This window comes from Iningainema tapete BLCC-T55 (genome assembly GCF_014698965.1).
GTDB classification, from domain to species: Bacteria; Cyanobacteriota; Cyanobacteriia; order Cyanobacteriales; family Nostocaceae; genus Iningainema; species Iningainema tapete.
In genome coordinates this window covers 1-115,343 of record NZ_JACXAE010000040.1, presented here as the reverse complement: position 1 = coordinate 115,343, position 115,343 = coordinate 1, and the positions used below count along the sequence as shown (strand labels likewise).

Annotated in this window: 103 protein-coding genes and 2 pseudogenes (1 of these 105 running past the window's edge); 55 read left to right on the top strand and 50 right to left on the bottom strand. The window is 42.1% G+C overall.

Going from position 1 to position 115,343, the window contains the following annotated elements:
• Together ICL16_RS11035 and ICL16_RS11030 are read left to right on the top strand one after the other, a co-directional pair.
• Nucleotides 1-110: the 3' end of a bleomycin resistance protein gene (locus ICL16_RS11035; RefSeq protein WP_190827330.1), read on the top strand. Its footprint begins 253 nt before the window's first position; the window shows 110 of its 363 coding nt (coding positions 254-363); its start codon lies beyond the left edge, outside the window; it ends in the stop codon at nucleotides 108-110.
• A gap of 55 nt (nucleotides 111-165) precedes the next feature.
• Nucleotides 166-366, top strand: a complete 201-nt coding sequence (locus tag ICL16_RS11030; protein WP_190827328.1) for a hypothetical protein — start codon at nucleotides 166-168, stop codon at nucleotides 364-366.
• 75 nt (nucleotides 367-441) lie between these two features.
• Here ICL16_RS11030 and ICL16_RS11025 read toward each other — a convergent pair whose 3' ends face one another.
• The gene (locus tag ICL16_RS11025) at nucleotides 442-2,007 is read right to left on the bottom strand and encodes an AAA family ATPase (protein WP_202895493.1); all 1,566 of its coding nucleotides are present in this window, start codon (nucleotides 2,005-2,007) and stop codon (nucleotides 442-444) included.
• 277 nt (nucleotides 2,008-2,284) lie between these two features.
• Here ICL16_RS11025 and ICL16_RS11020 point away from each other — a divergent pair, with 277 nt between their 5' ends.
• Both ICL16_RS11020 and ICL16_RS11015 read left to right on the top strand, forming a co-directional pair.
• The gene (locus tag ICL16_RS11020) at nucleotides 2,285-2,920 is read left to right on the top strand and encodes a primosomal protein (protein ID WP_190827324.1); all 636 of its coding nucleotides are present in this window, start codon (nucleotides 2,285-2,287) and stop codon (nucleotides 2,918-2,920) included.
• Nucleotides 2,921-3,165: 245 nt separating this feature from the next.
• Nucleotides 3,166-3,498 carry a hypothetical protein gene (locus tag ICL16_RS11015; protein WP_190827322.1) on the top strand — a complete coding sequence of 111 codons (333 nt, stop codon included), beginning with the start codon at nucleotides 3,166-3,168 and terminating at the stop codon, nucleotides 3,496-3,498.
• 204 nt (nucleotides 3,499-3,702) lie between these two features.
• Here the strand turns inward: ICL16_RS11015 and ICL16_RS11010 are convergent, their stop codons facing one another.
• The 5 genes from ICL16_RS11010 to ICL16_RS10990 all read right to left on the bottom strand — a co-directional run bounded on the left by ICL16_RS11010 (nucleotide 3,703) and on the right by ICL16_RS10990 (nucleotide 7,704).
• The gene (locus tag ICL16_RS11010; protein WP_190827320.1) at nucleotides 3,703-4,344 is read right to left on the bottom strand and encodes a type I restriction endonuclease subunit R; all 642 of its coding nucleotides are present in this window, start codon (nucleotides 4,342-4,344) and stop codon (nucleotides 3,703-3,705) included.
• A 178-nt stretch (nucleotides 4,345-4,522) separates the two neighbouring features.
• Nucleotides 4,523-5,197, bottom strand: coding sequence for a DUF6753 family protein (locus ICL16_RS11005; protein ID WP_190827318.1), 675 nt, complete (start codon nucleotides 5,195-5,197; stop codon nucleotides 4,523-4,525).
• Nucleotides 5,194-6,066: a P-loop NTPase family protein gene (locus ICL16_RS11000; RefSeq protein WP_238360720.1), complete on the bottom strand. Its 873-nt coding sequence runs from the start codon at nucleotides 6,064-6,066 to the stop codon at nucleotides 5,194-5,196. Before ICL16_RS11000 ends, ICL16_RS11005 begins: the two co-directional genes overlap by 4 nt.
• A gap of 14 nt (nucleotides 6,067-6,080) precedes the next feature.
• Nucleotides 6,081-6,554 carry a hypothetical protein gene (locus ICL16_RS10995; protein WP_190827315.1) on the bottom strand — a complete coding sequence of 158 codons (474 nt, stop codon included), beginning with the start codon at nucleotides 6,552-6,554 and terminating at the stop codon, nucleotides 6,081-6,083.
• A gap of 13 nt (nucleotides 6,555-6,567) precedes the next feature.
• Complete coding sequence (locus ICL16_RS10990; protein ID WP_190827313.1) at nucleotides 6,568-7,704, bottom strand: ParM/StbA family protein; 1,137 nt, start codon at nucleotides 7,702-7,704, stop codon at nucleotides 6,568-6,570.
• Between the two features lie 740 nt (nucleotides 7,705-8,444).
• On the opposite strand from ICL16_RS10990, the gene ICL16_RS10985 reads away from it, so the two are divergent.
• From ICL16_RS10985 to ICL16_RS10975, 3 genes are all read left to right on the top strand, one after another.
• Nucleotides 8,445-8,972, top strand: coding sequence for a hypothetical protein (locus tag ICL16_RS10985; protein WP_190827311.1), 528 nt, complete (start codon nucleotides 8,445-8,447; stop codon nucleotides 8,970-8,972).
• Nucleotides 8,973-9,095: 123 nt separating this feature from the next.
• Nucleotides 9,096-9,515, top strand: a complete 420-nt coding sequence (locus ICL16_RS10980) for a plasmid mobilization protein (RefSeq protein ID WP_190827309.1) — start codon at nucleotides 9,096-9,098, stop codon at nucleotides 9,513-9,515.
• Between the two features lie 5 nt (nucleotides 9,516-9,520).
• Nucleotides 9,521-11,440, top strand: coding sequence for a relaxase/mobilization nuclease domain-containing protein (locus ICL16_RS10975; RefSeq protein WP_190827306.1), 1,920 nt, complete (start codon nucleotides 9,521-9,523; stop codon nucleotides 11,438-11,440).
• A 195-nt stretch (nucleotides 11,441-11,635) separates the two neighbouring features.
• Here the strand turns inward: ICL16_RS10975 and ICL16_RS10970 are convergent, their stop codons facing one another.
• From ICL16_RS10970 to ICL16_RS10935, 8 genes are all read right to left on the bottom strand, one after another.
• Nucleotides 11,636-12,352 (bottom strand): hypothetical protein, encoded by a 717-nt coding sequence (locus ICL16_RS10970; protein ID WP_190827304.1) that lies wholly within the window; start codon nucleotides 12,350-12,352, stop codon nucleotides 11,636-11,638.
• Between the two features lie 369 nt (nucleotides 12,353-12,721).
• A complete protein-coding gene (locus ICL16_RS10965; protein ID WP_238360719.1) occupies nucleotides 12,722-14,317 on the bottom strand; it encodes a formylglycine-generating enzyme family protein in 1,596 nt (531 codons plus the stop codon).
• A 16-nt stretch (nucleotides 14,318-14,333) separates the two neighbouring features.
• Nucleotides 14,334-15,728, bottom strand: a complete 1,395-nt coding sequence (locus tag ICL16_RS10960) for a hypothetical protein (RefSeq protein WP_190827301.1) — start codon at nucleotides 15,726-15,728, stop codon at nucleotides 14,334-14,336.
• Complete coding sequence (locus ICL16_RS10955) at nucleotides 15,721-16,659, bottom strand: AAA family ATPase (RefSeq protein WP_190827299.1); 939 nt, start codon at nucleotides 16,657-16,659, stop codon at nucleotides 15,721-15,723. Before ICL16_RS10955 ends, ICL16_RS10960 begins: the two co-directional genes overlap by 8 nt.
• Nucleotides 16,644-18,008, bottom strand: coding sequence for a trypsin-like peptidase domain-containing protein (locus tag ICL16_RS10950; protein ID WP_190827297.1), 1,365 nt, complete (start codon nucleotides 18,006-18,008; stop codon nucleotides 16,644-16,646). The genes ICL16_RS10955 and ICL16_RS10950 overlap by 16 nt, the downstream gene beginning before the upstream one ends.
• Nucleotides 18,009-18,013: 5 nt before the next feature.
• Nucleotides 18,014-18,325: a CU044_2847 family protein gene (locus ICL16_RS10945; RefSeq protein ID WP_190827295.1), complete on the bottom strand. Its 312-nt coding sequence runs from the start codon at nucleotides 18,323-18,325 to the stop codon at nucleotides 18,014-18,016.
• A gap of 940 nt (nucleotides 18,326-19,265) precedes the next feature.
• The gene (locus ICL16_RS10940; RefSeq protein WP_190827293.1) at nucleotides 19,266-19,430 is read right to left on the bottom strand and encodes a hypothetical protein; all 165 of its coding nucleotides are present in this window, start codon (nucleotides 19,428-19,430) and stop codon (nucleotides 19,266-19,268) included.
• A 10-nt stretch (nucleotides 19,431-19,440) separates the two neighbouring features.
• Nucleotides 19,441-20,229: an Rpn family recombination-promoting nuclease/putative transposase gene (locus ICL16_RS10935; protein ID WP_190827291.1), complete on the bottom strand. Its 789-nt coding sequence runs from the start codon at nucleotides 20,227-20,229 to the stop codon at nucleotides 19,441-19,443.
• A gap of 223 nt (nucleotides 20,230-20,452) precedes the next feature.
• On the opposite strand from ICL16_RS10935, the gene ICL16_RS10930 reads away from it, so the two are divergent.
• Both ICL16_RS10930 and recG read left to right on the top strand, forming a co-directional pair.
• On the top strand, nucleotides 20,453-21,769 hold the full coding sequence (locus ICL16_RS10930) for a hypothetical protein (RefSeq protein WP_190827289.1): 1,317 nt from the start codon (nucleotides 20,453-20,455) through the stop codon (nucleotides 21,767-21,769).
• A 219-nt stretch (nucleotides 21,770-21,988) separates the two neighbouring features.
• On the top strand, nucleotides 21,989-24,085 hold the full coding sequence (recG, locus tag ICL16_RS10925) for an ATP-dependent DNA helicase RecG (RefSeq protein ID WP_190827420.1): 2,097 nt from the start codon (nucleotides 21,989-21,991) through the stop codon (nucleotides 24,083-24,085).
• Nucleotides 24,086-24,125: 40 nt separating this feature from the next.
• Here the strand turns inward: recG and ICL16_RS47190 are convergent, their stop codons facing one another.
• A complete protein-coding gene (locus ICL16_RS47190; protein WP_337906978.1) occupies nucleotides 24,126-28,484 on the bottom strand; it encodes a response regulator in 4,359 nt (1,452 codons plus the stop codon).
• A gap of 710 nt (nucleotides 28,485-29,194) precedes the next feature.
• The gene (locus ICL16_RS10915; RefSeq protein WP_190827285.1) at nucleotides 29,195-30,526 is read right to left on the bottom strand and encodes an ATP-binding protein; all 1,332 of its coding nucleotides are present in this window, start codon (nucleotides 30,524-30,526) and stop codon (nucleotides 29,195-29,197) included.
• A 624-nt stretch (nucleotides 30,527-31,150) separates the two neighbouring features.
• Here ICL16_RS10915 and ICL16_RS10910 point away from each other — a divergent pair.
• Nucleotides 31,151-31,600 carry a macro domain-containing protein gene (locus ICL16_RS10910; RefSeq protein ID WP_238360718.1) on the top strand — a complete coding sequence of 150 codons (450 nt, stop codon included), beginning with the start codon at nucleotides 31,151-31,153 and terminating at the stop codon, nucleotides 31,598-31,600.
• Nucleotides 31,601-31,694: 94 nt separating this feature from the next.
• Here ICL16_RS10910 and ICL16_RS10905 read toward each other — a convergent pair whose 3' ends face one another.
• The 4 genes from ICL16_RS10905 to ICL16_RS10890 form a co-directional block, all read right to left on the bottom strand.
• Nucleotides 31,695-32,387 carry an IS1 family transposase gene (locus tag ICL16_RS10905; RefSeq protein WP_190827283.1) on the bottom strand — a complete coding sequence of 231 codons (693 nt, stop codon included), beginning with the start codon at nucleotides 32,385-32,387 and terminating at the stop codon, nucleotides 31,695-31,697.
• Between the two features lie 237 nt (nucleotides 32,388-32,624).
• Nucleotides 32,625-33,173 carry a hypothetical protein gene (locus tag ICL16_RS10900; protein WP_190827281.1) on the bottom strand — a complete coding sequence of 183 codons (549 nt, stop codon included), beginning with the start codon at nucleotides 33,171-33,173 and terminating at the stop codon, nucleotides 32,625-32,627.
• Nucleotides 33,174-33,331: 158 nt separating this feature from the next.
• On the bottom strand, nucleotides 33,332-34,345 hold the full coding sequence (locus ICL16_RS10895; protein ID WP_190827279.1) for a hypothetical protein: 1,014 nt from the start codon (nucleotides 34,343-34,345) through the stop codon (nucleotides 33,332-33,334).
• Nucleotides 34,342-36,021, bottom strand: coding sequence for an SLOG family protein (locus ICL16_RS10890; RefSeq protein ID WP_190827277.1), 1,680 nt, complete (start codon nucleotides 36,019-36,021; stop codon nucleotides 34,342-34,344). The genes ICL16_RS10895 and ICL16_RS10890 overlap by 4 nt, the downstream gene beginning before the upstream one ends.
• A gap of 418 nt (nucleotides 36,022-36,439) precedes the next feature.
• Between ICL16_RS10890 and ICL16_RS10885 the strand changes: the two genes are divergently transcribed.
• From ICL16_RS10885 to ICL16_RS10870, 4 genes are all read left to right on the top strand, one after another.
• Nucleotides 36,440-36,610: a hypothetical protein gene (locus ICL16_RS10885; RefSeq protein WP_190827275.1), complete on the top strand. Its 171-nt coding sequence runs from the start codon at nucleotides 36,440-36,442 to the stop codon at nucleotides 36,608-36,610.
• Between the two features lie 2 nt (nucleotides 36,611-36,612).
• Nucleotides 36,613-37,221: a siphovirus Gp157 family protein gene (locus ICL16_RS10880; RefSeq protein ID WP_190827273.1), complete on the top strand. Its 609-nt coding sequence runs from the start codon at nucleotides 36,613-36,615 to the stop codon at nucleotides 37,219-37,221.
• A gap of 253 nt (nucleotides 37,222-37,474) precedes the next feature.
• Nucleotides 37,475-38,458, top strand: coding sequence for a GIY-YIG nuclease family protein (locus tag ICL16_RS10875; protein ID WP_190827271.1), 984 nt, complete (start codon nucleotides 37,475-37,477; stop codon nucleotides 38,456-38,458).
• A 209-nt stretch (nucleotides 38,459-38,667) separates the two neighbouring features.
• On the top strand, nucleotides 38,668-38,922 hold the full coding sequence (locus tag ICL16_RS10870; protein ID WP_190827269.1) for an HU family DNA-binding protein: 255 nt from the start codon (nucleotides 38,668-38,670) through the stop codon (nucleotides 38,920-38,922).
• Between the two features lie 62 nt (nucleotides 38,923-38,984).
• Here the strand turns inward: ICL16_RS10870 and ICL16_RS10865 are convergent, their stop codons facing one another.
• Nucleotides 38,985-39,863: a LysR family transcriptional regulator gene (locus ICL16_RS10865; RefSeq protein ID WP_190827267.1), complete on the bottom strand. Its 879-nt coding sequence runs from the start codon at nucleotides 39,861-39,863 to the stop codon at nucleotides 38,985-38,987.
• A 141-nt stretch (nucleotides 39,864-40,004) separates the two neighbouring features.
• On the opposite strand from ICL16_RS10865, the gene ICL16_RS10860 reads away from it, so the two are divergent.
• Nucleotides 40,005-40,712, top strand: a complete 708-nt coding sequence (locus ICL16_RS10860; protein WP_190827265.1) for a type 1 glutamine amidotransferase domain-containing protein — start codon at nucleotides 40,005-40,007, stop codon at nucleotides 40,710-40,712.
• An 86-nt stretch (nucleotides 40,713-40,798) separates the two neighbouring features.
• Here the strand turns inward: ICL16_RS10860 and ICL16_RS10855 are convergent, their stop codons facing one another.
• Nucleotides 40,799-41,320: a hypothetical protein gene (locus ICL16_RS10855; protein ID WP_190827263.1), complete on the bottom strand. Its 522-nt coding sequence runs from the start codon at nucleotides 41,318-41,320 to the stop codon at nucleotides 40,799-40,801.
• Between the two features lie 217 nt (nucleotides 41,321-41,537).
• Nucleotides 41,538-41,988, bottom strand: a pseudogene (locus ICL16_RS10850) (Hsp20/alpha crystallin family protein).
• 265 nt (nucleotides 41,989-42,253) lie between these two features.
• On the opposite strand from ICL16_RS10850, the gene ICL16_RS10845 reads away from it, so the two are divergent.
• From ICL16_RS10845 to ICL16_RS10810, 7 genes are all read left to right on the top strand, one after another.
• Nucleotides 42,254-42,967: a hypothetical protein gene (locus tag ICL16_RS10845; RefSeq protein WP_190827261.1), complete on the top strand. Its 714-nt coding sequence runs from the start codon at nucleotides 42,254-42,256 to the stop codon at nucleotides 42,965-42,967.
• A gap of 28 nt (nucleotides 42,968-42,995) precedes the next feature.
• The gene (locus ICL16_RS10840; RefSeq protein WP_190827259.1) at nucleotides 42,996-43,418 is read left to right on the top strand and encodes a hypothetical protein; all 423 of its coding nucleotides are present in this window, start codon (nucleotides 42,996-42,998) and stop codon (nucleotides 43,416-43,418) included.
• A 2-nt stretch (nucleotides 43,419-43,420) separates the two neighbouring features.
• Entirely contained in the window at nucleotides 43,421-44,221 is an 801-nt protein-coding gene (locus ICL16_RS10835; RefSeq protein ID WP_190827257.1) for a hypothetical protein, read from the top strand.
• Nucleotides 44,194-44,904, top strand: coding sequence for a hypothetical protein (locus ICL16_RS10830; protein WP_190827255.1), 711 nt, complete (start codon nucleotides 44,194-44,196; stop codon nucleotides 44,902-44,904). Before ICL16_RS10835 ends, ICL16_RS10830 begins: the two co-directional genes overlap by 28 nt.
• On the top strand, nucleotides 44,888-45,607 hold the full coding sequence (locus tag ICL16_RS10825; RefSeq protein WP_190827253.1) for a Mov34/MPN/PAD-1 family protein: 720 nt from the start codon (nucleotides 44,888-44,890) through the stop codon (nucleotides 45,605-45,607). Before ICL16_RS10830 ends, ICL16_RS10825 begins: the two co-directional genes overlap by 17 nt.
• Nucleotides 45,591-46,418 carry a ThiF family adenylyltransferase gene (locus ICL16_RS10820; RefSeq protein WP_190827251.1) on the top strand — a complete coding sequence of 276 codons (828 nt, stop codon included), beginning with the start codon at nucleotides 45,591-45,593 and terminating at the stop codon, nucleotides 46,416-46,418. The genes ICL16_RS10825 and ICL16_RS10820 overlap by 17 nt, the downstream gene beginning before the upstream one ends.
• A 545-nt stretch (nucleotides 46,419-46,963) precedes the next feature.
• Nucleotides 46,964-47,572 (top strand): hypothetical protein, encoded by a 609-nt coding sequence (locus ICL16_RS10810; protein WP_190827247.1) that lies wholly within the window; start codon nucleotides 46,964-46,966, stop codon nucleotides 47,570-47,572.
• Nucleotides 47,573-47,899: 327 nt separating this feature from the next.
• On the opposite strand, the gene ICL16_RS10805 is transcribed toward ICL16_RS10810, so the two are convergent.
• Nucleotides 47,900-49,786, bottom strand: coding sequence for a CHAT domain-containing tetratricopeptide repeat protein (locus ICL16_RS10805; RefSeq protein ID WP_238360717.1), 1,887 nt, complete (start codon nucleotides 49,784-49,786; stop codon nucleotides 47,900-47,902).
• Between the two features lie 135 nt (nucleotides 49,787-49,921).
• On the opposite strand from ICL16_RS10805, the pseudogene ICL16_RS45565 reads away from it, so the two are divergent.
• A pseudogene (locus tag ICL16_RS45565) lies at nucleotides 49,922-50,086 on the top strand (PIN domain-containing protein); the annotation flags it as partial.
• Between the two features lie 56 nt (nucleotides 50,087-50,142).
• On the opposite strand, the gene ICL16_RS46760 reads toward ICL16_RS45565, so the two are convergent.
• From ICL16_RS46760 to ICL16_RS10795, 3 genes are all read right to left on the bottom strand, one after another.
• Nucleotides 50,143-50,379 (bottom strand): tyrosine-type recombinase/integrase, encoded by a 237-nt coding sequence (locus ICL16_RS46760; protein ID WP_337906972.1) that lies wholly within the window; start codon nucleotides 50,377-50,379, stop codon nucleotides 50,143-50,145.
• A 16-nt stretch (nucleotides 50,380-50,395) separates the two neighbouring features.
• Nucleotides 50,396-50,923, bottom strand: coding sequence for a tyrosine-type recombinase/integrase (locus tag ICL16_RS10800; protein WP_273038634.1), 528 nt, complete (start codon nucleotides 50,921-50,923; stop codon nucleotides 50,396-50,398).
• Between the two features lie 366 nt (nucleotides 50,924-51,289).
• Nucleotides 51,290-51,517 carry a hypothetical protein gene (locus ICL16_RS10795; protein ID WP_190827243.1) on the bottom strand — a complete coding sequence of 76 codons (228 nt, stop codon included), beginning with the start codon at nucleotides 51,515-51,517 and terminating at the stop codon, nucleotides 51,290-51,292.
• Nucleotides 51,518-51,676: 159 nt separating this feature from the next.
• On the opposite strand from ICL16_RS10795, the gene ICL16_RS10790 reads away from it, so the two are divergent.
• Nucleotides 51,677-55,009, top strand: coding sequence for a hypothetical protein (locus ICL16_RS10790; protein WP_190827241.1), 3,333 nt, complete (start codon nucleotides 51,677-51,679; stop codon nucleotides 55,007-55,009).
• Nucleotides 55,010-55,063: 54 nt separating this feature from the next.
• Here ICL16_RS10790 and ICL16_RS10785 read toward each other — a convergent pair whose 3' ends face one another.
• Entirely contained in the window at nucleotides 55,064-55,384 is a 321-nt protein-coding gene (locus tag ICL16_RS10785) for a YbjQ family protein (RefSeq protein WP_238360716.1), read from the bottom strand.
• Between the two features lie 243 nt (nucleotides 55,385-55,627).
• Here ICL16_RS10785 and ICL16_RS10780 point away from each other — a divergent pair, with 243 nt between their 5' ends.
• The gene (locus ICL16_RS10780; protein ID WP_190827239.1) at nucleotides 55,628-56,215 is read left to right on the top strand and encodes a hypothetical protein; all 588 of its coding nucleotides are present in this window, start codon (nucleotides 55,628-55,630) and stop codon (nucleotides 56,213-56,215) included.
• 11 nt (nucleotides 56,216-56,226) lie between these two features.
• Here ICL16_RS10780 and ICL16_RS10775 read toward each other — a convergent pair whose 3' ends face one another.
• The gene (locus ICL16_RS10775) at nucleotides 56,227-56,511 is read right to left on the bottom strand and encodes a Precorrin-3B methylase (RefSeq protein ID WP_190827237.1); all 285 of its coding nucleotides are present in this window, start codon (nucleotides 56,509-56,511) and stop codon (nucleotides 56,227-56,229) included.
• A gap of 81 nt (nucleotides 56,512-56,592) precedes the next feature.
• On the opposite strand from ICL16_RS10775, the gene arfB reads away from it, so the two are divergent.
• Nucleotides 56,593-57,006, top strand: a complete 414-nt coding sequence (gene arfB, locus ICL16_RS10770; RefSeq protein WP_190827235.1) for an alternative ribosome rescue aminoacyl-tRNA hydrolase ArfB — start codon at nucleotides 56,593-56,595, stop codon at nucleotides 57,004-57,006.
• 514 nt (nucleotides 57,007-57,520) lie between these two features.
• On the opposite strand, the gene ICL16_RS10765 is transcribed toward arfB, so the two are convergent.
• Nucleotides 57,521-58,513 (bottom strand): tyrosine-type recombinase/integrase, encoded by a 993-nt coding sequence (locus ICL16_RS10765; protein ID WP_190827233.1) that lies wholly within the window; start codon nucleotides 58,511-58,513, stop codon nucleotides 57,521-57,523.
• 625 nt (nucleotides 58,514-59,138) lie between these two features.
• On the opposite strand from ICL16_RS10765, the gene ICL16_RS10760 reads away from it, so the two are divergent.
• Nucleotides 59,139-59,303, top strand: coding sequence for a hypothetical protein (locus ICL16_RS10760; protein ID WP_190827231.1), 165 nt, complete (start codon nucleotides 59,139-59,141; stop codon nucleotides 59,301-59,303).
• 207 nt (nucleotides 59,304-59,510) lie between these two features.
• On the opposite strand, the gene ICL16_RS10755 is transcribed toward ICL16_RS10760, so the two are convergent.
• Nucleotides 59,511-59,996, bottom strand: coding sequence for a competence protein CoiA family protein (locus ICL16_RS10755; protein ID WP_190827229.1), 486 nt, complete (start codon nucleotides 59,994-59,996; stop codon nucleotides 59,511-59,513).
• Between the two features lie 658 nt (nucleotides 59,997-60,654).
• Between ICL16_RS10755 and ICL16_RS46755 the strand changes: the two genes are divergently transcribed.
• Nucleotides 60,655-60,789, top strand: a complete 135-nt coding sequence (locus tag ICL16_RS46755; RefSeq protein WP_273038633.1) for a hypothetical protein — start codon at nucleotides 60,655-60,657, stop codon at nucleotides 60,787-60,789.
• A 197-nt stretch (nucleotides 60,790-60,986) separates the two neighbouring features.
• Here ICL16_RS46755 and ICL16_RS10750 read toward each other — a convergent pair whose 3' ends face one another.
• Nucleotides 60,987-61,406: a hypothetical protein gene (locus ICL16_RS10750; protein WP_190827227.1), complete on the bottom strand. Its 420-nt coding sequence runs from the start codon at nucleotides 61,404-61,406 to the stop codon at nucleotides 60,987-60,989.
• A gap of 233 nt (nucleotides 61,407-61,639) precedes the next feature.
• Between ICL16_RS10750 and ICL16_RS46750 the strand changes: the two genes are divergently transcribed.
• Nucleotides 61,640-61,771, top strand: coding sequence for a hypothetical protein (locus tag ICL16_RS46750; RefSeq protein ID WP_273038632.1), 132 nt, complete (start codon nucleotides 61,640-61,642; stop codon nucleotides 61,769-61,771).
• A 143-nt stretch (nucleotides 61,772-61,914) separates the two neighbouring features.
• Here ICL16_RS46750 and ICL16_RS10745 read toward each other — a convergent pair whose 3' ends face one another.
• The 5 genes from ICL16_RS10745 to ICL16_RS10725 all read right to left on the bottom strand — a co-directional run bounded on the left by ICL16_RS10745 (nucleotide 61,915) and on the right by ICL16_RS10725 (nucleotide 64,525).
• Nucleotides 61,915-62,442: a GNAT family N-acetyltransferase gene (locus ICL16_RS10745; RefSeq protein ID WP_190827225.1), complete on the bottom strand. Its 528-nt coding sequence runs from the start codon at nucleotides 62,440-62,442 to the stop codon at nucleotides 61,915-61,917.
• 99 nt (nucleotides 62,443-62,541) lie between these two features.
• A complete protein-coding gene (locus ICL16_RS10740) occupies nucleotides 62,542-62,997 on the bottom strand; it encodes a GFA family protein (protein ID WP_190827223.1) in 456 nt (151 codons plus the stop codon).
• A gap of 154 nt (nucleotides 62,998-63,151) precedes the next feature.
• Complete coding sequence (locus tag ICL16_RS10735) at nucleotides 63,152-63,502, bottom strand: hypothetical protein (protein WP_238360715.1); 351 nt, start codon at nucleotides 63,500-63,502, stop codon at nucleotides 63,152-63,154.
• Nucleotides 63,492-63,830 (bottom strand): hypothetical protein, encoded by a 339-nt coding sequence (locus ICL16_RS10730; protein ID WP_190827221.1) that lies wholly within the window; start codon nucleotides 63,828-63,830, stop codon nucleotides 63,492-63,494. Before ICL16_RS10730 ends, ICL16_RS10735 begins: the two co-directional genes overlap by 11 nt.
• Nucleotides 63,831-64,147: 317 nt before the next feature.
• Entirely contained in the window at nucleotides 64,148-64,525 is a 378-nt protein-coding gene (locus tag ICL16_RS10725) for a hypothetical protein (protein ID WP_190827219.1), read from the bottom strand.
• Between the two features lie 667 nt (nucleotides 64,526-65,192).
• Here ICL16_RS10725 and ICL16_RS10720 point away from each other — a divergent pair.
• The 10 genes from ICL16_RS10720 (at nucleotide 65,193) to ICL16_RS10680 (ending at nucleotide 77,376) form a co-directional block, all read left to right on the top strand.
• Complete coding sequence (locus tag ICL16_RS10720) at nucleotides 65,193-65,606, top strand: plasmid mobilization protein (RefSeq protein WP_190827218.1); 414 nt, start codon at nucleotides 65,193-65,195, stop codon at nucleotides 65,604-65,606.
• 71 nt (nucleotides 65,607-65,677) lie between these two features.
• Nucleotides 65,678-67,927 (top strand): V-type ATP synthase subunit I domain-containing protein, encoded by a 2,250-nt coding sequence (locus ICL16_RS10715; protein WP_190827215.1) that lies wholly within the window; start codon nucleotides 65,678-65,680, stop codon nucleotides 67,925-67,927.
• Between the two features lie 19 nt (nucleotides 67,928-67,946).
• A complete protein-coding gene (locus ICL16_RS10710) occupies nucleotides 67,947-68,564 on the top strand; it encodes a hypothetical protein (RefSeq protein ID WP_190827213.1) in 618 nt (205 codons plus the stop codon).
• 69 nt (nucleotides 68,565-68,633) lie between these two features.
• Nucleotides 68,634-71,852, top strand: coding sequence for a hypothetical protein (locus ICL16_RS10705; protein ID WP_190827211.1), 3,219 nt, complete (start codon nucleotides 68,634-68,636; stop codon nucleotides 71,850-71,852).
• Nucleotides 71,853-71,864: 12 nt separating this feature from the next.
• Nucleotides 71,865-72,752, top strand: a complete 888-nt coding sequence (locus ICL16_RS10700) for a hypothetical protein (protein WP_190827209.1) — start codon at nucleotides 71,865-71,867, stop codon at nucleotides 72,750-72,752.
• A gap of 95 nt (nucleotides 72,753-72,847) precedes the next feature.
• Complete coding sequence (locus ICL16_RS10695) at nucleotides 72,848-73,585, top strand: hypothetical protein (protein WP_238360714.1); 738 nt, start codon at nucleotides 72,848-72,850, stop codon at nucleotides 73,583-73,585.
• Between the two features lie 66 nt (nucleotides 73,586-73,651).
• Nucleotides 73,652-73,966 (top strand): hypothetical protein, encoded by a 315-nt coding sequence (locus ICL16_RS45560; RefSeq protein WP_238360713.1) that lies wholly within the window; start codon nucleotides 73,652-73,654, stop codon nucleotides 73,964-73,966.
• A 14-nt stretch (nucleotides 73,967-73,980) separates the two neighbouring features.
• Nucleotides 73,981-74,697 (top strand): hypothetical protein, encoded by a 717-nt coding sequence (locus ICL16_RS10690; protein WP_190827207.1) that lies wholly within the window; start codon nucleotides 73,981-73,983, stop codon nucleotides 74,695-74,697.
• Nucleotides 74,698-74,710: 13 nt separating this feature from the next.
• Nucleotides 74,711-76,501 (top strand): TrbI/VirB10 family protein, encoded by a 1,791-nt coding sequence (locus ICL16_RS46745; protein ID WP_190827205.1) that lies wholly within the window; start codon nucleotides 74,711-74,713, stop codon nucleotides 76,499-76,501.
• 32 nt (nucleotides 76,502-76,533) lie between these two features.
• On the top strand, nucleotides 76,534-77,376 hold the full coding sequence (locus ICL16_RS10680; protein ID WP_190827203.1) for a hypothetical protein: 843 nt from the start codon (nucleotides 76,534-76,536) through the stop codon (nucleotides 77,374-77,376).
• Nucleotides 77,377-77,586: 210 nt separating this feature from the next.
• Here ICL16_RS10680 and ICL16_RS10675 read toward each other — a convergent pair whose 3' ends face one another.
• Both ICL16_RS10675 and ICL16_RS10670 read right to left on the bottom strand, forming a co-directional pair.
• Entirely contained in the window at nucleotides 77,587-77,742 is a 156-nt protein-coding gene (locus ICL16_RS10675) for a hypothetical protein (protein WP_190827433.1), read from the bottom strand.
• On the bottom strand, nucleotides 77,697-77,921 hold the full coding sequence (locus ICL16_RS10670) for a transposase domain-containing protein (protein WP_238360712.1): 225 nt from the start codon (nucleotides 77,919-77,921) through the stop codon (nucleotides 77,697-77,699). The genes ICL16_RS10675 and ICL16_RS10670 overlap by 46 nt, the downstream gene beginning before the upstream one ends.
• A gap of 184 nt (nucleotides 77,922-78,105) precedes the next feature.
• Here ICL16_RS10670 and ICL16_RS47665 point away from each other — a divergent pair, with 184 nt between their 5' ends.
• Together ICL16_RS47665 and ICL16_RS47660 are read left to right on the top strand one after the other, a co-directional pair.
• Nucleotides 78,106-78,255: a hypothetical protein gene (locus ICL16_RS47665; RefSeq protein WP_190827201.1), complete on the top strand. Its 150-nt coding sequence runs from the start codon at nucleotides 78,106-78,108 to the stop codon at nucleotides 78,253-78,255.
• Between the two features lie 70 nt (nucleotides 78,256-78,325).
• Complete coding sequence (locus tag ICL16_RS47660; RefSeq protein WP_420485268.1) at nucleotides 78,326-78,565, top strand: toprim domain-containing protein; 240 nt, start codon at nucleotides 78,326-78,328, stop codon at nucleotides 78,563-78,565.
• Between the two features lie 92 nt (nucleotides 78,566-78,657).
• On the opposite strand, the gene ICL16_RS47655 is transcribed toward ICL16_RS47660, so the two are convergent.
• Nucleotides 78,658-79,065, bottom strand: coding sequence for a M23 family metallopeptidase (locus ICL16_RS47655; RefSeq protein WP_190827197.1), 408 nt, complete (start codon nucleotides 79,063-79,065; stop codon nucleotides 78,658-78,660).
• Nucleotides 79,066-79,141: 76 nt separating this feature from the next.
• Here ICL16_RS47655 and ICL16_RS10650 point away from each other — a divergent pair, with 76 nt between their 5' ends.
• From ICL16_RS10650 to ICL16_RS10625, 6 genes are all read left to right on the top strand, one after another.
• Entirely contained in the window at nucleotides 79,142-79,342 is a 201-nt protein-coding gene (locus ICL16_RS10650) for a hypothetical protein (protein ID WP_190827195.1), read from the top strand.
• A gap of 246 nt (nucleotides 79,343-79,588) precedes the next feature.
• Nucleotides 79,589-83,128, top strand: a complete 3,540-nt coding sequence (locus ICL16_RS10645; protein WP_190827193.1) for a WD40 domain-containing protein — start codon at nucleotides 79,589-79,591, stop codon at nucleotides 83,126-83,128.
• A gap of 110 nt (nucleotides 83,129-83,238) precedes the next feature.
• Nucleotides 83,239-83,511, top strand: a complete 273-nt coding sequence (locus ICL16_RS10640; RefSeq protein WP_190827191.1) for a hypothetical protein — start codon at nucleotides 83,239-83,241, stop codon at nucleotides 83,509-83,511.
• A 159-nt stretch (nucleotides 83,512-83,670) separates the two neighbouring features.
• A complete protein-coding gene (locus ICL16_RS10635) occupies nucleotides 83,671-84,681 on the top strand; it encodes a CHAT domain-containing protein (RefSeq protein ID WP_190827189.1) in 1,011 nt (336 codons plus the stop codon).
• Nucleotides 84,682-84,775: 94 nt separating this feature from the next.
• Nucleotides 84,776-89,356 carry a WD40 repeat domain-containing protein gene (locus ICL16_RS10630; protein ID WP_190827188.1) on the top strand — a complete coding sequence of 1,527 codons (4,581 nt, stop codon included), beginning with the start codon at nucleotides 84,776-84,778 and terminating at the stop codon, nucleotides 89,354-89,356.
• A 207-nt stretch (nucleotides 89,357-89,563) separates the two neighbouring features.
• On the top strand, nucleotides 89,564-89,767 hold the full coding sequence (locus ICL16_RS10625; protein ID WP_190827186.1) for a hypothetical protein: 204 nt from the start codon (nucleotides 89,564-89,566) through the stop codon (nucleotides 89,765-89,767).
• Between the two features lie 51 nt (nucleotides 89,768-89,818).
• Here ICL16_RS10625 and ICL16_RS10620 read toward each other — a convergent pair whose 3' ends face one another.
• The 5 genes from ICL16_RS10620 to ICL16_RS10595 form a co-directional block, all read right to left on the bottom strand.
• Nucleotides 89,819-93,439: a hypothetical protein gene (locus ICL16_RS10620; protein ID WP_190827184.1), complete on the bottom strand. Its 3,621-nt coding sequence runs from the start codon at nucleotides 93,437-93,439 to the stop codon at nucleotides 89,819-89,821.
• Between the two features lie 332 nt (nucleotides 93,440-93,771).
• Nucleotides 93,772-95,547, bottom strand: a complete 1,776-nt coding sequence (locus ICL16_RS10615) for a vWA domain-containing protein (protein ID WP_190827182.1) — start codon at nucleotides 95,545-95,547, stop codon at nucleotides 93,772-93,774.
• Nucleotides 95,537-96,601: an AAA family ATPase gene (locus ICL16_RS10610; protein ID WP_190827180.1), complete on the bottom strand. Its 1,065-nt coding sequence runs from the start codon at nucleotides 96,599-96,601 to the stop codon at nucleotides 95,537-95,539. Before ICL16_RS10610 ends, ICL16_RS10615 begins: the two co-directional genes overlap by 11 nt.
• 230 nt (nucleotides 96,602-96,831) lie before the next feature.
• Complete coding sequence (locus ICL16_RS10605; RefSeq protein ID WP_190827178.1) at nucleotides 96,832-98,412, bottom strand: helix-turn-helix domain-containing protein; 1,581 nt, start codon at nucleotides 98,410-98,412, stop codon at nucleotides 96,832-96,834.
• A 369-nt stretch (nucleotides 98,413-98,781) separates the two neighbouring features.
• On the bottom strand, nucleotides 98,782-99,756 hold the full coding sequence (locus tag ICL16_RS10595) for a hypothetical protein (protein WP_190827174.1): 975 nt from the start codon (nucleotides 99,754-99,756) through the stop codon (nucleotides 98,782-98,784).
• A 336-nt stretch (nucleotides 99,757-100,092) separates the two neighbouring features.
• Here ICL16_RS10595 and ICL16_RS10590 point away from each other — a divergent pair, with 336 nt between their 5' ends.
• Together ICL16_RS10590 and ICL16_RS10585 are read left to right on the top strand one after the other, a co-directional pair.
• A complete protein-coding gene (locus tag ICL16_RS10590) occupies nucleotides 100,093-100,620 on the top strand; it encodes a helix-turn-helix domain-containing protein (protein WP_238360710.1) in 528 nt (175 codons plus the stop codon).
• Between the two features lie 368 nt (nucleotides 100,621-100,988).
• Complete coding sequence (locus tag ICL16_RS10585; protein ID WP_190827172.1) at nucleotides 100,989-101,132, top strand: hypothetical protein; 144 nt, start codon at nucleotides 100,989-100,991, stop codon at nucleotides 101,130-101,132.
• 174 nt (nucleotides 101,133-101,306) lie between these two features.
• On the opposite strand, the gene ICL16_RS10580 is transcribed toward ICL16_RS10585, so the two are convergent.
• Nucleotides 101,307-101,486, bottom strand: coding sequence for a hypothetical protein (locus ICL16_RS10580; RefSeq protein WP_238360709.1), 180 nt, complete (start codon nucleotides 101,484-101,486; stop codon nucleotides 101,307-101,309).
• Nucleotides 101,487-101,632: 146 nt separating this feature from the next.
• Here ICL16_RS10580 and ICL16_RS10575 point away from each other — a divergent pair, with 146 nt between their 5' ends.
• Both ICL16_RS10575 and ICL16_RS10570 read left to right on the top strand, forming a co-directional pair.
• Nucleotides 101,633-102,106, top strand: coding sequence for a hypothetical protein (locus tag ICL16_RS10575; RefSeq protein WP_190827170.1), 474 nt, complete (start codon nucleotides 101,633-101,635; stop codon nucleotides 102,104-102,106).
• Between the two features lie 183 nt (nucleotides 102,107-102,289).
• Nucleotides 102,290-103,594 carry an ATP-dependent DNA helicase gene (locus ICL16_RS10570; protein ID WP_190827168.1) on the top strand — a complete coding sequence of 435 codons (1,305 nt, stop codon included), beginning with the start codon at nucleotides 102,290-102,292 and terminating at the stop codon, nucleotides 103,592-103,594.
• On the opposite strand, the gene ICL16_RS10565 is transcribed toward ICL16_RS10570, so the two are convergent.
• Entirely contained in the window at nucleotides 103,584-103,736 is a 153-nt protein-coding gene (locus ICL16_RS10565; protein ID WP_190827166.1) for a hypothetical protein, read from the bottom strand. The two genes, ICL16_RS10570 and ICL16_RS10565, sit on opposite strands and share 11 nt — an antisense overlap.
• Nucleotides 103,737-103,780: 44 nt before the next feature.
• On the opposite strand from ICL16_RS10565, the gene dnaN reads away from it, so the two are divergent.
• From dnaN to ICL16_RS10545, 4 genes are all read left to right on the top strand, one after another.
• Nucleotides 103,781-105,115, top strand: coding sequence for a DNA polymerase III subunit beta (dnaN, locus tag ICL16_RS10560; RefSeq protein WP_190827164.1), 1,335 nt, complete (start codon nucleotides 103,781-103,783; stop codon nucleotides 105,113-105,115).
• A gap of 112 nt (nucleotides 105,116-105,227) precedes the next feature.
• Entirely contained in the window at nucleotides 105,228-106,622 is a 1,395-nt protein-coding gene (dnaX, locus tag ICL16_RS10555) for a DNA polymerase III subunit gamma/tau (protein WP_190827162.1), read from the top strand.
• Complete coding sequence (gene holA, locus ICL16_RS10550; protein WP_190827160.1) at nucleotides 106,622-107,578, top strand: DNA polymerase III subunit delta; 957 nt, start codon at nucleotides 106,622-106,624, stop codon at nucleotides 107,576-107,578. The genes dnaX and holA overlap by 1 nt, the downstream gene beginning before the upstream one ends.
• Before the next feature lie 587 nt (nucleotides 107,579-108,165).
• Nucleotides 108,166-111,900: a pentapeptide repeat-containing protein gene (locus tag ICL16_RS10545; RefSeq protein ID WP_190827152.1), complete on the top strand. Its 3,735-nt coding sequence runs from the start codon at nucleotides 108,166-108,168 to the stop codon at nucleotides 111,898-111,900.
• Between the two features lie 141 nt (nucleotides 111,901-112,041).
• On the opposite strand, the gene ICL16_RS10540 is transcribed toward ICL16_RS10545, so the two are convergent.
• The 3 genes from ICL16_RS10540 to ICL16_RS10530 all read right to left on the bottom strand — a co-directional run bounded on the left by ICL16_RS10540 (nucleotide 112,042) and on the right by ICL16_RS10530 (nucleotide 115,159).
• Entirely contained in the window at nucleotides 112,042-112,368 is a 327-nt protein-coding gene (locus ICL16_RS10540; protein ID WP_190827144.1) for a hypothetical protein, read from the bottom strand.
• 120 nt (nucleotides 112,369-112,488) lie between these two features.
• Nucleotides 112,489-113,916, bottom strand: a complete 1,428-nt coding sequence (locus ICL16_RS10535) for an argonaute/piwi family protein (protein ID WP_190827142.1) — start codon at nucleotides 113,914-113,916, stop codon at nucleotides 112,489-112,491.
• Nucleotides 113,906-115,159: a hypothetical protein gene (locus tag ICL16_RS10530; protein WP_190827140.1), complete on the bottom strand. Its 1,254-nt coding sequence runs from the start codon at nucleotides 115,157-115,159 to the stop codon at nucleotides 113,906-113,908. The genes ICL16_RS10535 and ICL16_RS10530 overlap by 11 nt, the downstream gene beginning before the upstream one ends.
• Nucleotides 115,160-115,343: the final 184 nt, after the last annotated feature.

Below are 115,343 nucleotides of genomic sequence, written 5' to 3'. Positions count from 1 at the left end.
ACGTTATTCACCCTAATAGCAAGCTGGAACTGAAGCCTTGGGGACTAAAGGAGTTCGTGATACTCGACTTAAACGGGAATGCCATTCATTTCGCTGAACCTGTTGACTAAGCTCAGTTTACGCTACTTTCTTCCCTATATTCATATTCACTCAATCTCTGTACAAATGATCAAGTTTTTTGGCTGGAATCTTTGTACAAAAGGCATTTTGAGCTTAGCGTACAATTTTCCCGTTTTGGCACGGTTTCCCCTAACATCTCACTGCACTCCTTCGGAGGCGTTGCTGAATCACAGTATGAATCTGCGTGTAGAGACGCAAGCCAGTCGCCTCTGTCAGGAAACCCGGATGCAGCGCTGGCTCAAATGAGTGCGTCTCTACAAGATTTTTGGTATGACGCAAAATTATTTTCATACAACAAATCAGCAACGCCATTTTTTTCAACTACTCGAAAAGTTCAGCTGGCGGCGTAGCGAATCGAGATTGATCGGAACCAGCAGCTGGGCGGGCGAATACTGCCTGGTTCCGGATTGCCAGAATTTTATCTTCGTCGCGGATCAACGATGGAGTGAATGAAGAGCGCACTTTGATTAGGTCTAGTACATCCACTTTCCCCGGCTTACCTTGATAAAAAGCTTCCTCAGCAGCTTTTCTGACAGCATTGGCAATTTCCGCAGGTGTGCAAAGTCGGTAATCCCTGAGTAAAATTCGCCACTGCTCGTCAGACCAAGGAGATTTGTCTGGATTGCGAAACTCTGGGAAATACTTGGATAGATGCAAGTTAAAAATATCATACATCGCCCCTTCATGAGGCAAATCGATAAAGAAAATATCGTCAAATCTTCGGATCAGTTCCGGTGGCAGCATCCCTAACCTATTCACCGTTGCCATCATGTAAACTTGTGATTGATGCTCCTGCATCCAGGTTAAAAGCTTGCCAGAGAGCCGTCGTGCCACACCTCCATCAGCGTCGGAGTCCCACCCGGCAAAGCCTTTATCAAAGTCATCAAAATAGAGGGTAACAGGAGCAAGGCTTTCAGCCAATTCTAGTAGAAACCGGAGGTTTCGCTCTGACTCATAAGCAGTGGCACCGCGCAGCCCACCCCAGTCAGCAGCCAAAAGCGGCACTCCCATCTTCTTAGCTGCAAGTTTGGCACTCAAACTCTTACCCGTCCCTGGTGGTCCCCAGAGGATCATCCCCTTGGGAAACTTTAGCCCGTACTTTTCAGCTTCCGGATCTAATAATGCTGTCACCCTGTTAAGCGTCTCGTCCAGCAAGTCCAACCCTCCGGCATTTGGCACATCCGGCTCGTTCAGGTATTCCAAACCCCGCCCCCGCAGCTTGGAAACTTTGTGTTCCAGCACTTCGGCTGCCAGTTCCTCAATTGTTCCTGCGAAGGCAAGACTACGCTCTAACACTAGCTGAATCTCTCCCAAAGGCAACCCCTGACAAGCCCGGACTAGGGGAACCTGAGCGAGTGGATCGTCTTTCCCTTCTAACCAGAAATTTCTGCTGATAAAATTTGTAACTGCATCGCGTACCTGTTCGCGCCCAGGCAGCGGATTGGAGAGAATAGGAATCAAGGCTTGCAAATTCAAGGGTAGCTCAACGTAACTTTCCAGTAAAACCCAGAACTGCTGGTTTGTTGCCCAAGACGCTTGGTAGAAAGCGTTTATCAATTGGTAGGAACGTCGTTCACTCACCTGACCAATGCTATCAAACTCCAACACCCCTTCTAACAGGTAAATCCCTGCCTGCTTCTTCTCCAACAAAAACTGCGGCACATCCTTATCCGGAACAATATCCGTATCCTGCAAAATGCACTTATGTCTCTCTAGCTCCACCACCTGCTGAAGACAGGAATAACCAGGATTCCAGTAATAAACGGGCATTGAACGCTCTGCACCCCATCTGTAAAACTGGTTCAATATGCTTGACCTATCAGTCGCATGATACTCCAAACCAACTATTGGAGTGCCTTGATCGGCTAAGGCTGACCAATCATTCATCGAGCGCATACACTACCCTGTGAACATATTGCAATTTAAAATTAATCACTTTCACATCAATCGTCAATATTTGATTCTTTCTCAAGTTGGATAAAGGTAAAATGACTGTCACTCCATCTTATTTCTGGGTTAGCGATCGCAGCCAAAAATGCAAGAACTTACATTTAAGTTTCATTAAATAAAATGAATTTAATTGCCACGGCAAACGTGGCGGAGCCAAAAATGCCGCTAGCGCGGCTATGAGCATGAAGTCAATAAATTAAAAAAAAGGAACTTCATGACTACCGCCAAAGCTCGCATTAATACGGCTCGCAACGGAAACGGAACTGCTAAAGCTGCCAACACAAAAGCGACGGTATCAACCCCGCCTACAGCAAAAGCAACCGTCGAAGACCAAGCGATCGCATTGCTCAAAGAACTTCGCAACGCAGTCTTCAAAGAATTTGGAGTCAAACTCCAAGTTCGTAACCAGCGAATCGCCACCAAAGTAGGTCACGCCAGCCGAGAGAAAATCGGACTTGACATCGCAGCCCAAGTCAAAAAGAAGAACGGGAAAAAGTTGGACTGGAACCGCTGGAACAACAAAGTATTCGTCCGGCTCTTCGGAGCGCCAGACTCTCTCAAACATCCTACAGAAGTCGTAGCACTCGCCTTAGCGATGCTGTACGACACCATCGATTTAACTCCCGAACAGGCAATTGCTGACCTAGTGGAATTCAATCGTCAGAGTCTAGAAAAGCGTAACTCATTCAACAACAAAGAAGAGGATGAGGACGACGCAGACCTCGAAGACTTGGAAGACCTTGATGAAGAAGAGGAGGAAGAGGACGAGGACTCTGAAGAGGAATTCGATGATGAGGATGAGGATGAAGATGAGGACGAAGAAGATGAAGAAGGCGACTCCTTAGAGTAAACTGCCTAATTAACCAAAAAATGCTCTGCCATTAAAGCAGGGCATTTTTTTTGTGGAAGATTCTAGCTGAATTTAATCAAATAAACAGCGATCGCTGCTAATACGTGAAAGTTTAAAACTTTGAATTTAACTGGATAACCAGCTATCGCTGTAAATGCCAGTGAAAGTTCAATTTTAAACTGACTATAAATGCAGCTATTGCTGGTTTCGACATGATATCAACTGTTAAAAAAGGAGAAAATGTAATGACACGTAAGTCTCAAGCTCAAGCCCAACCCAAAGCCAAAGCATTGGATCGCGTAATCCCATATGCGGAAAAATTACGTCTTATGACTTTGGAAGTCTTACGAGAAGAAAGCGGACGTGAACTGGAAAGCGCAGCCCAATGGAGCGATGAAGAATTCGACTGGACAGTTCATAACGCTGAATTCCGCAAAGACTACAAAGAAACGCCCTTGAGCGAGCTTATGAAGAAAGCAAAATTACTGTATGGATTGGCGGACTTAGATGCCATCAAAGTACGTCGGAAGCTGCACAAACAGCAGCGTGCTGAAAGAATATCAGCTAAATCTGCCTAAACACGCATTGCCGTCATACATTGGACGGCAACCCCGCTACCTTAACCGGAGCGGGGTAATTTTTTTCGCGGTTTGGGGCAATACAAGAGTTACTGTCTTGCTCCCTAATGCCGAAATAATTTGTAACTCTAGGTCTGAGCGATTACCTCGCAATCATGGTAATAAATATTTACTTCCGCTTCTTCCTTACCAATCATATTATACCTATACAACCAAGCTAACAATTCGCTTCATAACCTGTATAACTTCGTACAACTCGTTTTCTATTGGGTTGGAGAGAGTAAACTTTTTTGATAAAGCATAGGAGCGCGTCTGCTGATTCAGCTTAATAAAAATATAGTCTTCACCAGTCATGATCATTCCAAAAACTGGCATTTCTAAATTAGGGTTTGCCATCATGTAAGCTAATGTTTGTGGAAGAGCCTGCATAACGCTTAAACCATAACGCTTCGACTCAATTAACACCACCCAAAGTTGATTTTGCACAATTAAAGCGTCAATGAATCCTTCTAATACTGGTTCTTCTTTGCCTCCGTTTTCAATTTCGACATTCACCAATTTCTCACTCTGAATCTTAAAAGGTGGATCGCACAAACCCATTAATTCCAGTAGGGGAGAAAGCATAATAATATTGACAGTACCTTCTGTGATTGAACCGTCTGCTGCATAATAGAGGTAGCGACTCTTCAACCGATTCAAAGTTGCTTTTTCACTGTCAGTGAGTTCGGGTAAATCCTCAAACCATTCTGTGAAAAATTCGGGGTCAGCAGTTTGGCTTAAATTGAACTTGGCGTGCGCCTCGTTTAGGTTAGTAATCGCTTTGGTAATCCCAACTGTTTCAACCATAAGTTATCATCTCTCTATCTTTAATCATAGATTGTATTATCTGAGCAAATACACGGTTTCTCAAAGAGAAGATTGACCGAGATGCTTTTTTGTATACTTCATTGGCGATCGCTCTTGAACGATAAATTTTAGGAAATATCGAGAGTAACACTTGTCACTCTCGACGTTATGGCTACTCCTATTTCTTGAACTGGCGCTTGTTGGGAGGTTGAACCCAAATCGTGCAAAAGCCCGTCGTGGCGGGTCTTCCGGCGACTTCTAAAGTAACACCAAGGCGCTTTACGTCCTGAGTGCAGTCCAAATTGTCTAGGGAGCCAGAGTTCCACTTCATGAGATTGCGGGCGAACTTCCCTTCTTTACTCTGCGCCCAGCGTAAGGCTTCAGCTTCCTCTACTGTGAGGCGGCGAGGGTTCGTTAGTCCCCCACCCATCCAAGGAGGAACTGTCATCCCCAACAATACACCAATTCCCACACAAGAGAGCAACACAGCCATTGCTGGTATCAAAGAAGTAAAAAACCGTCGCGCTTCTTTCCTTTCCGCTTGCCGAATTAAATCCCCAGCTGCTTTGGCGATCGCATTCTTCTGCTGCTCAAGAGTAACCTGCTCGACCAAATCCAGACTACGCTTAATCTCAGAAGTCCATCCCTTAAACAGACGCTCCAAAGCTTGAGGGGATTCCTCCAACAACACTTCCAAACGCCCAGTAGCCAGCAAGACTAGAAAAACTGGATCATCCGGTTCCAGCCCTGTCTTAACTACCACATCCAACACCCTACGCTGGAATTCCTCAGTTTTTCCTTCCAGAACCACGTTCAGCAAATCTTGGGTTTTGGCATTCTTGAAAAACGTCACGGTAGCAAACCCGTATTTTTAAACTGTGCATAAGCGGACTTCAGAAAATTGTGAATCCGCTGCCTCGACACAATCCCAAATTCATCAGAATCCCGCGCTTGGGCAAACGTTATTTGCTTCTCGTCTACCATATTCCTCTCCCGGTAGCTAAACTTGGGGAAGTCAATTACTTGCACCGCATACTTATTAATAACATCCTTAACTTCCTCCATTCCCTCAACATGAGTCCAATCGTCACATAATCCCAAATTCCGCACCAAAACGTGGGGCATTTTGTCACCAAAATCCTTCACGGATTTCACGAACAGTTGCACACTATCATAACCACCAGTGCAGACAAACCACTTGCAGAAAGTTAGAGAGTGCTGCTTTCCTAACTCAATCAGTCCATTCTTGTTTATCCAATCGGATACTGGATCATACACTTGAGCAGGCAAGTTTACAATCACAGATTTAGAAAGAGCCAACTCAAAAATCTTATCCGCCTCGTTAGCTCTCTTTTCATCCTCACTAAATACAGCTTCAACGCAATCTGAGTAAATCCCTGCCACATCTGGATTGGAACGATCTGCTTCTACGGCAACAATTGACAGTGAATTATCCAAACAATATTGGAGCATGGTTCGAGCAACCAAAGACTTGCCTACACCCCCCTTTTCGCCATCCACCAAATGAATTCTTGTCCTTTGCTTTACTTGTGGAAGTTTTTGTTGAACATCCCGTTTCTCTTGAGTTGAAGTTGTTTCCAAACTTTCAGCTTCCTTTTGTATCTCTTGAGTTGAAGTATTGTCCAAAGTCTGCTCTTCCATTGGGAGATTTCCTATTTCTTCAAAAGTCGTCTCTTTCTTCTTTCTTCCTCTTAAAGCCATATCCTTATTTCTCCTTAACTTTTCCAAGCGTTGTCATCCCAATCATTATTGCCAGTTGCTTGTTCTAGCTCAGACACTAATAACGAATTCTCCCTTGTTTCCTCTTTCAACTGCAGAGGATGCGGAGAAGATTCAGCGTAATAAGCCAAATTTGTATCCTGAAACACTGGCGATATTGAACCAGAGGAAACTACATAAGAGTTAGGAGGAGTAACCCGCTCCAAACCAAAAGTTGAGCAAAGATAATCCACCTGTCGCATCAAGACATACACCGCATCCCTTGCCATCTGTTTTTTGTCTGCTTCAGATAAATCTGGATGCTTCAAACAAGCTAATGGCAACCAAAACGCCCGCAAAGAATGCAACATCATATCGGTTGTTCGCATCACCACATTGTTTTTGATATAAGTTAATAACACCGCATCTAAAGTGTGTGATTCTGGCTGATACCGCCAACAAAAGTGCGCCTGCTTCTTTCTCTCACCCATAATTTCTCACCTTTTATAACGCTCCTTCTTCATCTCTATCGGGTAACGTGTTAACCAAATTAGAGAAGTACAAAAACATTCCATACACATCAGCCAGTCGATTCCCTAAATCAAAAGTGTCTAGGGCTTTGGGAATAACCAAATCGGCATTCCAAGATAAAGGAACTTTGTCGTAATGTTCGTTAAGTTCCTTTCTTAAGTAATCGGCTGTACCCCCGCAAAAAACAATTTCTTCCACATCTAAAGGGAGGTTTTCATCTAACCAACTGATGAGGATTTTGGCGTATTCAGGACGAGCGGATTTAATAGCAGTCACAATTTGTTGAACATCCGCTGCTCGTAACTCTCGAGTCGTGCTTCTGGGTAAACGCAACAACGCTGCCGGTCTTACCTCGTCGCCCGCTTCCACAATCGCCGGAGTCAGACGCTTCGGGCTTAGCCCCGATGTCTTGCTCATCACCTTTTCCAGCATCCGAATAAAGCCCAAGTCAGAAGTTTTCCCCTCACCTATGACTCCGCGATGGGAAACTAAAACACTAGCATTGCGATAGCCAATCATCGCTATGGCACAAACCCTAGTTTTGAGAACTTCTCCTACCTTTCTGCGATGCACCAGATAAATTCCACCGCCTTCTGGCTTGCAATTGAAGGCTTTTAGCGACACACTCATCCGTCCTGTGGGAGTCTGGTATCCAGCCAGTGACGATCGCAGCATCTTCTCAAAGCGCTCCCTATCTTCGTACTCCCCTGGTGGTAACAAAACTGCGATCGCTACTCCTAATCGCGAACCCAGCTTAAGTTTCTCTTTAATCACCCAAATGGCTGCCAGGGTTTTGTAGATAGCTCGCTCATACTTTAATTCCGATAAACCCGCGTTGGCATAGAAGCGAGATTGAGCCAGATAACCTACGGCTCTATATTGCTCACCTACCGCCACCCAAGCTACATTTTCTGGATCTGAAGATCCTAACTTACCCCCCTCGTACTCCAAGATAGATTCACGAGCTAGAACTGCTACCTCCGGCTCCATGCACAGCAACCGCGCTTTATGATCTAAAGACGTGGCGTAGACGATCTTGGTAGCCGAGCCGCCAAAATCCAAAGCCAGAGTCAGCAGTGCCACTTTCTTCTGCTGAGTATTTGTACTCATTATTTTGCCAAGATTTTACAAGACATTTGATGCAATTTGCAAGCAAGATTGAGAGAATCTCTGCATTTTTTAGGCAGGTAGAAGATTTGAGAAGACATAAAATTTAGTCTTAACAATTCTCCGCGTCCTAAAATTGCTTGCTTGTTCTTCTTTTACCTTCTTAACTCACCTAAATTGCTTCTGAATTCAAACAAAAGATAGAATTTAATTCTGTGCCTTATGACAGACTAATTGAACTATATATTTGTTTTTTATAATCTTAGCAAGCCATATTTTATTTATATGCTTTTCAACGTAAATACTAGATGTTACGAGTATATTAACTGGTTAATTTCGCATTATTTACTAATTAGAGTCGCCTTAGAGTCGCCTTAGTTTCGCATTGCCATAAATTAGATTTTTGCCAATTCAGTTACATTATTTCCCCAGTGAGAAGATGAATAACACTCAACTGGAATAAACTAACAACAAGCACCAAAAGTAAACTCACACTTCGCCCTATGAAGACGACATCAGCTACCTTTACGAAAAATGGCAACCACCGTACTACCAGGAGATTATGAAAATTTGCATTTTCGTTGTAACTGCGTGCGGCGCTGAACACAACGCCGTTCGCAAAGCTTCCCGTTGGCGCAGCGGAGAAAGTGCGATTGAGAAGGGAAGGCGATCGCAAGTTTAAGCAGTGGTAAGCGAAGCTAAGCAAGTCAGAGCTTGGAATAAAAAAAACTCGATATTGAGCCATGAAAATCAAATGCCCCCAATGCAACAGCACAAAAACTCGTAAGCTTAAAGCTATTTATGAAGAGGAAATTGCCGATACCCAAGCAACTGGAAGTTACAGAGGAATCCACTTTGGTGGACACGGAATCAACACCGAATCTGGTAGCTTTAGCAGTAGAGGTCGAATAGAAACACGACTAGCCCAACGAGTGGCTCCTCCTTTGCCTAAAAATGTCGGTAAAGTCTACGAGCAGTGGGCGCTGGCGATCGCACTCGTAATCGTGGGAATTTTAATAAAAGCAATGTGGTCAATGTTCACAGCAACGATTGGCTTTTCTCCTCTGGAACCTTGGGTGCAAATTCTTAGCGCAGTAACAGTACCACTGATTATTATTCTCATTGCCGCTATTTGCTTCTTGCTCTGGAAAAGAGATCAAGTCAATGCTCACTACAAAGAAAAGGTTTATTTACCTGCCTTAGCTAAGTGGGAGCATCAAGCCCGCTGCTATCGATGCGGGCATATCTTTGACAGCAAATCGGTAGATTAGTCCAACGATTATAAGTAGCTAGCATCAACGCGACTTACTTGCTTTCTTCAACAGCCATCACAACTTCCACTGCGCACCTGCCCTCGTCACCTATCAAAAATCCTTTTACTCTGATAACTTAAAATGCCAAAGAAAACACAGCACATCGCAAATGCCAAATCGCCTCTCACCAGTGGCAATATTCCCGTCCACTTCAATGCCCAAGATTACCAAAAAGTGAAAGCCAAATCCAAAGAAGCAGGTTACAGCCTAAGCGAATATATACGAAGATGCGCCCTATCTCGCCACCTCCCCCCAATCATTACAGATATTTCTATCGACACCTATAGGGAATTAGGACGCATTGGTGCTGACCTAAAAAAGCTAACCGCTACCCTACAAGATTCGGTAGCAAAAGGTCAACAGGACATTCCCATAGATTTTAACCTCCTGCACCAACTCCAATCCTTGCTCATCCAAACCCGTAAAGAAATAGCGGGAATCGGTATTGAAACAATCCCCTCCCCAGAACAAGTACTACAGCAGACGACAGTTAAAAGATAACTAGAATGATTGGTAAGCAAATCAAGGGAACTGACTTTTACGGCTGTCTGGACTACGTGCTGGGCAAAGAAGGAACCGAGCTAATAGGTGGCAATATGGTAGGAGAGACACCAGCTGAATTATTCCAGGAGTTTCAATTATCTGTGCAGCGTCACGAGAGGACGCGCACTAAAAAGCCCACCCGCAAAGTCGTTTATCATGCTACCTTGAGTGTGCCAGCAGAAGAAGCACTCTTCAATGATACTTGGTGCGCGATCGCAGAAAATTATCTGCAAGGGATGGGATTTGACGACAATCAGTACATCTTGGCGCGTCACACGGATACTGAACATAACCATGTCCATATCGTAGCCAGCCGTTTGAGACTAAATGGCTCCACTGTTTCTGAATGGCAGGACTACAAGCGTTCTGAGGAACTAATCAGGGATCTGGAGAAGAAATACGAACTGACACCAGCACCATCAAGCTTTGAAAAAGAACGCCGCTCCCCAACCACGGGAGAACGCCGTCTGACGAAACGAACCGGAGAAATCAGCGCTAGAAAGAAACTGCAAGATACAATTGACCAGTTGACCCAAGATAGTCCCACAATGCTGGATTTGATTGGGCAGCTAAAAGACCAAGGCATTGATGTCAGGGTGTCGCCAACACCAACAGGAGAAATGGGCATTAGCTATCAGCTGAACGGCATCGCGTTTTCCGGCACCCATTTAGGGAAAGCATACACCTTCAAAGGATTGCAGAAATACAGGGGCGTCAGTTACAGCGAGAAACAAGGGCAAGAAGCTATCGAGCAAGCATTGCATAACTCATCAGCAACCCAAGCAGAAGAACAGCAGCAACAGCAGGCTCTACTCGCCCATCAAAACGAGATGCGCAAACACCAAGAGGAAGAAGAGAAAAAATCCCGTACTGAAACCACACCTGACTCTTACCCTGCCACACCAAATAACTTGGATAGTGAGCAAAAGCCCGAAAGCCGCGTCAATCCTAAACAGCAACAACAGGCAGCCAAGACGAGGCATAATTCGCGATCGCGTCTTATGCAACAACAGTCGGTTATTTTGGACGACGATAACATATCAGCTTATGGTCAAAGCACTGTAGACGAAAATGACAGCAAAGTCAAGCGTGAGCAAGAGCTTTTTGAGGTTACAATAGGAACCACCTCGGCTATCCAACAGCAACGGCGACCCGAAGATGTGGATGGCGACCAAAGTGAAACAAAGCTACACGAAAGGGAATCTCAAGCAGCCGACGCAGCGCCACAAACCCCAACCCCAGTGCTGCCCGACCGAAACGAGAACAACTGGCAGGCGGTGCAAGAGTATTTGGTAGGCGATCGCCAGTTGCCTAAGCAAATAGTAGAACTGTTGCACGTTAAAAGTTGGATCTATGCCGACGATGAAGGTCAAACTGTGTTTGTCGAGCGGACTCTTGACGGTGAACCGACCGGGGCACTTGTGCTGAATGATAGCAAATTCTCTTCTATTCGCCTTGACCCAGATGAACCTGCTGCCCCTAATGACTCGAACACAATTTTAACTGGCTGCTTCTGGGTAGCAACCATTACCCCAATCCAAAGAGCAGTTCTTACCAGCGATCCGGTGGAAGTGCTTTCAGTAATAGCTCTTGACCCAGACTTTAATCAAACGCCAACTTTATACTTGGCGGCTGATAGCGTCAAAGCAATTCCCAAAGAATTTCTGGAGAAATTACCTACTGTCGTAGTAGGTTTGAAAGGGGATGAAGAAGGCAATGCAGTATCTGAAGAAATACTCGCTGCTTTACCCCAGGCTAGACGAATCAACCCAGGTATGGCAGGCTGGAACAAGTTACTAACCGACGAGAGAGAAGATATAAAATCCGAGGTACAAAAGCTTTATAAAAAGCAAACAGGCGATCAAGGCTTAGATATTGATTGACGCTGCAAAGTAGCTGAATGAGAATCACAAACTATTTTCACTGCTCCTAAAAAATTGAACAAAGTTGCACTTGTTCACTTGGTAAGTCGAGCTTAACTTTAGTTTTGCTTTTTAGTATTAACAAACCAAATTTATGAAATAAAAGAAAATGCTGCTGTGCCTATAACAGCAAATCCTGTCCCCGATACCCGATCATCATTTTCGATAATCTAAGTTTAAGAAAAAGACTGTATTGACCACAGTAAATAAATAAAATGCCAGCATAAATATCATTTGAGAAACTACGATGTAAACAAAATTAGTAAATGGACTCTCAGGACTAAGGGGCAATAAAGACAATAAAAAAATTGGAATTACAAAAGCTGGAATAAAGATAATAAATATTAAAGAAACAATCGTAAAAAATGACCTGAACCATCTGCCTTTAACAAGAGAAGCACTATAACGTAATGCTGACTGAGAAGCATTTTCTCTTAGAATACATACATGGAAGACAAAATATAATTTTATCCAATAAATAATTCCGGGAATAATTAACAAAAGCAAGAAAAATGAAACTATGTTACCTGATCTTAGTAAAAAAAATAGACCCAAGTTTAATCTAGAAAATGATTTTGCCAAAGCTTTATCATATCGAATTTTTTCACCGTATATATATCGCTCGGCTATAAATATGACAGCCATACCCGATAGACACAAGGGAATGATCCTTAACCAAAAAAATAAAAAAATAATTGTCACCTTAATTACTTGATTACTCAATGTTATAGCAGCAGCCTCTAAAATTTCGACTGGCAAATCGATGAGAAAGATAATTATCAAAATAGCATTCAGATTTTTGATAAAAACATTCCAGCCTAAAGATAATAGTTCGACTATTCCCAACTCTTTATTTCTAATTTGAGCAAGCATTATTTAAATTTTACCGTGAAGATCAAATATAAATACAATACCTAATTTTTCCGCTCGTCTAAATTTAAAAAAAATATTGTATTAACCGAACGGTTAAATTTTAATATTAAAACTACATGGTAGGATAGGCAATTCATATAGGAATTTTTGCCATAGGTAACATCTAACTGACGTGCAAAACGTAATAATCAGTATTCTATATTTATTTAGGCACTGCCCCATGCTACAAATCTAAGTCTACTTACTAGACTTCAAATTGATACACTGTTTTTCCGGATTTTTTTGGGCTTTTCAAACAAAGATACACTCTCGTTAAGTAATATTAAAAATATTAAAAAAAAGTTACGGATATTAATAAAAAACAAAAATTCAAAATGTTCTCCCAAAGAAAAAAGCCACCCGAAAGCCGATTTCGTTAGAGCTATTGTCAGGCTTGTCTCTACCACGACTTGCGGAACGGCAATCAAATGATACGTCGCGCCAAGAACCGCTTTTAACTATTCGTTCCTGATTAGCACCAGTTTCATTACTCATACTGCTGTAGTTTTCTCGCCAACGGTCAGCACACCATTCACCAACATTACCGTGCATATCGTATAAACCAAAGGCATTTGCTACCTTAAAGAACCCTACCTCAGTAGTTTCTTTTCGAGATTTGCCCAGAGGTCTAAAAACATACCTTTCCCTTGCGTTGTAGCAAGCTAATTTAGGGGTAATAGTTTCACCAAAATGGAAGGGAGTAGTGGTTCCTGCTCGACAAGCATATTCCCATTCTGCTTCAGTCGGAAGACGATAAGACTTACCAGTTTTTTGCTGTAGCCGTTCGCAGAACTCGACTGCATCGTACCAACTGACATTTTCAACAGGACGATGGGGACCTTTGAAAATCGCTGGGTCTGGGTTGAGGTCGATTTTAACTTTAGGTAGTCCTGCAACTACTCGCCACTGTGTCTGAGTCACAAGGTATTTACTCATAAAAAAGGGAGCAATTGTTACTGAGAATTGAGGGTGTTCGCTGTCGTTTCCTTCCCCATTCGGCGAACCCATCCTGAATGTACCACCTGGAATAGATACCATCTCTAATACTACTCCTTCGCCCCAATCTTCACCAAAGCAATCTGCTTTGCTGGAACTACGAGTGATTGTCCACTCCGAGTCAAATATCCATTGCTTAGGCTTGCGTCTCACCTGAGCAACGTTGAACTCAAAAACTTCTAGAAGTAAAACAGGGCTTTTCCGCCTTTGTATCGGTATCAGTAAACTTATGCCTGCAACTTCTATTTGTTGTTCCTGTCCTGGAAGTTTATCGAATTCTAATACGGCTTTTTCCAATTCCCCACATACAAAATAATACATACCTCTGACATAAACTAGTAGTGACTTGAAGTTTGCTTCCTGGAGTGGTTCGCTAAAAGTTTCTATCAAAGAAGTCATGCGTGCCCATTCTGCTGTATTTTCCAGTTGTAATCCATCAAGAATTAATGCTAGTTCGCGAGCTGCTTCCCCTGTTTGGGTGTATACCATAGCAGTCCAGCGTTGAGCTTGAGCTATGTCACGAATGTCAATATCAGAACTATTCAAGTGTGGCTGTACATCAAATAGTAAAAATTTGGATAGTTCCTTGATTCGCTTAATTCCAAAACGAGGATGAGTTTTTAACTGTCTTAGCAGTACATCGCGTACCGTCTTTTCCATCTCATAAAGTTCATGCCCAACTTCTTCACAGAGATTAGAAAAAAGCAAATCAGCTATTGCTATCCAGGGAATATTAAGTACATTACCGTCAATATCGTGCTGAAAGTTTGCCCATAGACCATATAGTAAATCCGGTGTTAATGCTAGGGGAAAGGCAGCGTGATAAGCTAAGTATAAATGAGCATCTCCATAGCGTTCCCGAAAAAAATTAATGCGCTGAATGCCTCCTTTTATTTTTATTTTGGCTAAAGATATATCTGACTGATTCATTTTACCTGCTAGCTTCCTACTGATTGTAATAGCGTCCGCGTAGCGCACCAATCGCACTATCTAAACCTTGGCGATTGATTTCAAACATGGGAACAAGGCGGGCAATTTCTTGGGCAGTAGTATTTACCCAGCGTAGTTTTGGCATGGGATTAAGCCATGCAATATAACGCACCTGCTTCCTAAGACCTTCTAGAAAAATCTTAGTTAGTCTATGACGTTCAGGATTAAAGCTTCCACGGACAGCACCTGCATCGCTAAAAATTAAGGCAACAGCTTGTGATTGATTAAGTTGAGCCAAAACAGTATCTATCTGTTCAGATTCCAAACGAGCCGAATCGTGATAAAAATACTTAGTTGGACAGTTATGAAAGTAGTAAACACCAGCCCTGCCCAAACGACCTCCTTGCAATGCTGTTTCTACTAGGCGACGGGAGATTGTGTGAAAAGGCAGCATAGAACCATCTTGGTCAACTAATAGCAGTAGTTGAGTGCGGTTGATGCGACGAGGAACAAGAACTGGGTTAAGTAATATTCCCTGTCGTCCAATCTGGTTGACAGTGGCTATCAAATCCAATTCGACTACTGGTCCCTCTCTCACTAAACAACGTAGGTAGCGCCAACTCTGCTTCATTTGCCGACGGCTTACAGGAAAATACGCAGCAACTGAATTAGAAATATCTTCTGTGCCAACAGACTGCGTTCCCGTCCTGAGAATCTGCACTTCATCATCTATCTGTTTAATTAGCTCTGATGAAAGGAAATCACTAAGCTGGGATTCAGGAGGAATAGGTTTATAACTAACAGGGTGTGTAGCACGTCGTCTACCCATCCATAAATCTATCCCAACTAAAGTTAATACCAACAACGTATATACAAAAAACAAAATAATTACAACAACTAAATATATTGTGATGTCACTTACTATTGGCTGAGTCTGAGTTGGCTGTGGTGTTTCCGGTTCTGGAGGATTAATTGTAAGAGGTTGTTCAATATTAGGTGAAGGAGAAGTCGAGATTAGAGGAATATTATTGGCAGCAAAAATTCCGGCTCTTACCAAAATAACGCTTCCTCCTAGAATCATTCCTCCTATAATCAAGTTACGTCTGAGTCTGTGCTGAGAATTTTTAGAGCATGGTTCTGTAATTTCTATAGTTCTTGGAACAATTTTTGGATGGCAATTTTCCGACACAGTTTCTTCAGGAATTAATCTATCAAAATAATGATTGAATATTCTTTTCTCTTCTGGAGACTTAACCCATAAAGCACAGCAAAGTTGAACCAAAGAATTTCGGTCTGCAATCCCAAAACCTGCTTGTAAAGCTTGCAAAACTACCTGATATTCCCCAACCCCCAAAGGCAACCCAGCTTCTCGTAAACTGGTAAACAATTCCAGTAAAGGCATTTTATTCATGGCTTTTAACCCGTTTTAAATAACGAACATGATCATCCCAATTTTTTAGTAATACACCTAGGTCTGGTAATTTGCCCTCCAGTTTACCCAATACTTCATCCTCAGGATAGCGACTTAGTGCATGAAACCAATCTAGTAACTCACTTGTAGTTACATTTTTGCTCGCTCTCCCTATTTCTGTCTGCATTTGTTGACGCAATTCTACAAATCGATTGACTGCCGCCTCCACAATTGTTTTGGATGAATCTGAAAAACGATTCATTACAATTTCTATCAGTTGTTCGGGTTTTGGAAATTCGACATAATGAAATATACACCGACGCAAGAAAGCATCAGGCAATTCCTTCTCATCATTGCTAGTAATAAAAACAATTGGTGTTGCTTTAGCTCTAATTTTCTGACCAGTTTCTTCTACAATAAATCGCCGCTCATCTAGCTCTAACAGTAAATCATTGGGAAAGTCAATGTCAGCTTTATCAATTTCATCAATTAACACTACTGTGCGCCAATCATTTTGAAAAGCCCTTCCCAACGGTCCCCAACGCACATAAGTTTCAGGGTCACTGATGCGTAAAATATCTTCTTGCTTACGAATCTGACTTGCTGCTAATTGAGCATCTCGTAAGCGACCAACAGCATCATAGGTATATAAACCATCTTGTGCCCGACTGGTTGATTTTACATACCAGGCTTCAAACGGTAACTTTAATTCATAGGCTACTGCCCTAGCTAATTTCGTTTTACCACATCCTGGCTCTCCTTTAAGTAACAAAGGTCTTTCTAAATAAATGGCTAAATTAACAACATCAATTAATTCTTTATTTGATAAGTAAGGATAAAGAAGTTGTCCTGAGTCAGAATCAATTTCTCCTTGTTGAGGCTGAATTTTACCAGTATATTTAGGTATTTTGTTATTTAGTACCTCAACCATTTTTCCGACTCCTCATACCAATTACAGCCGCACAGAGTACAAATTTCTTCTAAGGTAAGTTCCGGGATACCTCCACCACTGTTATCTAAAATTTCCTGAACTGTGCTGTCAACTTCATTTGCAAGTTCAACAGGTAGTTCATCATTCTCATTCTCAATCCAGTTGAGTAAATCATCTTGAGAAAATTCGTTAATTTTTGGTGTTTTTACTGGTGTGTAGCTTGACTTATTAGCATCTTTTCCACCAGTAAACAAATCCTCTAAACTCTCCACACTACCTTCATAATCAACTAAAAACATCAACAACTTTGATTTGTTTGAAGTCAATTGAGAATTTTGCACTTCTGTTGCTAAAAGCAACCAAAAATCTTGAATTAACTCTTGCAAACTTTCTCTGGGCATCCACTCTACATTATGGAAAATCAAAATCATATTCTGAGTTTGGCAACACTTATAAACTCCTTGAGCAATTTCTGCTAGTGAGGAATTTTTGGGCAACTGAATATGACTACAGAATTCACGCCAAAGGGCTGTGGCATCAAATTGCCGAACTCTACGGGTCAACCCAACTTTCACAACTCTGCTTGTTGTTATGTAAGGAAGATGTTTAACTAGCAACAAATTTAACAACCAGCGTTGACCGTAATCTGGCGACCCATGAATCAATAAAGCCGCAATGGAGTGTTCCCTCACTAATTGGCGAAATAACCTAACTTGTCTGCTATAACCCAACTTTAATAACGAACGATATAACTGTTCGCGGTCTACAAACTTCCAAATTTTCCTCAGTGCCTCAATAGAAATCGCCAATCCACGTCTGCCTTCACCTTGGCGATGGCTAACTATCCCTAAAACACAACCATTGGCTTCATCAACTACAGGAGAACCACTGTAACCAGGTTGCAAAGAATAGTCACCATCAATACGCAAATCCCAAGCTTGAATCCTTTCTCCAATACGTATTGACTGTAATCCTACTGGTTCGCCGAGAGTACCTTGCAATGACCTAATTAAATGAGCCTTATCATACAATTGAAAACCAGCAGTTATAAAAGGACTTTCTCTCTGACCAGATACGTGTAGATTAATTTCTGGCTTACCCCCTAGCCCATCCACTCGCAAGACCGCTAAGTCAAGTCCATCATCTTCACCAGAAGCAATTACTGTAGCAGACCTACTATCAGCTTTGACTTTCTCTTTCCCGCCGACATCTCTCACAACATGGGCACAAGTTAATACGTAAGCTGTTCCACTCACTCGACGAATGACAAAGCCGGTTCCAAAACGGCTATTATTCGACTCACTACTGGTAATTAAAACAATAGACTTTTGTAAATCCTCTAGGTTCATTCCAATTAATTTGTAGGCTTAAATTTCAGTTTTATTTTTAAGTTTGCACCCGCTTTTGATTTAGTCACATAAATATTTCCTTCCCCTTCAAAGCTTAAGCCAAGTTCAACCTCAGCTTCGTCAATACTGATCTCTTTATTTAGTTCTTGGCAAGCAGCAGCAATAGGACGACAGGTTTTGACTAAAAGAGGTTTAACCCTATCAAAAGTAGCACTTACTTTATCTGCAAAACCGCCAGATATTGGTTGAACTTGCTCTTCCGGTACTTCTATCTCTACTAAAGTGCCATCTTCTAATTCAATCAGTTTAGTCGCCATCAATATTTTCTCTCCTACACTTCCCAAGTTAAGAAACAAATCTATGCTATTTTTAATAGCTGCATAATCAAACCTGAATATTCAAGTTCAAGACCTCAACGGCTCCGATTTAGAGTCAAGTGCATTTTCATGTCAAACAGAAGGTTTTAATGTACATTTTTTTAATAACTTCCGTGATGGTATTTTCCTTTTTAGTAACTTTGCATACACGTAATAGTCAGAGTGTTCGCCTTATAGGTGCGACCACGCCACACGGTGTACGATCATACCATCTCTGTTGCTTGCCTTTGAGCATTTCCTGCCTGACCTTCATTCATTTCTTACTTTTTGCTTAATTGCTTAACGATTTAACCATAACATAGATGAACTTTTACTAAAGTGGCACTTGGATGAAAAATTACTGGCAGATAACGCACCATTGTAAAAACGGTTTTAGCTACAGGGCACTTATTTAGTGTAGGATTTATTGACCTCTAATTCCTGCGAGCTGTGTTTCTTTCATTTTTCACTTGCGGGTGCGCCGCTAGTTAGAGACTCACATCTTCGGTTAATGTCATCCTCTGTCAACCGTATGTTTAGACTTTATCATGTAGCGTTGATTTTAAAAGAATGGCTGAAAGCTAGATTTAACAAGAGTTTTTAGACCAAATTACATAATCTTACAAGAATTCTGGCTGAATACCAAGAGCGCCCTCTCTCTGGATAAAAAGCGGCGTTTCCGTGCAGCGATCGCGTTTTGTTTGACCTTAAGTTAGGTTATCTTGCCCCAGGGTATAAAGCAGCCCAAAAAGCTCACGCATCGGTTCATTGCTAAATTGACTCATCCAGAAAGGGGCGTTTTTTGACTTCGCCAACAGTATCCGGAGTGGAACTGAAACCTGAAGAATTAGCAACAGGCAGAATTACTCTGCGCTATCGCAAGAAGTAAACTCATTTAGCTCTATTCGGATGGATTTGAAGCTATTTTTGTGACTTCCTCGACCGATAAATCAACAGCCTTCGCCACTTCAAAGATGCTGTAGCCCATGCCTAAAAGGCGCTCAGCTGCTTTTAACTTGGTTTGACGCTCCAAGTCTTTGTAAATTCTAGTTTCTTCAATATTCATTTTACGCGCTCTACTCCGCAGCTTGGCGGACAGCTTCTACATCAACTTTGAGTTGTTGAGCAATCTGCTCCACAGTCATCCCAGTTTTTAGTAACAGAGGCACGGTAAGTTTCAACATTTCAGCTTCCCGTTCTTCTCGTCCGGAGGCTTTCGCTTCTTGATAAACCCTTGTTTGCTCTAAAGTCAGTCCTAACATGGCTTCAACTTCCTCTCTACTCAACTGGGAAAATTTGTAAACGGCAATGGTGGTGATTACTTCTAGTATTTCGTTTTTTGGCAGTGTACTTGTTTTCTCTAATTGTACTCGCTCAATCAATTGCTTTGCTTGCTCTGCCATCGTTTCATCCGATGCGATCGTTAGCTGCATCAAGTTTATGCCTATTGGCTGCTGATTTGGATCGCCCAACTCGTTAAGGTAAATTCGCTGCACTTGGTCGCTATTCAAAAATAATCGATGAGTTTTTTTATCGCTCGGTTCCAAAGATCGTGATGGAAAAATTACCACACAATACCAGTCATCATACTGAAACCGATTTCGGTTCAGGTACATCTGAGTTTCAGTGAAAAACCGATAGTAGAGGGCTTCATCCCTCTGAAACTGAACCTCGGCAAAAAAGACAATTCTGGGTGTTGTCCCCTCTGGTGGTAAAAATACACCATCAATGCGTAGAGCGGTTTCCTTTACTTCAACTGACTCAAATCGGTAGTTTTGCGCTTGTTCTGGAGGGTTATCAACCAGTTCAAAAAGTAATCCAGGAAAGCGCTTAAATAATTGATAATAAATAGAGTCTCGTTTCACTACTTCATCCTTTGATCCGCAAGGTTTTCACTATTTACTCGCTCTTTCAACTGACACTTTACCGGATAGAGCCTCTGTTGTCAAAATGGCAACAAGTAATATCTTTGCCTTACTAAAGTATTAGCTCTAAAAAAAATCAACATCTTGCATGATTTTATACTATATTTTCATAGATCCCGTGCAGCGATCGCTGCTGTGTTCCATGCAGAGCTGCACGTATACAATGAGCAATCAGTCAAGAAAAACAGCCATCCGTTTTCTCAAAACCATAGGTTTTGCCATAGGAACCCGAATTTGGATCAGAGTCTCGTGGGATCACAAAACAGAATCAGCCCCTAATAGCTGGAGAAAGTACCGCATAAATAACAAAACCGTTTATTGTCAATACATTTTTTGCGGCAGAATTACTGGCAAAGGCTTTAGCCTAACCAAATGTACATATGGAGGACGCGACAAATACGGGAATACGATTTGGAAGCAGTCAACTAAAAAACACACAGACGGCTTTGCTCATGTCTTCAAACTGTCTCGTATCGGTGCCACAATTAGTTTTTACCCAAATCAACCTACTCGTGGCATCAGCAACAACCACGTAAAAAGCTGCCAAACGATCTTCTATGAAATTGACGATCTGCCATTAGAAAATCAGTGGGACGCACTGCAACAACTTAAACAAAAAACAAACTTAGAACCAGCTGCTGTGGTGTTCACTGGAGGAAAATCGCTGCATTGCTATTTCCGCGCCAAAACTGCTCTAACTCCTGAGCAATGGTTAGTACTCAATCGCAAACTGACTATAACCCAAACCTCAGATCCAGCTATCTGCAACTTAGCTCGTGCCATGCGGCTACCGGGATTATTCCGGCGGCGAGTTGTTGATGGAGTCCTAAGTAAACCAATCCCAATCACTGTTGAGCAGTGGTCAAATTGCCAGTACAGTCCAGAGCAGCTAGAGAGCGCACTTGATTCAACTGGCTTATTCCCCTATGGGTTATCAGATGAACGATGGAGAAAATGGGTTCATCTCCTCCGAAGAAAACACAACGGAGAAGACGTAAACCCAAGCAGCGTACTGTTGCTAAAAGAGTTGCAGCAAGGTGTCCCGAATGAACGTTTGCTCTTACACAGCAAGCGCCGGACAATACAGCCACTCTACCGCCAAAACAGCACTTCTTTACTTCTAAAACAGCTGCGCGGTAGCGCTGAAACCATTCCATTATCTATTTGTTTAACCCAGATCGACCAAACTCTAATAAAACAAGGAGACTCACAAGGAAACCGCAACAACTCAGGCTACAAATTAGCACGAAACTTACTGGGTACATCTGCCGCCTTGGAAGAACAAGGCATAGCTTACTATCCAACACCGCAAAGCCTATTTCGCCAATATTGTAAACGCTGTAACCCGCCCTTGGACGCAGAAGAAGCTCTATTAATTTGGCAAAGTGCCAATAGCAAACCCGCTTATCCTACGCGAGATACAGCTTCAATTGCTAGAAGCATCAAATGGTGGCGCTCGCAACACCATTCTACAGAATAAATCGGACATTTAGTTAGTTTATTCAAAACAAAATCGTCCAATTAAACATTAGGAAAGTCGAAATGAAAGTCACTTTTTGACAATTCCTCTACATAGGAACAACAAAAATTTTACCCCTGGTGATGCTGGGGGTTTTCTTTTTCCAATAAACGCTGCTACCGCAGCTAAAACGTAGCAAACCTCGTGCCATATCACGCGCACCTTACCATTCTTACACCAATGAGTTTATTCCACCCCCTGCATAATCTACCTGGTATTAATCCAACTAACAGCAAACTTCTTAATAATCTGGGAATTTATACCATCTTAGACCTACTATACTACTACCCCCGCGATTACATAAAATATCGCAGAGTCAGAATTGCCAACTTAAAAGTAGGTGATAACGTCACAATCATCGGTAAAATCAAAAAACATGAAATTATTAGTCCTGCCAAAAACCCAAAATTAACAATCCAAAGTTGGACAATTAGAGACAAGACAGGTTCTATTACCTGTAAACGTTTCTATAACCATCCTTATTACAAATCCCAGCGCTGGCGTTGTGAGCAGTTAAACCTTTACTCCACTACTCGACTCGTTGCTGTATCTGGAATAGTTAAAGATGATTTGTACTTGGGCAAGACGCTAAATAATCCAGAAATTAGGGTAATTGAATTAGCAGATATCAAAGCTAAATCTTCTGCAATTATCCCTATTTACGCTTTAACTAAAGGGGTAACGTTGGAGTTAGTTCAAAATGCCATCCAGACTGCTTTAACTGTTATCAATCAACTAAAAGATCCCTTGCCTGCGTATGTGCGGAAGCAGTATGGATTGGTTAGGTTAAAAGAGGCGATCGCTAACATCCACTTTCCCCCCAATAGCAAGTCTCTGGCTGCTGCCCGTCGTCGGCTAGTCTTTGATGAATTTTTCTACCTCCAGCTGTCGCTACTTCAACGTCGCCACCTTTTCAAAGCACGAGCATCCATCTCGAACATCGCTCCTACAGGTGCGCTAATTGAACAATTCTATTCGCAATTGCCCTTTGAGCTAACAGTAGCACAACAGCGAGTCATCAACGACATCCTCAATGACTTGCGATCGCCCACGCCGATGAACCGATTGGTACAGGGGGATGTGGGCGCAGGTAAAACTGTAGTGGCGGTAGTTGCAATACTCGCCGTCATTCAATCTGGCTACCAAGCGGCGCTGATGGCTCCCACTGAGGTACTGGCAGAACAGCACTACCGCAAGATAGCTGACTGGTTCAACAAAATGTACCTGCCAGTAGAACTGCTCACAGGTTCGACGAAAACCGCAAAACGCTCATGCATACAAGCCCAGTTGGAAACTGGTGAACTACCGCTGTTGGTTGGTACTCATGCCCTAATTCAAGACAAAGTGAATTTCAATAAGTTGGGTTTGGTGGTAATTGACGAGCAGCACAGGTTTGGCGTACAGCAGCGGATGCAGTTGCAGCAAAAAGGGGAGCAACCCCATGTGCTGACAATGACGGCTACACCAATTCCCCGGACACTGGCGCTGACGTTGCATGGGGATTTGGATGTCAGTCAAATTGACGAGTTACCACCAGGGCGTTCCCCAATCCGCACTAAAGTCTTGACCAAAAACACATCAGCCTACGATTTAATCCGCCGCGAGGTGATCAAAGGACATCAAGCCTATATTGTGTTGCCCCTGATTGAAGAATCGGAAAAGCTGGATGTGCGTTCAGCTATTGAGGAGCATCAACGTCTATCGGAAAAAATCTTCCCCGAATTCAAAGTGGGTATCTTGCACGGACGCATGACTTCAGCCCAGAAGGATGAGGCGCTTGCAGCTTTCCGCAACAACCAAACTCAAATTCTCGTTTCCACTACGGTTGTTGAAGTAGGAGTAGATGTTCCCAATGCAACAGTGATGCTCATTGAAAATGCTGAGCGTTTTGGCTTATCCCAACTGCATCAACTGCGAGGACGTGTCGGACGCGGTTGCCACCAATCCTACTGTCTACTGATAAATGGTAGCAAAACAACAGAGGCGCGTAGTCGTCTCGGTGTGCTGGAACAGTCGCAAGATGGCTTTTTCATTTCTGAGATGGATATGCGGCTGCGCAAAGAAGGTGAAGTGCTGGGGACTCGCCAATCTGGGCTGTCAGATTTGGTTTTGGCGAATCTGGTAGAAGATGGGGGAATACTGGCGATCGCACGAACTGCCGCAGATTCAATACTTGCAATTGACCCGGATCTAAAAAACCACCTGCGCATAAAAGCGGAATTAAAAAGGCGCGGCTACCTAGACATACTGGGATACGGAGGAAACCTGATTTCTTGAAGAAAGCTGATTTCCGGACAATATTTTTGAGTAAATGTACTTATCCATACAGCCAAACGCGCAACAGTGAAAGCAACAGTTCGATGTCTACAGGTTTGGTGATGTAGTCTGATCCCCCAGCTTCGATATACTTTTCTCTATCGCCTTGCATTGCCTTAGCAGTGAGTGCAATAATGGGCAGGGATTTAAATTGTGCATTCTGGCGGATACAGCGTGTGGTTTCATAGCCGTCCATTTCTGGCATCATCACATCCATTAAAACTACATCAATATCTGGTGTAGAATGCAAAACTTCAATTCCATCCCTACCATTCTCGGCATAAACAACTTGCATCTGATAGCGCTCAAGCATACTGGTAAGGGCAAAAATACTGCGCACATCGTCATCCACGATTAGCACCTTTTTGCCTACTAGTACAAGGTCAGACGAATGTAATTGCTCGAGTATTTGTCGTTTAGGTGCGGGCAAATTAGCTTGATCTCGATGTAAAAACAGGGCTGTTTCTTCAAGGAGACGTTCGGGTGATCGCACATCCTTAACAATTACTGTCTCTGCCAAGCGTCGCAATCGACTGTCTTCCGCCCTAGTAAGTTCCCGCGCTGTGTAAACTATAATTGGTAGTGCTTCACCATTTGGTAGTTGCTTGATTTGTTCGATTAGTTCAAACCCATTCATATCAGGTAGTCCTAAATCGAGAACCATGCAATCAAACTGTTCACGCCCCATTGCTTCTAACGCCTGTTTGCCAGTACCAACAGCAGTAGTAGCCACATCATTGTTGCCAATTAATTCCATAATACTCAGGCGTTGAGTGACGTCGTCTTCCACCACCAACAAGTTTTTCACCCTACGCTCAACAAAACCTTTAATTTTAGTTAATGCTTGGTGTAACGCTTCACCACTCACAGGTTTTTGTAAATAAGCAATTGCGCCCTGCTGCAATCCACGCTGCCGCCCCTCTTCAACTGACATAATATGTACTGGGATATGACGGGTACTCAAATCGTGCTTGAGAAGATCCAACACCATCCAACCATTCATTCCAGGCAAGCTGATATCAAGGATGATAGCTGAAGGCTGAAACTGCTGTACTAGTGCCAAACCCGTACTGCCGTTATGGGCAATGATGCACTTAAATCCGTGATGCCGCGCCATGTCTAAAATTAGACTAGCAAATTTAATGTCATCTTCAACAATCAACAGTATGCAATCGCCATCCCCAATGTTACCTCTGTCATCAGTCAGGGAAGTGGTACTGGAAGGGGAGTGAGGGAGTAGGGGAGAGGGGAAGTGTTGAATAATTCTCTTTGTCCCCAGGTCTTCTTGTCCCTTTGTTCCTGTATCTCCGTGTCCTACCGCTTGGGGTATGTAAAGTGTAAACGTGCTACCTTCACCAAGGCGGCTGACAAGCTTAATTTCTCCACCCAGCAGATGGGTGATTTTGCTGCTAATTGACAAGCCCAACCCCGTACCGCCATATTTGCGACTGGTGCTGGTATCTGCTTGTTGAAATACCTCAAAAATTATCTTTTGCTGGTTACGGGCAATGCCGATACCCGTATCGCTTACTCCGAAAGCTATCACAGTCGAGGCACGAGTCAAAGTTTCGTGGCCAGGACTCCATCCTTGGGTTGCAACAAAGACCCGTAAGCGTACTTCTCCAAGCTCTGTAAATTTAAAAGCGTTGGCTAGCAGATTTTTCAGGACTTGTTGTAAGCGTTTCGCATCGGTATGAATGCTTCTTGGAAGGTCGGGAGCAAACTCAATAGTGAAATTGAGTCCTTTGTCAATAGCTACTTGCCTAAAAGTACGCTCAATGTTTTCTTGCAATTCTGTAAGCTGCATGTGATCTATGTCAATTGACATAGCTGCAGATTCGATTTTTGCCAGATCCAGAATGTCATTGATGATCGCCAACAGGTCATTACCAGCTAAGTAAATTGTGCTGCTATATTCAACTTGTTTTGGTGTCAGGTTCCCATCTACGTTATCTGTAAGTATCCTTGCTAATATTAACAAGCTGTGGAGCGGTGTCCGCAATTCATGGGACATATTCGTTATGAAATCGGACTTATATTTTGACGATAGTGCCAGTTGTTCCGCTTTCTCTTCCAAAGATTGCCTTGCCTGTTCAATTAGCTGATTCTTACGCTCGACTTCTTGGTTTTGCACGGCTAACAACTCTGCCTTCTCTTCTAGTTCAACGTTGATTTGCTGTAACTCCTCTTGCTGTTTTTTCAGTAAATCTTCGGATGTTTTCAGCGTTAGGGCTTGTTGTTTCAAGAGCTTATTAGTTTCCCTAAGTTCTTTTTCGGATGCTTTCAGCGTTAGGGTTTGTTGTTCTAAGAGCTTATTAGTTTCCCTGAGTTCTTTTTTCGTCAGTTCCAGTTCTAGGGATTGAGGTTGATACTTCTGGCGAATAAAGCTGACTAAATAATCGTGAACAAGCTGATAACGCTCTGGCACTCCTTGCACACGAAATATCAAACGAGAACCCTCTAAAATCTCTAATACCAAATCCAGCTTTTTTGCCTCTGTATCTAAATCCTCCCCCAACTCTGCCTTAGTCTTGACTGGTCGAGTATTGTTCTCACTCGTGAGCAAGTACAATACCAACTGAGCAGCTCGTTCATTTTCTTCGCCGCAGTCTTTGACCACAGCTTCTAAAAATTTTTCTACCAGTTTTTCTTGAGGCTGAGAGCCAAGTTCCTGATATTCCTTAAGCTTAGTAATTTTTTCTGTTTCCAGTTGCGTACCAGCTACTTGCAACTCAATGGGACGCACCTCTCCTAATTTCCCCGTCAAATCCTTCACTAATTGATCGACTAAATCTGACTCTAGAGGAAAAGTCGAACGTGCTGTTAAATTTTTGATAACCGCTTCAGCATCTGCTGCTGAAAAATTGCCCAAGTAATAGAGTATATACTCATAAATTTTATCAATTTTGATATCTGTGTTACGACTAATTTCTAATAAGCAATGTATATAATCCTCCCGTAAGGATAGAATGAATTTTAGATAAGGAATTTCCAAACACTGGCGCAAAAATTCATAAAATTCTCGCCTACTGGTTTGGTCTTTGTTATCGAAGAAAAACTCCTCAAACTGGTCAAAAATCAACACCGTTAATTGACCATTTTTTTCAAAATTATGTAACGTTTCTATCAGATTTAAGCGTTTTTGCTCTCCTACTTCCTTCTTGAGAAGCACTGCTAAACACTCCCCCAATTTATCAACCCAATTTTCATATTCTTGCACCAACACAGGCAACACAACACGCCCTTCAAAGTAACTTTGTTGGAGTGCTGGCACAAAGGCAGCTTGCAAAATTGAACTTTTGCCCACTCCCGACGGACCGTAAATTACCGTTATTTTGCGATCTCGCCTCTTAATCCGCTCAATCAATTCCTCCACATCCTTCTGCCGCCCAGAAGCGGCTACAATATCCTCTAGGGATATATCACGACTTTTTCCTGCACTCCTTGCTATGGGATTAATGACCTGCCCTGGTGGTTGTAAACGTCCCGCACCGATGAAAGCCCGCAAACCATACTGGCTCTCAATTTCCCGTTTCTCTTGCTTTAGATGAAAGGCTTCTAGATATTCCCCCTTCTCAAATTGGATCTGTCGCAACTCCTCTAGTATTTCAACGTAAAGATTTGGATCGTACTGAGGCTGACTCTTCTTTCTTGACTCTTCTAAGTTAGCAAGCGCATCTTGGATTTGGCCTAACTTTCGTTGTGACTGGGCTAAGATGAAGTAATTGAAACCCAAAGTTTGAGACTCAGCATCAGGTATCTTTTCCAAAATTTCCAGAGCTTGTAGCGCCAGTCCATTCGCCTCCTGCCAATCTGAATTTTTTTTGAGAGCAACTTCTGCTAAAAAGCTATAATCTTGAGCCACTTGCTGCAGCTTTCCATACTCTTGATGCAGCGCCAAAGCCTTTTGGGCAAGCAGTTGCAGTTTTTCCCACTCTTGTAATTGTCGCAGAACTTCTCCCAACTTATTAATATGTTTCGCCAACAAATCAGGACGTTTCGCCAGATCAAACAACTCCAGACATCTCTGAATATAATACTTCGTTTCTTCCCGATATTGTTCCCCGTTCAGATAATAAGCCAAGACGAGATGGAATAAAATAATTCCGCACCGCTCAAACTGGTGATTGTGTTGCCAAAAATTTAAGCTTTGCTGATACTGCTTAATTGCATCATCAAAAAGAGACTTTTTGTAGTAATTTAACCCTGAGATAAATGCTAAAGTAACCCTATGTTCTGGCTCTAATTCTTGACCTGAATTCTGCAAATCTTGCTGAAGCGCCTCAAGTTCAGCATTATCTAAGCTAAATTCTGGTTGTTCGGCAAAGGCTTTCTCAGCATTTTCACGCAGTAACGCCATCTGTTCTTGAACTGAAAGCTTAAATTCTACTATTGGACTAGCCCAATTTATAAAATCCGGTGCCTTCCGCCTCAGCTTGTTCCAAACTGCATTCGTTACCCACAATGCCACTGGGAAGGAAAAAAGGCGAAATGAATCTCGCACATTGTTGGTAGCATACAGCAGTCCATCAAGGTTTACCACTGACTCTAAACCCCAAATCATCAAAGCATCCGGTTGCTCTTGACCAAACCGCTCGAAAATAGTAGTATATAGCGTCTCAGCAGACGGTTCAAGGGGTAACTCTTCAATAACCAAGCTGCATCGCTTACGAAATAGTGACAGCATCTGCGATCGCAAGTAGGCATAGTTGCACCGCACCAGAATCAGGGAAAATTGCCTCTGCGAGTTCTTGATTGCTCGTTCCAAGGTTCTCAGAGATTGAGCATTATCTGCTGAAATTTCTTCTAATCGGTGTAAGTCACTCATGGCATAAACGACGATGTTGTTGGTTAATTACTGTAGGGATGAGTTTATGGGATAAGCCTACAGAAATGCTGATAGTAATTATCTAAACCCATTAGGCACACAACAGAAAGAAAACTATTTTTCTCCACACCCCACACTTTACACCCCTTCAAAATAGACACCCACATGATCTCATCACACAACAAATTGATGAAAACCCTTACCCCTTTAGCATAACTATCTTTTTCCAAATGAGATGTTAACTAGCCCTTCTGTTGCTTCCACAACTTATATTTTTCCGTTTCAAACAATAGCGGGTTCAAACCAAACCATTTCCCTTGCTCATCCTGGTATTCAAAAACAAAGAGACTTTGCAAAAGAGTTTGGAATTCTTTGTCTCCCTTTACTGTTTGCTCTTTCACTACCTGCAACAGCAAATCCCACTCATCTTGATCAATCGCCAACACCAAAGCATCCCGCTCCATGCGGATAACTTTTTCCAGTACTCTCTGAGAAATTGGCGGATCGTCTTCCTGAAGACAACTATAAAGCATCCCCAGCAAGTTCCTCACATGACCGCCACTAACCCTGCACAGTCGGTCTAAGGTTTTCATACTGTCAAAAACCTCTGTAACCAAATTGAGGCGCTCCTTTGATGTAGCATCGGGAAAAGCTCTGGCTAATACCATCTGCCGCAGCAAAGCCATTCCTTCAGTATACTCCTCACCGTCTCGGCATTGCACTGGTATCATTGGTAATACCATCGGACTTACACCTTTCCCCAGACGACTCTTCAACACTTCTCGCTGATTGGAGAAAATTAGTGACAGGGGAAGAGTATAAACCAGATGGCAATTCATTTGACTTAACTGCTCTCCCCGATCAACAAAAAGATATTCTGGCAGGGGATTGCTGGATACAGCAGTTGTTTTATTCTGTATCCGATCCAGATTATCTACAATGACAACCAGTCCTTTATAGTGTTCCTTTAGCTGTTCTGTGGCGACTTTGAAAATTTCTTCATTGATAATATTTAAAAGTTTCATAGTTTCTGGTTCTAAGCGCTGCCTTAACCTAGAGCGCAGTTGCTGGCTATCTTTTATTGTCGCCGTAATTTTAGCAATGCCGTCAGGTAGGGAAGCTTCTATTTCAGTGATTTCTATTGGTGTGTTCAAAAACTCCCATGCTTCTTTTAGAAAACCCTTTAAACCGCGTGTCGGCAGATTAACTCTTTCCTTCACTAAACTTTCACTCACCTGATGGGCGATCGCCAGCAAAATATCAGTAATGTCTACATCTTCTACATCCAAGTCGTCCGTAGCCTGAAAGTATACGACACGGAATCTTTCTTGCTTCAACTCATTTTGTAGCCTTGATAACTCAGTAGATTTACCGCATCCGATATGTCCGGTAAACAATTGGCAGGTAGGTTGATCGGGGTAGAGACGAGAGATAGTTCGCTTCAATTTATCAACAACTTTGTCACCTCGAACGGAGGTAAAATCAATGTAGTACCCTCGATCCTCAGCACTCTCCATATCTAGGGTTTTAGTGGGACGACAAGCCTCAATAAATCTACGTAAATTTAGGGTCATGATAGACTCGTTACGAGGAATACTCATAATTGACTATGTTGATGATATTAATATTAACACCGTCTCAGGATTCCAAACATTACGGCTGTGAGGATAACTGGTTGCTACAATATGCAATAAGCGGGTTGTACAGAGGTAAGAGACTGATTGTAAAAGGAAGATTAAGACGTGTACCCATTGCTCAACCATTTATTGCAGTAACTTACAGAACATAGAGGCTTGGAACCTCTAAGTTTATTTATTTGTTTTATTTTATTTACACTGAAGTTTGAGCGTTTTTTGAAAGTTTTGGATTGCACATAAATGCAAGCCCTTTGTATTGAGGTCAACCATTACCAGCCGTGACAACTGTCACCCTCGGAAAAACACAATTTAGGTAGCGTAATGGACGCGATCGCATTACCCAATTCCTTCGGCTCCAGCTTATGCAATCCACCCCCATACACGCGCCCCTCACCCAATAATACTTTCAGCTACTCATAAATTTTATTTTTTCAACCGCAAAGGACGCAACTTATCAAGGCTACTCACCGACTTGAAATTCCAAATACAATCACCAGTCAAATTGATATACTCCCACCCCATTGGTGATATATAATAAGTATTCAAGCGGAGGAATAAAGCTTGAAACTGATATTAGTAGCGCCCGATTCATTATTAGCAGCAGCTTTCTGTGAACATTTCAATTATTTACCTAACGTTGAAATAGTTAATGACTACTTTGAGTGGCTGCCAGAGTTTGACTGTTTAGTTAGCCCTGCCAACTCTTTCGGCATGATGGATGGTGGGATGGATGCTGCCATTATCAATTTTTTTGGTCGTGACTTGATGGAAAGAGTCCAGCAACGCATACTTGTAGATTATTTAGGTGAACAGCCAGTGGGAACATCAATGATTGTAGAAACTGGTCATTTCAAGCACCCATTTCTAGCTCATACACCTACAATGCGAGTTCCCATGTCTATTATTGGGACCGACATTCCCCAAGTGCCATATGGGCTATGCTTTTGTCTATTCGGTATCATAACCAACACGCTCAGCACAAGATTAGTAGCATTGCTTGTCCTGGTTTAGGTACGGGAATTGGTAGAGTACCATATAGTGAGGCAGCAAGACAGATGGCATTAGCCTATGATCATTTTCTGGCGTTGCATAAATGCGGGATGAATCAGTTAAACACAGGTATTTCTCTATACTTTAAATATTGGAGTAACAATCTAATTGAGTATTTAAGCATATCTACTGACTTGGAATAGCATAATGTTTTTCGATGTAGGCGTGCTAAATAGTGACGTAAACGTGTATTCTCACCCTCTACTCTGGTCATATATGTTTTACTGACGATGTGATCACCTGCATCAATAAAACTAGGGTAAACTTTCCATCCATCTGTAACATAGAAATAGCACTGCCAACAGCAAACAATTTCCCATAGAGGCTTAAACGTTTCTGCACTATGATCCCCCAACACCCAAGCCAGAATTCCTTGGCTAAAGTGGTTTACTACTGTCCACAGCCAAATTTTGTTTTTTTTTGAACCGACAAAAGTTTCCAATTCATCTAACTCTCCAACTTCTGGAATTTCATTCTCTTGAGGTGCATTAGGTAGTTGTTCACCAATTTGTTTAACCCAATAAATGATCGTTGTGTGATGAACTCCTGTGGAACGCTCAATTGCGCGAAATCCCATGCCGTTGACGTACAGCTTCAAACATTCTTGTTTAATTTCGTCCGAGTATCCTTTCGGTGGATTATAGACATCGATAAATTGACGACCGCAATGGGTACAAATGTAATTTTGTTTACCTCTTCGTTTACCGTTTTTTCTAATCTCAGTAGTCTCACAGTATGGACATTGCATAGTATATAACCTCAATTCCTCCCTCTATTATGCAACGCCCATTTTCTTTACCCACCCAAGCATCTCAACTGCTTTGTTGCAGCTTCAAGGCAACTTTTGATCTGGGAGGGAAGGAGTTAACCACAAAATTTAATTTCAAATGGTGGTTATAACTCTTTTATAACAAGGCTTTCAACTTTTGCATTACAGACATTCGCATACAATTAGACTGTTTTAGCACAGTAGAGCCAACTACGGTTAATTTGTTGCTTCTTCTGGATATAAACCAAAGTTATGGAGGTTTTTCAGCACAAAGGAGTCACCCTCCTTAATTAAATCCCCAGTGCAGATGATAGGCAAACGCTCAGAGTAAGCGAGGAGTGCTAGACTGTACTCTGGTTCACTCAGCTGGATGTGGATTTTCCGCAACTTATCCACAACAATGCCTTGAATCGTAATGTTACCACTTTTTAGTTCGGCTGACGGTTGAACTTGCGTCACGAGTCCTTGAATTTCGATATTCCTAGCCACCGTGATTAGCTCGCTCAAAATATCCAGTTGTGACCGATTTTCTGCCTTTTCCAGAATTTCCATAACTTCGTACATTCGACGGGGGTAATCGTCGAAATCCTGATCTAAGGGTAAATAAATCTTTAATTTATCTTCTGAGAAAGTGTCCCTAGTCCAACTAGATACTTGAGCAGGAACGCGGGTTCTTTCATGCCATCCTTTAGATTGCAAATAAACTGCCACCTGACGGGGATCTAAACTTTTCAGGATATCACCATCACAAACAATTGCTTTCATAATGTGCCTCCTGTTTCGATTTGCTGCATAATATCTTTAAGAGCATTGACTGTAAATAACTTTTGGCGAGGCACTTCTTTATTAATTTGTAATGTTTGTAATAGTGCTAATTTGATTTTTCAACATTATCTAATTCTACGATAATTACGCGACTTTTGCTACTTTATCTTTGCTGAATAACTACGTTTTGGAAATGAAACACCCGATAAGTAAGACTGCCTATAATCAGTTTTAGCCATTCGTTTTGCCTGTTTTATTGTCCACTGTTTATCAAGAAGCAAAGCCGGAACATCTTGAAGAGAAGCTAAACAACTGTAATCACCAGTAATTTGGGCGATCGCACTAGCAATTACCTTACAACAAGAATCCGGATGTTGCACAACCTGCTTTTCAGAAAACCGAATGACAATCCAGTTATTATCAATAAAAAATTGGTTGCGACGGCTATCCTTACCTTGGTCTACGCAATGATGTGGTTCTCCAGTACGCCCTTCATATGGTTCGTCAACTTCAATGTCTACACCTAAACCAGATTGCTGGTGATAAAGGATAAAATCAGCCGAGTAACGAAAAGACGAGTTAGGAATTTCAAATTCCATCCCCTGACAAACAGTTGGAAAATAACGAAGTAAATAGCGAAAAAACTGCTCTTCACTTACCCCTTGCTGGGCATTACTCGAATTACAGGGCAATTGAATACGACCATTGAGCAAAGCTTTCAACTTCTTCTGACGGGTTTGCAACAGTAAAGAATTCTTTTGAGTACCCGTCGCCATTAACTTCAAACGACGGTTGTAACGATTTTCATACTCCGATAATTGCTGCTGATACTCAGCCAACCGTTGTTTATACCGTGTTTCTGCTTGGGTGTCGCACAGACGCAAGTAATACCAAAGCGCTACCCCACTAATCGCAGAGGAACCTAAAGCTAGAGAAAACGCAACTAATGAAAGCCCGAATAACCACTGAGTCAGCACTAAAGCCGCCACGCTAATCAACCACCCCCGTAGCACCCAAGTATAAGCTCCTTCATAAAACTGAGGCGATCGCGGCGGTACAGGAAGAATAAGCTCTGGTGTAGCACCAACATTTTGAATTGGTAAGGGATTTTCTGCACAAAACCTGCTAACCAAAGTCGGATAAATAACCACAGGATAAAAACCTTTACTCATAATTCAATCTGAGAACGTTGGTTTATACTTCTTTTCCGTTCTGGAACTGAATTAAACCGCTCCAACTTTTTCACTTGAACATCTCCACCATCTTCATAAGAATATTTATTTGTCTCTGGAGAATATCGCAGCACAGCCTTGCCCTGAGATCGCGCTTTCTCAATAGTGTCTTGAGTTCCTGAAGACTCACCAACCTGAACCACTGCCAAAATATCGTCTCTACCAGACAAACGCTCTACCATCCAACTGTTTCGCTCAAACAACTGACCGGGATTTTTATAATGGTCACGGCTGACCAGATGCAAGTCATCAACAAGGTTTAAAAGCTTAAAGTATCGGCGCTGATCGGCTTGCTTCCATGTGCCTTCTTGCCCAATACAGGGGATAGCAGCCAGCACTTCAATTTTAGGCTTAGATGGAAGCTGCCCCTGGCGCTGCTGTTTCCGTGCCTTCAATGCTGAGATAGCACCCCAAAAATCAACTCCCAAGGCGCAGCCCGAAATGTAGCAAACACGATCATAGCCAAGGCGCTCTGCGGTTTCAAAGGTAGTTTTTACCATTTCATCCAGACTACGCTTCGCCCGCCGCTTCCAAATAGGATTGGTAAAATATTTTGAACGGCTGCCCGAAAATGCAACAGTCATAGTACGACTTGCAGCCTTCTCGTTTAAGCGATCGCTTACTCGCTCATAAGCAGCTGCCAAACATTTGATGAATGGACTTTTTAATCCTTTCCCTTCCCAAAACCCACCATTAACCTTGTGTTCGCAAGTCTCCAACCAACGACGACCCCCACGTTTGTCGATGGCTTTGACAAGTTCAGGGTATTGTTCCAACTTGGCTTTGAGGATGTCCGTCATCAATTTAGAACGTTCCGGTCCTGCTGGAACATCCTCCTTAAAATGCTGGTAAGCTTCCTCTGCGTCTTTCCAAAACTGTCCTTTGAAGAAAACGGGGAAGCGATCGCGAATCCCACTTTGCCCCTTTGCAGCCCAATACTCAGCTATGGTTGTGGGATTGGTAAGCGAAGCTCCTAACCAATCTGGGCTACGAGTATAAATATTGATAGGTAAAGCTAGGCACTTCCCGATACTGCTCCGAGTCAGAGCGGCAATACCCTCTTCTATCGTTGGCTGAGTTGGCTCACTGACCGCATCAACAAGCGCAGCAGAGTTTTTTGAAGACGATTTCGTTGCACCTGTGCGTTCACTCTCAAACTGCTGTTCTCGCTGCTTCTCCAACGCCCTGTCAATTATTGCTCCTTGAACCACATCGCGGGTGTGACAAGGAAGCCCTTGAGCGCAGAAACAGGTCAAAATCACCTTTTGTCCTTGCAATAATTTATCAGCAATTCGATCTACTTCTTGATAAACCTCCGAAGCTTTTCCTTGCCTACCCTTGGACATCTCTCGCTCAAACCACGGACGGAAAGCAGCTACTGCACGATTATGTTCAGCTGGTGAGTGGTTTTTCACTCGATATTCATAATTCCCCAAAGGACTACCCAGAAGACCCAGACGCGGAAAATCTCTGCCCGTGTAAATCTTTTCTGCATCAAGAGCCTCATCACGCCCCACAAAACCATAAATTCGGTTAGTCGCTCGATTAACGACTCGATTGCCCTGCTTGGTTGTAATCAAAGCAGACATATTAGCCTTTTCACATTGCGGCGACATGGCATCACCTCCAAAAGACAAAAACCTGATTATCTTCGCTCTGATTTATCCAAGCTGAAGCAATTCTGCTAATTGAATAAACCATGCATCTTGAACTTAAGCTTCACTAAAAATTCACATTGTTATAAAACGAAAATATGAGTGTTTATTCATAAATAAAGTTGCATAGCCTATTAATTTATGTTGACATAAAACTTTTGAAATGACCTCTACCGCCCGAAGATAGACAATATCTTCCCTAAAGAATATTGACGATATATAAAGCTTCTTTCAACCGCATCAATACCTCTTGTAGTGAACCAAGCACCTTACACAAGCACCGCGCTACCGCGCTATCAGCGTTAAATGTCAGCAACATTTCTCTCACGTTCTGACTTTCAACACAGTTGTATAACCATTGATAAAGGCACTAACAATTATGCCAAAACGAGTCACAAAACAAAAGTCATCCAAACTCAAACATCAAACGACTACCAGTATCCCACCAGTTACTACATCATCTGAAGAAAAACCAGATTTAGGCACTTTGATCATCATCAATCAAATTGAAACCGAATGGGACTACAAACACAGCTGCGGAAGGTGGTAAAAATGTCTTACTTAGCTCAAGCAATCCTAGCCAAATATTCACTAGAAGCTGTTGAACTTTGGACACGGCTAGAAAGCGCCCAAACCCCAGAGGAAGAAGAGGAAACAATTAAAGCACTTTGGGAAAACCAGAAAAACCAAGAAACATCTACTGACACGCAAGCCGAGTTAGCAGATCAACTGGATGCCGAAATAGCTGGTATCAAAGCACGCCTTGAACATCTGGTAGAAATTCATAAAACGGCACTCGATCGCTTGCAACGCTGGCGACTAAGACTGGATGAAACCCTACTGTACTTCCACTCCACTGGAGTTCTACCAGATAAATTAGTGGGCAAATCCCGCCACATTACTATCAAGGAAAACCCGCCCAGTTGTGAAGTACTGATTCCTACGGAGGAATTACCTGAAGAGTACGTCAACCGAAAAGAAGTAGTTACTCCTGACAAAAAGAGAATTATCGCCGATTGGAAAAAAGGTATACCCGTAGACGGTACGCACATAGAACGCAAGCGGAAAGTTGAGTACGGAATAATTCCGAAAAACATCCAAGACGTTCAGGATAACCACCAAAAACGTAATGGAAAAAAGAAAGCTTCCGCAGTGAAGTAATTCATACACTCAAGCACCAAATAATAAGCATATTTGGTGCTTGGGGAATTAGTAAACCAAGTGCAACTGATTATTCTACTGAATACTAATGACCCACGTCTTGTAAGCGATCGCTATTCATAGTAATTCTACTAGCATTACTTATGTAGAAACGGTCAAAAATTATTTAAAACTTTAATTTTTAACTCTTAATAATAATTGCTATTTACTTTGACATTGAGCTAAAAATAAGATAACAATAAAATTTTTTTAAATGAATATTGAGTTATCAGAGCTTCCCAGTCTTGCCTTAAATGCTCGGCAGTATCTACCTACTTGTACATGTATATACATAGTTCTTAATTCCCTCAATCAAGTATTATATGTAGGAAAAGCATCTAACTTACAAGCAAGATGGCTTCGACATCATCGGTTTGAGCAATTAAATAAGATTAATAAAAAAACATCCGTTCGTATTGCTTGGATAGTCTGTGATGAAGTTCAGCTAAATCAATTGGAATTATATTACATAGAAAAGTACTGTCCTCTTCTTAATAAGACATCAGTAGAAGCACGGAAAATTATACCATCTCAAACAATTTTAGGTAAGTCATTAGAAAAAATAGCTAAATATGCAATTGTCTTTGGTATATTTCCAAGGCAAGGAAATGATCTGCCAACTATTGTTATTAGATACTTTTGGTACGGTTATCACGGAATTGGTAAAGAAACTCGTATTATTCGTCGCAGTCTCAGAGCCTTAAATAAGCAGTCATCTAGTTTGAAGTGGGTAGAATTTGTACGTAGAACAGATGCAGCTTGGTGGAAGTGTAAATGTACTGGATATCAAATAGAATTAGGACCTGTGCATACAAGTGAAACCTCTGTAACGAGAAGAGGACTGAATGACGATATTACTTTTATCTTGTTAAAATTAGCATACGGTGAATTTTCGTCATTAACTATGGAACAGCTTATAGCAGTTAAAGATGTCACCATTTCTCTCAATCAAGTTGGTGATTTATTAAGGTCACATCCAGATGGTCTTATAAATTTTCCTTTACAATCTCACGCTCAATTAATAAAAATTGCTAGTGTTGATATGCTGGCACTCACTCCTACGCAGTTAAACGAGATAAAAGAAAGCTATCCCAATTATGCTTCTTTGACTCCTATTTTGGATGACCCAATCAAATTTTTCTACGAAAAAGCAAGTCCACCTCGCCCACTTCGCTCAAAACCATTAAAAGATTGGTAGGTAAGAATACTCTCATTTTACAATTGAACAGCGCCAAGTTGCGAAGACTTGGAGTCAATGTTTTCGCTGACTATAAGGGCGTATTCGTGCGATCGCCGGAGGTAAGATTTCCGCTTATGGCGATCGCTCATTTATATAACGTAGTATAAATTCGCATAATGCATTAATATGTAATGATTGTCAACAAAATTAATTAATTGATACTTTGGATGTCTATAGACAAAAAAGAACTGGTACGTCGTGTATCCAACCGAGTCATCAAGGAAACTGGCGCGGTAGAAGAAATCGTTGATGCCACCATAGAAGAAATTTACGAATCTCTTAAACAAGGTGAAAGCGTTTCAATCAGGAACTTTGGCACTTTTTATGTCAGAGCAGAGCGAGAAAATTGGGTATTCAAATTCAACCCTTCACAAAGGTTGCGTAAGCTGTTTGGCTGGTCGTCAACATATAAAGGGTCGTAGCGGCAATATAGTTGATTTTCAAATGGGGCGATGTGGAAATCTCAAATATGAGCGAAAAAGCATCAATGAATCGATTCTAGTAAGTTCAGGAGTGTTACTGTCTGCTGTGACTGTCTTGATGATTTTCGATATGCTAACCAAATGTAATTCGTGACAGCTAAAGTTGGTTTAAGAACCAGCTTGAGACGATTTTCAGCAATCCATTCCTTGCAGAGATAATCGGGCAAAACACTATAACCTAACCCAAGAGCGATCGCTGCACGAATGCTACGCAAGTCTGGGATAACAAACTGTGGATTAACATTCAAGCGACGACCAAAAATAACCCGCCAAAATCGCCGAATAATTGGTAAGTCTTCACTGTAAGCAATCCAGGGTTGCTGGCTCAGCCACTGCTCTAGCACTGTTAAATCGACATCTTGAGACACTGGAATGATTGCTGTTGGTGGTCCAACTAGCCAAAAGCTTTCTTCAAAAATTACTTGATATTCCAGTTCCAAATTGGAAATCTTTTGCGTGGCAATCACACAATCAAGATTATTCTCCAAGAGTTGCCCTATCAATTCCGGCGTTAATCCAAATCGAATTGAAAACAGTGTCGAATCAGCTTTAGACAAGTATTTCAGTATGTGTTCACAGAAGAATTCCTGCGGTGTTCCCAGCCTGATAAGAAGTGGAGCATTAGCTAGGGCAGCCTTTGTTGGGATCGATTCGAGCGTTTCAATCGCAGCAGCAATTTGGGTATACAACCGCTTTCCTGCTTCTGTTGGTAACATACGTCTCGGCAGACGTTGAAACAACTGCGTACCCAAAGTAGACTCCAAAGCTGCAATGTGCTGACTGACTGCGGGTTGCGTCAAATGTAACACCTGTGCCGCCCCCGATACGGTTCCCACCCGATAAATCTCAATGAAGCTACGATACCATTCCAAATTAACCATAATTTTAATTATGTTTAGACCTAATTTTTATAATTTGTATTTTAGATAGGTGACTTCTAACATGGAACTATCAGGTAAACCATTCTGATGTAAAAGAAGCGTTTGCCTGAATCTACCGTTTTTAACCCACGGAGCCATCGTATGTCTGCAAAAGTTTTAGTCGTTTTAACCAGTCATGACACGTTAGGAGATACAGGCAAAGAAACCGGGTTCTACTTGTCAGAAGTGAGCCATCCGGTTGCAGTGTTTGACCAAGCAGGCTTGACGGTTAAATACGTAAGTCCCAAAGGTGGCAAAGCTCCCATGACTGGGATTGACCTGAATGATCCGTTAAATAAAGCCTTCCTCGACAATCCAGAAAAAGTCGCACAAGTGGAAAACACACTTTGTCCTCAGCAAATCAATCCGGTCGAGTACAATGCGATCTTCTATGCAGGTGGACACGGCACTGTATGGGATTTCCCCGATAACGCAGAACTTGCCCGCATTGCGACAGCGATTTATGAGCTTGGCGGCGTGGTTGGAGCAGTATGTCACGGTCCGGCTGCACTGGTGAACGTTAAACTCTCTAATGGTGAGTATTTGGTTGCAGGTAAAACTGTTTCCTGCTTTACTAATGAAGAAGAAGCCGCAGTGGGATTAACTGATGTTGTACCGTTCCTGTTGGAATCGAAGCTGATTGAACGTGGTGCAACTGTAGACAAAGCACCTAATTTTCAAGCTAAGGTGGTAGTGAGCGATCGCCTTGTAACTGGACAAAATCCGGCATCGGCAACGGGTGTCGCTCAGCGCATAGTAGAACTACTGGAGCAAAGTACTCCCGTTCTTTCCTCAACTGTTTCTGCGTAAGCCGTGCTAACCCATTGTATCAAAAGATAAGCACTTTAATAAGTGCGACTCACACAGAAGTGGGCGCGTTCCTTGTGGTACTGCGCTCAGTTCAAAGTGGGGTCAAAAGGGCGTGCGGGAAAACTTAATCCGGTCTGTACAAGCCAGCGATCGATGATTTGATAGATTTGGTCGATTATTTCCTGAGAATAGCCATTTGCCAACATCCACGTTTCAAAAGGGTTGACACCATCAGACAAGTGTTGCAACATTGCATCAAATTCTGATTCTGAAATGCCCATCGTCACCAGAAAATCAGCTTGGTTCGGTGGAATGATACCATCAGCCATCAGTTGCATTAGAGGGCGTTGATTTTCTTTCACCAGCTGCCCTAAAAAATCACGAATCTCCCTTTGGTAATCCTCAGCTAAACGGCACGCCTTCATCTGTCGGTCAAGCTGAAGTTGGACACGACTGACTCCACCACTAGTCAACCAACTTCTGACATCATCGATCGCGCTAGAGGTGAGACGAAATCGATCCGTTTGCAATAAAGCAATTGCTCCCTCAAAACTCCTGCGAAGAGCTTCACGCCAATTATCATTTCCTAGATATTCGATCAGTGCCATAGTGAGCGGGTATTCGACTGCGTGCCTTTTCCCATTATATTGTCCGTTCTCCAAAACTCGGTTCAAAGTACGATTTGTTCTACCACGGGGGAATTGCTCATACAACAGTATTAACACTAAGTTAATAAAAAAGCCCGGTGCATAAAAGCAACCAGGCTTTGATTTAAGTTAACTAACAAAGGTGTGCTTTGAAAACTGATTACGCTTTGACAACCTATCAAGCAGCAGCAGAGTCTAAATTAACTTTGACGACTTTATTTTTCTCTTCAGTAGTTTTAGGCAGTGTCAAATTCAGAATACCGTCTTTATATTCTGCGGTAACGTTAGTGTTTTGAATGCGTACGGGTAAGGGAATTACGCGCTCTTTATTTGCCGTAGTGGAATTCGGTACGGGTGACACCGTTTTCTTGGGTTTTATTTTCGGACTTGCGATCGCCACTAATAGCAACAGCATTCTCTGTCACTTGCACATCCAGATCTTTGGCTTCCATACCTGGAAGTTCTAGCTTCAAATGAACAGTATCTTCAGTTTCAGATATTTCGGCTGCGGGAACTCTTGTAAACGCTCGAATCTCAGATGAGCGTGGTACTAAAGTTTCGTTAAACAAGCGGTTTAGCTGACGTTGAATAGCGTTCATTTCTTGCCAGGGGTTGTAACGAACTAACATCTTGTTTATCCCTCGTATTGTCTCTACTAAATCTAGAAATTAAATCGTTGCTTTAGTCTCATAGTATTCATAAACAATTAGGGAGTAAATTCTGTTTTGATCACTAAATAAATGATGATTACCGACTTTAAAAGTGAATTCTTTAAAGGTAGGGAAAACTGAATATTATGAGTACGGTAAACCATCTTTAAAGGTCAAAGTCTAATTTTCACGGGGCGATCGCCCCCACAAGCAGAACAATTGACTATTGCAGAAAACACGTATCATGAACTGGCTAACTCCAGAACAAGCTGTCTCACTGCTTCAACTTTCAATTAGCCCTGCTACTCTCAGTTCTTACCCCAATCGTTCTCAAAAACACAAAACAACAGAAGAACGGTTTCAAGAATTAGGACTTCTTTTTGATCGCGATCGCTGGTCATCAGGAGCCTCTGATTACTTAGCACTCCTCTACCCCAAGAGTGATGAACTTAACGACAACACTTCAAGTGATTCACAGCTAAGTGAACAAGAACCAATAGTTGACACGCCAAGTGCAGCTTTACTCAATGATGAAGTGGACGAGTCGAATGATGACGACTCAGAATCCAAAAACTTTGAGTCAGAAACAAACTCAAAAGATAAACAACTAGAACCTTACATCTTTGAAAAATGCACAGTAAAGCTGACCATTACCTTCCTACCTGATGACAACTCTCCCGAAGGTAGAAAGGTGATACTAGCAGCCAGTAGCCACGGCGACTTTCCCGTTAACAAAATGCTGCGAGAAAAGGAAATGGGTGAATTACCAGCTTCTATCACCGATCTTCTTAACGAATTAATAGCAGATTTCCCTAACAGACAAGTGCGACGGGCTATTTCTTACGCAGCAGCCCAGAAGAAAACCAAAAATAAACAATCCGCTGCTTCTCCCCCTATCAAAACTCAAGAAGAAAACCCAACCAGCAAAGGCACACAGCTAACGCTGTTTGGGGTCTAGTTCAACTTTTAAATAGGAACCTTCGACAATGGTTAAAGTAATAGTGTCCTTTGAGGGACAACAACATCCTGTAGATGAAAACATTGCAGCCGACGACCAATTACTGCGCGACCTTTTCGCACCTTTTTATCCTGACATGGCAAATTCTGTAATTGAGAGGAAGCCAGGGGAAATTATCAAAATCATAAAACGAGCAGGTCCTAAAGGTGCAACACCTTTAGAAGCCTTAATCGCCTCACCTGAAGAAGTTAATCCAGCAGTAATCATGTGCCGAAAAGTTCAGCATATGGAGTTGATGGGAGAACTTGATTACAAAAGCATGAACGCCCTCTCTAATGAAATTGAAGAAGCCATCAAACAAGGAACAGAATACTCTAATGTAATTCGGAAAACATTGCGCTTGCTCCAGACAATTCTGCCATCATCAGGCGCGATTCCAGAAGGGTTTTAGCAATGTTACCTTCTCTTTTAAATGCGTTATCAGCAATTCACCGCTTGCGACAGTGCCAAAGAATTCTTGACTCTAACCAAGCGGTTGACTACTTAGAAAACCGTTTCAATAGCTACCGACTGCTGGCTTTATATCAACACTTATTCCCAGTTGAATTTAAGCACAGTACAGCTGCACCCTACCCCGAAGACCTAAATAATCCTGACAGTCACAGTTCCCTTGAAATCGAGTTTTTATATCTAGTCAACCAAAACTTATTTCCTATCTCAGAATTCCAAATAGAAAACGCTTACGAAGAACGCCTCCACCAAATTCCGCTCATGCCTATGGGCTGCGATTGGATTGGACACGAGGACATTGAATCATTGCGGTTTGGATGGCAAATTCTTCTCCCGTTAAGCACAGAAGGACGTTACTGGCTTGAGTCAGTGGAAGGCACGGATTGGTATGAGTACGAGCTTGGGGTGTCATGGGAGGCGATCGCACACCCCAAAGATATCGACGCTCAATTGTTTAAAAAACTATCCTATTGTGCTGCCAAACCTTTGGAATTTATGCCTTTAGCATTGCAACTTCTTGACTATGAAAGTAATAACATTTGGCTGGATTCTTGTGCAACAAATGAACCAGAAATTTCATTACCTTGGACACTTGAAAACATCAAATTTTTGCAGAGTGAATGGCTTGATGCCAAAGTTATCCTCGACCAAGTTTATCACCTAATCGAATGGCTGGAGCAAGACCTCATAAACCACCTTGAACTGATTTTGGGAATATGGAACACATCATCACTGCTGAAATAATCAGGGAACTTTTACAAGATCCTCCCAGAAGCTTATCTGCAATCAAAGCCGAACTACTAATCCTTGATGGCACTTACATCCTGCATTACCGCTCTGGACAAGAATCGCACTACAAATGTCTCTCACCAACGGCACTCCGCATCGCCTTCAGCAATGAACCTATCGACTCTGGTTGGATAGGGGAAGGTGTAGTTCGCACTTGTACTGGCAACTCTGGTGAGTGGGTAGTCAAATTCATCCCACCACAAAGAACACTACTTGACTGTGACGAACTAGGGCAAGTTCAAATTCCAATGCCTGCAATGGTATTTGTAGGTAAAAGTTTTACCTACTGGTTATGGGCAACCAAAACTAAGATATTTGACCCCGATGCTAGCCTTTTCCATGCCCCACTGCCGAATGTATACACGCCGTGGGGAAAAGTTTGCTGGGGTAAAAATCAACCCCCATCTGCTTCTGCCCAGTCCATTAATCAGGCTTGGAATCTTTTCGTTTCTAGTCCGTTTAATTCCCATTTAAGCAATGGTAAATCGAAGCACCACACAAATGATGTCCGTGGTCAACTTTTAACTTTGCATCAGCAGAAAAACTGCACTTACCCACTCAAAGACCTTGTGCCTTTAGATCAAAAGGCTACTATTGCCACTTTAGTTTCAGAAATTGCCGATGGTTCAGTTAGTTAATTTTGAGGGAATAGTTGACTACAAAATTGTCCGTCAACTCCCTCCACCACCCCATACCAGTTCTCTGTTTGAATATCTCTTTGCTGGGAATGGAGTATTCATCAGAGGTATCCGTCCAGGGCTAGAAGTATTAATTCCCGTGGAATACTACAGAGAAAATATCCGGGGATTACCAATTCTTGAACCTTATTTGCAACTCAAACCAGACCGGATTCCTAAAACAATACTTCTAGAAATGTGGCGACGCAGCTGCCTCGCTTGTAACGCTCAAGGTGCAGTAGAAATTGCCTTTCACATTCACCATGAACAAAACGGTTGGCGCTTGGAAATACCAGACCAAACTCAGTATAGCGCAAGCTGTCAACCAACCAGATTTGACGGTGATTCTTCGTTCCACAACGCCACTATAGATGTGCATTCTCATCATGAAATGAAAGCCTTCTTTTCAAAAACTGATGATGCTGACGAAGGAGGGTTCCGTATCTATGCTGTTTTAGGGCGAGTCAACACCAAAGAACCTGAAATCAAAGTCAGAGTGGGACTTTTCAGAAACTACTGGGATATTCCTGCTAGCGATGTCTTTGAACTACCTGAGTTTATGCGTGACATCTCTTGTGACTCAGCAATTGCCTACAAATTTTACTCGAATACTAATTCTCCAATTCAAGATGATTCTTTGGACAAATATGAACCTAAACTATGATTTTGTTAACGCATCAAAGCTAATTCTTCTACAACATTCCCGCATTGAGTTTTGGGTTGTTGGAATGGGAGGAACTGGGAGTTGGCTTGCTGCCAGTGTTGTTAGACTTGCTTGTAGTTTAAGCAATACGGGCAAAGAAGTGCAAGTCGTTTTCGTAGATCATGATGTTGTTGAAGAAGCTAATGTATTAAGGCAGTGCTTCTGCTACAAAGAAATCGGCTTACCTAAAGCCCAAACATTAGCTGTAAGATATTCAATTGCCTGGGGAATAGAAATTAAAGCAATAACCAAACGCTTTGACCCAAAAATGGTACAGACGGGGTACAATACATTGTCAGTTGTTATTGGGTGTGTGGATAATGCTTCGGCACGAGAGTCACTTTCACAAGTGCTGAAACATAATGATTACAGTCCCGATCAAGCTCCTTCAATCTGGTATTTAGACTGTGGAAATAGTAAAAGCAGCGGACAGGTTCTATTAGGGTCAAATCTATCTAATGATCCGCAAGTCTACACCTTTGGATCACTTGGCTGTAGCCAAATCCCCTCGCCAACAATCCAACATCCAGAACTTTTAGTTCCACTACCAGAGGAATTGGAAGATAACAATTTATCATGCGAACAAATGGCGCTGCTCAATACTCAAAGCTTGAGCATTAACCAACAAGTAGCAGCAGTTGCTACTGATTATTTAGTTCAACTGACAACGGGGGAATTAAAACGCTTCGCCACTTACTTTGATGCCCTAAGTGGCAGTATGCGATCGCTCTACCTCACCCAAGAGTCCGTTTTGAAAGCGCTCCCAAATTAACTACTATCACTGGTGTGCCAAGATACACCAGTGATAACGAGATCCGCAAAAGGAAAAATTAGCCAAGCGCGAAAATCCGGACTACACCCAAACCACCTTTCGCATTCCCAAGAAACTGAGCAGGCAGATTAACCGAGCGTTGATGGATTTGGCAGATTCGGGAGTGGAGATGGACAGAAGTGACTTGTTAGAAGAATTGGCAGGTGCATTTATTCGGCTGCCTGATGAAGTTGGGGCAGTAGAAGCGCTAGAGCAATTCAAGAAACCTGGATACCCAGATGGATGAATAGCTTTGAATTTGTTTATCTAGCAGAACTCGGACGCAAAAAGGAACAAGGTGTCCGTAAAATATTCATCAATATTTAGAAAGTTATGGATGTTTCTGTACGTATTATATTTTGGTATTTTGATATGATTTTTATAATTCACAATCTACAATAATAAATAAAAAAAATTATTTGTTGCAGGTATGCAACAAAATTTACACCAATTACCTTTGAAAAAATGTGTTTACAATAAACTTATGAGTAGGTAAGGGAAGAAAAATGTCAGAAAATGGTGGGAGCGGTGTATTAGTTGCAACGATTGCAACGGGTTCTTCATTATTAATCGGATTCGGGGCAGTACTGCGTGCTCCTTCTGTTCGGAATTCTATAAATGATAAAATTATAGAGCCAGCAATAGGATACGTATATCAATCTACAATAAAACCCGTGTGGGATGGTGTTATCGCAGGCACACAATATATAAACAAAACGACAAAACCCGTGTGGTATTATTTTATCGCACAGCGAATACCTGGAAATGAGCCAACTGCTCTATTTGACATGCATGGATGTAAAGAGCCAAAAGATTATGATTTTGGAAAACGTCTTATCTCCCGAGACGAGGTCTCCCAACATATCTCCCAAAATTGCAAAGATATTTACCACGCATCAGTATTGGCTATTCTAAATGAAAAATCAAAAACTAATAAACCCCCTGTTCAAGAGAGATTGGAGCAGAAAGCACGCAAGGCAGCAAAGAAGAAATGGCAGGAATTACGTCTTGCTGGATCGGTTACAACAGGTACAGTGACAATTAGTACTGTCGTACTAATTGCAGACATTGCTGTTGCAGAAAGCGGGGGGCATGACGAAAGACGCGCAAATTGAGACACGTTGTAAAGTTTTGTAACGCTTCTTCTCAAAACCCTTGTTTTCTGAGCTTTCAAGGTCGAGCTTCAGTATTGCCTTCAGATAAAAACATTTCCAAAAAGAATCGTTAGTGAGCAAGTTTGAAGAACGAAATGGGGTGGAGAGTTGATTTTATCGTGTCAACCCTTACTTCCTCCAGTACCATTTATGGGCAAGTAAGTAAATCAAGAAAGTAATTGTCGCAACGATTCTTTACAGCGTGTCTCCTTATTACATGTTATGAATCGCAGTTTATAAAAATTATATTAAAAAACCAAAATATAATATGTATAGCACTTTAAACAATTACGTGACAAACATCTGTAAGACAGTGCCAATCAGATGTATGATTCGGCTACTTATTGGTATTCGGTTAATAAACAAGTCAATTTTTTTTATATCTTCTAAAATTTCTTCCTTCTCAAAATTTTCTTTTGCTTCCTTAAGCTTTACTAATAATATTTTTTTTACTTCCTTAAGCTCTACTAATGCCTTAGTATATTTTTCTTCCTCAAAGTAGATTGAAGCTAAACCTTGATATGCTAATACGTTGTATTCATCAAACTTTGCAGCTTCTTTAAGAAACACTTCAGCCAGGCTTAGTTGTTCTTGGCAAAGCAAATCCTCTGCGACTTCTGCGTAAATTATACTTATAATTTTATCTCCAATTCTCGTGTCAGTTTTATCTATAGCTTCTTCACCAAATCCAATATAATTCTGAAAAATACTAAGTTCTTGGCGAAATTTAACCGTAAAATCATCAATTTTTATGTTATTTATATGATTTTTATATTTTTCTATTCGAGCTTTTATATCTCGTTCAAAATTGTTTAACAACTGAAAGATGTAGTTTTCAATATCAAAAGCTTCTTCTTCTAAAAGTCGTAGTCTTAAACGGCATTGCTCTAAGGAATCACGACCTGGTTGAGATAGTTGATCATGGTTTCTCCCATCCTGGCTAATTATTATCTCTGTCGCTTTAATAAAATAATCTGTTAAGTTCTCCGGCTTCGTCTTTTTTTTGATTACTGGAATGAAGTTTTTTGAAACATTTTGATAAGAATTTATCGAATCGCAACCATAATTATAGGAATCCTCTATAGATCTTTCTGCTCCTAGTCTAGCGTAAAATGCTTTAGTAAATTCAATTGCTGTTTTATGACCAATTGCTTGGCTCAGATAAATTACATAATTTATGTGCTGAACAATTGCATTTGACTGCCGCTCTGAGAACCCGACATTAAGTACGACACATTCTATTGTTGAAAAATTCCTGAACAGCTTTTTCAGCTCATCTGTTGTAACTAGTTTTATTTCTCCTACATCATCCGCAATCGCAAATCCTTCTGTCTTTATTCCATGTCCACTGAAATGGACAATCTGTGGAGCGTGTTCCAAAAGAGCGTCTCTAATATCTCTTAGACGAACAGGTCTAAGCACTTCTAATTTAAATTGTTCTCTTTGCTTTGTTCGTTTTAGTGCATTTTCAATTTCTTGTACTTCTTCGTCTAGACGCGAACTCATTGTATCAACAGGGTGAACTGCTACGAATAAGATGATCTTTTTGTGTTCGGACGACTCTGTAGTAGGACGCTTCCCAAGTGGTTTATCTTTGGTTTTTGTGTTAATAACCGGAATTTGACTTTCAGAAAGGTGTTCTAGTTGAATTGCAACCTTACCTTCCTCAAAGGCTCTTTGAAACACATCAAGATTATCTGACGTTGCGTAGCCTAATCCATCGTAAAAACCTTGAGCAAAGGCGATCGCAGCCTTATCCCCTATCGGCTGATTCATCCCAATCGCATAATTAATGTATTCGCTAATTGCAATAGCTAGTTTGGCAGAATGACAGGCATTAAGCAGTACGCATTCTACATAATCTGCGTGCAACTGAAACAGTGATGCTAGTCCGGATACTGGGACGGGCTTGTTTTCTCCCCCGTCGTCTTCTAACATCAAGCTGCCATCTTCCAGCCCATGTCCGCAAAAGTGGACGATTTGGGGTTGTTCTTCTGCAATAGCGTGGCGGATATCCTGAGGGCGGACAGCAGTTTTAAGCGTAATCTTGAATAAATCCCGCTTTGCAGCACGTCGGATAGCTTCTTCAATTGAGCGAATTTCCTTATCCAAGCGCAATCCGTGGGGAATTGCCGCCAGAATCAGGATTGTTTTGACACAGGCACTGTGACTCATAGGCATGGAAAAAGGGTTAGTCCCGACGCGGAAGATATGCTAATTAGTTATAAGCACATAATAGTTCTTCAATAGAAATATTATGCATTCGGTGAATATTTATTACACGAAGGGGCATTTAGATGGAACACACGCCTAGAGTGGGAAAGATATTTTGTAAATACCAACACAATACAAGATGCTGATGTATTGATAGCCGCTACAGCAATGACACGCGGTTTAATTTTAGTTTCTAATGATTCTGATTTGCAGAGAGTAAAAGGATTAAGTTTAGAGAATTGGTTACAAACTGATGCTTAAATGTCTAAACTGATGCACCAGATTTACTCAATTCTATCAAAGTAGGGTGGGGTAGTTCATGATTTCCGCTTTTTCCCAACACGACATGCTAATTTATTAGTTAACTCCAGTTGGTACTGATTCTTATTGTCCTCATAAACTAGAATTGTCCTGGGGTCAGCATGACGGCTAAGGTGCTGAACCTTGCGGTAATCACCTTCTGCCAAGTCGAGGGCATCAGTAATACCCGAATGTCTAATTTTATGGGGAGTCATCCGCTTTTTAATCCCAGCACGTAAGCAAGTCTTACGCACAATTGCGTAAATGCCGTCACCCGTCAGCTGATGACCAATGCCCGTGGAAGTCTAGCGCAATAAACAGAGGGTCACTGGGTTTAATATTTGTACGACAACCCAACCAATCGCTAATCGCCTCTGCTACAAAAGGATTTAAATCAATCCTAGTTTCATCATTGCCTTTGCCCTTACCATAAACAATTAACGTATTTTCGTGATAATCAAAATCTCTTATTGTTAAATTTGCTACAATTGGCTTGCGTAGGACATTTGCCCAAAGCGGCAGAAACAAAACATAATCGCGCTTGCCTTTAGCGCAAGTGGTATCAATAACATCAAAAACTTCGTTGTACTCATCCACAGAGACACCCCGCGTATCCCTGTACTTTGTAACCTTGAGGAATTCAATGCGATCGCTATCAAAGTGATATCGGCAGCGCTTCAGGTTTCGCCCCACCTTAATTAAATACTTAATCGCCGCCAAATAACTGTTAATAGTTGCTGCCTTTCTACCAGAAGCCACCAAATGATTTTTAAACTTGAGGATTAACCCTTTAGCCATCTTCCCATCAAGCGCCCAAAACTCTTCTATTGATGCTTCGTTGCACAATGCAAAAAACTAACGTCTGTTGATCCCGGCTTGTCAATCAGTGCTGGTACTTGCCACGAGAGAATCAGGCTAATGGTGCTTGGAAATAATTCTAGCATATAGGTATAATGAGAGCATTTGCTCTCGCTACCCCTTAAGAAGTCAAGTAAAGTTACATATACAAAAATAACGCTAACTTTTTAGAAAATCTTCACAAAAATATCCGATTTTTTTGGACTATGCAGCGTTCGCTGCATAGCTTGTAAGTGAACCTAAAAAATAGGAGAAAACGAACTCAACATCATTATACTCCCGCACACTTGCAGAAAGCGTGTGTTGTTAAACCCGTTCAATATCGTCCGGATAAAGGTTGAGCCGCTCATCCACCTCCAAATTATCCCGCTCAAACCTAACTTTACCTTTCCTTGCTTTTATCTTCTCCAGCTCGCCCGGAGAAATTTCTACAACTTCACCCGCACCTTCATCCTCCAACAGCCCATCGTCCTCCAGTTCCAAGTCCGAAACTTTCAAATGTGGTTTTCCATCCCGCCCGTTACCGATGTACATAATCGCATTCCCTTAAAATCACTTCTTCAAAATACTGCTTGCCTTACTTACCTTCAAAATCCTCCTAACGACTAATCACTAATAGACTTGTCTTGTGTTAAGAAGGCTAGAAAATACATATTTTTATAGTTAACAACAGCAATCAATAACAATTTAACAATGATACCAACAACAGAAGTCATTCAAGACATCGGCATCAAAATTCCAGTTTTCGACGGCTCTTATAACAACGGTAAAGGAAAGTTCCTTTCTGAACCAGAAATTATCAAAAATTCTCTTCTGGAACTCATGTTTGAGCCAGAAGAACTCGAATCTCTCGTACTGGTCAAAATTGACTCGAAAAACCCCGACCCCAAACATCTAAAACCCAGAACCTTCGATGAGGTAAAACGACAACTCGCCTTTAGTTCTGGCAATAACTACTACTTTGCAGATGATGAACTACGCGCTAAAATAGGCAAACTCTTCCGAACTGAAAAAGATACCGCCTGTCGCTACGGTTCTCTGTTAGTTAGTAACTGCTTTAAGGGAGCAGAGCAAATTGAAGGTCTAAGGATCAAGATTGTAGATTATAACAGCAAAGACCCCAAAGAGAAAGCAGAAGCCGAAAAATATAAAACCGGAGACTGTCATGGACAAATATCACCCAGCCTTGTTAAACTCATGGGAGGTTTAGCTAACCGACCCTTCCAATTTCGCTTTGCTTGGCTAGAAAATTGGGCAGATAACCCGGAGCAATCCCTAACTAGTTTCTTGGCTAAAGGCACTCTACTACCCAATGCCACATTAGAGGCAGAGGGGTTTGATATTGTCATGGATCGCTCCTCAATTAAAGGTATTAAAAAAACACTGCTACCTGATTTAATCCCTTGCGGCGAATATGAGTTTCCCAGAAGTGCATTGGGCAACCGGGGTAATGCTAAAGTAATTGACTATGACAACAGCTGGCAATTTAGCATCTGGTACAGCGAAGAGGCTCTCAAGAAAGACCTTGTAGAACCAACCCGAAAAGAAGCCGAAAAATTAGCCCAGCTTCAACGCAACCCCCTCGCCCTAGCTAAACACATCGTTGAAGAGTACGACAAGAAACAGCAGCGTGCCAGGGAACATGCTGCACTCTCAGTTGATGGCTCATCTTCCGAGGAAAATACTGATAAAAACCAAGAGCAACAAGAATTACGGCTCGTTACTCTACTACGCAACGACAAATTCGGTCTTTTGATCGACAGCCCCTTTGTTGCTGATGCTATGCGACAATACGTCGCCAATCGCTGGTGCGACTTAGCAATCAAGGGAGCTTTCAAATTTAGTTCTGGAATGGCTATGCCAAGTACAGACTTGGAAAGAGGAACAATCTGCGTACCCCATCTACCAGAAGGCGATATTATCACCACTCGCTTTCCAATTGTCTCCAGCGACAACATCCGACGTTATACAAACGTTCACAAACCAGAACTAATGAAATACAAAGGTGTTGTCTTCATGCAGCCAAAAGATGCTGAAGAATACCACCAAGCTGACTTCGACGGCGACCAAATGGTGGTAGCTCCATCTAAAATGCTACCACATATTGCTGCTGAAACTCTCCGCGCCGGAGAACCCAGGCGCTATGCTGAAGTTAAACAGCGCCCTAAAGTTCCCTACACCGCAGTCAAAGATAAAAATGGGGAACAAAAATATAAAACTTTGTCGAGCATAGCCGCAGCTAGTTCCCAGAATAAAATTGGTCTAGTCGCCACAACAATTGGAAGAGTCCAATCATCAGTCCCAAATGAAGATGAAAACCCCCGACTGTTTGAGCGGAAGAAAACAAAATTGCTCAACCGCCTGTTCATAGCACTACAACCTGAAGTTGATTACCAAAAAAGTGCAGAACGCTTGGAGGATGTTAAAGAAATCGACGGGGAAAACTTACTACCTGACTCGAAAAAATGGTCGGAAGCTCATCCAAGTTACTTCTTCGACTTCAAAAAAGACAACCGACTTTACAAAACCTTCCCTATGCCAGCCGAAGGAGCAAACCCCATTAATGTCATCCCAAGAGAAGCGGTAAATCCTTGCTGGGAAGCTACACGTATTCGACACCGAGAACGTCACGAATTTCGGTATCTGTTCCCCAAAGAAACACTCGGCATAGATGAACTAGAATGGGCAGAAGAACTTAAAAAACGATCTAAACAAGACATTGCTGCGATCGCCCAACGCATTGGAGATGACAAAGACGCTTTCAATGAAGAGTTAGGCAAACTCTACGACAGCTACCGTGCCGAAATCGATGAGTTGTTCCCCACACCAGAAGAACGCTTCCGCGCCGCCGCTGCTACCTGGCATACTCAACATACCAAACTCGACATCGATAGCCACAGAGAGGAATGTCTAAAGATTGCCAAAACCCTAAAAATTACATTTTCGCTTGAACCAGACTACGAATTACTCCATGAGGCACTCCCGCGAGATGTCTATGTCCTGCAAGTTCCATTTGGAAAGAAAGTGAATGAATGGAAAGAATCTCTCGATCAAAAAGGCATCGAATATGAAGCAACAGTTCACCCAGCATTACCGCTAGTTGAATTTGCCTTAAAAGACTTGTCACCACTACAAATCGAAAAGCTAGAAGCTAGATACGGCAACAATTACAACGACATTGACAAAATCAAAATGCCCGACAATGTAATGATTGTACCACCTGCTGACTGCGCTTGGGTGGAATCGAGAACTGAACCGGGAAAAGCTGCGATCGCCTACCACTTATTTATGGACGAAATTGTAGAGCAACTACAACAGTTTCAACTTGAGGAAATTAAAGTACTTGGTATAAAGTACAACGATTATGCCAATGAAGACTTTGCTACTAAAAAATGGAAAAAGCAGAAACTCACCCTAGAAGTCGGCACTTTCGAGCTTCCTGAATCACACCCAGAATTTTACCGCTACAATGGCATCCCCATTATTCAAATTGATGGGAAAAATCTGGGAACCTTCGCCCCCGACACACCTAAACTACCTATCGGCACTACATTCCAAGCTTCATTGTCACCTTTGGGTGCTGCCGTTGTACTCAATATTGACCCTAATTCTATTCGCTTGAACACAGACATGAGCGAAACCCAAACAGATACAACCACCCACCTTAATATTAGCTCAGATTGGCGCAAAGAAATGCAAGACTTGCTCTTTGAAGCCGTCAGCAATACGTACAAACGGAAGCAAGAAATAAAACCAGATAATACTGAAACAAAACAGTTCAAAATCGGCAACAGTTGGAATGCTTACGTCCAACCCAATGGTGACTTCTTCGTGCGCACAGAGTCCAAACGAACCATCTGCAAAGGCAATATTCATACCGGAGAAGAAGTCTTACCCCTAACAGAAGCAGGCGCACTGCAATTGCAGGAGATGATTATCCAAAAGCAAACAGAAACCCAACTACAATCCCCTGTCTTAGAAGCAAATTCCAAAGAACCTAAAAGAAAGGAGATGGAAATAACTTGAACCCAACCTTAAATGACTCAAGCTTTCTCAAGTTCAAAGTTTTAAAGTATAATTTTATGAATTAAGCTTGACCGCAGTGCCATAAGCCAGTACCTCAGTTACTCCCTGAGCAAATTCCGTTGCATCATAGCGCATACAAATTATTGCGTCAGCACTCTTTAATTGTGCCTGTTGTACCATCCGCTCATAAGCTTCTAGACGAGCTGCTTCACAAACGTCAGCGTAAGTTTCATTATTACCACCAACGACCTGTTTTAAACTACCCATAATTCCTTGCCCGATTGTTGGGGAACGCACAACGATTCCGCGCACAACTCCGAGATAATTTGTAATTGTGCGTCCCGCAATATCATTACCTGTGGTTACAATCATCATTTTTTCCTAGTATAGTTTGCACTACTAATTTCTTCTTCAGTAACACACCTTACCCAAAAACCGCCACACCAAGCAAAGCAGCATCCAAAATTTACTCCGAAATCAATTAATGCCCCCTCGTGAGATTGAACGCCCTAAAAGAGGTACACAAACGAAATTTTTGAGAAAAAGCACATTTCTACTCGTTAGTAGCGTGGCGATCAAGCTTACAATCTACACCAAAGTGTATAAAGTGGTGTAGACATGGCAAAAGTTGAACGAGAATCAATTAACTTCAAACTGCCCAAAAAACTAGCTGATGCACTCCGTACTGCTGCACGAACTCGTAATACCACCGCCACAGATTTAGTCATCAAGGGATTACATCATGTTCTGGGCGATTTAGCTGATGATACAGAAAACCGTGTAGAAACTCGTCTACACAAAATTGAAGCCGAATTGGAGCAAAGGGTAAATAGTATAGAAGGGCGTGTAGAAAGTAGTGCAGAAAACACTGGCAATCGCTTGACTAACTTGGAACAGAAGCTAGAAGTAGTGACAACGAAGCTTGCACAACTCGAAGGAGCAATCATGGTTCTGCGTAACAACTCAGGACCTAGACGCTCTTCATCCCGATACCCCAATCAGTACTATCAAAGGGAAGCTCCCCAACTTCAACCTTTTGAGGAGAAAAATTTAGCGTTGCGGTTAGTTAGCGATCCTGCGACTCTACGTAATAAGCGTGAAAACTTGAGTCCAGAGGAGTTTATCCGGTGGTGCAAGGATCGAGATCCCAGTGGCATGGGGTGGCGCTATGAGGAGAAGGATAAACTGTATCACCCCGTAAAATAATCAACAGTTCGCTATTTCCCTGGGTTCGCTCGGCTTGATTTTCGTGCTGACTTGGGTGGCGTTCGGTGTGCGCCAAAGTATTTCTCGCTACGATAGCGTAGCCACACCCGTAACACTTGTGGAATCTGCTCTTTTTGTTCCTCAGAGAGCTTATTGTAAAGGGCTAGCGCACGTTCACGTTCCCCCCGACAAGCAGCGTTATTATGAGCATCCCAGTAGCTACGTGCTACTCGAATCCTTCGACAAACTTCTTTAATTAGCGCTTCCCCAGTAAGTGGAGCATCCTTCTTTGCCATACTACGCGCTTATATTTCTAATACCATTGTAGCAAGTCATCTAGGAGCCGTTCGCACAACCTTTGATGTAGAATAAGCTATATGCTGCAAATTTCTACCAAAGTTATCATCCCCGATAGCGAGATTGAAATTAACGCAATTCGCTCATCTGGGGCTGGAGGTCAAAACGTCAACAAGGTTTCCACCGCTATCCATTTGCGCTTTGACATTGGGGCTTCATCATTACCCGACCATTATAAAGAACAGCTTTTGAAGTTAAATGATCGACGTATTACCCAAGACGGAGTTATTGTCCTCAAGTCCCAAGAACACCGAACCCAGGAGCAGAACAAAGAAGAGGCATTGAGACGACTTCAAGAACTTATTAAAAGCGTCGCTGTAGTAAAGATAAAACGCAAACCTACCAAACCAACTCGCAGTTCTCAAAAAAAGCGTCTTGACAGCAAAAGCAAGCGGGGACAGATTAAGTCCACTAGAAGGCAGGTTACAGATTAATAAGCGCGTTCGCTCGAATGGCTGCACGAATTAAAGTGACGATGCAAGGGAGCGCAGCGGCAAAGCCGATCGCACATAAAGAGCAGTAGTGTGCTAAAGTCACCATTATTGCGACCAAGTTGGCGCTTCTTTATTTTAACTGTTGCCCAACCAAGCAGCGTGCAAAACGTTCAGCAGACCATCCTACAAGGTCTGAAACTTGCCCCGAAGCCAATTTCATTTAGTAGTAAATTGTAATCATACGACGAAAGCATCCAACCTCTGTAAACTACATCTAAGTTATTACAAAGAATAGGACTAATATAAGGTGAACTGGTCGAGAGCGATTCATTAGAAATGACAGCAGTTTCAAATCCGGCATTTTGCACAGACAACGCTAGTTCAAAGTAAGCTTCATCTACTGCTTTAGGATTAAAGTAATCGCTCTTGTCAAAGAAATATCACGGGAATTTTCGTCATGCGTATTGCTACTATAGTATCCAAAACGTTTGATGGAATGGCAATAGCATCCAAACTAAATTAGATCCGATATCTTGTCACTCATCTGTTTCTGTAAGTTTTGACGATTGTCATCATATTTCAACACCGTCTGCACCTGAGCGTGTCGGCTAAATCTTTGGGTAGCACGGTAGTTACCATTGTTCTGATCCAATACAGTTGTAATCGCACTGTGGCGGATGCGATGCGGTGACATTTTTTTAGTAATTCCAGCTTGCTTACAAAGTCCATCTACCAATCGCCTAATTGCCTCCCCAGTTATTCGTTCACCGTTTTTGTGATAGGCAAGCACCGTAAACATGGGATCATCGTTACGTTTTTTCTTACAAGCTTTCAACCAAGTGGCTAGAGCGTCTACAGTTCTCTCCGACAAATCAATGACTTGTTTTTGAGTCCCTTTGCCCTTACCCAGAATGGCTAGAGTTTTCTCCTTGGCATTAAAGTCACCTACATTTAAATTAACTATTTCATTGCGTCTCAATGCCAGATCCCAAAGTAACCTTAGAATTGCATAGTCTCGCTTACCTTTAAGAGTGTTGCGGTCAACTAGAGCGATGACTTTGGCATATTCAGTTGGTGGAATGCCTTTAGTATCGCGGTAAACTTCAACTTTCTCCCCCTTCACATCATCTAAGGAGAAATTGCACACCCCCAACCGTCGCCCCATCTCCACCATTGACTTGATAGCACTAAGACGGCGGTTCACTGTCGCTTCTGCTAGTTTTTTCTTAATTAGGTGCGCTTTGTACTTGAAAACCAGAGCAACAGCGTGACGCTGCTCTAAGTGAAGAAACTCTAAAACCAAATCCCTGCTGGGTTCTTTTTTGGCACTGTACAGAAAAAAGTCTCGCAAGTCTTTTTGGTACTCACGCTTAGTATTAGGCGATCGCTTATCCCCAATCAGCTGCTCCACCACATCTGGGTCATTTTCTAGAGTGAAGTCTTCCCCTATGGCTAAGGCGAACGAGTTTTCTAGAACGCTTATATTTTCTGGATGGATATTCGTCATATAGAAAGCAGGAGGGCTGGTTTACGAGTGGGGGCGGATCTGATAATATATGTATTTTACATTCTAAGTGGTGTGAAAATCGTCATTGTCGCACTATATTCTGAACCATTAAACCACCCCCGGCTGATAACTTTCACTCACCAGAACGCTCCTTAAATTGCGCTCAACTACCAATTCTGGCATGAAAAACGTGTAAGGATTGACGGAATGTTTACGTGATAACTCGTAGTTGACCGTTCATGAAATAGAAGCGCGAATGTACCCTACTGGCACTCAACACAACCGATGCTTGGACAAAGCGCTCTTTGCGCTCGTGCGACTCTAACACTTGTTGCATTCATACATTGGGACTACTGCGTCCGTGGCGTAAACGTCTATGTATTTGCACGCTTGACCAACCGATACGACTCAGGTTGTATTTACCGTTTGGGATTTGGAGTAGGGGAATGCGATTGGTAATGGTTTAGCCGGACTCAATCGCGAACGCGCGTGGTGATGAAATATGATAATAATCAGTGCTATGCTGCACTCATCAAATGATAATTAGCGCGGATTTAGTTTAGATGAGCGCGACTAATCGCAATAATTAGTAAACATGTAAACCGCATTCATTTCCTCCACCCTTATGACTGTAAAACTCCAAACCGAAAAAGACGACTTACAGCCTTGCACTAATAAAAAGCTCAATCAAGAAACAGAAAACGAAAAAGTTTTATGTTCTCATTGTCAGCGTACAGCTACGAACGGTATTAAATGTAGAGGAATGTGTGTGGCTGACAGTGACTATTAAGGTATAAATTTTAAACAGTCGCGTGAGCAATTTATGCTTTCGTAACCAGCTTCAAGGCATACAGAGACAAGCGCACTCCACTCGCTGCGCGAGAATTCAAAAATCAAAAATCACGCATTCAAAACATCTTAATTTTGAGTTGTTACCTTAGACCTTTGACTTCCCCTTTGGGGTAATCTCCTTGTTTTTATCTCCCACAAGGGTTTGCTACTGTAAGCATGTGAACTGCTCTATAAACTTATGCAACATAGTCGCAAATTCTTGTCTACGATAAAGCCAACCCCAACCCCCACAAGGGTTACGCTTACCATTGCGTTGATTAGCTTCGGCAATTAACAATACTACGTGACCAAAGTCAAAAGCTAAGCAGCTGTTAATTGTCCATAGTGATTTGCGTGGTGGGGACCAAATGAATTTATAAATATCCCTATTTGAGGATATTGGTTCTAGCCGAATGTGGAACGCCCTGGCATCAAAAACCCAAAGCAAATGACCAACTTGAGTGTAGAACTGCTCACGAGCGCGGGTATGATCAACGCTAATGCTACTGTGTTGAAACTCAACTATGAGCAGGCTACCATCTGGTTGAGGTAAGCATAAATCTGCTCTATGCTTGTGCTTACCATCATGTATAACAACTTCACGGTGCGAAACCGCAAACATTTCTTGCCAGCTTAAATGCCATTGCCTCATAAAGTTTTGTGGTAATGAGCTTCAATGAGTCTTGAATTAAAAAACTAGGTATAAAAGTATGACTTGACTCTTTTCAAGTCAAAATTCTGAAAAAATGGGATATTTAGAACATTAATTTTTTTGATTAACGATGCACAACCGTATAGCGATGTGTTGATAAAGCGCTAACAACACTTTGTACGTAGTCGCGTGATAAGGGCGAGAGTGAGACTGTGCGTCGGGCGAGCGCAGTTAAGTGAGCGTGCAATATGAAGCGTGTACATCTCAAGGCATGGCAGCTTGTTGCTCGACTGTGGATGCTTGCCCAACAATTCATTATCTAGAATAAAGGCTTGTCTACTTCCATTCATATACTTATGCCAGAAGACAACTAAAAGCAAGCGCAAGTTTTACGAAAATGTAGATATCGGTGTTGTAGTTACCCACGAAACGAGATTATAACTTGATAGAGAGGATTCCAATGGACAAGTTTCTGCGTAGCTTGAACACAATTGAAAAATCTATTCAGATTGCCACTCTAGTCGGGTTGATGCTGTTCTTGGGCTATCTAGGATTTGTGAGCAGGAGCAGCGAGCGCACGGATTCTATCCCAGTCACCTCACACTCGACGCAGCAATAACGAACGCACTTGCGTTTAGGGGAGAAAGCGGTCTATCCCTTGATTTTACCACTTTTGCGCGACAGAGCAGAGAATGACCCAGATGAGCCAGTGCGGGAGTTTGCGAAGAAGAAATTGGCAGAATTAGAGGGTGTTGATCTTGAACCCATTGAGGAAGTGCGGAGTGAAATCTAAGTACTTTGATCTTTTTAGGGGATGTTTTTACAGGAAGGGACACGCTCGATTCAGTATTGAAACAACGTAAAATCAAGGATTTTCAAACATCTGCGTAACATAACTTTACACCCGCAAATGCGAGTATCTCAATGGCTACCCAATTTCCTTCCACCTGACAACATAAAAGTGAGAACGCACCCCGAACGCTTACATACCTACCGATAGCCGGGTATATTATCCCGACTGTCCCACATACCTCCTACCTCAGCTAGCGCGGCAAGCGAGTTAGCCACACAGATTGCATCTTCCAAGTTTAGGTAACGGGCATATACATAACAATTGCCAGCACGAAAAAGGACTTGGGTTTTATGGGGAAAACAAGTCATAATTTGCTCAACTTTAGTAATTCCTAACTCGGTAAAGCCAATGTTATTACCTACTTTAAGCCCTTCTAGTAAATCACATTCTACGCAATATCGATATTTTTTACGAGGATAAACATAGATTCTAATAAAAGGTCGATCAGCAGTCCTGACTTTACTAAGAAAACTTTTTACAGTGAGTGGTTGTGTTGACGCATCTGTAAATAACACCCATTCAGAAAGATTATGAAGATGTTTTGGGTCGTTGCTCATACTTTCTCCTTTAACATCTTTTATAATCCAACTGAGTACTGCTATCCACCCACAGCGTCAAACTTCCAAGTTTCACTGCTTAGTTGCTCACATGACGCTTGTTCTATCCATACCACCGAATCCGTTATCCTGACAAGCTACAGTCAATTAAGGCATCTGCATAAGTTGATGTTAGCAATCCCTATTGAAAAAGTAGACAAGTTTTACATTAACTTGATTTTTAGGAGTAGAAAATGAACCACTTTATTTCTTTTGAGACAGCACTCCAATTCCTAACAATTACTTATGCAGTGTCAATAATGCTTATACTGCTTGGTTCTCAGGTTTGTTTACAAATCATTGAAATTATTGAGGCAGGCAAATAAGCTCAGGTTTTTTAGGTAGCGCTACCTACCCAATGAATGCAATATTACCCTGTCACTTTCGGTACAGGCTCTAAAATCAACACCCATTTTTGCCAAACAGAGTTAATCGCTAATTGTGAACTAAGCAGGAGCGATCGCTCATCCTAAGAACGTCCAATCCCATACCTCACCGTTCCCGAATCACTACCTTCACCCAGCAACACCATACTATTTTTCTCCATTACCCGAATTGATGCAATATGGTTGGGGAAAGTTTCTGCCATCACACCCATCACCTGCGGTTGCTCAAACGCCCAATGTAGTAATCCTCCAACAGCTTCGCTGGCATAACCTTTACCCTGGTAGACATCCAGCACGCTATAGCCCAGTAAAAGATTGCCCTCCGCATCCGGGTAGCCATTAAAACCTGCACAACCAATCAGTACCCGCTCAAGATCGAGTTCGTTCAACACCAGATACCATCCCCACCATCCCACCAATCCTGGATCGGCTTCAAGTTTCTGAGCAAATATTTCCATAACATCCGCCATAATTTCCGGGGGAAATTCTTCTGGTACTTTGGCATTTAGCAATTGGGCAAGCTGAATCCTATTATCTACTGCAGCCCTTGCCAATTCTGGGTAGAGGGCGACTAATTCCAGTCGTTGAGTCACAAATCTTAACTTTTGCATGAGAAATCAACCTCAGATGACAACCATTAATTGTCAAATTCAGTCCACCATGCTCATTTTAAGCTCGACTACTGACAAAATTGTCACCCGAACAGCAGTTCACGAATGCTGTTGTGTCCATCTTTCCCACAAAGGACGCACATCATCTGGCTGTCCCTCATAATTAAGCATAGAGTCGGAAATCATCACCCAAGGTTGAGCGCTGCGTGTCCAAAGGTTGCCCACAGGGCGCAACCAACTTGTATCATCCAACGTTCCGGCTTTGACGTTAATGGTTTGTTGATTGTAGCTCCGCTCATGAAACAATCGCGTTCCGCAGTTATCGCAGAACAAGCAAGTTACCTCACGTCCACTATCGGCTCCACGAGTCCAAGTTTTGGGCTGTCCTTCAACAATGACAACAGCATCTCGTGGTACAGTAAGAGACATGCCAAACGCGCTGGACGATTGTTTTTGGCACTCCTTGCAATGGCACAGGTAGAGGGTTAATGGTTCAGCACGGATTTCATAACGGATTTGTCCACATTGACAGCCCCCCATGTAAGTTACGCTCATAACTTTTCTCCCGTAATGCCGCAAATCAAAAACCGTTACAATATTATCAGTAACCAAGGATTTACCGTCTACGTTCAAGTATGTTCGGGAGCAAGGTTGGCGATAACATGCGCGCTTGTCGTACAAAGGGGATTGCAAAAGTCTTGGGAGAATATCAATCCGATATTTTTTTTAAAGTGTCTGTATCAAGTTTGATTTGCTGTTTGCCCACAGTAACAGTCAGTTCAAAGTTTGCGCCTACAGCATATAAATAGGCAATAAATTCATCCCAAGTGTGATGATAATTGCAATTTTCTGCCTGTCTCACCCACTCAGGATCTTTCCCTAGAATAGATGCAATCTCGACATGAGTTTTTCCACTTATCTTACGCGCATCTCTTAAAACTTGAGTTAGCTCAATTCGCATCGCCTCTTGTTGTTGGATTATACGATTTTCGGGCGTATCGGGGATAATTGATTTGAGGAATTCTAAAGCATCGCTGCCTCTGTGGGGATTATGCGTCATAGCTGTTTCTACTCCAAGTCCGGGTTTCCCAGTTGTAATAGCCTGAGTACAACAATTCTTCTTTTTGGCTAACTTGTCGGGGGCAATATATTAATCCTACAGGTGTGCCGTCTTCATTTCTTCTAAAAAGTTGATACTTGTCAAAATACCCATCTTCAGCTAAAGTTGCTTCTACCCATTCAGAACCACTATGGTTCACAATCATCTTAACTTTATATTTACTGTTAACCTTTTCCATCAATTCGACTTGACAATCAGATTCATCAAATTCGATATATTCGTTTTTAAGCCACCAAATTATTCGCCCTTTGGCTTTATCTATATCCATAAATTTAATAAAAGCTAGTTCATTTCAAATAATACCATTTTGTAGGTGTGTGAACTGCACAGGGGCGATCGCTAACTTCTCCATCCTTCAAAGAATCAACACCCTATGACAATCACGCCTACTCTAATAAGTAGCTCTTATTATTACTATTTATCTTTTTATGTCAAGTCATAAAGAGCTTTTATAACAATATCTTTATATTTATGTAAATTAAGAAATTAGAGAAAGCGTTCCTGCCCACTATTTGACAGGAACACAATTATGTTATAATCCTCACACCTACTTAATTCGATTCCGCTCAGGCATCCTTAGACCATTCAAGATGAATGAGGTTCCTGAGAGGAAAAAGTCTGTTGCTCACTACAAGCGCCCTTCTCGGTTTGGTACTCCTGGTTGGAACGCGATACATCGGAATGAACAGGTACAGATGCCTGGGAACTTTCCAGTTCGCATACTGTGCTAATATATCGTTCCTGAATTTGCAAAGTTCGTAAACACTCGTGAGCGATCGCCTTGGTTCGTTCAGGATGTTTATTGCCAACACAAGCTACGGGCAGCCAGTAAGCACGAACTGCTTCTAACACCATCCGAGTTGCTGAGGTACGGCTATCTTTCAAGAAACTGAGCAGCTTACTGTCTGGGGAATCGACAGGAACTCGTATTTTAAGATGAAGTGTAATTTCCTCGCTCATCATTATACTCCTACCGTTTTACTGTATTTCTTTCTTATCTGCATGGAAGCTACAGCAATCTGCCACTATGCTGTAGCGCTTTTCTTCTCTTCTCAATCGCACGCCCACGCGCAAGGGACGCGAACACTATCGCCTTCTTCCGCCATGTTCAGTGCTATTTACTACTTTTAATTTTATCTTTTGCATAGAAAACCAGAGAATTCCTAATTAATAAATCCACTATAAACATCTCATTACAGAAACTCCTTCAGCAAAAAGACGTATTTAAGGCGTAATTAATTCGGAACTAATTCAACTTTTAAATAAAAATTTTTCTGGAAAAACACCGAGGCGGATGCAAGTCGTAATTTAATCGCATCCCAGTCGTAATTTAATCGGACAGAAACCTTTATAAACCTTATTTGCCTGATCATCTAGCTTTAGGTATACAGAATATCCAGCCAGAGAAATACCCAATTTTTCTACTTCATTTGAGAAATTAGTAATAGCAAAAGCAGCTAAAAAGACAACAAAATTGATGTAAAAATCTAGATTTAAAATAACTTTATAATTTCAAGATATTTATGAAGTTTTTAACAAACCCCCCTGATTTTTATCTAGTATTTTTACTCAATTGATTTGTTGTTAACAGTGTACAAATACTTTAAATAAAAGTAGTTTTTCAAACACAATGCAAAAAAATACACAGAGACAAGAGCAATCGCAAAATTCTTGCTATCGGACACAAGTCGTCCGAATGCGGGTTACCCAAGTTGAAAAGGAGGATTTGGCAAAGCGAACAGCGCAGTCAGGCGAGAAAACTTTATCTGATTATCTGCGCAAACGTGCTTTCGAGTTTGCTCCTCGTCCTGAGATGCCAGAAATTAATCAAGAGGTAGCGCGTGAACTACGGCGCATGAGCGCACATCTGCACTCCCTCGCCCTGTTCGCCCAAAGAGCGTTAGCAGCTGGACAAATGCCCAAACAAAACTATGAAATATTGCGGGAGTTCGGCAGGCAGTTAGCCGAGTACCACTTGGAGTTGAAAGGCAAGGTTCTTCAACAAAGAATTGAACAGCAGGATAGCTGCGGAGGTATGGGATAGCGCTCTCCGGGATTAAACCTGGAATGCCCTTCCATCCCAAAAAGTCTCAAAAACAAAAGGGAATTGAAAAAATGGCTAAGACAGCTACTCCTAAGAAAAGACAATGGCAGAACCTGACTGACACCAGGAAGCTGCGCCACATCGAAAACACCCTTGACAAAGCAATTGCAGCAATGCAAGAAGAAGGAGGCATTGAGTCTCTAGAAGACTTCAAAAATTTTGTGGAGGAGTATAGCGAACAGTCGGGTAAAGCGGCGATCGCTGTAGAATTATGCACAGAACCAGGTAGCGACGAAATCAAAGGATTTCGCTTCTACCTTACCAAAGACCCAAACCAAAGAACCAGCGGTAAATACCTAATTAAGAACCTGGGAGATGCCACCACTAAGGATGAAGACTACTTCACTCCATCTAATGTGATGGAAATGCTTGGGATAGAAGCCGAAGATTCAGATGAGCTTGACTTAGACGAAGAAGATGAAGACCTCGATCTAGATAATGACCTAGATGACTTAGAAGAAGACTTATTAGATGACGAGGAAGAAGCGACTCCCCGTCGGTCAACCAGCAAACAATCTAACAAACGCTCCCAACAAAAACCTGCTTCCAAAGCAGCAAAGCGCACTGCTCAACCTCAAGTAGATGAAGCAGAGGACGATGTAGACCCTGAGGAGTTGCTTGAAGATGACGAGGTGCGTTCTACAAAACCAAAAAACCAGAACAAAACAGCAGCACGCACCGTAACTAAACCCCAACGTAGAAACCGGGAAACTGAAGCAGACTCAAACGACCAAAAATCTAGCTCTGCTTCATACTTGGCAGACAATTTGGGTGAAGAAGTTTCCCGTCTCAGCGCTAACGCTGCAACTATTGGTGGCGAACTCAACGGGATCAATGAAGTCGGGTTAGCTGGTCAGCTGACAGGCTTGGGGATTGTACTAGGAACAAAAGGCATTGCCATGCTTGATGACCTTATAGAGCAGATCAAGCAACAAAAAGAAGAGAAACGGCTTGAGGACATTCTTAAAGACCTAGAAGAGAAGGATGCCCGGATTGGCAAACTTTTCAAACGTATTGCCAAAGTAGTGGAAAGTACGCCAGCTGAGGAACTGCCAGAAGAATTGGCTCCCTTTGCTGATATGCTTAAACCAGAGAACCGCCAGTCAGAAACCATAGCAGACAACCCCATCGCCAGCGCTGCTGCTCAAGTAGGAGAGAAAATCGACAAGCTAGGGAGCCAACTTGACTCAGAATACAAGTCTCAACCTCTGCAACTGGATAAAAACGCGCCAATCAGCGAACAACTTGACCAGATTGAAAAATACCTAAACAAACTTTCGCAACGACTCGACCGACTGGAAGCGATCGTGAGTGACCTTGAAGAAAAGCTCGTTTCAACAGCCCAAACACAGTCTCGCACAACAGAAGATGCTGTGCCTGTCCCCAAATTGGAAGTTGAACGAGCATCATCGCCACCTACAAAACTTAAGGTGTCAAAACAGAAGCCAATTGTTGTAAATAACAGCGCCGATGTTTTGGAACCTGATGATGAAGATTTTGATGAAGAACTCTCCAGCACACAGGATAAATTTGGCTCTAACGGAAGTCGGGAAGCCGAAGATCCAGAAGACATTCTCGAACAAATTGTGGTGCAAAGGAAAGTGCAACAGCAAAGGGCAGCCTGCGCTGAATCCTTGGTAAATTTTGCTGCGGCTACAGCGCAAGTAACACAGCAGTCTCCTCAAGAGGGGATTCCTCTCACTGGCGGCAGCACTCTATTCGTTGATAGCCAGAACGACCAGCTTTCTTTCACCCTTAAAAGTAATAACGGGCAAGAACTGTTCGCTGGTACCAAAAAGGATGGACAATGGGTCGTTAATTCTGACAACCTCAACCCTGACGAAAAGAATCACATACTCAATCTGCCTCAGTCGTCAGAAGACTATGCGATTAAAGCCAGCGCTCAAGCTTTAGTCGAAAAGTTTCTTGAAACCTTCCCCAAACGCTTCAGCGGAGAGAAGGAGCCTACCTTCACCTGGAAAGAGAACAAACAGCCCAAGTATGAATTTGAAATTCTCTCTTTAAAGGGGTCAAAAATACTACAAGGATTTGACCCGCGCAAAGGTGATGAACAAGTGTTCGAGGCTGTTCTAGTGGACGATCAACCGCCGGACATCCGAAAGTGTCGTATCCCCATTAAAGAGATGGAGAGTTTGCTCGGTGAACCACAGGCGGTCAAATCGCAACCATCTAAGAACAGCAAAGATGTCACGAAGCTAGAACGCCAAGAACAGCAAAAAAAAGACGAACTGCAAGCTTAACAACCCTTAAGGAGTAAAAATGCGTAGCAATTACCAAACCAAACTAACAAAATACAACCATCGCAATTCAGCCAGCCAATTTTTGCGAAAACTTAAAATCAATCAGACTGACCTGCTCTTTATTGCGCTCTGTGCTGTTGTCAGTGTGTACATGATCCTCAAAGAACCCCTGTTAATAACTGTTTTAGGGTGTTCCAGTGTTGTGTTCTTTGGGCTTTGGCAGATTACACGAACAGTACCCATTCTGGAAAAACTAATCGGAGTCAAAATTCGGTTTTGGCACGTTGTTACAGCAATTATCGCTGTCACAGCATTGCTCAACACTTTTGAAATGCCTGCTCACGCCATTTTCCTCAGCGGTTTAGAAGCCTTTTTTAAACAGTTAGCAACACAAAGCTCTACTGCAGGAGGAGGTACGGCAATTGACGAAAACACTATCGCATTGATATTTAACGTCATTCGAGGTGTCTTTCTCTTACTGGTTGCTGCAGCTTCACTTTTCGCTTACAACCAGGCGCAACAGGGTAATGACTGGCGACCCATTGTCACTCAAATTGGCTTGGCTTTTGGTATAGTCATTGCCATTGATGTGATTACGTTCTTGTTCATTGGCAATGGCACTGGAACAGTAGCTTAAATTGTCATCAACTTCCTCTTCATACGTAACATTGCCACGTTTTTTTCAAGCTAAACAGTTAAAGTCACCATGCTACGAGATCCAGAAAAAGATTTTATTCGTGTTAATAAAATTTTAGGTAAACAGGCAAGTGTCGGTCCAATCCCTGCCAACCAAATAGGACCTTGGTGTGCAATTCTCGTCGTTTCCTATATTTTCACAAATGGACTTTTTAGTTTAGGTTTGGGGTGGTTCTTTGCTGTTTCGTTTTGGCTAATCGTCAGCTGGTGGCTCTTAACTGGTAGTCAGCCACACCATTTTACAGATAAGTTCCGAAAACCCCCAGGAGACGAATGGTATAACGGCAACTCTCTCTATATTTCTCCACTTTCACACTATAATCGCCAACAGGCTTTAAAGCAGCACAAGAACTCGCAACTTTTTCGAGCAAAGCTCAAGCCAAAAATTGTACCGAATCAACAAGGAGGCAAGAGCAAGTTTATGCCCTTTCAAGATGAAACACATATCTGTTGCCTAGTTGAAATCAAAAAAGAAGGTCGAGAAGCCGCTGGAATGCTTCTCAATAATGGTTCACAATACCAATTGGTATTTGGTTTTAACACCAAAGGACTTCACAATTTACTTTTCCAAAGTGAGGTTTCGGAATTTGCTTCCTCTATTGAAGAAGGGATGAAAGACATTCCAAACGGCGAAAAGATTACTTTTTGTACAGGTTGCTACAGCGATGACGGCGATCGCCAAAAAGAACTCACTCAATTAGCAGACAATACCCATCTGAAGCCGATTTCCATCCTAATTAGGAATGAGCAGCGCCGACTTCAACAGTTAACCCAGAAAGGTACACGCCAAATCTGGGAACAAATTGCCTTCTGTACTTGGACAGCGGATGCCCAAGCCGAACAGCAATCTAGAGACTTTCTTGGTAAGGTAATTGACGGTGTAAAAAATCTTGGGGACTCGTTACTTGGTTCCATTAGTGGTAACACACGGCTCTATAAAGAACAGTTTTATACAAAGCTGTTTCTCAAAGGATTTGATGAAGGTTTCATCCGCTGGGAATTACTGCTAAACACCAAAATGGGGCTGGAAATTACTCCTTGCAATACAGCAGAGCTTTGGCAATGGCTTTGGAAACGATTTAACAGCGGTGACGCTCCACCAATTCCACAAATACTAACACTAGAAGAAACGTCATCCGGCTTCAAACTGACTGAAACCAAAACCACGCAAAAGCATACTTGTACTGTCTTGATTGAGGGAGAAGAAGGTAGGTCTTCATGTCCAGAACATCGCTTAAGCCACAACCGTGTCTATCTCAATGGCAAAGGCAAAGAATGTGGTGTGTTGACTATGTATGAGTCACCAACAGGTTGGATCAATACAAGGCAGCAACTAAAATGGATTTGGGAAGTGATGAGTTCTAGCTACGTCCACGACACCGAAGCATGGATTGAAATCAGCGCCGGAAACAACTTTATCATTAACGATAACTTGGCTCGTCAAGCCAAACAATCTAAAGCAGCAAGTACTAGGGCGATAACCAAGGGACAAGGGCGCGACATTGGAGCTGAAATCAAACAAGAAGAATCCTTCGATGCACAACGAAGACTTTATAAAGGTGCAAAAGCACTGCATTGTGCTGTGGCTTTCCTAGTTTACCGCAATGACTCTCTTGAATTAAACAATGCCTGTAATGTCCTTAGTAATAGCTTTGGAACAGCTAAAGTTATCCGAGAGCGAAATATCGCTTGGGATATTTGGTTGCAGTGTCTGCCGATAACTTGGAAATGGCTGCTACATAGTGGTTCACTTTTCAGCGAACGACGACTAACTTTAGACACAGAAACTGTTACTGGAATTCTGCCTTTAACTGTTCCAAAGGACATAGATAAAAGAGGAGTTGAATTTGTCACAGACCGGGGAGGCAAGCCAATTTTTATCGACTTATTTCACGACCAAATCAGTCGCGCTTTGATTACTGGAGAATCTGGTTCAGGTAAGAGTGTTTTGGGATGGCGTTTTGCAGTAGAAGCACTCGCTAACAATATCCCGGTCGTTGGAATGGATATCAGCAGTGGTGGCAATAGTACGTTCAAAACAGCTATTGAACTTTTGGGTGAGCAAGGCGCATACTATGACATTTCGGCGGGTTCAAGCAATCTGGTAGAACCCCCCGACTTGCGAAAGTTTGATAAGCCGGAAAGAGAACGGCGAATGGAATCTTGGAAAGAGTTTATTCGCAAAGCAATGGTGGCGATCGCACTTGGAAAAGTCCACAACCCGCACTTAGCTCAACGGGTTGATGCGATCGTACTCAAAATGCTAGATATGTTCCTTAGAGATCCGGAGATCATTGCCCGCTATAACCAAGCGTTCGAGAAAGGTTGGCAGTCTCCTGAATGGCAGCAAATCCCTACACTCAAGGATCTACTGCGTTTTTGCAGTAAAGAAAGACTCGACCTCAAGTCCTTTGAAGAATTGGACAAACAAGCCATCAACCAAATTCTCAGCCAAGGAAATGCTCTATTAGCTTCCCGCTTGGGGAAAGCTATCGGTAGACCAAGCACCTTCTCACCTGAGCCAGCAGTTAAATTCTTTGCCCTCAGTGGACTGTCAAATGAACAAGATGCTTACTTGATGGCAATTAACGCTCACACTGCTTGCATCCGAAATGCACTTTCACATCCAAGAAGTTTGTTCATTGGAGATGAACTTTCAGTTTTGCTGCGTCGTGACGGTTTCGCCCAAATCGTAGGAGAACTCTGTGCAACTGGGAGAAAAGATGGAATTTCTGTCTTGTTGTTAAGTCAAGACCCCGACACTATCTGCCAGTGTGCTACAGGTTCGCAGATCATGCAAAACATGGTCTACAGAATCACCGGGCGCATCACAGCAAACGGCGTAGCATCTTTCCAACGTCACCTGGGTTACGACCCTAATATTATCAGTCGAAATGCCACTGAAGCTTTCCTGCCCAGAGCTGCTGACCTCTACTCCTGCTGGCTGATTGAAAGAGGCGGACGCTTCTGGCGAACCAGATTTTACCCTGGCGAGATGATGTTAGCTTCCATTGCCAATAACCAAAACGAACGCGAAGCCCGCGATCGCATCATGGCAAAATACCCGCCTACTCTCAAAGGCAAACTTCAAGGATTAAAACATTTCACCCAAGAATATATCCCAGCGGTGAAAGAGGGTAAAGGGTTCTCACATATTGGTCGAGAGTCAAATTCAAATGAACCCGAACCTTTAAAAACGAAGACAAACGACCAACTTATTACACGTTAAGAAATTACAACCATGAAATTTATCAAAACCTCAAAAGTGCTTTTTTTAGCTCTTGTTCTTGCCCTAAGTGGTGTGATAACAAATGCCGATCGCGCTGCTGCTTTGACCCAAGAACCGACGGATGCGACTACCCAAGCTGGACAATCAACAAACACACCAACGAGTACGCAAATTGCACAAATGGTATCACAAACCGCCTACCAAACGACAGGAAACAGTTACTTTACCCCGATTGAAAATGTTATCCAGTCAGTCAATGATTTCATTGGCGATGTAACTGGATTTGTTCAGAACGATGTGTTTGGATCTCTCAATAACCTCCTTTCTTCAACTTTGGGTGCTGTTAAAGTGCCAATCCTAAATCAGGTGAGCGATAACATTATGAAATCCTCAACTGCTAACAACAAAGGCACAAAACTTTCAGAGACACTAGAAAACAAAATTGGTGGCGAAGGTTCATATGCCATTAAAGATGACTTCAACAAGCAAGCTGAACGAGCAGTTGCTATTGGTGTCGCCAATGGTGCAACTCTTAGCACCCAAGCCCAGGAACGAAGCGCCCAACAACTATTGGCAGCGCAAACAGCAACTTATAAGAGCAAACAGTTGAGTGAGGACTCAAAAAATCAAGACGTTACTCAGCGGATCATGCAGAATATCAGCCAGCAAACCGCCCTCAACACTCAAACTAATGAAATGCTGATCAAAGAAGCTCAACAAGCCCGAACTGACCGAGCAGTCAGTAACGTACTAACTGCACAGGCAGCTAAGGAAATCGCGGCAATCAACACTAGCTCTAGACGCGCAGATGCCGCCTCTGGGAATGCTGCAAGCCAACAGGCAGGAATGTTAATGCTTCCCGGCGGTGGCACGATTGGTGCTGACGAAGCCGAGCAATAATCCAACATTGGGTTTTTTTTCTGTTGATTAAAAAATCTAGGGGGAAGCAATAGACTTCCCCTATTCTTGAAATCCCGAACGCAAGTTTTAAAGCAATGTTGCACTTCTTAGCACAAACATTTACCTATCCTCAGACGGGTGGAGAAGGGGATGCATTTGAGATAGTTTCTAGCTCAATTGATTTAGCTCGGAGTACTTCTGAAGCCTGGAATGGTCTTTGGATAACTATACTTCAACCGTTAGATTCCGGCTTGTGGATTGGTCTAGTCCGGCTTGGTTTAACTTTAGCAGGGGGCAGCATTGTCTTCTTAACTTTAACTTCAGGTCGGGAAATTGTTGAAAAGCAATCTTGGTCAGAACTAATGGCAATGTTTGTTTGGCCAGTTGTGATTACTTTATTTCTGGGCGGTAACGGTAATTTATTATCACAAACTGTTACCTTTGCCAGAAGCTTTGGATACCAGCAAGTACAGAAAGTTCTTCAAGCACAATTAGGGGAACTCACGTTTAAGAATGCGATCGCCAAGGTCACAATTAGCAACATCGCCAAACAGCAGATAGAAAACGTCTACAGCGAATGCAGAGGAAAAGTTGGACAAGAATTAATTGAATGTTGGGAGTCAAAACAGTCACAAGTTCAAGAGATTGTTAAACGGGCTGAAGAACAAAGCAAAGGACCACTCGAACCTCTACGACAGTTTGCGGATTTTTTAATAGATAGGTCAGTAATAGGTGCTGCTAGAGATGCAGTGAGACTGACAACAGATCCCGGAGGAGTTTTTAGAGAATCAGCTATACCAATCATCCGCTTTATTCTCTACAGTTTACAGTAGGCTTTTGTCAACATACTCGAAGCAGCACTACTGCTAACAGCATTGTTTTCGCCAATTGCAATGGGTATGTCAATACTTCCCCTTCAAGGTCGTCCAATTTGGGCTTGGGCAACTGGCTTTTTAAGTTTATTTGGTATTCAGTTAGGGTACAACATCATCGTTGGTTTAGCAGCTGTTGTCCTTGTAAAATCTGGCGCAGAACTCGCTTCTGATGTAGCCTTTTTATTCTTCCTTAGCATTTTCGCACCCATTCTAGCTGTCCTAGTTGCTGGCGGTGGTGGAATTGCTCTCTACAACGGAATCTCGTCAAATGTTAAGCAGTTAATCGATGTTTTCAGCAACGCCATCGGCTCAGTTACAAACCTAGTTATTAAGAGTTAACAATAATTAATGGCATGAAAATTCAACGATTTAAAACTCCACTTTTACCTGATTCAAAAAATTTATTGCCATTATGTTTTGTAGCTTTGACAGGATTTAATGCTTTAATTTTCATCTTTATTTTGTTCGTTTCTTTCCGGATAAACACGCTGGCTGCGAAGAAAACAACCTTCGTGCAGTTAGTAAACGGTGAAACCTTAGTTGTTTCTGAAAGAGAGCGCTACTGGCGTTATCCATCTGTTATCCAAAATACAGTTAGAACATGGACTGAACTAACATTTAATTGGGATAATAAAATCCCCGGTACTAACGAAACAGATAATGGTGTGCGTGTAGGAAGTAGAAAAAAAATCCCTACCAGTGCCTATTTTGCCTCCTTACTACTTGAACCAAAGTTTGCCAAAGCAGCACTTTCAGAAATTGCTGAATTAGTTCCTTCTATTGTTTTCTCTGGTAAGCTGCGCTCCACAGTAATCATTTCTTACCTCTCTGAGCCGCGAGAAATTCGGCAAGGGGAATGGGAAGTTGACATGATAGCAACACGACTTCTTGTTGACCGCACTTCAGGAACAGATGAAAGAATTCCCTTTAATAGAACGTTCCGGCTGAAAGCAGTTGAAATTCAAAAATCTCCTTTAGGACAAAAAGCTTCAGCCTTTGAGCAGAAAGTTTATGAAATTCGCTCAGCAGGGCTAGAAATCACCAGAATAACTGAATTTATTCCCAAATAATACACATAATGATATGAACACTAAAGCATCACAAGAAAAGTACGAATTAGACAACGAACCTGATGAAATTAGCAGTCCACTAACTCCATCTAACAGTTTTAATGGCTCTGCTAATGAGTCTGAAAAAAAATTAGAAGAAGCAGGAAATTCGGGTATTAATAAAGACGAAATCACTTTGGAAGACGAAAAAGAACTAGCTGGATATAACGATGACCTGACTGAGTTACTTACAAAGGAATACCGCATTAAACAAGACGAAGAAGAACCAGAAGAGCGTTCAACTTCAGAAAAACCAAGTGTTCGCATGGGATTAGTTCTGGCAGGAACAGCTGCCATCATGGGAGTAGTGGGATTCGTTTGGTTTGGATTCCTTGCTCCTAAGCCTGCACGTCAACAAGCATCTAAATCTTCTCCTTCACCAACTCCCACACCATTAGAAGACGAATCTGCTGAACTTAAAGGCAAGTTAGCTTTTCAAGATCAACGACGACAACTGGAAACTAAACCAGAGGTACAGAAACAACGTTCTACGCCCACCAAGCCCCAAGCTTCTCCATCTCCAGTCGCTAAAACTCCTCCGCCTCCACGCCCAGTCCGTCAAACTCCTACAGTTTCTCCTCCACCCAGGACAGTTTTCGTTCGTCAACCATTCTCTCCACCACCGCAACCAGTATTACAAGCTACACGACCTATACAGCCTACACAGCCTGCACCTGCACCCCCGACACCTACACCAAAGCCGAGTCCGACTGTAGATCCTTTTGAACGGTGGAGCCAGTTGGCTTCTTTGGGGCAAACTCGCGGGTTAACCATGCGAGAAACGGCATCGAATAGCGAAGGACAACCAACTACACAGAGGAGTGCTAATTCTTCTGCTACATTTTCAACCACTGCACCAACCATAGCAAATCTTCCAGCTTCGCCAACAGCAGTTTCTACTCAAAACAATGCAAGCCCTACCCCTACAAGAACGCAACAACAAAGTACACAGCAAGGCATTCCAACTGTTTCCATTGGTTACACCTCAGCTAATAACAATCCAACAGCAACCGATACTACTGGAATGACAGATGGAGAAATGGGAATTCTCAGTCGATCCCAGGTTGATCAAAACAGTAATAGTGATGAAACATCTTCCTCTGACTTAGAAGTGGCGATCGCCACTTCTGTTAACGCACAAGTCGTTGTACCGATGCTTTGGGATGAAAGCGATAAAAGCCCTACAAATGGAAGGTTTGCTATTCAGTTGACTGAAGATATGCTGGCAACTGATGGTAGTGTAGCTCTACCAACTGGCACTATCTTAGTTACTCAGGTAGAGTCTGTAAACCGAGGTAATAAATTGGTAAACGTTTTGGTTGTGGCACTGGTTTACCCAGATTCACAAGGGCGTATCCGGCAAGAAGCAATACCTCCAGGCAACCTGTTGATTCGCGGGAACAATAATCAGCCGTTAATTGCTCAAGGACTATTTGATCAAGGTTCTGAAATCGCCAAACAAGATTTGTTAGTCGGAGTGCTTAGTAGTTTGGGAAGAGTTGGAGAAATCATCAATCAACCTCGTACTCAATCATCCAGTTCGTCATCTTCTTTTGGCTTGAGCCAAACCACAGTTACTACTACAAGTAACCCCAATGTTTTGGCAGCGGCGTTGGAAGGGTTCTTTAAAGTGACAGGCTCACGCCTAGCGCGACGCTCAGATCAAGCAGTAAAGGAAATGCTCAGTAGACAGAATGTAGCTGTTGTACCAGAAGGAACTAAGGTTTCCGTTTTTGTCAACAGCTTTCTACGTGTGCGTCGGTAGTCATAACGGAAGTTACCTGAAGGGAAGGACAGATGAAAAAATTAAAAACTATCTTACTTGCGTGCGCTTTTTCTTCGTTAACAACAACTGCTACAGTACTTTCCCCGTTGCGCACACTGGCAAAAACACCAGCTTTGCGCATCATTGGGCAAGAGGCAGCAGTAGCAAATACTACAGACGTACCAGTTTGGTCTGGTCGTTCCACGGCTATTGATTTTTCCCAAACCAACGAAGTCATTACTTACATTTTAATAGCAGATCCTTCACGCACTGTTTACAACACTGATGCTGAACTTAGCAGTAATCAGGCAAAAACCGTGTTTTTAAAGGTGATTAAGCCGTTGCGCTTCCCAGGCGCTACTTCAACATTGATAACTAATTTGTCTATCAAAACCCGCACTCCAGATGGACAACAACACCTGTATACTTTCAATATTGTTCAAAGCTCTGGCACACCCACTTACAGTGGCATTTCTATATCCCCGATAACTCCTGGAGTCGAACAAACTTGGCTGGTAGGAAGTAACCAAGTTGCAACGCTTAGCGACATTGAACGGGGTTTACAAGTTGCGATCGCCTCAGGCTATACTGCTAACAACGACCCGGTTGTCTTTAAAGTGCGTGAATTTTTGGCATTGGCACGGAACACAACGCCAATTCCCAAAGCTGCCCAGAGTGTCAACCTGCCGTTATCCGTGGTTTCATCTTTAGGACAACTGGGACTTGAAAAATCCCCAATTGAAGTTCGTGAAGCACCGTCACACCGAACTATATTGAACCCGAATCCAGCTAACCCAAATTATTACATTCAACTTACTCCATCTCAAACTATAGTCTTTCCTAGTTACAGCAACAAAAAACAACTTAACCGCTAAAAATTCTTAACCGTTATTTCCACTTATCACTACACGCGCCCAACTGGGTACGTTGAATGAATAGCCTAATTCACGCACTTCAATTTTACGAGTGTTAGTAGCTTAAAAGATTAATATTGGCGGTTACACTGTAGAGGTAGGCACGCCTTTATGTATAAAAAGAAATTTCCAATACCGTAAATTGCACTTGCTTTAAAAGCGTTGCTATCATTAGTCTATTTGAGTTAACTTTTCAAGCTCTTGAATAATAGGTGATTTCTCAGATGCAAAACCTGTTTCTTGAAGTTTTTCACTTAACTTGCAAAGGTATTTAATCACATTCATTCTACTAACTTCAGGCTGCACATCATAATCATTGCTATCCATGAATTCATCAATTTCCCTGAGCATAAGACTAAGGTTTCGACTGACTTCACTAACAACTTCACAGCGATGATGAGACAGATGACTAGATGTGATGGTAAAGCTCGTTTTCGCTCTTGATGACTATGTGTGTCACTAATTGCTTGTTCAATAGTAACTGAAGGAATAGCAGTTTCGCGCATCTTTGAGTACTGTACCTGATTCGACCACAGGTAGTTGCGGTGAGAATTCTTTGAGTTGCATTTGTTCTCAGTACACGTTGGGGACATACTTCAGTTTACCTGGTTTTGAGCTTAACCGAACCGTATTGGTCAGTGGCTTGCAGTACAGCAATACCTCAGCCAACAACGCCGATTGCCAAAAGAAATGGTGCAAGCCCTCCATAACCAGGGTTTGGTTTATGCTGACTCCAACCAAAATGCCGTATTCGGAATGCGATCACTCGCGGGAGAAACTACGGAACATTCTTGCGAGGAACCAGGGGGAAAGACAACACCTTCATGGGATACCTCGTAGCATCAAACGTGCAGATGGTTGGTTCTATCTCAGATTGGGTGGCTTGCCTGATGATGAAATCCAGCGAGTTGTGCTAACAAAATCCCCCATTGATGCCCTGTCACTAGCAACAATAGAAGGAATCCCACAACAAAAGACCATGTATCTAGCAGCTGATAGTGCCAAGAGCTTACCTGTGAAATACTTGAGAACCATCCCAAAAGTGATAGCGGCTTATGATAGTGATGATGCTCTTAATGAGATAGCTTTGGCGATTCAGGAACAGCTGCCAGAAACTGAAAGGGTACGTATTACAGGTCGCTACATCTAGGTTCCTATATGGTTTCTGCTGGGCTAGAAGCTCAGGATGCGCGTCGGCAAAGGTATCGGTATTAACCTAGTACTTACCGAGGTTAGGGTTGCTCACGGACACTTATTGTGGCTAGTGACGTTCCGCCATGTTTGACCGTTCTTGCTTCCGTAAGTGATCCCGTTGAAAACGGGCTTAACTCTCTCAGATCCCTTGTACCCCCATGAGGCTTTTCCGTCTTTGTTCGAGTCGTAACCGAACTCGAAGTGGAGATGGGGATGACCGTTGGATGTGGGACCGGTCTTGCCAACCTTTCCGATCACAGTTCCCAACTGGACTTTGTTTCCAACCTTGACAGATCGGGACTGGAGATGAAGATAGGTAGTGAACCAGCCACCACCGTGATTAATCTGGATGACGTTGCCGGCGTTTTCGTGGTAAAAGGACTGGTTGACAGTTCCGGACGCAGGAGCCAGAAGAGTGGCACCCTCGGTTCCCTTCTGGTCGGGCTCTTTTACCATGTCTAGCGCAGGAGCGTGCGCCCAAGTATCCAGCCGCCACTTCTGTTTGCAATAAAACGGCAATTGCAACCTCGGCTTGGCAGCCGCCGCCGATGTAGTTTCCATTGACTCTAGTGTAGAAGGTGTAACTTCTTCTTGGGAAGTTGTAGGATTGGCTTCCTCTGCCGATGGTGTTGACTCTGGCGTAGAAGGTGTAACTTCTTCTTGGGAAGTTGTAGGATTGGCTTCCTCTGCCGATGGTGTTGACTCTGGCGTAGAAGGTGTAGCTTCCTTTTGAGAGCTTGTAGGTTGGGATACTTCTTGAGCAACGGCAGGAACGACAGCCGGAGTTACGAGTAAAGCTAGCCCGACTACAGTAGCGGAAAGCGATTTAAAATGCATTTTCTGTGTCCTTTCATTTATTGAAGGTATGTATTCATCAAAATCTTGTGGTTACTGAGTTCCAGCCTGAAAATGACTCAGTTGTTCTGACTTATGACTGACTTGAACGTGTAAAATTTATATAGTTGCCTGCAATGTCGCTATGCCTAGATCGCTCAAAGTTCGTCGTGATTGCATTGAGAAAGTTAAATTGGCAGTTAAGCGTAATGGCTTTCCCAGCCAAAGAACTTTGTCTGAGGAGGCAGGACTGGCTTTAGCCACAGTTAGCAACTTCCTGACAGGGAAACCCGTGGATCATGCGACTTTTGAAGAACTTTGTCAGAAATTAGCGCTCTGTTGGAGAGACATCGCTGATTTGGATTTTGAGGCTCCATCAGTAGCTATAGATCAAAATGGCGAGAGAAAAACTAAAAGTATTCACCAGGACTGGGGAGAGGCGATTGATGTCTCGGTGTTTTACGGGCGTACTGAAGAACTTGCGACTTTAGAACAATGGATTGTGAATGAGCAATGCCGACTCGTCACTGTAATTGGGATGGGTGGCATTGGCAAGACGGCTTTATCTGTGAAAGTGGCACAGCTAGTGCAGGACAATTTTGATTATTTGATTTGGCGAAGCCTGCGTAACGCTCCACCAGTTCAGGAGCTTTTGGTAGAATTAATTTGCTTTGTGTCTCAACAGCAAGAAACGAATTTGCCAGAGACTGTAGATGGTAAAATAGCCGAGTTGCTTAAGCATCTAGGTGAAAAACGCTGCTTTCTCATACTGGATAATGCGGAATCAATTTTATGTACTGACAAAACCTCCGGAGCCTATTGTCCAGGATATGAGGAATACGGGCAACTGCTTAGATGTGTAGGTCAGAGCAGCCATCAGAGCTGTTTATTGTTGACTAGCAGAGAAAAACCCAAAGGACTTAGTTCCAAAGAAGGAAGACATCTGCCTGTTCGTTCATTGAAATTAAGCGGATTACAGCAGGAAGAAGGTTATTTCATTCTCAAAGAAAAAGGTTTTGCTATATCAGAAAACAAAAGTCGAGCATTAATAGAACATTATGCAGGAAATCCTCTAGCGTTAAAGATTGTAGCGACGACTATTCAAGAATTATTTCAGGGTGATATTTCTCAATTTCTAGAACAAGGTATCGTTATTTTTGGTGACATTTCCGACTTACTAGAGCAGCAGTTTAATCGCCTGTCGATTTTAGAACGGCAAATTATGCATTGGTTGGCGATTAATCGAGAGTGGGTTTCGCTCTCCCAATTACGAGAAGATATTGTTCCACCTCTTCATCAAAAGACTTTATTGGAAGCTTTAGAATCTTTACAACATCGTTCCCTGATTGAAAATACGAGAGCAAAATTTACTCAACAGTCGGTGGTAATGGAGTATGTGATTGATAGATTTATCGACGAAGTGAATCAAGAATTAACCACCGGAGAAATTGCGCTGTTTCATACCCATGCCTTGATAAAGGCTACCAGTAAAGATTACCTGAGAAATGCTCAAATTCGCCTGATTCTCAAGCCTATTGCTGATAGATTGCTGGCTCAATTTACAAATGTCGAAAACCACCTAAATCAGTTGTTGTCGAACCTGCAAGTTTTGACATCTCGAAAACCTGGATATGCAGGCGGAAATATTCTCAATCTACTTTGGCAGCTTCAAGTCAATGTCAGCGGTTATGATTTTTCTAACTTAACCATCTGGCAAGCCTACTTACAAGGCATGAACTTACATCAAGTCAACTTTACAAACTCAGATTTAACTAAATCAGTTTTTACTCAAACTAATGCAGGTATTTTATCAGCTGCCTTTAGTCCAGATGGAAAGCTGTTAGCAACAGGAACTGATAACGAAATTTGTTTGTGGCAAATTGCAGATAGCCAACAACTTATTTATTACAAAGGACACATAGCGTGGGTGGTATCCGTTGCTTTTAGCCCAGATGGTCAAATTCTGGCAAGTGGCAGTAATGACCAAACGATTAGGTTATGGAATGCCCATACAGGGCAGTGTTTAAAAACACTGCGGGGTCACACCAGTTGGGTGCAATCAGTTGCTTTTAGCCCAGATGGTCAAATTCTGGCAAGTGGCAGTAACGACCAAACAATAAAATTATGGGATATTCATACTGGGCAATGTCTCAAAACTCTTAAAGGACATACAGGACGGGTACTTTTTGTTGCATTTAGTTCATTAAATGAACAAACTTTAGTTAGTAGTGGCGAAGACCAAACCGTTAGGCTGTGGAATATTAGTGATGGAAAGTGCTTGCGGCTTTTGGCGATTGGGATCAATTGGATACTGTCTGTAGCCTTAAGTCCGGATGGACAGACACTAGCAGTTGCTAGCGAGGGTAACACAGTTAAGCTATGGAATATACAGACGGGAGAACGTGTCAAAACACTACTTAATTACAGCAATTTTGTGTGGGCAGTTGCCTTTAATGCGGATGGTCAGGTATTGGCAACAGCAGGTGAAGATAAAACAGTAAAAATCTGGAATGTCTCAACAGGAGAATGTCTACAAACCTTACAGGAACATACCGAAAGGGTTTGGTTAGTCGTTTTAAGTCCAGATGGGCAAACATTGATAAGTGCAAGTAATGACAAAACAGTAAAATTATGGGATTTTCATACTGGGCAATGCTTGAAAACGCTAAAAGCTTATAGCAATTGGGTATCCTCTGTTGCCTTTAGTTCGGATGGTCAAATCTTGGCAAGTGGCAGTGAAGACTACCAAATTAGATTGTGGAATGTATCTACAGGTTACTGCCTAAGAACATTGCAAGGGCATACAAACATTGTTTCATCAGTTGTATTTGCTCCAAATATGGCTGCTAGTGAACCATTACATTCGATTTTGGCAAGTGGTAGCGACGACAAAACCATTAAGCTTTGGGACACCTTTACTGGTGAATGTGTAGGAACTTTGTGGGGACACGGTGATTGGGTACAATCTGTAAATTTTAGCCCAGATGGTCAAATTTTGGCAAGTGGTAGTCGCGACCAAACAGTAAAGCTTTGGGATTGGCGTACTGGGGAGTGTTTACACACGTTGTATGGACATACCCATAGAGTTAAGTCAGTGGCTTTTAGTCCCCAAAAAAGTATCCTAGCAAGTGGCAGTGATGACCAAACCATCAAACTTTGGAATGTTGCAGAAGGCGCTTGTCTGGAAACTTTGAAAGGACATGAAGATTGGGTACTGTGGGTAGCTTTTAGCCCTTGTAGTAGATTGCTTGTCAGTGGTAGCGGCGATCGCACAATCAAATTGTGGGATATCTCTACAGGGGAATGCCTGCAAACTTTGACTGGACATAGCAATCGAGTCAGGTCAGTTGTGTTTAGTCCAGATGGTCAAAAATTAGTTAGCTGTAGCGACGACCAAACACTCAAGCTTTGGGATAGCAGTACAGGGGTAAATTTGAGAACATTTGAGGGACATCAAAAGGTAGTATGGTCAGTTGCTTTTAGTCCAAATGGACAAATGTTAGCTTCAGGTAGCAAAGATGAGACTATAAAGCTTTGGAATATGGATACTGGACAATGTCTCAAAACCCTAAGAGCAAATAGACCTTATGAAGGGATGAATATTACTGGTGCGATTGGTTTGACCGCAGCCCAAAGAGCAACCCTCAAAGCGTTGGGGGCAGTGGAATTCGATTCATCTCAGTAACTAATTTAAATTACTTTTTGTAAAGTTACTTCTTTAAGTTAGCTCCTAGCAAAAATGGAAGCTCTACAATCAAAACATATCAAGCAACTAGACTATTACTAGATGCAATTATGGATGAAAACAATTTAAAATCCCAACAATCTGCTGAGGCGAAAAGTACAGACAAGTTCGTTGCGGAAACTGAGGTCGTCAGAAAGCCACCTGTACTAAATAAAATGACTGTTGAAGATTCTTCTGATGATTCTCGCGATCCAACCGTGCAAGACAGACCCTTATCGGAGGATTTAATCAAGGCTGCTATTGCTCAAAAAATGGTGGAGGAAAAGCAAAATCAAAGAAAGCTGATTATTCCTACTGATGCTCAAGTTGAGACATCAGATTGAAAGGGAGCAAGCGGAAAATGCCACTCAAAATTGTTAATTAATTTAATAATTCATGTAAATTATTAAATTTTGTCACAAAAAGTTGTTGAAGACAGGAGAAAATTTTGAGAGTAATGTAGTCATACAGCAGATACTACAAAAATTTGTTGCTCAAACTTTGTGAAAAAAATTTTAATTTTATCAGCAAACCCTAAAAACACAGACAAGCTGCGTTTGGACGAAGAGGTACGGGAAATTCAGACAGCACTCAGACAAGCCAAAAATCGCTCTGAGTTTGAAATAGTGACTGAGTTAGCACTAAGAGTTGACGACTTACACCGGGCACTGTTAGACCACCAACCGACGATTGTTCACTTTTCTGGACATGGCGCTGGAAGTCATGGCTTAGTTTTAGAGAACAATTCTGGGCAAATGCAGTTAGTGAGTACAGAATCACTAGCAAGATTATTTGGATTGTTTCAAAAACAAATTGAATGTGTTTTCCTCAATGCCTGCTATAGTGAGGCTCAAGCTCAAGCGATTCACCAACACATAGATTATGTAATTGGTATGAATCAGACGATAGGTGATAAAGCGGCAATTAAGTTTGCTATTGGATTCTACAATGCACTTGGTGTTAACAAATCCTACGAAGATTGTTTTGAATTCGGCTGTGCATTGATTGACTTACAAGGAATTCCAGAATCACAAACCCCTATACTCAAAGCTAGAAAGCGTCCCTCTGTCCCTGTAAAAGAGACAGACCCCAAAATAACTACTCCAGAAGAACAAAACTCGCAGCCCAAACATATGGGGGGAATTTCTCAAAATGTTAGCGGTGGTTATGTGCATGGTGGGATGCAGGCAGCCCAAGGTAATAATAATCAGCAAATTTCAAACACTTATGCTTCACAAGAACAAAAACAAACTCTCGCCGAAGCTGTAGCAGAAATTCAGCAATTGCTAGAACAGCTAAGCCAAACTTATCCCACTGACACAACTCTTGGGAAAATGACCATAGCTACAGAAGCTATTAAATGTTTTGAAAATAACCCGATTTTGATGCAAAAAATAACTAGTGCATTAAAAGACGGAAGTATTTTCACTTTCAAACAGTTGCTCAATCATCCAGCAGCAGATTTTACTATCACTGCTTTAGAGGATTGGCACAAAAATAATTTGCGAAAGTAACAATTTTACTTAAAAAAGTATTAACTAATTTTGTCATAATTATACTTTTGAGTCGCATTGCTAATTTTTTTAATGGATGTGCGGAAAAAAAGCCATGAATAAAGTACCTTCATCAGAAGAAAATTCTTTACTACCTCCTCATCAAGGTATTCAACAAAATGTTGAACAATCAACAATAAAAGGAGGTATGCAGAGTAATCAAGGTAATAACAATACTCAGATTCAAGACAATAAAAGAATTGTTGAGCAAACTATTAAAAAAGCACAATACGTCGCTAACACGGGGGAAGGAAATGCTGTAATTAATATTACAAACTATTATTATCGTGAAGATATTAAGGTAGCACCAGTTACGTCAGCTGACACCAATACTGATGATAATCTTCCATGTCCTTATCGAGGTTTATTTCATTTTGGTCCCAATGATGCCGAATTCTTCTTCGGACGCGATGTCTTTATCGAAGAACTGATTCAAGCGACTGTAAAGCGTAACTTTATTCCTGTACTAGGTGCATCGGGAAGCGGGAAATCTTCAGTGGTGTTGGCAGGATTGATACCAAAGTTACAACAACAAGGTTGCTGGCTGTTTACTCACTTTCGCCCTGGTTCAGACCCCTTTCAAGCTTTGGCTGAGTCCCTAGTTCCTTTGTACACATCTGGTGATGCTACCGTGCAGATAGCCCAAGCACGAGTATTAGCTAAATATTTTCACGATGATAAGGTGACACTTTCTGGTATATTTTCCCATATTCGACGTCAGCATCCCAATCATCGAGTGCTGTTAATTGCTGACCAATTTGAAGAACTTTACACTCTGTGCAACGATGAAAAAACCCGCACTAGTTTCTTAGACACTTTATTAGATGCCTTTCAATCTTCTTCCGGTTTCCAATCTCCTCCTGTGTTAATTGCAACAATGCGGGCAGATTTTTTGGGAAATGCTTTATCTTATCCTCCTTTTGGAGATGTGTTGCAGAATACTGATATCAAAATCAGGTCGATGAACCACTCCGAACTTTCACAGGTGATTGTAAAGCCTGCTGAAATATTAGGGATCACCTTTGAAGCGGGACTAGTGGAACGCATCTTAGATGATGTAGAGGATAAGCCGGGAAATTTACCTCTGCTGGAGTTTGCCTTGACGCTATTGTGGCAACAGCGAACGGGTAAACAAATAACTCATACAGTTTATGATGCAATTGATAATGTGCAAGGCGCTCTAGCCCGCTATGCAGATGAGATTTATGATAAGCTGAGTGCGACTGAGCAAGAACAGGTGCGGCGGATTTTTATTCAATTGGTGCGTCCGGGAGAGGGAACAGAAGATACGCTCAGGTTGGCAACAAAAGCGGAATTGGGTGAAACAAGCTGGGCATTGGTCACAGAAATAGCTAATGCACGATTAGTAGTTACAAGCCGCAATTCTGCTGATCAAGAGACAGTAGAAGTTGTCCATGAAGCACTGATTCGTAATTGGGGTAAGCTGCGGCAATGGATGGAAACAGACCGCAGCTTTCGTGCTTGGCAAGAAAGACTACGGGCAGCAATGCAGCAGTGGGATGCTACTAGTAGGGATGAGGCAGCATTGTTGCGTGGTAAGCCCTTGGCTGATGCTCAAGAATGGTTACAAAAGCGTCCAGAAGAGTTGACAGCAGAGCAGGAATACATTCAAACTAGCTTGGCATTACAGAAAAAAGAGCGCGAACAGCAAGAGCGTCAAAGACAAAGAGTAATTGCAGGGCTTACTAGCGGTTTAGTAGGAGCATTGTTGTTAGCTGGGATCGCTGGTGTAGGTTGGTGGCGTGCAAATGTAGCTGAGACTAATGCTCGAATCCGCGCTCTTGCTTCGTCATCAAAAGCACTTTCGGCTTTGTATAAAGAGAGAGCAAGTACTTTGGAGTACGCGCTTAAATACAGTGAAAAGCTTCCGTCAAAGGAAGAGAAAGATGCTTTATTAAATCAACAGAACAATGCCCTGATAAACGCTATCAAAGCAGGAAGGGAAGTGCAACGAGCAGGGTGGGTAGAAGCAGGTACGCGCATTCAGGTTTTAAATACGTTGCAAAGGGCAGTGTATGGAGGATATAAACAGATAGAAGAAATTAAAATTCCTGAATGTTTCTCCTCTTCTCTGAAGGGTGTTGTGGGCTCAAGCCCTGACGGTAAGAAAATCGTTTGTACCACTTATGACGGCACGGTAAGACTATGGGAACGCACTACTAGCAGAAAACTCAAAAACCTAAAAGGTGATTTAGACTGGGTGGGTGATGTCCGATTCAGCCCCGATGGCAAGACCATTGCTTCTGGTAGTATGAGTGATGTCAAACTGTGGGACCGCACTACTGGCGAAGAAATCAAGACTTTCAAAGGGCATTTAAGTGAAGTAAGTTCCATCAACTTTAGCCCTGACGGTAAGACAATTGTTGCTGGGAATCTCGACGGTACAGTAATAGTATGGGATGTTATGACTGGCAGAGAACTCAAGACCCTTAAAAGTCATTCCGGTGAAGTTGAAAGTGTCAGCTTCAGCCCCGATGGCAAGACTATTGCTGAAAGTTCTATAAATACGCTAACACTTTGGGATATTTTAACTGGTACAGAACTTAAAACTTTTACCTTTAAATTTCGTAATTATGGCTTCCAATTCAGTCCAAATAGTAAGGTGATCGCTTTTGCTGACAATGACAAAACAAAACTGTGGGATATCACTGCTGGTAGAGAAGTTAAAACGCTCTCTAGTGGTAATCCTACTTTCAGCCCTGATAGTAAGACAATTGCTACCACTGATAACTCTGAAAGAAAATTGAATCCAAACTCTAACAGCAAGGACAAATTTATCGGTAAAGGCTATGTGAAACTGTGGGATGTTTCAACAGGAAGGGAACTTCAAACTCTCCAAGGACACTTAAGTGTAGTTAATAATATTACCTTCAGCCCCGACCGCAAAACACTTGCGTCTGCCAGTTCTGATAATACAGTAAGAATATGGGATATTGCGACTGGTAAAACACTCAAAATCCTCCAAGGACATTTAGAGGCGTTAGATGTTAGCTTTAGCCCTGACGGCAAGACGCTTGCTGCTAGTAATGCAGACACTCGTACAGCTGTGCCTTACAACTTTCTTATTAAAAATTCGGTGAATTTATGGGATGTTTCGACAGGCAGAGAAATCAAGACTCTTATCCAAGGGGATCTGTTAACTAAAGTTAATAGCATCCACTTTAGCCCTGACAGCAAGATACTTGCTGCTACGTATCGTGATGGCACGACAAAACTGTGGGATGTTTCGACGGGTAGAGTACTCAATCTCCCTAGAGAGCATGATTTCCGAAAAGATGTTAATAACATCATGTTCAGTCTTAACAGCCAAATGATTGCTTCTGCCAGTGCTGACGGTACAGTAACTCTGCAAGATAGCATGAATGGCAGAGACATCAGAACACTCAAAGGGCATTCAAATTGGGTAAATGATGTCAATCTCAGCCCTGATGCCAAGACAATTGCTACCGCTAGTGCTGACGGTACAGTAAGATTATGGGATCTCGCCAGTGGTAGGGAAATCAAAACTCTTGAAAGTCACTCAGGCGAGATGACTAGCGTCAACTTCAGCCCTGACGGCAAGACAATTGTTACTGCTGGTGCTGACGATAAGGTGAGACTGTGGAATGTCTCTAGTGGTAAGGAACTCAAGCTCCTGTCAGGATATTCTCACAAAATTATTAGGGTAGGGTTTGCCGACAAAGGCGGTAAAAAGATTTTTGCTAAAAATCTTGATGGTACAACGGAACTTTGGGAAGCCTCAACAGGTAGAGAATCAGACTTCTACAACGGGGAAATCTTGAAGACTGGTGATTTCAGTTTCAGCGATGATGGCAAGACGATTGTTACTGTAAACTGGGACGGTATCGTGAGATGGCGGGATATTTCAACGAGCAGAGAAACCAAAACTCTCAAGGTAAGTTTCCCCGTTGCACATAGCGCCAGCTTTAGTAAAGACGGCAAGATGATTGCTGCTGCAACACCTCAAGGTATTGTATTGTGGGATATTACAACTGGTAAACAACTCAAATCCTTCAAAGGGCATTCGGATTGGTCAAAGAACGTTATTTTCAGTCCTAACAGTAAGCTGATTGCTGCTTTCAGTTCTGATGATAAAGCCACAGACAGAACAGTGCAATTGTGGAATATCAAGACTGGTGAAGAAATTAAAACTATTAAAGAAAATTTCAATTTGGTTAATGACATCAGCTTTAGTCCCGACAGTAAGACGATCGCTTTTGCTAATCGTGACAGTACGGTGAGACTATGGGATATCGCGACGGGCAAAAAAATTCTTACCCTTAGAGGACATAAAGATAACGTTTACAAGGTTTATTTCAGCCCTGATGGTAAAACTATTATTTCTCAAGGTTATGACAGTTTGAAATTCTGGGATATTTTCATGGACAAAGCAGAAGTTGGAACTTATGATAGCAAGGATTATTCTTTTTCTTATGCCTTTAACCTTAATGAGAAGACGCTTGCTTTAGTTAATCGACAAGGGTTATTACTATTGAATTTTGATTTAGACGATTTAGTGCGGCGCGGTTGTAATCAAGTGAGCGACTATCTAAAGACAAACTCTGAGGTTAGTGAGAGCGACAAGCACCTTTGCGATTACGATATTATAGGCTAACCACAACTCTCAAGAATTATCGGCATGAGATCGCTCCAACGCTCGCACTGTTTTAGTGTCGCAATTCTAAGCAGTGTTCAATGCAGGCGTTGCTTGAGAAATCGATACCAATGCTCAGTGAAAAGAGCAGGGGGTGCAGGGGGAGAAAGAGTTAATGGAGGTTAACTCTTTTGCTTCCCCAATCCCTTGCACCCCTGCTTGTCAGAGATGGGTTCCGCCTGGGCATGCGGAGTCGAGATTGGTCTTGACCCACCAGTTGTTGTCGGTGCTGCCGACCTAAATTTTCGGACTCTTGGTTTGGTAGAGGACGTAGTTCGTCCTCTTGTTCTAGGTTCGTGTATGGTTTCTACAGGGCTAGGAGTTCAGATGGCATATAATATCATATTCATGGCTCTCAATGGAGCTGTTTGACGTTCATACAGCTTATGCCCTAAGAGCTTTTTTTACTCAATTACCAACTTTTCAAACTTCCTCTAAGGCCGCAATAATTTTCGCTTGCAGTTTCAAGGGAGTTGTTTCTAAAATCCACTCCCAATACTGGTTGTCTAGATACTTCTGCCAAGAAAATATTTCTTTTAACAATACGTCCGGATCATCATACTGTGTTAGTAACTCCATTACAGTGCAGACTATAGAATGAGCTTCTTCTGGTATCCTACATGACTCATACTCAGAATTATTCCTAGTCGTATAAGAAGTATTTAATAACGAAAGGAATATTTTTAACCACTCCTTCCAACTACCACCAAACTCAGTTGCTAACTTAGAGATGTAACCCTGGCTGATACCAGAAACTGCTTCAACAGCCGACTGCGTAATTTTCTGTCCTATTTCCCAAAGTTCTTTTACCGCATTCTTCACCTTCCACCAAGATTTCTCATCTAGTGAACCAGCTTCAATAGTGATGTCGGATGCTTTAACACATTCTACTTGGGGTGATAAAAAGCTCAGGTCATAATCAGCACAGAAATAGAAGTAAACTTGCTGCATTGGGCGATTATGTGATCGCAATCTTCCAATCGCCTGTTTAATCTCTGCCTGTGTTGCCCAATCTACGAACCGCTGGAATTTTTCTCCTACAGACTCTGGGCTAAAATCGCATCTGCCTATGGTTAGATATAGCGCCTCTAAAGAACCGATATTTTGGTAGGGAATGCCAAAAGTGGCTAAGGCAGTAATATCTTTGAAATCATTCGATCCTCGACTGTCTCTAAACCAACCTCCATCACCTTCATTACAAAACTTCACAAAATCTATGAATTTAATGTCGGGGTGACGTACCAAAAACTCCTGCCTGAGTGCATGTACCCTACTTTGACAAAAATCACTCCTCTGTTTGGAAACTTGTCCCAACCCTGTAACTTGAATGATTTTCAAATTCTTACTAGCAGATACCTCTTGCTCTACCGTTAAAATATCATCTGCATCAACACCCATCCACCAACACAAATAGTCAGGGGTGGCTGTAGCATCCAAGTAAATGTTCCATCCCGCAGCTTGAGCTATCTGGGCGTGTCTTTCATTACGAGTGGAAATCAGAAGTTGGCTTTGGTTTATCCGCAAAGCACCTTTAATTCGTCTTCCCCAGACTTGTAGAAATGGCACAAACCAATTAAGAATAACATCAAACTGAATTTTCTGTGTTAGTTCAAAGTTCTTGTCGCCAAAGCGTTTTCGCAATTTCCCAGGTAAATCATTCAAGTCAACCCCATACTCACAAGTGGTGTTGAATAGGGAATTTAAATTGGGGTTGAGAATGGACATCGCTTGAGTAATAATTTCATCCAAATTTTCTGGTGGGTAGCCAAGCATCTCTCTAACTGCCGCATCATTCCACCCGTGGAGGGGTTGCTTTATTTCTCCTGTTAAGCAGTAGCGCAGTACCATCCAAAGTGGCTGTAACTGGATGTTAATTTCGGGATAATGAATAGCCAATTCTGCTATCACCTGATTCAAGTCTAGTAGGCTTGCGGCAATGGAACCAATTGGTTGTACCGTGCGCATCGCTTCATCCCAGAAGTTACCACAATTTGACCAATCATAGTCGTTTGTATCTGGGGCGCTGTCGGGATGTGTGACAATGCGTAAGCTCTCCAAAGTCTCTCGTCGCTGCGATTTGTGTCCAAACCCAGTTCCTGAAACAGAACGACACGCTTCTAGTAAATGACAAGTGCTGCAAACGGGATTTTCAGGTCCTTCATCAACTAAGATATTTTTGTTCCGTAGCGCTGTAAAGACCGAACTACGATGGCAGTTACCTTTTGTGTCAGGAACTTCCCCATTTTTGGGCCATCTCAAATATGGTTTACCATTTGGTGTATAATCCCACACCATCCCTGAATTACGAACTTCTAGATAACTGTAATTGCGCTCAACAGTTTCTGTGGTAACATTTCTGGCATGAGATGTAAAGTACCACAGCTTATCCACTCCAAAAGCTTTTGGAGTGGCAATGCCTGCATCATGGCTTTTGAATGTCCCGGTGGGGCTATTGTCTAAAATGTGTTTCCATCCCAGTGCGATCGCCTCAGTATAAACTTGCAACCGCTGACCTTTCTTAAATACAATTTTGGGTGGAATAGCACAATCACCGATTCTGGGTAACTTCCCTGGTTTGTACTCAATCGTATTGTCCTTTTGATTCTCATCTAAAGTTTTGTCAGCGGTTTGGTGAGCAGGATTTTTCTTGCCAAAACCATTCTTGGGACGATATCGCTCCACCATCCGCCGGAACCACAGCTTGAGGTTGTAGAGCATTCCCCACTCGCGATCATCAAAAGCTAACTGCTTCTGGATTGATTCGGGACATAGAGCAAAGAAATCGGATGGCGTAATGGTTTGGTCATTCCAAACTACAATTACTTGATATCCACCTTTGCGACACTGTGAAATACCTTTTGCATAGTGGCGAATTAAATCCAGGTTTTTTATGGAGTCTTCTCGTGGGCGTAACTCGATCTGGCGATCGCTTAATAGGTGGAACGAACCTTGTTTGAGTAGTTGGTTAATTTGGCGATGAGTATGGGATTGAGAAAGATAAGCAGCACTTGTAATTAGTTTAACTTCATTTTGACGACCTGCCGCAAGTAATTCGTCAATATCCAAATATTCTTTGGTGTCCAGTTGCCCCCAATCACCCACACTAATCCGATATCCCCATTGATGGCAGCGTTGGAGAGTTTCTTCGTTGGCTTTGGCAATATGAGTATTTAGTATAGCTCCAGCATCGGGCATTAACCTAATTTCTTTAGGACGCAATCGCTTGAGGTAATCTTTTAAGGTTTTCTCTCCGTATCTAGCAGCACTCGCGGTGCCAATGACGGCTATATCAGTTTGCCCAGTTCGCCATAAGAACAGGGCTGTAAGTAGAGATTTGAGCGCCCCTTCACAAAGAATCACCACTTTCACATTTTTGGTGTCAGGGTGTTTCCAACAAAATAGGGGCAGTTCTCCGTTCGGTAATTGTGGTCCGTTTCCTCCGTAGTTGATACCACTCAGCCAGATATATTTGGGGTCATTTTGCAGTGTGGCAATTTGGAACCCGGTGATGTGAAAGTCGGGATCTAGGGCAGCGATCGCTATCCCCGACCTTCCTAAAAGTTTACCATCAGGGGAAATGCCTGGAAGCTGGGTGGTTACACCATTAGGAGCGTAAAGTCCGGGTTCCCAAGTCAGAAGCCAACCTAGTTCAGAAACCCAGTTAATTTCTTGAGTACTCAACTGCCTTCTTTGCTGGAGGTGGGTGGAGTGTTGAGTACTCAAAGTTGTTACAGTTGCTTGTCGCAGCAATTGGAATTGGCGATCGCGTTCCTCTATACTCAATCGTTCCTTGACTTTAACATCAATGGAATAACGCTGCTGTTGGGAGTATGCTGGCGTTTCTTTTTGGTTACTGCCGTCGTCTAATACAAACAAACCGCCCATGTCGTTACGTAGCAGCGTCAGGAAGCGGTATCCAACGGGAGCGTCCTGTTGACTAAAACTTCGCAAACACTCAATTAAACCATCTTCTCGTATGGCGCAGCCGTGGTGGTTGCCGCAGACAGGACAGAGATTACGTTTGCTTGTGTACTGACGTTTCATAGGGGCATTCAAAAGCAGAGCTTTAAACTCGCAAAGAGGCAAAATTTTTGTGCCTTTTAAGAATACCGTCCTGCTTTTTTCGGCTAAAAAAGTACTCACGGATCAAAATGATCAAGATGATCAGTTGAGTACTCAAAGCTGAAAAGCTTATACTGTAAGCATTTCAAAAAATCACTATCACACGAGGGGGCGTTACTATCACACGAGGGGGCGTTACTATCACACGAGGGGGCGTAATTGAGTACTCAAAACAAACAAAAATCCCCAGGAATCTCGCGCCTGTGGGCGTATTACAAAACTGATATGCTCCCGTCGAAAACCGCTATAACAGCTTATTTGATTCTAAAAACCTTCCCTTTAGGGATAAAGGGTAATTGCCGACTTACAGGAATTAAAAAAGCATGTTCCAGACGGATGTGTAAATTATCGCAATATCCGTCAGTAATAATTAGTAATGGTCCATTTTTGGGAAAATCCTCTGTTCTTTCCAATAAATCAATTCCTGGCTGTAAGACAGTACCGCCTCTACCCCTGACTTTGACTCTCTCTGCCAAGGCTTCTGGTGCTAAATAACCTTGGTCGTAAGCAACTGCATCGCAGAAAACGACCCGCACAAAAGGAACATCATGAGAAATACTATAAGAAGCGATCGCTCCCAACGCCTTTCCCAACAACTCCCGTTCCATTGAACCAGAAGTATCTAATATTACCCCAAATGTCCGACCTTCTTCTGCATTGCTATCCGGTACATAACGAGGACGGGGAATATCAGGAGTCGCTGACTGACGGCGACTAGGACGAGCATAAGACCTAACTTTGATTAGAGGAGAAAAGTAATTATCAAACCACTTAGCCAATTCCACATCCCAAGGAATAGGAGGGTGACTCAAAGCGTTAATCTCTTCAATTAAACCTGCTGGCAGATAACCTCGGTTCTGTTCATGGTGATAGACGAGTCCCTGACTCAGACAACGCCGATAAAACTCATCCAATCCCATGCCATCATCATTCGTCCACCAATCTGGTACTCTTGGTTCCAAAATGTCACATTGCCCTATACCCCGCAAGGTAGCTAGTTTACGATAGAGGCGCAAATCTCTGACTATTTGGTCATAAATTGCCTCGGCTGATAAACCCTTCAAATCAACATCGTACAATACACCTACTTGGGGTAGTTCCCCCACACCCATTTCTACCAGCCAAGAATTAATAACATAATCACAGGCAACGTTCCACAGATAGGGATCTCTTCCTTGACGACGAGCGTCATGTCTGAGTCCTACATGTAACAATTCATGAGCCATCACAAATCGGCATTCTTCATTAGCTAGTCTGGCGGCAGGATTGATAAAAATTTGTTTGCTTTCTACATCAACAGCTGCCACGGAAATCTCCAGACGCTGACAAACTAATGGATCTTCAATAATCTCAAAATTAGCTGCTAAGGCTCCCAGCAGCGGATAGCTGTTAATGAACCAAGACTTAGCTCTTTGTGCAGGGGTATCTTTTTGGCTCTGTCCTAGCAATGGTTCGCGTCCTGCGGCTATACTTACTGCACTGGTAACGGCTCTTGTTAATCCTTCTCCAAAGCCAGCTTGCCAGTCAAAGCTATGACCCCAAGAGTTAGTTTTAGGAGATTCTATAATCATGTCAATGAAGTTATATCCAGGAATGCCCCGTTCGCAAAACTCCTGGTATAAGCTTTCTTCATTACGGTTAGAGAAGTTGAGGGGAAAGAGGTATTCCTCTGGACTAGATCCCAATTTTAGATCGGCAAGAAACTTCGCATTAAAGTAATTGCAGGCGGCGTTCCATTCCCGAAAGTGTGCGCGTTGTTGGAAATGACCAAACCCCAAATGCAACAGACAATGAGCGAGTACATACATCCATTCTTCTTGTGAGCCACGTCGTGTAGGATGTACGTGAATTGTACCATTACTAGTCACTACAGCCCAGCCTTGTGGGGGACATTGATTTCCTTGCTGACGAATGATGTGAGCGCGGCAAAGCGTTGCGAAAATGGGATGTTGTGCGAGGAGGTGATACCCCTGCTCAAATTGTATTTTGGCAATATCCCGTGTTGTTGCTTGGTTTTTTTTACGTGCCATTTTCTTTTTTAACCAAACGTGGTAAATCTCTGACAATTTCTACCATCAGCCAACTGGGTAAGGCTTCTCCTTTTTCGGTTTCGGAAACAACCATTTGTGCAATCTCGAAGCTGATAGCAGCTAGATCCTTCAGCAGTCCTTTGGCACGATAAGCTAGGTCTTTGTGATTGCCTATCATCGCTTGACGTTCTTGGGGCAATTCCTTGATGAGTTGAGCGCGGAATGACTGAGCCAGAAAATAGAGGACATCCCTATCTTCTGGCAGATGCGGCCATCCAATCTCGCCTTTGAGGATAGCTGTTAGCTGGTACTTACTTTTAATTTGTTTAATGAAGCCTTTGAACTGGGTAGCATGATGGGGGGAAAGACACCCCGTAGCGAGAACTTCTAGCCAATGATCTGTGAGGCGCGAGCCATACTCATGAAGAATATCACTCAACATATGCCAAGAGCGTGGAGTCGAAAAAGGTTCTTCATGTTTAGGAGGTTGACTCCATAGATGATCGGGGCGAGTTTGGATATATTCAATCACCCAGGGATGAATATTATGATTTTTTGCCCAATCCAGCCAGTCTCGGTGGGACACTTTCAAATGGACATGAACCATGCGGTTGAGCAAAGGTGAAGACATGGGCTTAACGATGGCGCTATCTTGAGCGCGATTGCCTGCACCAATTACGATTGAAGCTTTGGGAAGATAATACTCACCAATTCTCCGTTCATGAATTAGGCTGTAGAATGCCTTTTGAACTTCGTGAGAACAAGCGTTAAGTTCATCTAAAAACAAACAATAGGGTTCATCCCGTGCAATCATTCTTGGTGGGCAGAAGCGACTCGTTCCATCTATAATCTGCGGCACGCCAATTAAGTCTTCTGGTGCTAGTTGACTACCAAGTAGTGAAACGCAAGGTATTCCTACCTCCTTAGCAAATCCTTCTACCAACGATGATTTGCCGATTCCTGGCGCTCCCCAAATAAAAACAGGGCGCACTACCGCCACATTAAGCAGAAATTCTGAGAGTTGTTTTTGAGTGACTGTAATAGCTGGGTTCATTGGATATACATCGGTTTAACTCACAGAAACTTCCCCAATTTTGGAATGATTCCAATATAAGCGTCCTAATTTAGCTTTGCCATTCCACCCTAACAAATGTCTGTGGTAAACGTCTTCTGATCTGCTATGGCAATCTTAACTGAGTTATGAACATTACTTTTTTATGAACCGCCAAGACGCCAAGAACGCCAAGAAAAGAAACACTTGTGTTTACGAATCATTTAGGACGGCTATATCTTGCAGCTAGCCATATTTAACACTTCCGTGAGTTTGACAGCATATTTTTCCGGAACTGGCTTATCTCTACCTTCGGTTTCGATGTCTCGTACCCAACTTTGACTCATACCTATGGCTTGAGCAAGTTGTCTCTGATTCATATGCATAGCTGTTCTAGCTTGCCGTACAATATCCCCCGTAAGCTTGCTTGTTTGGGGTAACTCAATGATTTGTGGAGTAGTGCTTGCTTGGGGAGGTGTTTCTACTAGTTCGTTCGTGCTGGCTGAAGTGGAACTAGGGTGATTTTTTGTTTGGCATTGAGAATTTTTTTTAGGTGGGTTAGTTTTTGAGGTTTTAAATTTATTTAGATTCCTTTGGATTTCCGGTGGCAGTTTAAAGATTAACTTTGCTGGAAATAAAGAGTTTTGTATATAGTTATCTGGCAGCCTTTTAGTTCCAAGTAGCTGCTGATTTCTCTGTTTAGTAGGCAGGTTGCTAAGTTCATCTGGCATTGCCCATGAAGGGCGCAGCCAGATGGGGTAGGTGCGATCGTCAAACTCAATTTTGATCCCAACTTTATCTTTTAAAATCAGTAATGCCTCTTCTAGGGTTTCTTTAAGTCTCGCGCCATACCTATAATCACTGAGTGCCTGTTCAATGTCAGATGATGGCATAACGTTACTTAATAAGCTATTAATTGTGTAAATACCACTTTTATGAGCGCGACTATTTTGTATAATGTATAACGCTAAGCTACTGGCTAGCTTATGGCGATGCGGATCTATATCGAAGACTTGCTTTGGGATAAACCCGTACTGATACAGTGCGGTTCTTGATTGCTCACCTTGATAATTGAGGAAGTTGTAAGTCCAAAGACCTGGTTGTACACGGATTATAACTTCGTAAAGTTCATCTGAGTCGGCGAATAGATTTGGCTGACTATATTCCTGCACGCTCACTATCCAAAGTAGGCAGCGCTCTTTGATGCACAGGTTTAACTCTCCTTCATACCAGTGGATGACTGCACCAAGAGTTCCAACAACCACAGCCAAATCCGCTATAGCTTTCAGTTTTTGTGATTTTGTCAGCTTTTTGCTTTTGTATACCTTTAGTATTTTAATTAGTTCCGAACCTTGTAGAACAAACGGCTGCTTCCAAGGTTGTGCTTGAAGGGCAGCATACGTAGCAAACACTGCATGAAGTCTTGCCGCCATCACGCCGTATTGCTCAAGAATTTTATGTTCGGCACTGTTACAGATGTATTGCGGTTGATGCTCCTGTTTGTGAAGTATGTAAAACTCTATATAACGACCCTTCCCGAATGGTTTTTGGAAGTAAAGGCTGCCATTATCGTACTCACTCCAGTCAGGATGCTTAAGGTACGCTTGAGTAGCACTGATAATTGGTGCACTTGTTGCCGTCATCTCGTCGTTTTTGTTTGTAAATAGCGGTGATTCTGTTAATGGTAGTTTCTTGGTTTTCCTAAGATGCTTGTTAGTTTTTGCTGCCTGCGGTACTTCTAACCCAGGAATTACCATTTGGCGGCTTGGTGATTGAAAGTTGGCATACTCTTTCCTATTGTCTTCTACCAGCATCAGTTTTGCCCTCCCCCCGAATACGGAACATTAAACAGGGTGTTGTGACTGGCGTTGGGCTGGAGAATTCTAAGAATGTAGACGACTGGAAGTAACAGCAGTCGTAATTTGTTTGGGTTGAATTCAGGGATTAATGGTTGTTTGCGAATTGTAGTCCGAATAATACACTTTGTCATATAAAAAGCAGACAGTAAAATTTGTGACGCACCCAGGTGGTAATTGCCTCACTATGCGTTAACCGTTGTGTTCAACTAATTGAAGTTGGGAGCGAATCTCCAACGAAGACGAGTGCGCAGCAAAAACTGGGCGTCTATAAAGAAGCGATCGCGATCGCTCTTTTTCAACTCCCTATTCAGCAGTCACTCCAAACTAGGCAACTTCCGATACAGAAACATCGATAAAATCCTGATGAAGCGCACGAGGTGCAGCATGACTTGCAAAAATTGCCTCTTCTAAAACTTTCGCTGCCCAGTCCACAACAACCAAGCCGGACTCTTTAGCTGCGTCTTGCATTAAGGATTGCAAGTAAGCGGGAAGCTGTAGAGTTAGGGAAAAGGTTTCTCGTAATGGTAGCCTGGTCTTTTTGATTTCATCTGACTCTGCTCCTCGATAAGTCCACAGCTCACATTCGGCTCCCCTTTGATAACCATCTTTCTCGACGAAGTTCAATTTCCCCAACTGGTAGCAATAAAAGTTGTGGGGGTTGTCTATAAACTCGTGGCTGCAATGAGCGCAATTCCAGCAGCACTTTACTGATTCTGTAGAATTTTTAGTTAATTGCACTTGTTGATCAACAGTGTTCTTGTTCCTGGGCGTGGGAGGCGCAGAAGATTTGTGGTATTCTCTCGCAACTTGGGCAACGTGAACAGCTGTAACTTTGCCACTTGGAGCCGTAGAAACCGCTTTCTTCCAAGCTTCTCGTTGTTGTTCAGGAGGGAGCGCTGTCAAAGGACGGGCTTGAGCTTCATTAAGGGGAAGAATTTGTGCGCAATTGCGCACATTCTCAACCACCATAGCAGCGCCGATCAACTGGTAAGCTGAACGCCGAGATATCTCCCAGCGAGTGATGCAATATTCTTCAAATGTTTTGTAGTTTTCCCGATAAAGACGTTGATCTCGAATCTGACTTAAGGCTTGCCCTATTTCCCAAAACGCTTTTAAGCCAAGTTCTACTTTAATTTCTAACCTCCTCAGTTCTGATACTTCAGCCTCACTGAGTAGATCTTCTCTACTCAACGGGTTTTGAACATTAGTCTCTGACGCCACTTGTTCACTAGGTCCACTATTGTGGGTGAGAGTGTCGTCAAGTGTATTTAAATCTACAGTAGAGTTAGAGGATGACATTGATATGTTTTTTCCTCCGACAACGTTGAAGTTTCATGACCTGAGGTTAACTACGTCATTTTTGATGGCTGTACATACCAAACTAGGTTTGCACCGTGCAATATTTAGCCTTGCACAATGCAAAAATAATTACATCATCGCTTAATCTTTCTTATTAATTAGATTTCGTATAGAGCAATACATAAATAATCTTGTAATTATGGTAAGTAAACTTCCTGTGATAAGTTCTTCCTGTGACTGAACACCTGATGGGTCTGCTGGGGTAGTTAAAATCCTTGTAAATGTAAGAGTTTTTGTCTTAAATTAGTTAAATAGGGTAAATGATTAAACTCGAAGATGCCTGATCCTAGCCGCGCCCTTTTGCTCAGGTTAGGAAACGGCGGAATAAAGGCTAAGGTAGTTTATATAAGTATGACCGCTAAAGTAACTTTTTTGACAGTTGAGTCTGGGGCTTCTAATATGCAGGAACGCCAAAATCGACTAGCTAAGTTGATTGAACAGCTACTACAAGAGGGCTGGACTCAAACTACTTTAGCCGAGGCGATTGGTGTAGATTTCTCAACCGTACATCGCTGGTTGAAGAGTAAAACTATTCCCGAACCTGATTCCAAAAACTTTCGGCAATTGGCGAAGCTGAGTGGTGGTAACAGTAGATCGCTACAACTTTATTTAGATGGTGAAATGTCTCTATCAGCCTACCGTCAAGGTTTAGATAAGAAATTATCTGAGGAAGTAAAAAACAGTAAAAGCTCGGCTTCTGAGCGAATTAAGAAAGAAGTTTTAGCAAAAATTTATTCACTAGATCCAGTAGATATTGTAGAAGTAATTTCTTCAAGTGTAGCGTTTCTAGCAAGACAGGAGTAAAATAATTATAGTTGTAACTAATTAGATAAAAATTGTTTTTAAATACTTAGAAATGTCTCAGTTGGCAGGACTCAAAATACATATTAATAAATTTATTTAAGGAATGAAATTCGGATTTAGTATTTCTTGTTGCACTCCAAAAATACATATAGTGTGTAGGTAAGTAAATAAAGTTGCTCTGCATATCATCAAGTGAGACAAGACAGATACTTGAGAGTGCATGAATCGACTGACTAAAGAAGATACAATACAAAAGAAATGCCAGGTTTACCATATCGGTAGTCGCACAAAGGAAGAACTACTACACCTGATAAGTCACGCATTCCAAGTCTCCTAAACTTGTTTGCCGATCTATAACCTCCACTACTTTGGCAGCTTTGGAGCTTGAGCAGATATTAAATACACTGCGATCGCTTCCTTCTGAGGCAGTGGCGCAAGTAGTCAATGTGGGGGTGGAGACATTAGTGAGGCGAAGTACTGCTACCCAAAGTTCTTTAACTAAATCGGCATAAGGTTCCCATTATAACAGTACTCTTATCTGTATCATAACGTTTACACTGGGATTCCAACTCTTCCACCTTTAAAGCAAATTGTTTGACGGCTTCACTGTCTACACTAATGCTGTAGGAGTTGACTCCTAGTACAAGATTTGCTTGACATCAGCTAGCCTGCTCCCGCAACTGACGCTAATACAAACCTGGGTTGAGAATTTCGGTTTTTCCCGTCCAAAGGTTTTTGGTGGTAATTCTGCCAATTTCCCCGATACAACAACCTAAGTAATAAAGCAGGATAAAAAGTATCCAATGACGCTGACTAAATTCTTTGGCAGTGTCGTCTAATTTGTAAACTTTGCGATCCGAGAGCACCCGTTCTGTAGTAATGTCGTCAATACATTACTTGAAAATTCCAGGTTTGCCCTAGTGAATATATAATAGCAAGCTATCGCTTGAAAGGATTTGAAGCTGGCAATCGCTACACATAAGCCAGTTAAAAAGAATTAGGAGTTTTTCAAATGAACGTACAAGAGATTTTGACCACTGCATTCCATGCAGTAACTATCTGTTTTACTTTGGTCATTGCTTACTGCGAAATCACTAAGATTCTGTCTTTAAAGAAAGCATTGCAAGTATCAGAATCATATCAGTTGCAATTAAATTTATCGAATAACATAGCATTGGTGGATCATCCAGTAGTATCTCCTAACAAGAATACATACAAAGAGATTGACCAAGAACCAATATTGCTACCACCAGTAAATGAAGATAAACCTATTGATTTAACTGAATTTAGAAATCTACTAAAGCCAATAAAGTTTGCTAAACCCCAAATGGATTTTACCAGGATGACTCTAGAGCAGTTACGAAAAGAATGTAGTCAAATGGGAATTAAATGGAGAGATGCAGTGACGGATATAAAAACAGGTAGAAAGCGGCATTTACGTAAGTCTGAGATAGTAGCAGCACTGCAACAAAAGCTGAGTGCGTAAGATAAATCTCCTGGTGTTGTTGAACGCCAGGAGATACCAAAAAACTGTTCTCAAATTTTAATTAAAGTATGAATGTTTGAAAAATTAGGTTGAGAGTAATGAATTGAAAATTCAAATTATCGTGGAGAAGATTATGACAGCTAACGCTGTGTTTGTGATTTAAAACATAGCGGAAAAGCCAAAATGATCCACACACTACAAACTGCTTCGTTTACTCTCACAACTCAACAACTCGAAGCTCTTGAGTTGATGCACAAATTTCTCAAAAGCAATAAAAACCTTTTCCTTCTCCTTGGATATGCTGGTACAGGAAAATCGACAATTATCTTTCAATTAATAAAGACACTTGTTGGTGAAGGAAAGCGAATTGCCCTGACTGCACCAACCAATAAAGCAGTCAGGGTTTTGCAACGTATGGCATCAAAAAATGATATCTATGGAGTAGATTTCTTCACCATTCATCAACTCTTGGGACTAGGAATGGTAAGAAGGGGAAGCAACAAGGTTTTAGAACAGACTGCTCCTTCCATGCTCAGTTTATTTGACCTCGTTTTCCTTGATGAATGCAGTATGGTCAACAAAGAGCTTTGGCATTGGATTACTGAAAGTATCAGTCGGTCTTTAATCACAAATAAGCAACTAATTCTCATGGGCGATCCAGCCCAATTGCCTCCAGTTAACGAAGTTAAATCACTTTCATTCAATGTACCCGATAAAGCAATTTTAACTGAAGTTGTTCGACAAGGTACTGATAGCCCATTATTGGAATTTGTCACAGCTTGTAGAAAAGTAGTTAAAAGCCAAAACGCTTTCAAACCTTTCTCAAGGTATTTGCCGGATAAGACTAATGGAGCATTCATGGTTAAAGAGAATACCTTGTTGAGGTATGCGTTTAAGAAAGTGTCTAAAAATTTTGTTCAAAACCCAGACTGCTTTCGGATTCTGTGCTGGACTAACAAGAAAGTGGATTACTATAATGCAAAGATACGAGCAAAAATTTACGGAGAAAACGCGCCCAGATTTATTGTAGGTGAAAGGCTAATCACCAAAAGTCCAGTTACGGGTCCTGATGGAAAAACTATCATTCTACCAACTTCAACAGAAATAGAAGTTTTAGACTTTTGTGAAGATAGATATGCTGGCTACAAAGCTTGGCAATTGAAGGTGGTGACGGATGAAGGAACAATTCGTCAAATCTACGTTTTGCATGAAGATGATACCAAAAGGTATAAGAAAGATAATGCTAGGTTGTTGCGGAATGCTAAGAATAATCCTTCACTCTGGAAAGCCTACTACAATCATCTTGAAGTATTTGCTGATATACGTAATTGTTATGCGCTTACTGTGCATAACAGTCAAGGCAGCACTTTTGATGAAGTGGGAATCGATGGACGCGACTTGAATAAAAACAACAAAGTTCGAGAGTGCAATCAATTGTGGTATGTTGCTTCTTCTCGCGCACGCCGTCGAGTTTTCGTTATTTATTAACACCAATTAATTCAATTTTTGAAGTGGCGATCGCTTGCGTGCTAACCAGGGCATAATCAGCTTTTGGGTATAGAACAATCGGCTGTGCGAGCGCGATTCGGGGCACTGCGCTCTGTGCGATCGCTACTTCTTTTTTTTGCAAGCTGCTTACGCAGCTTTATGTCAGCTATTCTGACATGAAAGAAAATGTCTAAAACACTGAAGACGCAACGTTCAAAAACCTCGAAGCAAGTTGAAACACCAATTCAGCCACAAACTGAAACTAATGAGCAACCGTTAGTAAAAACACCAAGGATACAAATAATTTGCAGTCAGAATGATTTAAGTACAAATCTGTCTCTGGTTAGTCACGCCGTTCCACAACGCCCAACACATCCGGTACTGGCTAATGTTCTTCTGGTTGCTGAGAAAAAGTCCCAGCAAGTGCATCTAACCGTATTTGACCTTAGCCTGGGAATTCAAACCAGCTTTGATGCCCAAGTCCGTTCAGGAGGAGAAATCACTATCCCAGTCGAAATTTTGAGTGATATTGTCGAACGCTTCCCTCAGGGCGATATCACCTTGAAAAACCAAGCGGTAGCAGGCAAACCAGGGGAATCAGAGGAAATGGTCGAATCGTTAATTGCCACACTGACTGCTGATTCGGGACGTTATCAGGTGCGGGGTCTGAGTGCAGAGGAATTTCCGCGTATTCCTGAGGTAACAGCACAACAAGCGATCCACCTACCAGCAGAGACTTTAAAAGAAGGATTGCGAGGTTCCTTATTTGCCACCACCAGTGACGAAACCAAACTAATTTTGACTGGTGTCCATTTAAAACTAGAGCAGGATACTTTAGAGTTGGCTGCCACGGATGGTCATCGGCTAGCAGTCCTACAAGCATCAACTCAAGGCATCGCTGCTAAAAAGAAACAGTCGGACAAGACTGATGATGCAGCGCTCTCACTATCATTCACTGTACCCGCCAAAGCCTTACGGGAATTAGAGCGCATTTTAGAAATGCGTACTTCTGCTGATCCTGTGGCTTTGTACTACAAGAAAGAAGAAGAAATCGTCGCTTTTCATTGGGGAAAACAACGCCTAGTCAGCCGTTGTCTAGAAGGGCAGTACCCAGCTTACCCCGAACTGTTAAAACACGACTTTAAGCACCAAATAACACTTGAAAAAGCACCCCTAGTAAAAGCCTTAGAACGGATTGCAGTACTGGCTGACAAGAAGGAAAAGACAGTTAAGCTCTACTTCAACAGTGAAGATCAACAACTTTCCCTGTCAATGGCGCGAGATTTTGGCGAAGGGGAGGAATTAATACCAGCTTGCATTTCAGGAGAAAGTTTACACATCTGCTTCAATATCAAATATCTGCTGGATGCAGTGAAGGCAATCAGAAGTTCTGAAGTACAAATGCAGCTGACTTCATCCGACGGTGCGACGATTGTGGTTCCCTTTGGCAATCGCGACAAGCCTCATGTACTGATGGACGTGAAGTATTTACTAATGCCAGTAGTAAAAGAAACGAGATAAATTCCCTTACTTCCAAAAGCCTTAGCGCCAATGAGTTCTAACAACTTAAGAGCGCATATTTACTTGCCCCCCTATCTGGGGGGAGAACCTGAAAATTTCAACCATCACAAAAATGCACACAGCTTTACACCTCAAGTACCGTCCACGTACCTTAGACGAGTTGGCAGGTCAGGAGTACGTTCAGAAAACTCTCATCAACGCAGTTGAGTCAGGGAAAATTGCCCCGGCTTACCTATTCACTGGTCCGAGAGGAACGGGTAAAACCTCAACAGCCAGGATGTTTGCGAAGTCACTGAACTGTACTCGAAGCCCTAAACCTACCGCCAATCCCTGTGGGGAGTGTCAGTCCTGCCGTTCCATCGATAAAAGCACCAGCTTAGATGTTGCTGAAATTGACGCGGCAAGCAATAACGGAGTTGATGATGCCCGCAGTTTGATTGAGCGCAGTAGCTTTGCCCCAGCGGTAGGGCGCTATCGAATTTTTACCCTTGATGAATGTCATTGTCTTACTCCACAGGCATTCAATGCTCTTTTGAAGTGCATTGAGGAACCACCCGCCCACGTAGTATTCATTCTCTGCACGACGGAATCTCACAAAGTCCTGCCGACGATTACAAGCCGATGCCAAGTGTTCAACTTCCGTGCTTTGTCGATTACCGCTATCGTGGAGCAACTTCGGTTCGTAGCCCAAAAAGAATGTATTGCCATCACTGATGAAGCTCTAGTGGCGATCGCACGCACGGCAGACGGTGGATTGAGAGATGCTTTACAGCTATTGGATCAGCTGAGTCTCTTGGGAGTTGAAATTACCAAAAGCCATGTTCTCGAACTTTTAGGAAATGTAGCAGAATCCGACCTGGTAACAATCCTGCGGGCGATAAACATTGGCAATATATTTGGGCTGTTGCAAATGTCCCGCTCACTCTTGGACAACGGCAAAACACCCAAACTGATTTTGAGTAATTTGCTCACCATTTACCGCGACTTGCTTGTAGTTATGGCTTCCCCAAAAAGCCATAACCTGATTACTGGGGCAATCAGCTACTCCCAACTGAAACAGCTGGCGATGGATTGGGATTACGAGGCAGTTAGTACAGGGCTGACTCAGTTGCAAAAATCAGAAAACCAACTCCGCAATGCAGCCCAACCTCACCTTTGGCTGGAAGTCTGTTTGCTGGGATTGGTAACAACGCGATCTGAGCATAGTAACAACTCAAACAACGGCAACGGCTCAAAGACTCCATTGAATTCCAAGGGAAAATCTCAACCGAAAGCTCAAAAGAGTAACCTTAGTGCCATTTGGAACAAAGTATTGGAGTTGGCAACACCTAACAGTCATTCCTTGCTAACGCACGCTGAACTTGTTGAATTTGCTAGTGGGAAAGCTGTCATAACAGTCGAAGCAAAATACTTCAACAAATTTAATTCCAATGCCGAGAAGGTGGAGAGAATGTTTCAAAAAGCCACTGGAGCAAGAGTGATTGTATCCATTAAGGAGCGCAACTAATGATCACATTGCTAATTGGCGACGATCTATACGCCATTCAGAAAAAACTTATGTCTTTCAAAAGCGCTCTCGATCCGGCTTGGACAAGCTTTAACTATCACCGATTTTCTCAATCGTCCCTCAACAATGCTATTGACTGTGCTTTAACGATCGCATTCGGCACCTCAAAAGCGAAGCTAATTGTCGTGGAGGATTGCAACTTCAAGCAATTTGACGACAAGATGCTGAAAACTTTAAGCCTTCTCCCACAAATACCCGTCAACTCCCACTTGGTGTTTGTTGCACCATCGATAGACAAGCGGCTGAAGGTTTCTAAATTCTTGATTTCACAGGGCAAGCTCTTGGAATTCATGCTGATCCCACCGTGGCGGACTGATCTAATTGTCCAATCAATCTCGACACAAGCTAAGGAACAGAAGCTGCTGCTTGACAACAATATAGTTGACTATTTGGCTCAAGCTATTGGTAATGATTCAGCCCGTGCAGAATCAGAATTGCAAAAACTCGCTATTTATGGGGAAGGGTGTCGCCTTACCAATGCGGAAGTACAGGCGCTGGTTCCGTCACAGACACAAAATAGTCTCCAGCTAGCCGAAGCCATTCGAGAAAACGATTGCACAAAGGTGATAACTCTGCTCAATGAACTTCTTGCTCGTGCTGAATTCCCACTGGTGATTTGTGTAACGCTCTCCACCCAGTTCCGAACGTGGCTTTGGGTGAAAGCAGCAATAGCGAACGGAGTTAAGCTTGACAATGAAATAGCCAAAGTTTGTCAAATTGCCAATCCAAAGCGAGTTTATTTTCTTAAGAAAGAAGTGGCAGCGACATCTGAATTGGCTCTCGCTCAAGCTGTAACATTGCTGTTTGAGTTGGAAGTGTCTCTCAAACGGGGAGCAGGAGCAGATTTTATGCTGTCTTCAATACTTGCTATTGCACGATTATTTAAACCAGTCTAATCCATGTAATGGCGATCGCTCTCACAATGAGCATAAACAGCCCCTTTCCATCCAATGAGTGCAGATCGAAAGGGGTTCATTTTATGATGTAAGCCAAAAAAGCGTAGTCGGGTGGGATCAAAGACGGTTTTTGTTCAAATGCTTACCAAAGTGACAACTGCCCTGGTGAGACATTTGAGCGTTTGCATCCCCACTCGTATTGTAAAACCATTGCTAAGTAAGGTCGTCAGTCAGATAATCTGACTTTTGACGGGATATGGAAAAGTCAAAGCAGTTCGCGAATGATATGGCTTTGTTGGCGAATTCAAGAAAGTATGAATTTATGAAGCCAAAGCCGTAATGTACGCTTGTTTAGCGCTGATGCAGTGAATCGTTCTATCGGGGAAAATTAGCGAAACTTTGAAACGCGATGCTACAAAGTCGTAGATATCACGATGTCGATTACGAGATGAAAGTATAAAAAGTGATAGAAGTGTAAAAACTATTCAAATGCTGTAAAGACTTTGGCTAACTGAGCAAGGACAATGCTCCGTCGCAGCTAGCTAAAACATCTATAAATACGGCTATATACTTTTCTCGGTATTATCATGTATAAGCTTTATAATATACGACTCTATCGTAAGCAAATATCAGACAAAATACCCACAGCCCACCAGCTAGAAGCGTTGGAAACGTTGCATGAGTGGTTCAACGAGCAACGCGATGTGCATTCTGGTAGCATTCTTGTTTTACCAACCGGAGGGGGTAAGACTTTCACTACTATACGTTTTCTTTGCACCAGTCCGCTTTCCAGAGGCTACAAAGTTTTGTGGTTGGCTCATACTCACCATTTGCTAGAGCAAGCATTTCACACTTTTGAATCAGAAGTCAAGCACATATCTTTACCCAAAACTAGGCTTGATGTGCGAGTGGTTTCTGGTACACCCGGACACTGCTCCGTTGAGGAAATTGAACTCAGGGATGACGTTCTGATTGCTACACTTCAAACACTTACTCGCGCTTACAAACGTAAACAACCTAAGCTAGAAGCATTTCTCAAATCAGCAAACGATAAACTTTTCGTTGTTTTTGACGAAGCGCACCACTCCCCATCTCCGACTTATCGCCAGTTAATCCTCGCCATGCAGCAGCGTTTTCCTAAGATGTACTTATTAGGGCTAACTGCAACTCCAACCTACACATACAAATGTAGGTTTGGTTGGCTTGAAAAGCTTTTTCCTCAGCGAATTATTTACCAGGTAACTGCCCAGCGACTCATGGCTGACGGTATCCTTTCTAAGCCAGAGATTGAACAACATCAAACTAACTTTGAGGTTCCTGAATTTGAGGAAGACGAGTATAAAAAATGGATTAAAAGTTACCAAGATTTACCAGAAGATATAATTAGCCAACTTGCAGAGAATCGAGATCGCAATGCTTTTATTGCAGAAACTTATGCAACTAACAAAGAGCGGTATGGTAAAACGATTATGTTTGCTGACCGCTGGTTTCAGTGTGAGCAACTGCGTGAGTTTTTAGAAAATCGAGGTATACGTGCTGGTGTCGTTTATTCTGGCGTCAAAAGTTCTGAAAAAGAGAGAATACGAAATAGAAACGAAAATGCCCGTGTTTTAGATGCTTTTCGTCGTAATGAGTTGGATGTATTAATTAACATCAAAATGTTAACTGAAGGAACTGATGTTCCTGATGTTCAGACTGTCTTTATAACAAGGGAAACTAAAAGTGAGATTCTGCTGACTCAGATGGTAGGAAGGGCACTGCGTGGACCCCGTATGGGAGGAACGGAAAAAGCTTATATAGTCGCCTTTATTGATATTTGGCAATATGAAATTAAATGGGCAGGATATGCTCAAATTTTGCCTGGTCTTGCTTATGATGATGCTTCTGAAAACAACCCAACATCACCCTGCATAATATTGGCAGATTTAGTCCGGCGATTAGCCCAGCAAATGGATAGAAGTATCGATACAATTACTGGTCCGTTTTTGACTTTACTTCCTCTTGGTTGGTATAAAGTTGAGTTTGAGACTGTTATTGAAGGAAGTGAAGATGACAGGATAATGGCAGAGTTAGTGATGGTATTTGAAGGTGAAAAAGAAGCTTATGAAAGATTTATTGAAAAAATTGCTTCTAATCATAGTCAAGATTTTGTTGAAATCGACATCCAGTTTGATGACAAATATCAAATAATTAGGGAATTGTGTATTGAAACTTTTTATGATCAAGATATCACGGCAGAGGTAATAGGCGAATGGACAAATGAAAATCTTTTAAGAAATTTATTTCATATTGCCCGCCATGTTTCTCAAAATGAAGGTGAAAAACCACCTTTCTTTTTCTTTGAGGAGCGAAAGAATCACGATTTAGATGAACTGGCTCAAAAGTTTGTTAATGATGACCTTGGTCCTCGTGCCTTGGAGCAGGCATTACAAGTTGAGTTTACTCGAAAAGACCGTTATTGGAAAACTATTTACTATAGCTATGAACTGTTTAAGCAACATTATAATGCTTGTGTTGATAAGTTGTTAGTTAAAGAGCAGTATAATATTAGTTATAATGGGTACTTTTTACCTTCCGAAAATTCTAACCAGCCAGCTAATTATCAGCGTGTAGAAATCAACAACGAAGAACAGAAACCAAAAGAGATAGTCCCTGAAATGAAAAAAGATAAGTCATTTTCTGATTTATCAATACCAAAACAAATTGGGAGTTTAGAGCAGTGGAAAGATTTTGTTTGTGAAAGTATTAAGCTCTTTTACGGCTGTGATATTGTGCAGTCTTTTAAAGTGTTGGGTTCTGGGCGGCATACGTCTTGGGTGATTCACCTTGATACTGGTACTGACGCGGATTTGATAAAACCATATCTAGAAATGCTGATGCAGAAAATTCAGACGGTACTAGAATCAGTCAGGTATGTTCCACCAGAAATGATCTGTGTAGATCATGTCTCAGTAGAAAGGAAGAATCACTATGGACGGCAAATAGAAGGGGTTCGTACAAAACCACTAAGATCTGCACAGACTGAATGGATTTTGAAAATAGCCGTAGAAAACAAAATTGTAGTAATTTCAGGTCCGTTTAAAGATTTTGAAGGAGAGGTGATGGAAGTTAGTATTGAGCATAGTAAGCTTAAGGCTATACTATCTATTTTTGGACATAATACACCAGTAGAGCTAGAGTTTAACCAAGTTCAGAGAGTAGCTAAACCAAGCGCTAACAAATTAGATGAAGACAACTCAAACAGCGTTACATTCAACCGAGTTAACGTTCAAGAAGCTAACACAGGCACAGGTGAAACAATTAGTTTTGTTACTAATGACAATCAAAATGAGGATGTAGACGCTATTGATTTAGTCGTAAGTTCAAAGGCTGGAGAAAAAAGTAAAGAAGCTAGGCTGGATGAAATTCAAAATAGGATGATAGCTAAAGAGCTTTTGACACGGTACGCCGCTGGAGAACGAATTTTTCATGGTGTTAACCTAAGTGGAACCAATCTGAGTGAGACGAATCTAAGTAAAGCCACACTGTGGAAGGCAAACTTAAATGGAGCCAATCTCAGTAGAGCAAATTTGAAGTTGGCTAGCTTGTATCAAGCCAGTTTAGAAAAAGCAGAATTGAGGGAATCTGATCTTAGTAAAGCCAACCTTCGGGAAGCCAACTTGACTGGTGCAAACTTACAAAAAGCTAACCTGTCGAAAGCCAATTTAATGAGAGCTAGTTTCCAAGATGCTGACTTGAGAGGAGCTAACCTTCGGGAAGCCAACTTGACTGGTGCAAACTTGGATGGAGCTAACCTTCAGGAAGCCAACTTGATTGCTACAATTATGCCCGATGGCACTATAAGTAATCAGACTGAGTCCTCAGAACCGCCGACTATTCTTAGCTTAGAACAAACTGGTCAAAACTTAGATACCATAATAACCGATTTCATTCGTACACTTCGCTACCCGACTCGTTCCTTTATCAAAATATGCAAAGTGGAGTTTTTCAAGTCCCTTGATGGTAATTATGACCTGCTGATTATTTGTCCTAGCCAAAAAGTGCAAAAGTCATTAGAAACACAAATGGTAACATTAACGAGTAAATTTCAGCGTTACTTTGGGAGTTTTAGTAAAATTTTCTTGTGTACGAAACGTGATTTAATACCATTAAATAATTTAAATGATTTAGCAGTTAATATGTCTGAATGGTTTTTAAAAGAAGTCTTACAAAGCAAGTCATTTAAAAACCAGTTAAAAGCTTACGCTTGCCTGCAACACAAAAGTCATAATTGGTATATGATTGTCACTAAAGAAACGATTTACAACATGAGAAGAATTTGATTATGTGAGAATTTCAACATCCGCTAGATTTGAATCCATAACTAAATCATAATTCACTAAGTTTGATTTTGTGTAACCAGACCAAGACAAATTATGGGTCTGGTTACACATTAGCATTAGCCCTCATAAGATATTTCTATCTCAGATTGCTGTATGACGGGGCAAAATTAGCGAAGCTTTAATTTGCCCCTTGCCCCTAATTGTTATGGCCCCGCTCATAATGCCTTTCATTAAAAGAGTTATGACATTAGTACTTAGCATCGCATTTTTAAGTACCTCTATCGGCTTCACATCCTCATTTTTCTTAGTAAAACTAGTATCTTTTTTATCAATAATCGCTTTATTCAGGATAATTAAGAGTTTTAAAATAAATAATCTTATACTGAAGAGCAGATGCCCAAGTTGATCACTAATGGTGAAGTTCCATATCCAAAAATTAACTCTTAACTTTAGAGTAGCATTTGGCACAAAGTGGTAACTTCTCTAGCTTTAAGCTAAGGGAAAAGAATGGCGAGGCTCGGAGTGTGCGATCGCTATTTATCACGCCAAGTTGTTTAAAAGCACTCTTCTATTGGCAATAAGGCTCTCTTACGTATAAAACTTGAAATTAGTCAGCGGCTCTCTATCAACCGGAATCTCTCGCATAATATCTCCGACCAGTCTTGAAAATCTGATTGTTATTGGCAACAACCCGCCTAAGCGTGATGAATTCCAATTCATTTTGGTAAGAATGAGAATTTCTTTGAGCAATGTTTCCCGTGGTGTATCATAACCTACATGGTCGGCAATTTGAAGTGGCGAAGGAACATGCATTCCATGAAATTGGTTTAAACCAGCAATGAAACCAGTTGTGTACAGATAATCAATTTCTCCTACGGTGAAACGAGTTCCTCGTAAGGGAGGATATTGATTGGCTATAAGCAACCTCACTGTATTTTGAGAAGTCAATGCAACCAAGTCATATTGATGCACAAATTTTGCTCGTAATGCTTGTTCAAATCCACTTTTTTCCGCCGACCAATAACGTGATGTCTTGTGGATAACTACACGTCTCGGCATCTGTCCCATTTCTTCTAAATATCGATTCAAAACGAGTTCCACAAGCTTTGCCGCTTGCTCTTCAGTAAGATGGGGCGAATTAGTACCCTCTTTATTTGAGTCCCAGGTAAAATCATGCCCTCTCAATATAAGATTATTACCATGTTCATCAAAAGCTTGCACAAGGCTTGTCTGCATAGTAGAATTAGCAGAGCCTAATGGACGGTAGAAACTCACACCAACATAACAAGTTCCAGGCACTAACCCTATAGGTCCCCAAGGTAAACCACCAGCTTTAAAATACAGACCTGTGAAAAAATTCCAAGCTTTTTTTGAGAGATGATCCTTATCACGTCCATCCACTGTTTCCAGATCCAAAAGCTGAGTAGGTATGCGATATTTCATTGCGACAGATTTAAACGCTCGGCGCAAATCCCTGTGAATTTCTCCTAAATCTGAATCTTGATAGTTAGCTACCCGACATTTTTTAATAAGTTGGTCAGGGAGAACAACAACGATATATTCAGGCGGTTGGTCTTTTCTTGATAACAGATTTAACTTACTTTCCAAAAGTTGAACAACAGCTTCAAAACGGTTACGTGACTGTTTAATTTTCAATACATTTTCAATTTCTAAGCGATTTAGCTGACTAATCCAATCATTATCAAACACTAATTCAGAAAAAAAGCCCTGCTCTTTTTTAAACCCAGGAAAATCAGGGTGCTTTTGGTCGCCTAAAACTCCTTGGGCGCTCTTTTCCATCCATTGCTTTGCAACTTCAATTGTTTCCGCAGACCCGATGAATCCAACACGCACTTGAGAGGGGTGGCGCTTAATCGGGCTATACGATTTAGGACCAAATTGTGAGATCCCAAACTTTGGGTCGATATGTTGTTGACCATTAGCAAAGCAGATCAAAGGCTCTTCTAGATACTGACAACTAATTTTGGGAATATCAATATTTCGGTCAAAACTCATCTTCCTCCTCCTGCTCCTCGTCCTCATCGCTATCCCAATCTTCCCAATTATCGACCTCTGATAAATCATCATTTTTAAGGTTTGCTAAAGCAGCCAAACTGAAGAGGTCTTCTGGATACTCTACGTTCTTGAAGGGCTTGGCATACTCTTCAGGAATACCAGGCCATTCAATTTCTCCTTGCATCATTGTGCTTGAAACTATAATCCTTTGTCCTTTTTCAAATGGAAAAATGATACGTGGTTGTCCGTCACTGAGAAAATACCTCCAAAAGTTAACATCCTCTAGGAGGTCATAGTTAAATATTCTGGATTTTTTGCGTGTAACTTGCCTGCCAATTTTATCGGAGTCAATGAGATTTACACCATCTTTTGTCACACGCATCTCGGGACGAATGCTTAAACACCATTGTTGAGATCCCACTTCATGAAATTTCAAAGCAACTGCTAGGTGAAACCAATAGGGTCTGGGTTGACCTGTTTTCTTAATGATGGGTTGCCATACTACTTTTCTACTTGTAGTTGATTTATTGAGAGGACAATAGCTAACCTCTAAAGTTTGCCCCAATTCCTTAGACTGAAAGTAGTAGCGGTGGTGTATTTTATCTAAATAGAGACCCTTGCGACCAGTAAGTTTATTTAGAGAGCGGTTGAGCAAAGTTATAAACCACTGCCGTAATTCTGGCTCTTCGCACCACTCGCTTACTTCATAACGCTTAACTTTCTGATTGTCTACAAGCTGTCGAAAAGGACTTTTTGGGTTTTTAAGATTCTGAAAGCAGAAAAGCATTCCTCCTCGTAAGAGGAAAGGATACATTTCACCTTGGCTAATTGTAGGATAAATAATTTCTTGAGCTGCTTCTTGTGTTTGTAAATCATTGTATTGACATTTGACTCCGTAGATGTAGCGAGGCATTTCCGAGACTGGAAGTAATGTGCTGTATACGGTTTGGTAAAGATAGCAAGACTTTTTATCCTCTACTTCTATATTTTTTCTGCTGTTGTACTCGTCTAGTACCTGACAAAAGATAGCCTTGATTGCTTCAGCATCCGGTCCTTGATAAATGCGATCGCCAACCTGAATATCCCGTCCCTCGGTAATATTGAGGTTGTACTTCCCTAACTGCACCACATTGCGATCGCCACTGACGATTAGCGTCCTTAGAGTGGCGAGATCGGTTTCGGTGTGGATACCGATTGCAATACGGTCTAAGATAGCCTTCAAGTCATCGGGGGCAGTAGTCATACCTCAACTCAGCTTATGCCCCCTCTTTGTTTGCATCTTTGGTAGTAGTATTATTTCCCATTGATACATCTCTAGCCTTTCCTATATTGGGAGACTCGTAAAATAGGATAAATCGCTATTAAACGGTATAAAACAGAATTGTGGACTGAGTGAGGAGTGGTATAGCGGTTAAGGGTTAGACCTT

Excerpts from the sequence above, each read along its gene's own strand:
- ICL16_RS11030 (WP_190827328.1), top strand. The coding sequence starts at position 166 with ATGATCAAGTTTTTTGGCTGGAATCTTTGTACAAAAGGCATTTTGAGC.
- ICL16_RS11025 (WP_202895493.1), bottom strand. The coding sequence starts at position 2,007 with ATGAATGATTGGTCAGCCTTAGCCGATCAAGGCACTCCAATAGTTGGT.
- ICL16_RS11020 (WP_190827324.1), top strand. The coding sequence starts at position 2,285 with ATGACTACCGCCAAAGCTCGCATTAATACGGCTCGCAACGGAAACGGA.
- ICL16_RS11015 (WP_190827322.1), top strand. The coding sequence starts at position 3,166 with ATGACACGTAAGTCTCAAGCTCAAGCCCAACCCAAAGCCAAAGCATTG.
- ICL16_RS11010 (WP_190827320.1), bottom strand. The coding sequence starts at position 4,344 with ATGGTTGAAACAGTTGGGATTACCAAAGCGATTACTAACCTAAACGAG.
- ICL16_RS11000 (WP_238360720.1), bottom strand. The coding sequence starts at position 6,066 with ATGGCTTTAAGAGGAAGAAAGAAGAAAGAGACGACTTTTGAAGAAATA.
- ICL16_RS10995 (WP_190827315.1), bottom strand. The coding sequence starts at position 6,554 with ATGGGTGAGAGAAAGAAGCAGGCGCACTTTTGTTGGCGGTATCAGCCA.
- ICL16_RS10990 (WP_190827313.1), bottom strand. The coding sequence starts at position 7,704 with ATGAGTACAAATACTCAGCAGAAGAAAGTGGCACTGCTGACTCTGGCT.
- ICL16_RS10985 (WP_190827311.1), top strand. The coding sequence starts at position 8,445 with ATGAAAATCAAATGCCCCCAATGCAACAGCACAAAAACTCGTAAGCTT.
- ICL16_RS10980 (WP_190827309.1), top strand. The coding sequence starts at position 9,096 with ATGCCAAAGAAAACACAGCACATCGCAAATGCCAAATCGCCTCTCACC.
- ICL16_RS10975 (WP_190827306.1), top strand. The coding sequence starts at position 9,521 with ATGATTGGTAAGCAAATCAAGGGAACTGACTTTTACGGCTGTCTGGAC.
- ICL16_RS10970 (WP_190827304.1), bottom strand. The coding sequence starts at position 12,352 with ATGCTTGCTCAAATTAGAAATAAAGAGTTGGGAATAGTCGAACTATTA.
- ICL16_RS10965 (WP_238360719.1), bottom strand. The coding sequence starts at position 14,317 with ATGAATCAGTCAGATATATCTTTAGCCAAAATAAAAATAAAAGGAGGC.
- ICL16_RS10960 (WP_190827301.1), bottom strand. The coding sequence starts at position 15,728 with ATGAATAAAATGCCTTTACTGGAATTGTTTACCAGTTTACGAGAAGCT.
- ICL16_RS10955 (WP_190827299.1), bottom strand. The coding sequence starts at position 16,659 with ATGGTTGAGGTACTAAATAACAAAATACCTAAATATACTGGTAAAATT.
- ICL16_RS10950 (WP_190827297.1), bottom strand. The coding sequence starts at position 18,008 with ATGAACCTAGAGGATTTACAAAAGTCTATTGTTTTAATTACCAGTAGT.
- ICL16_RS10945 (WP_190827295.1), bottom strand. The coding sequence starts at position 18,325 with ATGGCGACTAAACTGATTGAATTAGAAGATGGCACTTTAGTAGAGATA.
- ICL16_RS10940 (WP_190827293.1), bottom strand. The coding sequence starts at position 19,430 with ATGAATATTGAAGAAACTAGAATTTACAAAGACTTGGAGCGTCAAACC.
- ICL16_RS10930 (WP_190827289.1), top strand. The coding sequence starts at position 20,453 with ATGAGCAATCAGTCAAGAAAAACAGCCATCCGTTTTCTCAAAACCATA.
- recG (WP_190827420.1), top strand. The coding sequence starts at position 21,989 with ATGAGTTTATTCCACCCCCTGCATAATCTACCTGGTATTAATCCAACT.
- ICL16_RS47190 (WP_337906978.1), bottom strand. The coding sequence starts at position 28,484 with ATGGCGTTACTGCGTGAAAATGCTGAGAAAGCCTTTGCCGAACAACCA.
- ICL16_RS10915 (WP_190827285.1), bottom strand. The coding sequence starts at position 30,526 with ATGACCCTAAATTTACGTAGATTTATTGAGGCTTGTCGTCCCACTAAA.
- ICL16_RS10905 (WP_190827283.1), bottom strand. The coding sequence starts at position 32,387 with ATGCAATGTCCATACTGTGAGACTACTGAGATTAGAAAAAACGGTAAA.
- ICL16_RS10900 (WP_190827281.1), bottom strand. The coding sequence starts at position 33,173 with ATGAAAGCAATTGTTTGTGATGGTGATATCCTGAAAAGTTTAGATCCC.
- ICL16_RS10895 (WP_190827279.1), bottom strand. The coding sequence starts at position 34,345 with ATGAGTAAAGGTTTTTATCCTGTGGTTATTTATCCGACTTTGGTTAGC.
- ICL16_RS10890 (WP_190827277.1), bottom strand. The coding sequence starts at position 36,021 with ATGTCGCCGCAATGTGAAAAGGCTAATATGTCTGCTTTGATTACAACC.
- ICL16_RS10885 (WP_190827275.1), top strand. The coding sequence starts at position 36,440 with ATGCCAAAACGAGTCACAAAACAAAAGTCATCCAAACTCAAACATCAA.
- ICL16_RS10880 (WP_190827273.1), top strand. The coding sequence starts at position 36,613 with ATGTCTTACTTAGCTCAAGCAATCCTAGCCAAATATTCACTAGAAGCT.
- ICL16_RS10875 (WP_190827271.1), top strand. The coding sequence starts at position 37,475 with ATGAATATTGAGTTATCAGAGCTTCCCAGTCTTGCCTTAAATGCTCGG.
- ICL16_RS10870 (WP_190827269.1), top strand. The coding sequence starts at position 38,668 with ATGTCTATAGACAAAAAAGAACTGGTACGTCGTGTATCCAACCGAGTC.
- ICL16_RS10865 (WP_190827267.1), bottom strand. The coding sequence starts at position 39,863 with ATGGTTAATTTGGAATGGTATCGTAGCTTCATTGAGATTTATCGGGTG.
- ICL16_RS10860 (WP_190827265.1), top strand. The coding sequence starts at position 40,005 with ATGTCTGCAAAAGTTTTAGTCGTTTTAACCAGTCATGACACGTTAGGA.
- ICL16_RS10855 (WP_190827263.1), bottom strand. The coding sequence starts at position 41,320 with ATGGCACTGATCGAATATCTAGGAAATGATAATTGGCGTGAAGCTCTT.
- ICL16_RS10845 (WP_190827261.1), top strand. The coding sequence starts at position 42,254 with ATGAACTGGCTAACTCCAGAACAAGCTGTCTCACTGCTTCAACTTTCA.
- ICL16_RS10840 (WP_190827259.1), top strand. The coding sequence starts at position 42,996 with ATGGTTAAAGTAATAGTGTCCTTTGAGGGACAACAACATCCTGTAGAT.
- ICL16_RS10835 (WP_190827257.1), top strand. The coding sequence starts at position 43,421 with ATGTTACCTTCTCTTTTAAATGCGTTATCAGCAATTCACCGCTTGCGA.
- ICL16_RS10830 (WP_190827255.1), top strand. The coding sequence starts at position 44,194 with ATGGAACACATCATCACTGCTGAAATAATCAGGGAACTTTTACAAGAT.
- ICL16_RS10825 (WP_190827253.1), top strand. The coding sequence starts at position 44,888 with ATGGTTCAGTTAGTTAATTTTGAGGGAATAGTTGACTACAAAATTGTC.
- ICL16_RS10820 (WP_190827251.1), top strand. The coding sequence starts at position 45,591 with ATGAACCTAAACTATGATTTTGTTAACGCATCAAAGCTAATTCTTCTA.
- ICL16_RS10810 (WP_190827247.1), top strand. The coding sequence starts at position 46,964 with ATGTCAGAAAATGGTGGGAGCGGTGTATTAGTTGCAACGATTGCAACG.
- ICL16_RS10805 (WP_238360717.1), bottom strand. The coding sequence starts at position 49,786 with ATGAGTCACAGTGCCTGTGTCAAAACAATCCTGATTCTGGCGGCAATT.
- ICL16_RS10800 (WP_273038634.1), bottom strand. The coding sequence starts at position 50,923 with ATGGCTAAAGGGTTAATCCTCAAGTTTAAAAATCATTTGGTGGCTTCT.
- ICL16_RS10795 (WP_190827243.1), bottom strand. The coding sequence starts at position 51,517 with ATGTACATCGGTAACGGGCGGGATGGAAAACCACATTTGAAAGTTTCG.
- ICL16_RS10790 (WP_190827241.1), top strand. The coding sequence starts at position 51,677 with ATGATACCAACAACAGAAGTCATTCAAGACATCGGCATCAAAATTCCA.
- ICL16_RS10785 (WP_238360716.1), bottom strand. The coding sequence starts at position 55,384 with ATGATGATTGTAACCACAGGTAATGATATTGCGGGACGCACAATTACA.
- ICL16_RS10780 (WP_190827239.1), top strand. The coding sequence starts at position 55,628 with ATGGCAAAAGTTGAACGAGAATCAATTAACTTCAAACTGCCCAAAAAA.
- ICL16_RS10775 (WP_190827237.1), bottom strand. The coding sequence starts at position 56,511 with ATGGCAAAGAAGGATGCTCCACTTACTGGGGAAGCGCTAATTAAAGAA.
- arfB (WP_190827235.1), top strand. The coding sequence starts at position 56,593 with ATGCTGCAAATTTCTACCAAAGTTATCATCCCCGATAGCGAGATTGAA.
- ICL16_RS10765 (WP_190827233.1), bottom strand. The coding sequence starts at position 58,513 with ATGACGAATATCCATCCAGAAAATATAAGCGTTCTAGAAAACTCGTTC.
- ICL16_RS10760 (WP_190827231.1), top strand. The coding sequence starts at position 59,139 with ATGACTGTAAAACTCCAAACCGAAAAAGACGACTTACAGCCTTGCACT.
- ICL16_RS10755 (WP_190827229.1), bottom strand. The coding sequence starts at position 59,996 with ATGAGGCAATGGCATTTAAGCTGGCAAGAAATGTTTGCGGTTTCGCAC.
- ICL16_RS10750 (WP_190827227.1), bottom strand. The coding sequence starts at position 61,406 with ATGAGCAACGACCCAAAACATCTTCATAATCTTTCTGAATGGGTGTTA.
- ICL16_RS46750 (WP_273038632.1), top strand. The coding sequence starts at position 61,640 with ATGAACCACTTTATTTCTTTTGAGACAGCACTCCAATTCCTAACAATT.
- ICL16_RS10745 (WP_190827225.1), bottom strand. The coding sequence starts at position 62,442 with ATGCAAAAGTTAAGATTTGTGACTCAACGACTGGAATTAGTCGCCCTC.
- ICL16_RS10740 (WP_190827223.1), bottom strand. The coding sequence starts at position 62,997 with ATGAGCGTAACTTACATGGGGGGCTGTCAATGTGGACAAATCCGTTAT.
- ICL16_RS10735 (WP_238360715.1), bottom strand. The coding sequence starts at position 63,502 with ATGACGCATAATCCCCACAGAGGCAGCGATGCTTTAGAATTCCTCAAA.
- ICL16_RS10730 (WP_190827221.1), bottom strand. The coding sequence starts at position 63,830 with ATGGATATAGATAAAGCCAAAGGGCGAATAATTTGGTGGCTTAAAAAC.
- ICL16_RS10725 (WP_190827219.1), bottom strand. The coding sequence starts at position 64,525 with ATGATGAGCGAGGAAATTACACTTCATCTTAAAATACGAGTTCCTGTC.
- ICL16_RS10720 (WP_190827218.1), top strand. The coding sequence starts at position 65,193 with ATGCAAAAAAATACACAGAGACAAGAGCAATCGCAAAATTCTTGCTAT.
- ICL16_RS10715 (WP_190827215.1), top strand. The coding sequence starts at position 65,678 with ATGGCTAAGACAGCTACTCCTAAGAAAAGACAATGGCAGAACCTGACT.
- ICL16_RS10710 (WP_190827213.1), top strand. The coding sequence starts at position 67,947 with ATGCGTAGCAATTACCAAACCAAACTAACAAAATACAACCATCGCAAT.
- ICL16_RS10705 (WP_190827211.1), top strand. The coding sequence starts at position 68,634 with ATGCTACGAGATCCAGAAAAAGATTTTATTCGTGTTAATAAAATTTTA.
- ICL16_RS10700 (WP_190827209.1), top strand. The coding sequence starts at position 71,865 with ATGAAATTTATCAAAACCTCAAAAGTGCTTTTTTTAGCTCTTGTTCTT.
- ICL16_RS10695 (WP_238360714.1), top strand. The coding sequence starts at position 72,848 with ATGTTGCACTTCTTAGCACAAACATTTACCTATCCTCAGACGGGTGGA.
- ICL16_RS45560 (WP_238360713.1), top strand. The coding sequence starts at position 73,652 with ATGTCAATACTTCCCCTTCAAGGTCGTCCAATTTGGGCTTGGGCAACT.
- ICL16_RS10690 (WP_190827207.1), top strand. The coding sequence starts at position 73,981 with ATGAAAATTCAACGATTTAAAACTCCACTTTTACCTGATTCAAAAAAT.
- ICL16_RS46745 (WP_190827205.1), top strand. The coding sequence starts at position 74,711 with ATGAACACTAAAGCATCACAAGAAAAGTACGAATTAGACAACGAACCT.
- ICL16_RS10680 (WP_190827203.1), top strand. The coding sequence starts at position 76,534 with ATGAAAAAATTAAAAACTATCTTACTTGCGTGCGCTTTTTCTTCGTTA.
- ICL16_RS10675 (WP_190827433.1), bottom strand. The coding sequence starts at position 77,742 with ATGGATAGCAATGATTATGATGTGCAGCCTGAAGTTAGTAGAATGAAT.
- ICL16_RS10670 (WP_238360712.1), bottom strand. The coding sequence starts at position 77,921 with ATGCGCGAAACTGCTATTCCTTCAGTTACTATTGAACAAGCAATTAGT.
- ICL16_RS47665 (WP_190827201.1), top strand. The coding sequence starts at position 78,106 with ATGGTGCAAGCCCTCCATAACCAGGGTTTGGTTTATGCTGACTCCAAC.
- ICL16_RS47655 (WP_190827197.1), bottom strand. The coding sequence starts at position 79,065 with ATGGTAAAAGAGCCCGACCAGAAGGGAACCGAGGGTGCCACTCTTCTG.
- ICL16_RS10645 (WP_190827193.1), top strand. The coding sequence starts at position 79,589 with ATGCCTAGATCGCTCAAAGTTCGTCGTGATTGCATTGAGAAAGTTAAA.
- ICL16_RS10640 (WP_190827191.1), top strand. The coding sequence starts at position 83,239 with ATGGATGAAAACAATTTAAAATCCCAACAATCTGCTGAGGCGAAAAGT.
- ICL16_RS10630 (WP_190827188.1), top strand. The coding sequence starts at position 84,776 with ATGAATAAAGTACCTTCATCAGAAGAAAATTCTTTACTACCTCCTCAT.
- ICL16_RS10625 (WP_190827186.1), top strand. The coding sequence starts at position 89,564 with ATGGGTTCCGCCTGGGCATGCGGAGTCGAGATTGGTCTTGACCCACCA.
- ICL16_RS10620 (WP_190827184.1), bottom strand. The coding sequence starts at position 93,439 with ATGAAACGTCAGTACACAAGCAAACGTAATCTCTGTCCTGTCTGCGGC.
- ICL16_RS10615 (WP_190827182.1), bottom strand. The coding sequence starts at position 95,547 with ATGGCACGTAAAAAAAACCAAGCAACAACACGGGATATTGCCAAAATA.
- ICL16_RS10610 (WP_190827180.1), bottom strand. The coding sequence starts at position 96,601 with ATGAACCCAGCTATTACAGTCACTCAAAAACAACTCTCAGAATTTCTG.
- ICL16_RS10605 (WP_190827178.1), bottom strand. The coding sequence starts at position 98,412 with ATGCTGGTAGAAGACAATAGGAAAGAGTATGCCAACTTTCAATCACCA.
- ICL16_RS10595 (WP_190827174.1), bottom strand. The coding sequence starts at position 99,756 with ATGTCATCCTCTAACTCTACTGTAGATTTAAATACACTTGACGACACT.
- ICL16_RS10590 (WP_238360710.1), top strand. The coding sequence starts at position 100,093 with ATGCCTGATCCTAGCCGCGCCCTTTTGCTCAGGTTAGGAAACGGCGGA.
- ICL16_RS10575 (WP_190827170.1), top strand. The coding sequence starts at position 101,633 with ATGAACGTACAAGAGATTTTGACCACTGCATTCCATGCAGTAACTATC.
- ICL16_RS10570 (WP_190827168.1), top strand. The coding sequence starts at position 102,290 with ATGATCCACACACTACAAACTGCTTCGTTTACTCTCACAACTCAACAA.
- dnaN (WP_190827164.1), top strand. The coding sequence starts at position 103,781 with ATGTCTAAAACACTGAAGACGCAACGTTCAAAAACCTCGAAGCAAGTT.
- dnaX (WP_190827162.1), top strand. The coding sequence starts at position 105,228 with ATGCACACAGCTTTACACCTCAAGTACCGTCCACGTACCTTAGACGAG.
- holA (WP_190827160.1), top strand. The coding sequence starts at position 106,622 with ATGATCACATTGCTAATTGGCGACGATCTATACGCCATTCAGAAAAAA.
- ICL16_RS10545 (WP_190827152.1), top strand. The coding sequence starts at position 108,166 with ATGTATAAGCTTTATAATATACGACTCTATCGTAAGCAAATATCAGAC.
- ICL16_RS10535 (WP_190827142.1), bottom strand. The coding sequence starts at position 113,916 with ATGAGTTTTGACCGAAATATTGATATTCCCAAAATTAGTTGTCAGTAT.
- ICL16_RS10530 (WP_190827140.1), bottom strand. The coding sequence starts at position 115,159 with ATGACTACTGCCCCCGATGACTTGAAGGCTATCTTAGACCGTATTGCA.